This window comes from Pseudomonas sp. LBUM1661, assembly GCF_059695925.1.
In genome coordinates this window covers 6,386,476-6,499,191 of record NZ_CP166794.1, presented here as the reverse complement: position 1 = coordinate 6,499,191, position 112,716 = coordinate 6,386,476, and the positions used below count along the sequence as shown (strand labels likewise).

The window sequence follows — 112,716 nt, the reverse complement described above, 5'->3', positions numbered from 1 at the left end:
CGCCCCGGCCCTGGACCTGACCCTGCGCGACAAGCAGGCCGAGCTGAAATCCAAGGGCCTGCCCTGGGAAATCGCCAAGTCCTTCGACGGTGCGGCAGTGATTGCACCGTTCGTGTCCGGCAGCACCTTCGCCGACCTGACTGACATCGGCATTCGCCTGACCATCAACGGCGAAGTTCGCCAGGATGGCAACAGCAGCGCGATGCTCAACCCGATCGTGCCGATGATCCAGCACATGGCCGGCTGCTTCTCGCTGCAGGCCGGTGATGTGATCCTGACCGGCACGCCGGTGGGCGTCGGTCCGCTGAACGTCGGTGACGAAATTGTCCTGGAGCTGCCAGGCGCCAGCCGTTTCACCAGCAGCGTGCGCTAAACCAACGCAAAACCCCTGTAGGAGCTGGCTTGCCAGCGAAAGCGGCCGGTCTGCCAACATCATCGTTGAAGTTGATGGCCTCTTCGCTGGCAAGCCAGCTCCTACAAATACCTGAATTTCTGGAACGCATTCCCCGATGGCCACCCAACCGCTGCCCACGCTGAAATCTGCCCGCCGCTCACGCTTTGCCATGCGCTGGTATTCCTGGCTTTTGCTGGTGGCCGCCGCCGCGTATGGCCTTGCGTTTGCGATGCATTGGGATGACCGTGGCGTGCTTTGGGTATTGGAGCGCTTCGAAAGCCCAGCCGAACGCCAGGAGAGTATCTGGCTGCCGGATTACCGGGCGGTGATCGACGCCAAGCTGCTGCCGGGCATGGAAAAGGACGAAGCCTCGGACCTGGCCTACGATCCACAGACCAAAACCCTGTTTTCGGTCATGGGTAAAAATCCGTTCCTGGTTGAACTGACCTTGCAAGGCGATGTGCTGCGTAAAATGCCGCTGGTAGGCTGGAGCAACCCGGAAGGGGTGACGGTGATGGGCAACGGTCTGTTGGCCATCGTCGATGAGCGCGAGCACCTGCTCTCTATCGTCAAAGTCGATGCCGACACCCGCGAGCTCAACATCGCCAGCTTCCCGAAATACGACCTCGGCCCTTCAAAAGACCAGAACAAGGCCTTCGAAGCCATCGTCTGGGACGCGCGCAATCAGCAGATGTTGCTGGGTGAAGAACGTCCACCGGCGCTGCTCACCTGGAAAAGCACCGACGGCCAGACCCTCACCGGCGACAAGCAGAAACTCGCCAGTGACGAACTGGACATCCGCAACCTGTCAGCCCTGGCCATCGACCCACGCACTGGCCACACCCTGGTGTTGTCTGCCGATTCGCACCTGTTGCTGGAACTGGACGAGAAGGGCGAACAGGTCAGTTTCATGACCTTGCTGGGTGGCTTCAATGGTTTGAAGAAGACCATTCCCCGCGCCGAAGGCGTGACCATGGACGAGGCGGGCACGCTTTATATGGTGAGCGAGCCGAACCTGTTCTACCGTTTCGAAAAGCAGCGCTGACCTGAATTTGTAGGAATGTCGATGCTTTGTTGTAGGAGCGGGCTAATGGCCATTAAGCTTCAATTCAGACAGGCGTGATATTTCATCCGCCTGTCTTGAATCCGAGCCCGCCCTAATGCGTCGATTTGCCCGTCCCAAACCCCTGTTACTGGTCCTGTCGGTGATCGCACTGATCGTGTTGATCGCAATCGGTCAGTACCTGCGCCTGTTCGAACGCGCCTGGTTCAATCTGCAGACGGCCTGGCAACCCATGAGCACGCTGTCCATCGGACTGGATCAGTATCAGGTCGCTGTCGAGGCGCGCGTCATCGAGGGCCTGGACGACGATGTGTCGGCACTGACCTTCGATCCGGTGCGCAAAAGCCTGTTCACCGTCACCAACAAAAACTCCGAGCTGATCGAGCTGTCGCTGGACGGGCAGATTGTTCGGCGCGTCGCGCTGGTCGGCTTCGGCGATCCGGAGGCGGTGGAATTCATCAGCGCCGACACGTACGTGATCACCGACGAGCGCGAGCAGCGGCTGATCAAGATTCATCTGGAAAAGGACACCACCTTCCTCGACGCGGCGGATGCCGAGCAGATGACCCTCGGCGTGCACATGAGCGGCAACAAGGGTTTTGAAGGGTTGGCTTACGATTCGGTGGGCAAGCGGCTGTTTGTCGCCAAGGAGCGCGACCCGATGCTGATCTACGAAGTGCAGGGTTTTCCCCATTACAACCCGGAAAAATCCTACGCGGTGCACGTGGTCAACAACCCCAAGCGCGATGCCGGGATGTTCGTGCGAGACCTGTCGAGCCTGCAATACGATGAGCGCAGCGGCCATCTGCTGGCGCTGTCGGATGAGTCGCGGCTGATTCTGGAACTGGATGTGGACGGGCGACCGTTGAGCACCATGTCGTTGAACAAGGGCCGTCAGGGGTTGCGCAAGACCGTGCCGCAAGCAGAAGGGATCGCCATGGATGACGACGGCACGATGTACCTGGTCAGCGAGCCGAACCTGTTTTACGTCTTCAAGAAACCAGCGCAACCCTGACCAACACCCCAAAAACTGTGGGAGCGGGCTTGCCCGCGATAGCGGACTAACATTCAACAATGATGTTGAATGTGATGCCCTCATCGCGGGCAAGCCCGCTCCCACAGATTTATCGGCGTGTCTGAATTACTCGGCGCGCAGGGTTTTCACGCCTTCGCTGGTGCCCAGCAGCAGCAAGTCGGCCGGACGCGCTGCAAACAACCCATTGGTGACCACGCCCACAATCGCGTTGATCTGCGTTTCCAGCTCCACCGGGTTGGTGATCTGCATGTTGAACACGTCGAGGATGATGTTGCCGTTGTCGGTCAGTACGCCTTCCCGATAAACCGGGTCGCCGCCCAGCTTCACCAGCTCGCGGGCCACGTGGCTGCGGGCCATCGGGATCACTTCCACCGGCAGTGGGAACGCGCCGAGCACCGGCACCAGCTTGCTGGCGTCGGCGATGCAGATGAAGGTCTTGGCCACGGCCGCAACGATTTTCTCGCGGGTCAGGGCTGCGCCGCCGCCCTTGATCAGGTTCAGGTGCGCGTCGCTTTCGTCGGCGCCGTCGACGTAGAACTCCAGGTCGCTGACCGTGTTCAGCTCATACACCGGAATGCCGTGGCCCTTGAGGCGCGCTGCGGTGGCTTCGGAACTGGCGACCGCGCCGTCGAATGCGCCCTTGTGCTGGGCCAGCGCGTCGATGAAGCAGTTGGCGGTGGAGCCGGTGCCGACCCCGACGATGCTCTTGTCGTCGAGTTTCGGAAGGATGAAGTCGACGGCGGCCTGAGCCACTGCCTGTTTGAGTTGATCCTGGGTCATGCGGGCTCCGAGGTGCCGAAGAGGGGAACGAAAGGCCGGCATTATAGGCGTCGGGGCGGGGAAGGTCATTGTCCGATTGGCAGGTCGTGACGATTGCCTGAACCCCGTCACGGTTACCTGTAGAATCGAGGCTTGCCCGCGAAGAGGCCGTCACATCCAGCATAAATGTTGACAGTAAGATCGCTTTCGCGGGCAAGCCCCGCTCCTACAGGTGTGGTCGTGCGGCCGGAAGGCGGGTTAGACTCCTTGGCCCTGCCCAACCCGCTCAGTGATGCTTTCCGATGCTCGAACAGTACGTCAAAAAGATCCTCACCTCGCGCGTTTATGACGTTGCCGTAGAAACCCCATTGCAGACTGCTCGCCAGCTCTCCGAGCGGCTGGGCAATCATATCTGGCTCAAGCGTGAAGACTTGCAGCCGGTGTTCTCGTTCAAGATTCGCGGCGCTTACAACAAGCTCACGCAGCTGAGCGACGAAGAACGCGCTCGCGGCGTGGTCACCGCTTCGGCGGGCAATCACGCGCAAGGCCTGGCCCTGGCGGCCAAGGTGTTGGGCGTGAAAGCCACCATCGTCATGCCCAAGACCACGCCCGAGATCAAGGTCGAAGGCGTGCGCTCCCGTGGCGGCAAAGTGGTGCTGCACGGCGATTCGTTCCCCGAAGCCCTGGCCTACTCGCTGAAACTGGTCGACGAAAAAGGCTACGTCTACATTCACCCTTACGATGATCCGCACACCATTGCCGGGCAGGGCACGGTGGCGATGGAGATTCTGCGACAGCACCCTGGGCGCCTGGATGCGATCTTCGTCCCGGTGGGCGGCGGCGGGCTGATCGCCGGCATCGCGGCGTACGTGAAGTACCTGCGCCCGGAAATCAAAATCATCGGCGTCGAACCGGACGATTCCAACTGCCTGCAAGCCGCCATGGCCGCTGGCGAGCGTGTGGTGCTGCCGACTGTGGGCCTCTTCGCCGATGGCGTCGCCGTGGCGCAGATTGGCCAGCACACCTTCGACATCTGCAAAGACTATGTCGATGAGGTGATCACCGTCAGCACCGACGAGATCTGCGCGGCAATCAAGGACATCTACGACGATACCCGCTCGATCACCGAACCTGCCGGCGCCTTGGGCGTGGCCGGGATCAAGAAGTACGTCGAGCTGAACGGCGTCACCGGGCACACCTTCGTGGCCATCGACTCCGGCGCCAACGTCAACTTCGACCGCCTGCGCCATGTCGCCGAGCGTGCCGAACTGGGCGAGGGCCGCGAGGCGATCATCGCCGTGACCATCCCCGAGAAGCCGGGCAGCTTCAAGGCGTTCTGCGAAGCCATCGGCAAGCGCCAGATCACCGAATTCAACTACCGCTACAACACCGGCAGCGAAGCGCACATTTTCGTTGGCGTGCAGACGCATCCCGATACCGACCCACGCAGTGCGCTGATCGCCAGTCTTAGCGATCAGGGTTTCCCGGTGATCGACCTGACCGACAACGAACTGGCCAAGTTGCACATCCGCCACATGGTCGGCGGCCGAGCGGCGCATGTGGTCGATGAAGTAATTCTGCGCTTCGAATTCCCGGAGCGTCCGGGCGCGCTGTTCAACTTCCTCAACAAGCTCGGCGGGCGCTGGAACATCTCGATGTTCCACTACCGCAACCACGGTGCGGCGGATGGCCGTGTGGTCGCCGGCCTGCAAGTGCCTCACGACGAACGTCATCTGGTGCCGGCAGCGCTGGAAGAAATCGGCTACCCGTACTGGGACGAAAGTGACAACCCGGCCTATCAGCTGTTTCTCGGCTGAACGGCTACGCTGATGGGCAGGCTATAAGGAACTCGAACAATGGAAACGTTAACCGCCCTGAAAATGGCGCACACCGCAGCGACGGCAATATTGTTGGGCTGCGCACTGGGCTTGGCGATATGGGTTTGGCAAACACGGCGTAGTGGCGACGCGACGGCGGCGGGCCGCACCTTGCAGCGACCGCGAGTGTTTGTCTGGCTGTTGATGGGGCTGGCCTTGGTGAGCATGCCGTTCACCGGTTGGTGGATGGTGCACCTGGTGGGCTGGCCGTTGGGGCAGACCTGGTTGCTGGCTTCGAGTGTGCTGTACACCGTGGCAGCGTTGGGCTGGTTTTGGTTGCTGGTGCGGCTTAACAAGCTGCGCACCGCGCCGGGAGGCAACGGCAAATTCACCTTTGCCTTGGCGCTGTTCAGTTTTGTCTGCTTTATCGCCATTGCCGGGCTGATGGGCGCCAAGCCGGTTTAAGGCTTGAGATCGATTCGACCCAATCGCTGGCAGGCCAGCTCCCACAGGAAAACGCCATTCCAATGTGGGAGCTGGCCTGCCAGCGATGGCGTCTTCAGTCGCGCAGACTGATCACTGGCCAGCCACGCTTCTGGGCTTCAGCGCGCAGGTTCGCGTCCGGATCGACCGCGATCGGATGCGTCACCTGCTCCAGCAGCGGCAAATCATTCATCGAGTCGCTGTAGAAATAACTGTCGTCCAGCGAAAACCCGGTCTCTTCCAGCCAACGATTCAACCGCGTCACCTTGCCTTCACGGAAGCAGGGCACGTCGGTGCTGCGCCCGGTATATCGGCCTTCGAGCATTTCACATTCGGTGGCAATCAGGGTTTCGACGCCCAGGCGCTGGGCAATCGGCCCGGTGACGAAGCGGTTGGTGGCGGTGATGATCACCAGTTTGTCGCCGGCGTCACGGTGCTTGGCCAGCAGTTCGATAGCCTTGGGCAGCACGATCGGTTCGATGCAGTCGCGCATGTAATCCAGGTGCCACTGATCCAGCACGGCCATCTCGGTGCGACCGAGCACTTCCAGGCAGAAGTTCAGGTACGCATCGTTATCGAGCTTGCCGGCCAGGTAATCCTGGTAAAACTCGTCGTTGCGTGCCTTGTAGGCGACGGCGTCGAGGAAGCCGCGTTCGCACAGGTAATCGCCCCAGGCGTGGTCACTGTCACCGCCCAGAAGCGTGTTGTCCAAGTCGAATAAAGCCAGCCGCATTGCAGTTACTCGCTGAAAAGTCTGTAGAAAGGCGTCCAGAATACGGACTTTTCACAAGAGTGCACATAAGGTTGGCCGGCTCGTTGCTGCTTTCACAACCTTTGTGGAACAATGCGGCGACATGCGTTTGCGAGGTTGTTGCCGTGATCGACCCCGATGGTTTCCGCCCCAATGTCGGGATCATTCTCACGAATGATGCCGGCCAGGTGCTATGGGCTCGCCGTATCAATCAAGATGCCTGGCAGTTTCCACAGGGAGGTATCAACCCCCAGGAGACGCCGGAAGACGCCTTGTACCGCGAGTTGAACGAAGAAGTGGGCCTGGAACGCGAAGATGTTGAAATTCTCGCCTGCACCCGGGGCTGGTTGCGCTATCGTTTGCCGCAACGTCTGGTCAGGACGCACAGCCAACCGCTGTGCATCGGCCAGAAACAGAAATGGTTTCTCCTGCGCCTGATCTCCAACGAGCAGCGGGTGCGGATGGATTTGACCGGTAAACCGGAATTCGATGGCTGGCGCTGGGTCAGTTATTGGTATCCGTTGGGCCAGGTGGTGACATTCAAGCGCGAAGTGTATCGACGCGCTCTCAAAGAGCTTGCCCCGCGCCTTTTAACGCGCGACTGACGACGGAGTTCGACCCCGAGCCATGCTCAATACGCTGCGCAAGATCGTCCAGGAAGTTAACTCCGCCAAGGATCTCAAGGCGGCGTTGGGGATTATTGTGTTGCGCGTCAAAGAGGCCATGGGCAGCCAGGTCTGCTCGGTCTACCTGCTTGACCCTGAGACCAACCGCTTCGTGCTGATGGCCACCGAGGGCTTGAACAAGCGCTCGATCGGCAAAGTCAGCATGGCACCCAACGAAGGTCTGGTCGGCCTGGTCGGCACGCGTGAAGAACCCCTGAACCTCGAAAACGCCGCGGATCACCCGCGCTACCGCTACTTCGCCGAGACCGGTGAAGAGCGCTACGCCTCGTTCCTCGGGGCGCCGATCATTCACCACCGCCGCGTCGTCGGCGTGTTGGTCATTCAGCAAAAAGAACGTCGCCAATTCGATGAAGGTGAAGAAGCCTTCCTCGTGACCATGAGCGCGCAGCTCGCCGGTGTTATCGCCCACGCCGAGGCCACCGGTTCGATCCGTGGCCTGGGTCGTCAGGGCAAGGGCATCCAGGAAGCCAAGTTCGTCGGTGTGCCGGGTTCGCCGGGTGCGGCGGTCGGTACGGCGGTGGTCATGCTGCCACCGGCCGATCTGGACGTGGTGCCGGACAAGACCATCACCGACATCGAAGCCGAGCTCGGGCTGTTCAAGACTGCCATCGAAGGCGTGCGCGCCGACATGCGCGCCTTGTCCGCCAAACTGGCAAACCAGCTGCGCCCGGAAGAGCGCGCGCTGTTCGACGTCTACCTGATGATGCTCGACGATGCCTCGCTCGGCAGCGAAATCACCACCGTGATCAAGACTGGCCAGTGGGCCCAGGGCGCTCTGCGTCAGGTGGTCACCGAGCACGTCAACCGCTTCGAATTGATGGACGACGCCTACCTGCGTGAGCGCGCCTCGGACGTCAAGGACCTTGGCCGGCGCTTGCTGGCGTACTTGCAGGAAGAGCGTCAGCAGACGCTGGTCTACCCCGACAACACCATTCTGATCAGCGAAGAACTGACGCCGGCCATGCTCGGCGAGGTGCCGGAAGGCAAGCTGGTCGGTCTGGTTTCGGTACTCGGTTCCGGCAACTCCCACGTGGCGATCCTGGCGCGCGCCATGGGCATCCCGACGGTGATGGGCCTGGTCGACCTGCCGTACTCGAAAGTCGATGGCATCCAGATGATCGTCGACGGCTACCACGGCGAGGTCTACACCAACCCCAGCGAAGTGCTGCGCAAGCAGTTCGCCGAAGTGGTCGAGGAAGAGAAGCAACTGGCCCTCGGGCTGGATGCGCTGCGGGACTTGCCGTGCGTGACCCTCGATGGCCACCGTATGCCGCTGTGGGTCAACACCGGCCTGCTGGCGGACGTGGCGCGGGCGCAGAAGCGCGGCGCTGAGGGCGTGGGCCTGTACCGCACCGAAGTGCCGTTCATGATCAACCAGCGCTTCCCGAGTGAAAAAGAGCAACTGGCGATTTATCGCGAGCAACTCGCCGCGTTCCACCCGCAACCGGTGACCATGCGCAGCCTGGACATCGGCGGTGACAAGTCGCTGTCGTACTTCCCGATCAAGGAAGACAACCCGTTCCTCGGCTGGCGCGGCATTCGCGTGACGCTCGACCACCCGGAAATCTTCCTGGTGCAGACCCGCGCCATGCTCAAGGCCAGCGAAGGCCTGAACAACTTGCGAATTCTGTTGCCGATGATCTCCGGCACCCACGAGCTGGAAGAAGCCCTGCACCTGATTCACCGGGCCTGGGGCGAAGTGCGCGATGAAGGCTGTGACGTGCCGATGCCGCCGATTGGGGTAATGATCGAAATTCCGGCGGCCGTGTATCAGACCAAGGAATTGGCGCGGCAAGTGGACTTCCTGTCGGTCGGTTCCAACGACCTGACCCAGTACCTGCTGGCGGTGGACCGAAACAACCCGCGAGTGGCCGACCTCTACGACTACCTGCACCCAGCGGTCCTGCAAGCGCTTCAGAGTGTGGTGCGTGATGCCCATGCCGAGGGCAAGCCGGTGAGCATCTGCGGCGAGATGGCCGGTGACCCGGCGGCGGCGGTGCTGTTGATGGCGATGGGCTTCGACAGCCTGTCGATGAACGCCACCAACTTGCCGAAAGTGAAGTGGATGCTGCGCCAGATCAACCTGAGCCGGGCCAAGGAACTGTTGGCGGAGTTGATGACCATCGACAACCCGCAAGTTATCCACAGCTCGCTGCAACTGGCGCTGAAGAACCTTGGGTTGGCGCGGATGATTAATCCGGCTTCGGTCAAGACCCTTTAAACGGCTGGTGGCCGCATCGCGAGCAGGCTCGCTCCCACATTGGATCTGTGATCGACACAATCCCCTGTGGGAGCGAGCCTGCTCGCGATGCGGCCAGTCCTGACGACAGCGACCTAAACCCTGACGTCTACTTCCCCAAGATGCCCGCCATACGGCCCGAAACTCCTTTCGACCATATGCCGCGTGCCATCCGCCTGAACAATCAACGCCGTACTCGCCCGCGTCCCATAAGTCGGACTGGCAATAAACACACTCGACAGCAACGTCTCCGTCGCCAGGCCCACCCCGGTGTCCGGCAGCTCGGCAAACGGTGCCGTCTGCGAATCGTTCAAAATCGCCAATAGCGCCTCAGGCTGCGGATCGTCCAGCACTTCCTCCAGTGCTGCCCGCGCCTTGAGCAGCTTCGGCCACGGCGTATCCAGCCCGGCGTTCGACAACCCGTAAACCCCCGGCGGCAACATCACCGCCTCAGTCTCCCGGGCATTGAAGTGCCACAGCTCGTTGGCATTGCCGACCAGCAGGTTAAACCCGGCATATTCCACCGAACGTCCGACAACGTCGTTCAAATAGTCATCAATCGGCATGTCGCCGGTGAGAAATCGCGCCACCAGTTCACCTCGCGACTTTCGCGCGGGCGGTTGATGGGGATCGCGGATATTGGTCAGCGCGGCGAAGCGGCCATTGGCGCCGACACCGAGCCAAGTGCCGCCGGCCTCCAGGTCGCGACCGGCATGAACGTGCGGGGCTTCGGGCCATTGCGCCAGGGGCCGGCTCGGCCGGGCGTAGAACTCGTCGCGGTTGGCGGCAACGATCAGCGGCTGCGCGTGGCCGGGTCGCCAGGCGAAAACAATCAGGCACATAAGGTGGTCCTTGTGTGTTTTTTGCCCACTCTACGCAGTCATCGTCTGTCGATCCATCGCCTTGCACAGTAGAGCTTGAGGCCGTGCATCCGTTACCATGCCGCTCCGGTTTTGGGGATGGGCGGGGAAACACCATGGAATTTCTGCTCTATCTGGCGCTGGGCGCCTGCGCAGGCGTGCTGGCCGGGCTCTTTGGCGTCGGCGGCGGGATCATCATCGTCCCGGTGCTGGTGTTCAGTTTCACCTTGCAGGGTTTCGATACGTCGATCCTGACCCACCTGGCGGTCGGTACGTCCCTGGCCACGATCATCTTCACCTCGGTCAACGCGGTGCGCGAGCATCACCGCCGCGGCGCCGTGCGCTGGCCGATCTTCGCCTGGATGACCCTCGGCATTCTGATTGGCGCCGGGTTTGGCGCGCTGACCGCTGAAGCGATCTCCGGCCCGAACCTGCAAAAAATCATTGGCGTGTTTGCGCTGATCATCGCCGTGCAACTGGCGTTGGACTTCAAACCCAAGGCGAGCCGAACGGTGCCGGGAAAAGTCGGTCTGACCGTGGCGGGCACTGTGATTGGCTGGGCCTCGGCGATCTTCGGGATTGGCGGCGGCTCACTGACCGTGCCGTTCCTGACCTGGCGCAGCGTGCCGATGCAGCAAGCGGTGGCGACCTCGTCGGCCTGCGGCCTGCCCATCGCCCTGGCCAGTGCATTAAGTTTCATGATTCTGGGCTGGCACGATCCGTTGCTGCCGGCCCATAGTCTCGGTTTTATTTATTTGCCGGCGCTGCTGGGGATCGCCCTGACCAGCATGGTCTTCGCCCGCTTCGGTGCGCGGCTGGCGCACAATTTGTCGCCACGCTTGCTGAAACGTCTGTTCGCCGCTTTGCTGTTCTGCGTGGGCCTGAGCTTCCTGCTCTAGCACGCGGCGCAATCCTGGCTTAATCCTGAGGTGGCAGCGTCGCCCGGGAATTTTGAAGCTTTCAACTCTAACGAGGAGTCGCAATGCTGCCTTACCCGCAGATCGACCCGGTGGCCCTGGCCATCGGTCCGCTGAAAATCCACTGGTACGGCCTGATGTACCTGATCGGCATTGGCGGCGCCTGGCTGCTGGCGTCGCGCCGGTTGAACCGCTTCGACCCAACCTGGACCAAGGAGAAACTCTCCGACATGGTCTTCTGGATGTCGATGGGCGTTATCGTCGGCGGCCGTTTGGGTTATGTGCTGTTCTACGATCTGAGTGCTTACATCGCCAACCCGCTGTTGATCTTTGAAGTGTGGAAGGGCGGCATGTCGTTCCACGGCGGGTTCATCGGCGTGATGCTGGCCGCGTTGTGGTTCGGTAAAAAGAACGGCAAGTCGTTCTTCCAGCTGATGGACTTCGTTGCACCGATGGTACCAATCGGTCTGGGCGCCGGACGTATTGGCAACTTCATCAACGCCGAATTGTGGGGCAAGGCCACCGATGTGCCGTGGGCGATGGTCTTCCCGACCGATCCGGCGCAATTGGCGCGTCACCCGTCGCAGCTGTACCAGTTCGCCCTGGAAGGTGTGGCACTGTTCGCCATCCTCTGGTTGTTCTCGCGCAAACCGCGGCCGACCATGGCGGTGTCCGGGATGTTCGCGCTGTTCTATGGCATCTTCCGTTTCATCGTCGAATTCGTCCGCGTGCCGGATGCGCAGCTGGGCTATCTGGCCTGGAACTGGCTGACCATGGGTCAGGTGCTGTGCGTGCCGATGATCGTCGGCGGGCTGTTCCTGATCTGGCTGGCGTACCGCCGTGCCCCGGCGGCTCCAGCCGCGGCGGTCTAACAAGCAGGCGCTAAAAATTCGAACCCCGGTGCGACGGCTCCGGGTTCAAGGACACAGGTAATTCATGAAGCAATATCTCGAACTGGTCGCCCACGTCATCAAGAACGGCACCAAACAGGCCAACCGCACCGGCGTCAACACCATCAGCTTTCCCGGCGCGATGCTGCGTTACGACCTGAAGGAAGGTTTCCCGGCGATCACCACGCGCAAGATGGCCTTCAAATCGGCCATTGGCGAGATGTGTGGTTTCCTGCGTGGGGTGAACAACGCCGCCGAATTCCGCGCGCTGGGCTGCAAGGTCTGGGATCAGAACGCCAACGAAAACGCCCAGTGGCTGGCCAACCCGTTCCGTCAGGGTGAAGACGACCTCGGCGAAATCTACGGCGTGCAATGGCGCAAATGGCCGGCGTACAAGCAGATCCCGGTCAGCAACCAGGCCGCCATCGAACAGACCCTGAAGCAAGGCTATCGCCAGATCGCGGAAGGCGAGGAAGACGGCCAGGCCTACGTGGTGCTGTACAAGGCGATCGACCAGATTCGCCAGTGCATCGACACCATCATCAAGGACCCGGGCAGCCGCCGCATCCTGTTCCACGGCTGGAACGTTGCCCAGCTCGATGAAATGGCCTTGCCGCCGTGCCATCTGCTGTACCAGTTCCATCCGAATGTCGAGACCAGGGAAATCTCCCTGACCCTCTACATCCGCTCCAATGACCTGGGCCTGGGCACGCCGTTCAACCTCACCGAAGGCGCCGCGCTGCTGAGCCTGATCGGACGCCTGACCGGCTACACGCCGCGCTGGTTCACCTATTTCATCGGCGATGCGCACGTCTACGAAAACCACCTGGACATGCTCAACGAACAGCTCAAGCGCGAGCCGTTCCCGATGCCGAAACTGGTCATCAGCGACCGTGTGCCGGAGTTTGCCAAGACCGGCGTGTACCAGCCGGAGTGGCTGGAGTTGATCGAACCAAGCGATTTCTCGCTGGAAGGCTACGAACACCACGCGCCAATGACCGCGCCAATGGCGGTCTGACAATCTGCACGCAATCCCCCTGTGGGAGCTAGCCTGCTAGCGATAGCGACGGCACATCCAATAATGATGTGACTGAAAAACCGCGATCGCTAGCAGGCTAGCTCCCACATTGGGTTCTGTGGTGGGCTCAATGGCCGTGACTGCGGCCCACGTGGGAATGCTCCACTTCCGTCGCCACAACCCCGCCGCTGACTTCCAGCCGCTGCAAAATCCCGCACTGTTCGATATCCGGCCCTTCGCCACAGCGTTGGCGCAGGTCGAGCAGCTGTGCTTGCAATGCCAGCAAGCCATCGATCCGTGCCTTGACGTGGTGGATGTGTTCGTCGATCAGCGCATTGACGCTTTCGCACTGATCCTGCGGGCTGTCGCGCAAGGCCAGCAGGCTGCGGATTTCCTCGAGGGTCATGTCGAGGGTGCGGCAGTTGCGGATGAAGGTCAGGCGTTCGGCGTGGGCCTGGGTGTAGACGCGATAGTTGCCGTCGCTGCGGGCCGGCTCCGGCAGCAGGTTTTCGCGCTCGTAGTAGCGGATGGTTTCCACGGCGCAGTCGGTGAGTTTCGCCAGTTCTCCGATCTTCATGACGGCCATCTCCAAATGGGTGCTTGACCCTATAGTGGCTACAGGGTCTTTACTTGGCAACAGGCACCTTTATGGACGCGACCAATGAGCGATTCCCTTCACACCCACAAACCCGAGGCTGATCACGATCACGATCACGATCACGATCACGATCACGATCACAGCCACAAGCTGCAGCCTGTACAGAAACATGACCACGGCAGCCACGGGGATTCCTGCTGTTCCGCCAAAGTGGCGGCACCGTCGCTGATCAAGTTGAGCGAAACGCCGACTGCTAGCGCACGGCTCAGCAGTTTCCGCATCGATGCCATGGACTGCCCCACGGAACAGACGCTGATCCAGAACAAACTGGGCAAGCTCGCGGGTGTGCAACAACTGGAATTCAACCTGATCAACCGGGTGTTGGGCGTGACCCACGACCTGCCGAGCACCGCGCCGATCATCGACGCCATCAAGTCCCTCGGCATGCAGGCCGAGCCACTGGAGCAGGGCGTTGAAGCGCCAGCCCCGGCGCCCGAGAAAAAGCCCTGTTGGCCGTTGGCGCTGTCCGGCGTTGGCGCACTGGCGGCCGAAGTCATTCACTTCACCGACGCTGCACCGAACTGGGTGGTGGCGGTCATTGCGCTGGTCTCGATCCTCAGCGGCGGCCTCGGTACGTATAAGAAGGGCTGGATCGCCCTGAAAAACCTCAACCTGAACATCAACGCGCTGATGAGCATCGCGGTGACGGGCGCGATCCTGATCGGTCAATGGCCGGAAGCGGCGATGGTGATGTTCCTGTTCACCGTGGCCGAGTTGATCGAAGCCAAATCCCTGGACCGCGCGCGCAACGCCATCGGCGGCCTGATGCAGATGACGCCGGAGCAGGCGACGGTGCAGCAGGCTGACGGCAGCTGGATTGAACAAGACGTCAAAACCATCGAACTGGGCGCGCGAGTGCGAGTGCGCCCCGGCGAGCGAATCGGTCTCGACGGCGAAGTGGTGTCGGGCAACTCGACCATCGACCAGGCGCCGATCACTGGCGAAAGCCTGCCTGTCGAGAAAACCGTGGGCGACAAAGTGTTCGCCGGCACCATCAACCAGGCGGGCTCACTGGAATATGCCGTGACCGCCGCAGCGAACAATTCGACCCTGGCGCGCATCATCCACGCCGTCGAACAGGCTCAAGGCGCGCGGGCGCCGACCCAGCGTTTCGTCGACAGCTTCTCGAAAATCTACACCCCGGCGGTGTTCATCCTGGCCCTGGCAGTCGCGGTGATTCCGCCGTTGTTCATGGGCGCGGTCTGGTTCGACTGGATCTACCGGGCCTTGGTGTTGCTGGTGGTGGCTTGCCCATGTGCGCTGGTGATTTCTACGCCAGTGACCATTGTCAGCGGCCTCGCGGCAGCGGCGCGCAAAGGCATTCTGGTCAAGGGCGGCGTCTATCTGGAGGGCGGTTACAAGCTCGATTACCTGGCGCTGGACAAGACCGGCACGATCACCCACGGCAAACCGGTGCAGACCGATTACCTGTCCCTTGACCAAACCGCCGAGCAAACAGCCCCGGCCATTGCGGCGGCGCTGGCCGGTCGTTCGGATCACCCGGTGTCGTTGGCCATCGCCAACGCGGCTGTGGATAAACAATTCACCTCGGTCGTTGTGGATAACTTCGAAGCGCTGGCCGGTCGTGGGGTACGCGGCGACATCAACGGTCAGACCTACCACTTGGGCAACCATCGTCTGGTGGAAGAGCTGAACCTGTGCTCGCCGGCGCTCGAAGAAAAGTTGTTCGCGCTGGAAAAACAGGGCAAGTCCGTGGTGCTGCTGCTCGATCAATCCGGCCCCTTGGCGCTGTTCGCCGTGGCGGACACGGTGAAAGAGTCGAGCCGCGAGGCGATCCAGCAACTGCACGATCTGGGCATCAAAACCCTGATGCTCACCGGCGACAACGTGCACACCGCTCAGGCGATTGCCGCGCAAGTCGGCATCGACGAGGCCAAGGGCGATTTGCTGCCGACCGACAAGCTGCAAGCCATCGAAGCGCTTTATGCACAGGGCCACAACGTCGGTATGGTCGGCGACGGCATCAACGACGCCCCGGCATTGGCACGGGCCGAGATCGGTTTCGCCATGGCCGCAGCGGGTACCGATACCGCCATCGAGACCGCCGATGTCGCCCTGATGGACGACGATTTGCGCAAGATCCCGGCGTTCATCCGACTGTCGCGGCAGACCTCAAGCATCCTCAAGCAGAACATCGCCCTCGCATTGATCATCAAGGCGATCTTTCTTGGGGTAACCTTCGCCGGGATCGCCACCATGTGGATGGCGGTGTTCGCCGACATGGGTGTGAGCCTGTTGGTGGTGTTCAACGGTTTGCGCCTGCTGCGTAAATAAAGGATGAGGGAACGGTGTGCTGAGTGCCGAGCTGAAGGCGTTTTACATGGTTGCCCGTTTGGGCAGTATCACCCTGGCGGCGAAAAAGCTCGGCTTGAGCCAGCCCACGGTGACGACTCAGATTCGGCACCTGGAAAGTCAGTACTCGGTTGAACTGTTCTACCGAGGCGGCCGCCGCCTCACCGTCAGCGACGAAGGTGCGCGGTTGCTGCCGATGGTCAAGGCGCTGTTGCAGCAGGAAGCCGATATCGAGTTCTTCCTGCGTAACAGCGGCCAGATTCAGGGCACGTTGCGCATCGCCGCCACGGCGCCGTATTACATCCTCGATCTGGTGAAGACTTTCCGCGAGCGCTTGCCGCAAGTGGAAGTGTCGGTGGAAATCGGCAACTCCCAGCAGGTTCTCGAAGCACTGGAGGATTACCGGGTCGATGTCGCCGCGTCTTCGCAGTTGCTCGACGATGCGCGGCTGATTCGCCGGGTGCTCGGCAGCGATCCGCTGGTGCTGGCGGTGCACCGCAATCATCCGCTGGCGATTCACGATCATGTGCCGCTTAGTGCGTTGGCCGGGCATACGCTGTTGATGCGTGAGTCGGGCTCGACGACTCGTCGACTGACGGAAGAGTTATTGGCTAGCGCGGGGGTGAGTTTCGGGCCACTGCTGGAGATCGGCAGCCGTGAGTCGATCCGCGAGGCGGTGCTGCGCAACATCGGCATCAGCATCATTGCCCGGCAGGAAGTGCCGCATGATCCGCAATTGCGCGTGCTGACCATCGAGAATGCGCCGCAGATTCCCGAGTATCTGTACTGCCTCAAGGAGCGCAAAGGCGCGCGGCTGCCGGCGGCGTTTTTGGGGTTGGCGCAGGAAATGGCCCCGGCCTAGAAATCCTCGTCGCCAGTCATGGCCTCATCGCGGGCAAGCCCGCTCCCACAGGATTGTGTAAAACCTGTGGGAGCGGGCTTGCCCGCGATGGCGTCAGTCCGGACAACGAATCACCTCAACCCAAATCCCCGAATACCACTATCGGCCGTTTTTGCCTCACTGCCACATGACGTACGCATTACATCCCTAGGATGAGCCTCATCTGCTTGATGAGGTCCGTCCATGAACCATTCGATCGCAACAGCCCTGACCAACCCCGGCGCCCCGATGCGGGTGCGCAGCGTGCAGAAACGCTTCGGCGCGTTCACCGCGCTGGACAACGTTTCCCTCGACGTCGCGGCCGGTGAGCTGGTGTGTCTGCTCGGCCCGTCGGGCTGCGGCAAAACCACCTTGCTGCGCTGCATCGCCGGTCTGGAGAAACAGGACGGCGGCGAGTTGTACCTCGGTGATCGCGACGTTTCCCACCTGGCGCCCCAAGCTCGGGACTACGGCATTCTGTTCCAGTCCTACGCGCTGTTCCCCAATCTCACCGTCGAAGCGAACATTGCCTACGGCCTCGCCGGCAGCGGTCGCGATGAAGTGCGCAAGCGCGTCGCTCAGATGCTGGAACTGGTCGGCCTGATCGGCAGTGAGAAAAAGTACCCCGGCCAATTGTCCGGCGGCCAACAGCAACGCGTCGCACTGGCCCGCGCCCTGGCCCCGGCGCCTTCGTTGTTGCTGCTGGACGAACCCATGTCGGCCCTCGACGCCCGAGTCCGCGAGCACTTGTGCACCGAGCTGCGCCAGTTGCAGCGCAACCTCGGCATCACCACCCTGATGGTCACGCACAATCAGGACGAAGCAATGCTGATGGCCGACCGCATCGCCGTGATGAACAACGGCAAGGTCGAGCAATACGCCACGCCGCAGGAAATATACGACCGCCCGGCGACGCCGTTTGTGGCGGAATTCGTCGGTCAGGGCAACTGGCTGCCGTTCAGCCGCAGCAGCGACAGCCATGCGCAGGTTGGCGGAATGAGCATGCGCCTGGCGGAGGGCAGTGCCAAAACCCCATCGGGTCGTCTGTTCTGCCGTCCCGAAGCGATCAACATCAACCCTGTGGTGCATGAAGAAAACCTGTTCCCGGCCAAGGTTCGCGAAATCACCTTCCTCGGCAACCGCTGCCGCATGAGCTTCGAACTTGACCAACTGCCCGGTCATCCGCTGCTGGCCGAACTCGCCCCGGAAGCCATGCCGCGCCTCGGCGCCCAGCAGATCATGGTCGCCTTGCCGCCACGCAGCCTGCAGGTGTTTGCCTGATGAGCGCGAACATCGCGCTGCCGATACCGCACAAGCAGGTTCGGCAGACCTCCCGTGCCGAGATCGGCGACCGGGTGTTCGTGGTCGGCGGCAAAATCCTTTTGCTGGTGTTGCTCGGCGTCGCCGTGTTGATGCCGTTGCTGGCGATCTTCTGGCGTGGTTTCAGTTCTGAAGCCGGGCAGGGCGGTGGTTGGGTGGCGGCCCGTGAACTGGTCACCAGTGAGAACTTCCACTGGTTGCTCGGCAATAGCCTGAAAGTTTCCCTCAGTGTCGCGGCGATTGTCGTACCGCTGGCCTACCTGTTTGCCTACGCCCTGCAACGCACCCTGATTCCCGGTAAAGGCATCTGGCGCGGCATGTCGCTGCTGCCGCTGATGGCGCCGTCGATGCTGCCGGGGATTGCGCTGGTTTATCTGTTTGGCAATCAGGGCATGTTGCGCGGTTTGCTCTCGGACAATATCTACGGTTTCTGGGGCATTGTGCTCGGTGAGGTGATCTACACCTTCCCACACGCCTTGATGATTTTGCTGTCGGCGCTGTCCCTGGCGGATGCGCGACTGTTCGATGCCGCCTCCAGCATGGGCGCGAGCCCGGCGAAAGCCTTTCGCAGCATCACCTGGCCGGCGACGCGGCAGGCGGTATTCGCGGCGTTCTGCCTGGTGTTCACCCTGACCATCACCGATTTCGGCGTGCCCGTGGTGGTCGGTGGCGACTATCAAGTGCTGGCGCTGGAAGCCTACAAAGCCGTGGTCGGCCAGCAACAATTCGGTCGCGGCGCGTTGATCGGTATGGTCCTGCTGCTGCCGGCGCTGTTCAGCTTCGGTGTCGACGCCTGGCTGCGTCGGCGTCACGGCGACTCCATGAGCGGCCGTGCGCAAGTGTTCAAACCGGCGCCATCGACACTGCGCGACGGCTGCTACCTGGCGATCGTGTTGCTGATCTGCGCGGTGTTGCTGCTGGTGTTCGGCATGGCGGTGTTCTCGTCGCTGGTGAAATTCTGGCCGTACAACCTGTCGCTGTCGCTCAACCATTACCAGTTCAACGACACGGCGGGCGGCGGCTGGCTGGCCTACGGCAACAGCGTGAAAATGGCCCTGTGCACGGCGTTGATCGGCAGCGTGCTGATCTTCACTGGCGCCTACCTGATGGAAAAAACCAAGGGCCAGCGCGGGTTGAACCTGACCCTGCGCATGCTCAGTTTCGTGCCGATGGCGGTGCCGGGTCTGGTGCTGGGGTTGGGTTACGTCTTCTTCTTCAACCTCACCGGCAACCCGCTGCATGTGCTCTACGGGACCATGACCCTGTTGGTGGTCTGCACCATTGCTCACTATTTGACCACCGCGCAAATGACCGCGACCACGGCGCTGCGCCAACTCGACGCCGAATTTGAAGCCGCCGCGCTGTCGCTCAAAGCGCCGCTGTATCGGCACTACCTGCGGGTCACCGTGCCGATCTGCCTGCCGGCGTTGCTGGACATCGTGCGCTACCTGTTCGTCTCGGCCATGACCACCGTCTCGGCGGCGATCTTCCTCTACAGCCCCGACACCATCCTTGCGGCGGTGGCGGTGTTGAACATGGACGACGCCGGCAACGTCGGCGGTGCGGCAGCGATGTCGACCCTGATTCTGTTCACCTCGGCGGGCGTGTCCCTGCTGCTGGCCTGGGCCTCGCGCGGGTTGCTGCGCCGCTCACAGGCCTGGCGGCAGACCGCGCCTGGCAACTGACTCACACCTTCAACTCAAACAGGAAAACGATCATGTTCAAGCCCCTGGCCCTGGCCGCTGCTGTCCTCACCGCTTTCAGCCTGAACGCCTTCGCGGCGAAAACCGAGTTGACGGTGTACACCGCCCTCGAAGCCGAACAACTGAAGACCTACAAGGACGCCTTCGAAAAGGCCAACCCGGACGTCGAGATCAAGTGGGTGCGTGATTCCACCGGGATCATCACCGCCAAACTGCTGGCCGAAAAAGCCCGACCGCAGGCTGACGCCGTCTGGGGCCTGGCCGCTTCGAGCCTGGCGATCCTCGATCAGCAAGGCATGCTGCAAAGCTACGCGCCGAAAGACCTGGGCAAGATCGGCGGCAACTACCGCGACGCCGCCAACCCGCCAGCCTGGGTCGGCATGGACGTCTGGGCGGCGACCATTTGCTTCAACACCGTCGAAGCCGAGAAGCAGGGTCTGACGAAACCGGTGAGCTGGCAGGACCTGACCAAGCCTGAGTACAAAGGCAAGATCGTCATGCCCAACCCGGCGTCGTCCGGCACGGGTTTCCTCGACGTCAGCGCCTGGTTGCAAACCTTCGGCGAGAAGCAGGGCTGGCAGTACATGGACGACCTGCACCAGAACATCGGTCAGTACGTTCACTCCGGTTCCAAGCCTTGCAAACTGGCGGCGGCGGGCGAATTCCCGATCGGTATTTCCTTTGAATACCCGGCAGTTCAGCTGAAACGCCAGGGCGCGCCGCTGGACATCATCCTGCCGAAAGAAGGCCTGGGCTGGGAGATCGAAGCGACCGCCGTGATCAAGGGCACGCAGCACGAAGAAGCGGCGAAGAAACTGGCTGACTTCTCGGCCAGCCCGGCGGCGATGGAGCTGTATAAAGAGAACTTCGCGGTGCTCGCTCAGCCAGGTATCGCCAAGCCGCAGACCGAATTGCCGGCGGATTACGAGCAGCGTTTGATCAAGAACGACTTTGCCTGGGCGTCGAAGAATCGTGACGAGATTTTGACCGAGTGGCGTAAGCGTTATGACGGCAAGTCCGAGAAAGTGGCTGCCAAATAAATCTTCGTAGTCTGTAAGGACCTCATCGCTAGCAGGCTAGCTCCCACATTGGATCTTCAGTGGACACAAACTTTGTGAACACCCCCGATTTCCTGTGGGAGCTAGCCTGCTAGCGATAGCGGTCTCCCATTCAGGGAAAATCTCCATGACACACCACAACGACATGCTGATCATCGGCGCCGGCATCCTCGGCCTGTCCCACGCTTACGCCGCCGCCAAACGCGGTCTTAAAGTCACCGTCTTCGAACGCAGCGAAACGCCACTCGGCGCCTCGGTGCGCAACTTCGGCCAGGCACTCGTCACCGGCCAACCCCCGGGCCCGATGCTTGAACTGGCCAAGGCCAGCCGCGACATCTGGGGCCATTGGGCAGACGTGGCCGGCCTGCAACTCAAGCGCAACGGCTCGTACCTGTTCGCCCGCACCGAAGCCGAAGAACACCTGCTGGACACCTTCTGCGCCGGCCGCGCCGTGGAGCACGGTTACCGCGTCGAGCTGCTGCGCGGCGCCGCCTTGCGCGATCTGTACGGCGGCCAGTTCCGCCATCACCGCGCCGCGTTGCACGGCATGGACGATCAGCAACTGTATTCGCGCGAAGCGATTCCGGCGTTGATCGATTACCTGCGTCGCGAACTCGGGGTCGAATTTCACTTCTCCACCCTGGTGCGCGACATCGAGCCGGGGCGTTTGCACAGTACCGCTGGAACTTTCGGCGCCGAGCAGATCATCGTCTGCTCAGGCCACGATTATCAGACCTTGCTGGCCGAGCCCATCGCCGAACTCAACCCGCACATCTGCCGCCTGCAAATGCTCCGCGCCCGGCCGCAAATCAACCTCAACCTGCAACATGCGTTGCTCACCGGTTTGAGCTGCGTGCACTACGGCGCGTTCGCCGATCTGCCGGAAGCGGCGGCGGTGCAGGCGCAAATTTTGCGAGAGGAACCACACCTGCATGAACACGGCATCCACCTGCTGATCAGCCCGACGCCGTATGGCGAATTGATCATCGGCGATTCCCACCATTACGGCAGCGACCCGTCGCCGTTCAACGCCGAGCAGGTCGACAACTGGATGCTTGAACTGGCCGAGCAAACGCTGGGCTGCAAGGTGCAAGTGGTCGAACGCTGGCAGGGTGTCTATGGTTCACGGGGGCCGGGACCGTTCTCGTTCCTGCGGCCGATGCCGGGTGTGAGCGTCGCGTTGATGCACACCGGTGTGGGCATGAGCGTCGGCCCGGCGATGGCCGAACGTAACGTCGCGACCTTATTGGGAGAACATTAATGGAGCGCAATGAACAAGTGATCGCCGAGGTGTTTGCGTTGTACGAACGCTTCGGTGACAGCGATTACATCGGCGAGCCGGTGTCGCAGATCGAGCACATGTCCCAGGCCGCTGAACGGGCCATGGCCGAAGGCTTCGACGACGAAGTGGTGCTGGCGGCGTTCTTCCACGACATCGGGCATATCTGTGCCGAGAATGCCGAGAACATGGGTGGGTTTGGCGTAGTCAGTCATGAGCGCCTGGGCGCCGACTACCTGCGTCGCGCAGGCTTCAGCGAGCGCATGGCACGGCTGGTGGAATACCACGTTCAGGCCAAGCGTTATCTGACGCTCAAGGAGCCTGGGTACTACGAACGCCTGAGCGAAGCCAGCCGCCGGACCCTGGAATATCAGGGCGGTGTGATGAGCGTTGAAGAAGCAGAAGCCTTCGAGCAGGACCCGCTGTGTGCCGTCAGTCTGCGGATGCGCCAGTGGGATGAGCAGGCCAAGGAGATGTGGGTGCCGGTGATTGATCTTGCGGTGTTGAAGGGGAAGGCGTTGCGCCTGTTGGCTGCGTAATTACATGAGGTCGAGTCGCGGCCATCGCGGGCAAGCCCGCTCCCACAGGTTTTGTGAGCGCCGCAGATCCTGTGGGAGCGGGCTTGCCCGCGATGGCCGCGCCCAAACACCGCAGATCTAAAGCTGCTGCGCCAATTCCTCAACCTGCTCCTGCCTTTCCGTCTGATTCAATTTCGAATGCGGATTGAGCGACGACCACTGCGGATGCGCCCGTGCCTTGTTCAGGGCCTCGGGCAGTTTGCCTTCGCGCCAGGATTTGTCCTGGGGCGTGGCCACCTGAATGCTGTCCATTGCCGCGTGCCCTCGGGCCTCCAGCGCTTGCAGCAGTTGCCGTTGGCGCAGCGCCAACAGACGCAGCACGCTGTCATCGACGGTCAGCTCACGCTGGCCTTTGATCTTGCCCAGCAAGCGGCTGCCGTAACTGCGTGCGGTTTGCAGGGCGCCGCCGGCAATCGCCCCGGCCAATGCGGCCGCGCCAAGCGTCAGGCCGCCCACCAGCAAGTCGACCCCGGCGCCGGCCGCTGCGCCCGCGGCGATTCCGCTGCCGACTCGCACGCCCAGTTGCTTGAGGGTTTCCGGATTGAACAAGTCATCGCCCCAGCGCCCGTCGAGCAGCGGCAGGTCACTGGTCGCCGCGTCCTGCGGGCGGAAGGCGTAGAGCTTGAGCAGCGCCTCGACGCAGCGCTGTTCTCGCTGGCGAACCGCTTTGCGTAGTTCGCTGATGGCGTGCTGTTCCTCTTCGGCATTACTCGCCACGCTGCGTCGGCACGCCGCGCAGTCGATCAACAATTCAGCAATCAGGCGCGCCGCGCTCTGCTGACGAGCGAGGCGTTGCGCTTGCTGATCGGCGATCAGCCGCTCCAGTTGTTCGCGAGAGTTTTCCAGCAGCAGCGCGAGGCTTTCATAGAGTCGACGTTCGCCATCTTCTGGCGGTGCGACGCTGTCGAAACGCACCAGTGCATGCAAGCCCAGCCGCGCCAACGCTTCGCGCCAATCCGGTTCGCGGTGGTTGGCGCTGCTGACGAAATTCAGCACCGGCAGCAGCGGTTTGCCGCAGCTGGCCAGCACCTCCAGTTCGTCGCGGTACTTGGCCAGCACCGGTTCGCGAGCGTCGATCACGTAGAGACCGGCATCGCAGGTCAGCAGTTGCCGCAGCACTTTGGCTTCCTGTTCGAAACGCTGTCGCGCTTCGCTGCCGTCAAGAAATCGCGCCAGTCGATCCGGGCCGTCAAGGCGTTCGCCGGGTCGCTCCAGACGTTCGAGGTAGTCGAGCAGGGCGATCGCGTCTTCCAGGCCGGGGGTGTCGAACAGGTCGAGCAAGGGTTCGCCGTCCACTGATAACCGCGCGCCTTCGACATGCCGAGTCGTGCTGGGACGATGGGACACTTCGCCGAAACCGACATCACGGGTCAGCGTTCGCAGCAGCGAGGTTTTGCCAACATTGGTGTGGCCGACCACTGCGAGTTTCAGTGGCGGTTTCCAGGGCTTAGTCATGACCGGTCTCCAGCCAATTCAACGGCGCGCAATCGGCGAACGGCAGCTCCAGCTGTTGCAGCGCCACATGCCAGTCGCCGAGGCGCTCGGCATCCAGCGCTTCGCCGGGCGGTGCTTGCAGCAACCAGACGCGGGTGGCGCTGGCGTTGCGCGCCAGTTCGGCGATCAGTGCCAGGCTGCCACGGTCCGGCGAGCGCCGTGGATCGCAGGCGATGGCCAAGCGTGCCGGGGGAAAGCGGCTCAGTTGTTCGAGCAGTTTGTGGCGCGATTCGCGGCTGTCGAGGATGCCCGCGTTGTTCACGCTTTTCGGCAGTTGCGGTGGCCATGGGCGTTGATCGTCCAGTTCGATGGCCACCAGTAATGCGCCATCGCTGCGCAGGTCACTGGCCGCGGTCTCGACGCGATGAAGGTGTTCGGGCGCGGCATCGCTGATGCCCAGGCGTTCGCTGGTGGGCATCAGCCGTTCGCGCAGTTGGGCGTAGCCGGGCAGGTTCAAGTCCAGGCGCAATTTGGTTTGGCCGGATTTCCAGCGCCACAGGCAAAAGAGAGCAAGCAGCAGACGCGGTACCACGCCATACACCAGCAACACCCCGACCAGCCACGCGGCCCAGGCCTGGCGGGCGCTTTCGATGTTCAGCGCGGCATCGCCACTGGCGCGGATCATTTCGACGCTGGGCACGCTGAACCCTAGCAAGGCGGGCAGGGCGCCGAGGCTTTGGGTCATGATCACGAAGGTCTCGCCGCCGAGAATCGTGGTTTCCCAGACGAAGCCGTAACGCCGGGTCGCCATCAGCATCAGCAGCGTCACCAGGGCGCTGAGCATCGCCAGCAACCACAGGCCGTTGACCAGCACACCGAGCGCCCAACGATTGAGTTTCTGCCGTTGCAGCAACAACAGCAGGGCCGGCGCAAGTTGCGCGGCTTTGGCATCGCGGGCGAGTTTTTCGCTGAGCCACAGCCACAAGCGGCCCAGCGTCGCGCCGTGTTCACCGGCAAACACCAGGCCTAGCGCCCAGCTCAGCAGCAGGATCAGGTTCAGCCCGAGCAGGCTGCCCAACGCCCAGAACACGTTGACCGACGTTTGGCCGTCGCCGAGTGCGGCAAACGCCAGGCCGGCGCCGCTGACTATGGCTAGCACCGCCAACACCAGCAGCGCCAGGCGCGCACCTTGCAGCCAATGTTTGAGGGCGGCGGTCAGTCCATCGCGCTCAGCCAGCCACAACGCGCGACGTTGAATGCGGGCCGGCAGGTCGCCACCCGCGCTGCGCGCCAGTCGGTTGGCTTCCATATCATCCAGAGGGCCGGCGTGTTCTTCGCGCAGGCGAATGGTTTCCGTCAGCCAGAGGTTATTCAGTTCAGTCACGCGGCATCCCGTCGCTCAATCCAGCTGTGAGCATAACCGCTGTGGCGCTTGTCGGGGGGCCACGTTGCGAGAAGCGGAGGCTCTGGTATCCTCGCCGGCATGACTAAATCACTCCCCCTCAGCCTGATCGCAGCCCTCGGTGAAAACCTTGTGATCGGCGTCGACAACAGCATGCCCTGGCACTTGCCGGGGGACTTCAAATACTTCAAGGCCACCACCCTCGGCAAGCCGATCATCATGGGTCGCAAGACCTGGGATTCCCTCGGTCGTCCACTGCCGGGCCGGCTGAACATCGTGGTCAGCCGTCAGGCGGACCTGGTGTTGCAAGGTGCGGAGGTTTATCCGTCGCTGGAGGCCGCCGTGGTTCGCGCCGAAGAATGGGCGAACGAGCAGGGCGTCGATGAGGTGATGTTGATTGGTGGCGCGCAGTTGTATGCGCAAGGGTTGGCACAGGCCGATCGGCTGTATTTGACGCGCGTGGCGCTGAGCCCGGAGGGGGATGCGTGGTTTCCGGCGTTTGATTTGAACGAGTGGACGCTGGTGTCGAATATGCCGAATCCGGCCGAAGGCGACAAACCAGCGTACACCTTCGAAGTCTGGGAAAAGGCTTAAAAGCATCGCTGGCAGGCCAGCTCCCACATGGGTTCTGTGATCGACACAAATCCCCTGTGGGAGCTGGCCTGCCAGCGATAGCGGTCTATCAGACTCAGATCAAGCGTGAGCTAACTCGGAATGCTCATCCGCATCCAGCAACTCTTTATCCGTCTGCTGCATGATCTGGCTGGTAATCGCCCCCGCCGTGATCGACCCGCTGACGTTCAACGCCGTGCGCCCCATATCAATCAACGGCTCAACCGAGATCAGCAACGCCACCAGTGACACTGGCAGACCCATCGCCGGCAGCACGATCAACGCCGCGAACGTCGCACCACCCCCCACTCCCGCCACACCGGCCGAGCTCAGCGTGACAATCGCCACCAAGGTCGCGATCCACAGCGGGTCCAGCGGATTGATCCCCACGGTCGGCGCCACCATCACTGCCAACATCGCCGGGTACAGACCGGCACAACCATTCTGGCCAATGGTCGCGCCGAACGAGGCGGCGAAACTGGCGATGGATTGCGGGATGCCCAAGCGACGGGTCTGCGCTTCAATGCTCAGCGGAATCGTCGCGGCGCTCGAACGGCTGGTGAAGGCAAACGTCAGCACTGGCCAGATCTTGCGGAAGAACCGCAGCGGGTTGATCCCGGCCGCCGACACCAGCAGGCCATGGACTACAAACATCAGGCCCAGGCCGATGTAGGAAACCACCACAAAACTGCCGAGCTTGATGATGTCCTGCAGGTTGGAACCGGCGACCACTTTGGTCATCAGCGCCAAGACACCGTACGGGGTCAGCTTCATCACCAGACGCACCAGGCGCATCACCCAGGCTTGCAGGGTGTCGATGGCGTTGATCACTTTCTGACCTTTCTCGACATCGTCCTTCAGCAGTTGCAGCGCCGCGACGCCGAGGAACGCGGCGAAAATCACCACGCTGATGATCGAGGTCGGCTTGGCCCGTGCCAGATCGGCGAACGGGTTTTGCGGAATGAACGACAACAACAGCTGCGGCACATTCAGGTCAGCGACCTTGCCCGCGTAGTCGGTCTGGATGGTTTGCAGGCGCGCCATTTCCTGGGTGCCGGCGACCAGACCTTCGGCGGTCAGGCCGAACAGGTTGGTCAGGCCGATACCGATCAACGCGGCGATGGCGGTGGTGAACAGCAGCGTGCCAATGGTCAGGAAGCTGATCTTGCCCAGCGACGAAGCGTTGTGCAGACGCGCCACGGCGCTGAGGATCGAGGCAAACACCAGCGGGATCACGATCATTTGCAGCAACTGCACGTAACCGTTGCCCACCAGATCGAACCAGCCGATCGAGGCTTTCAGCACCGGGTTGCCGGCACCGTAAACGGTGTGCAACGCCACACCGAACACCACGCCCAGCACCAGGGCGAGCAGGACTTTTTTAGCTAAGCTCCACGTCGTATGACGGGTTTGCGCCAGACCAAAGAGCAGGGCGAGGAATACCAGCAGATTGAGGATCAGCGGCAGATTCATGTGAACTCCGAGAGAGACTTGTGCCAGCCACCTTCCGGGGCAGCTGCGAACCGGCAAGCCTAACAGCTTGAAAACTAATGAATTAATATCAAAAAAGTCTGTTAACTGTCGTTTTTGGAATAAGCGGGTGTCGTTGTCGGGGATGCAGCTGACGCGAAAGGGACGCGGGCGGTCGCAGGCAGACGGGGACTGTCACACTAATTTGATAGCGTCGATATCTTTGAATCAGGGAGAAATGCCAATGAAGTTCGCACCGAAATTTTTGGTTGCCGCACTCTGTCTGGGCCTCGCCGGCCAGGTACTCGCCACGGATCTGAAGCATTGGCCAGTCGATCAGGCCAAGGCGCTGGACGCAATGATTGCGGCCAATGCCAACAAAGGTAACTACGCGGTGTTCGACATGGACAACACCAGTTACCGCTACGACCTCGAAGAGTCGTTGCTGCCGTTCATGGAGAACAAGGGCCTGATCACCCGCGACAAGCTCGACCCTTCCCTGAAACTGATCCCGTTCAAAGACACCGCTGAGCACAAGGAAAGCCTGTTCAGCTACTACTACCGCCTCTGCGAACTCGACGACATGGTTTGCTACCCGTGGGTCGCGCAGGTGTTCTCCGGCTTCACGCTGACCGAGCTTAAAGGCTATGTCGACGAGTTGATGGCCTCCGGCAAACCGGTGCCGGCCACTTACTACGAAGGCGACGTGGTGAAGAACCTCGACGTCAACCCGCCGAAAATCTTCACCGGTCAGCAAGAGCTCTACACCAAGCTGATGGAGAACGGCATCGAGGTCTACGTCATGACCGCCGCCTCCGAAGAACTGGTGCGCATGGTCGCGGCCGATCCGAAGTATGGCTACAACGTCAAACCGCAAAACGTCATCGGCGTGAGCCTGCTGCTCAAGGATCCCAAGACTGGCGAGCTGACCACGGCGCGCAAGCAGATCACCGCCGGCAAGTATGACGAGAAGGCCAACCTCGGCCTGGAACTGACCCCGTACCTGTGGACCCCGGCGACCTGGATGGCGGGCAAGCAGGCGGCGATCCTGACGTACATCGATGAGTGGAAAAAACCGATCCTGGTGGGTGGAGATACGCCAACCAGCGACGGTTACATGCTGTTCCACAGCGTCGACGTGGCCAAGGGCGGCATCCACTTGTGGGTCAACCGCAAGGACAAGTACATGACCCAGATCCAGGGCATGATGGCCAAGAACGCTGCGGCCCAGGCCAAGGAAGGGTTGCCGGTGACAGCGGACAAGAACTGGGTGATCGTCAAACCTGAAGAAATCCAGTAAGCACCACACATCCAACTGTGGGAGCGAGCCTGCTCGCGATAGCAGTTTGTCTGTCACCATTGATGTTGCCTGACACTCCGCTATCGCGAGCAGGCTCGCTCCCACAGTTGATCTCCGGTGTTTGGGGGATCGGCATAAACAAAAATGCCCCGCACTTGGCGGGGCATTTTTTTTGTTCGACGGTTAAGCCTTACAGCCCGTCGAGCATTGCCTTGTTACGTACGGCACCCTTGTCGGCGCTGGTCGCCAACAGGGCGTAGGCCTTCAGGGCGGTGGTCACCTTGCGTGGACGTTTTTCCACAGGTTTCCAGCCTTTCTGATCCTGCTCGGCGCGACGGCCAGCCATTTCTTCATCGCTGATCAACAGGTTGATCGAGCGGTTCGGAATGTCGATCAGCACTTTGTCGCCGTCCTGCACCAGGCCGATTGCACCGCCGGCAGCGGCTTCTGGCGAAGCGTGGCCGATGGACAGGCCCGAGGTGCCGCCCGAGAAGCGGCCATCGGTGAGCAGGGCGCAGGCTTTGCCCAGGCCTTTGGATTTCAGGTACGACGTCGGGTACAGCATTTCCTGCATGCCCGGGCCGCCTTTCGGGCCTTCGTAACGAATGATCACGATGTCGCCGGCCTTCACTTCGTCCGCGAGGATGCCGCGTACGGCGCTGTCCTGGCTTTCGAAGATCTTCGCGTTGCCTTCGAAGACGTGGATCGATTCGTCGACACCGGCGGTTTTCACCACACAGCCGTCGAGCGCGATGTTGCCGTAGAGAACGGCCAGGCCGCCTTCTTTCGAGTAAGCGTGTTCGACACTGCGGATGCAGCCGTTTTCACGGTCGTCGTCGAGGGTTTCCCAACGGGTCGACTGGCTGAACGCGGTTTGCGTCGGGATGCCCGCGGGACCGGCCTTGAAGAAGTGATGCACGGCTTCGTCGTCGGTCTGGGTGATGTCCCACTTGGCGATGCCTTCGGCCAGGGTCTTGCTGTGCACAGTCGGCAGGTCGGTGTGCAGCAGACCACCACGGGACAGCGAACCGAGGATGCTGAAGATCCCGCCAGCGCGGTGCACGTCTTCCATGTGGTACTTCTGGATGTTCGGCGCGACCTTGCACAGTTGCGGTACGTGGCGGGAGAGGCGGTCGATGTCGCGCAGGTCGAAATCGATCTCGGCTTCCTGGGCCGCGGCCAGCAAGTGCAGGATGGTGTTGGTGGAACCGCCCATGGCGATGTCCAGGGTCATGGCGTTTTCGAACGCCTTGAAGTTGGCGATGTTGCGCGGCAACACTGACTCGTCGTTGTCGGTGTAGTAACGCTTGCACAGCTCGACAATGGTGCGGCCGGCCTGCAGGAACAGCTGTTCGCGGTCGCTGTGGGTGGCCAGGGTCGAACCGTTGCCCGGCAATGCCAGGCCCAGGGCTTCGACCAGGCAGTTCATCGAGTTGGCGGTGAACATGCCGGAGCACGAACCGCACGTCGGGCAGGCGCTGCGCTCGTACTCAGCGACTTTCTCGTCAGAAGCGCTGGAGTCGGCGGCAATCACCATGGCGTCGACGAGGTCGAGACCGTGGCTGGCCAGTTTGGTCTTGCCGGCTTCCATCGGGCCGCCGGAAACGAAGATCACCGGAATGTTCAGGCGCAGGGCGGCCATCAGCATGCCAGGGGTGATCTTGTCGCAGTTGGAAATGCAGACGATGGCGTCGGCGCAGTGGGCGTTGACCATGTATTCGACGGAGTCGGCAATGATCTCGCGGCTCGGCAGCGAATAGAGCATGCCGTCGTGGCCCATGGCGATGCCGTCATCCACGGCGATGGTGTTGAATTCTTTGGCGACACCACCGGCGCGTTCGATTTCGCGGGCGACCAGTTGGCCCAGGTCCTTGAGGTGGACGTGGCCCGGTACGAACTGGGTGAAGGAGTTGGCAATGGCGATGATCGGCTTTTTGAAGTCGTCATCTTTCATCCCCGTTGCGCGCCACAGTGCGCGGGCGCCGGCCATGTTGCGGCCATGGGTGGATGTTTTCGAGCGGTAATCAGGCATGAAGCACTCCGGGCGGCTAATCAGGTATCAAAAGGGAAGTGAGCTTCTATTGACGTCTGGAACACCCAGAAATGGCCGTGTGTCCGGAAGTTGCCGATAACTTTGCGGGATCGCCGCGCGCTTCAGCTTGAGCTCATAAACCCGCCGGGGGATGACTGGCGATGAATGTCGCGATTCTACACGGCTGGCGGCAGGAGGGAATGCCGGGAAGCGTTGATCCAGTACCGACGGCGTGTGCTGGATGACAACCGGCGTGAATCAGCTCACGTTCAGTGCCAGATTTCGCTGCATGATCAGCGCGTTCAAACCCAGGCCCACGGCGCTCAGGGTCAAGAAACATAAGGAGAGGGCCGTGGAGAGGTCTTCGGACGCAAGATTGATCACCACGCTGATCACGCCGCCGCACATAAAGATCATCACACCGCCGACCGAGGAGGACGTACCGGCGTCCTGTGGATGGAGGGTCATGGCTTTGGAATTGGCGATAGGCCTGGCAATGGTGGTGCCAGCGGTACAAATGAGCATGGGGATCAAAACTCCAGCAGCAGTGAGCCCGAATTGATTTGCCAGCCACAGCATGACCACCCCCGACAGTGCGATCAGTCCCAGGCCGATAACGATCTGCGAGTTAGCCGGCAGACGCCGATGCAGCGCGCTGGCAACGATCCCTCCGACCACGTAGGCCACGCCGTACAGCAACAATGCCCAGGCAAATTCGTAAGGTGAAAGGGCGAGTCGCTCCATGAAAATGATGGGTGAAATGACGATAAATGAAAAATGGCAGGCAAAGGCCAGTCCGGAAATAAGCCAATAGCCCATGAAACGGAGGTCGGAACACAGTCGCCAGTAGGCACTGAAAAAGCGACCGGGCGACGCGTTACGACTGCGCGGGGTTTCCTTGAGCAAGACGCCAGCCTTTATCCCGACAATGGCTGCCAATGCGAGAAAGGCGTAGAAGCTGCCTTCCCAGCCCAGATGTAATTGCAGCCAGGTTCCAAGCAGCGGCGATATGGAAATGAACACACCGCTGCCGGTTGTCATCCAGATTCTGATTCGCTCCTGTTCCTTTCCGACGAACAAATCCTGAATCAGCGCCTGTGACAGCACAAAGGATCCGCAGCCAACCGCCTGGATCACGCGAAAAAACAGAAACCAGCTGTAGTCGCTGGAAACCAGACAACCTGTCGCACCGAGCATCGAGATGGCGATACCGGTCAGCAAGAGGTTCCTGCGCCCCCATAAATCCGACAGCGGCCCCACAAGTACCACGGATAGCGCGAGGCCAATGGCGAACATGCTGACAGAAAGGGCAATGTCGGACGGCGAGGTCCGGAAGTAGTCAGACAGCGCGGGAAAGGACGGGAGCACCACGTCCAGCGGGAAAACACCCAGCAGCGTCATGGCCATCAATAACACGGTGAGCGACGATTTTTCTTTGGCGGGTATGACGTGAGTCATCAATAAGCTCTCGATCCATGAGGGGGGACCGAGGATTGATTTTAAGAGGGGGGAAGTCAATGCCGAGGGGGACGGGCCCTTCTGAATCTGTTGTAGGAGCGAGCTGCCTCGCTCCTACAAACAGGCGGTGCTTAGCTGTTTGGCAGCAGGCGGCAGGTGATGCTCTTGATGTAGCGGGTTTCAGCAATCGCCGGGTGCACCGGGTGATCCGGGCCTTGGCCGCCGCGTTCGAGCATCTGGATGTTGCGGTCCAGGTGACGGGCGCTGGTCAGCAGGATGTTTTGCAGATCGTCTTCCGGCAGGTGCATCGAGCACGACGCGCTGATCAGGATGCCGTCCTTGCTGAGCAGGCGCATGGCTTGCTCGTTGAGGCGACGGTAGGCGCCTTCACCGTTTTTCATGTCTTTCTTGCGTTTGATGAACGCCGGTGGATCGGCCACGATCACGTCGAAGCGTTCTTCGCTGGCTTTCAATTCTTTGAGGGCTTCGAACACGTCGCCTTCGATGCAGGTCATTTTGTCGGCGAAGCCGTTCAGCGCGGCATTGCGCTCGACGCCGTCGAGGGCGAAGGCCGATGCGTCGACGCAGAACACTTCACTGGCGCCGAACGCGGCGGCTTGCACGCCCCAGCCGCCGATGTAGCTGTACAGGTCGAGCACGCGTTTGCCTTTGGCATACGGCGCCAGGCGTGCGCGGTTCATGCGGTGGTCGTAGAACCAGCCGGTTTTCTGACCCTGGATGACCGGTGCTTCGAATTTCACGCCGTTCTCTTCCAGCGCAACCCACTCCGGCACCAGGCCGAACACGGTTTCGACGTAGCGGTTGAGGCCTTCGGCATCACGGGCAGCGGAGTCGTTCTTGAACAGAATGCCGCTTGGCTTGAGCACTTGAGTCAGCGCCGCGATCACGTCTTCTTTGTGGGCTTCCATGGTCGCCGAAGCGATCTGCACCACCAGGATGTCGCCGAAACGGTCGACCACCAGGCCTGGCAGCAGGTCGGAATCACCGTAGACCAAACGATAGAACGGCTTGTCGAACAGGCGATCGCGCAGGGACAGGGCGACGTTCAGGCGATGCACCAGCAGCGACTTGTCCAGCGGCAACTTGATGTCGCGCGACAGCAGGCGCGCGCAGATCAGGTTGTTCGGGCTCATGGCGACGATGCCCAGCGGCTTGCCGCTGGCGGCTTCGAGGATCGCCTGGTCACCGGCCTTGAAGCCGTGCAACGGGGTGGCGGCTACATCGATTTCGTTGCTGTAGACCCACAAGTGGCCGTTTCGCAGGCGACGGTCGGCGTTGGCTTTGAGGCGCAGGCTAGGCAGGGACATGACGTCGCTCCGGAAAAAAGAGCGGGAGTATAGCGTGTTGAGGCTTGTGGCGGGCTGGGTGGGCGATGAAACGCTGAAGGCCATTTCGAATACCACGCCGACAATGAAACTTCATGCGATGTGCCGGCCAAGGTGTCGGATCCAACTTTATAACGGTTAGAATCTGCGCCTGACCCAGAGTGTGTACCTATGTCCCAAGAGCTGACCACCGAACAGATTCAACAGTCCCTGCAAGGCATCAGCGTGCCGGCCCAGCCGCAGATCATGGTGGATTTGCAGATGGAGCAGTACATGCCCGACCCGGATCTGGAGGTGATCGCCAAGCTGATCTCCCAGGACCCGGGCCTCTCTGGCGCCTTGTTGAAAATCGTCAACTCGCCGTATTACGGCTTGAGCAACAAGATCGCCTCGATTCAGCGTGCGGTGAACCTGCTGGGCAGCCGTTCGATCATCAATCTGATCAACGCGCAGTCGATCAAGGGCGAAATGAATGACGACACCATCGTCACCTTGAACCGTTTCTGGGACACCGCTCAGGACGTGGCGATGACCTGCCTGACCCTGGCCAAGCGCATCGGTGTCCAGGCCGGCGACGAAGCGTACGCGCTGGGCCTGTTCCACGATTGCGGCGTGCCGCTGATGCTCCAGCGGTTCCCCAACTACATGACCGTACTGGAAGAGGCCTATGCCAGCGCCAGTGCCGAATGCCGGGTGGTCGACACCGAGAACCGGGTGTTCAATACCAACCATGCGGTGGTCGGGTATTACACGGCCAAATCCTGGCGCCTGCCGGAGCATGTGAGCACGGCCATCGCCAATCACCATAATGCCCAGGCGATTTTCAGCGATGAATCGTCGCGCAACAGCCAGCTGAAGAACCTGCTGGCGATCCTGAAGATGGCCGAGCATATTTGTGCGTCGTACCGGGTTCTGGGCAACCAGAAAGAAGACCACGAATGGAATAGCATCGCGCCATTGGTGCTCGATTACATCGGTCTGTCGGACTACGACTTCGAGACCCTCAAACAAACGATCCGCGACCTCGGCGCTCACCGCTGAGTGCCGGACAGCCTGATTCGAGAGCACCATGCCTGAACTGCCAGAAGTCGAAACCACCCGTCGCGGGATCGCACCGCACCTGGAAGGCCAGCGCGTCAGCCGGGTGATCGTGCGCGACCGGCGCCTGCGCTGGCCGATTCCCGAGGACCTGGATGTTCGGCTATCGGGTCAGCGGATTGTGCTGGTGGAGCGGCGCGCCAAGTACCTGTTGATCAATGCCGAGGTCGGCACGCTGATCAGTCATTTGGGCATGTCAGGGAATTTGCGTCTGGTGGAAGTCGGCCTGCCGGCCGCCAAGCATGAGCACGTCGACATCGAACTGGAATCCGGCCTGGCCCTGCGCTACACCGACCCGCGACGGTTCGGGGCGATGCTCTGGAGCCTCGATCCGCTGAACCATGAACTGCTGATTCGCCTGGGGCCGGAGCCGTTGACCGACTTGTTCGACGGTGACCGTTTGTTCCAGCAGTCCCGTGGGCGATCGATGGCGGTCAAGCCGTTCATAATGGACAACGCGGTGGTGGTGGGCGTCGGTAATATCTACGCCACCGAAGCGCTGTTTGCTGCCGGTATCGACCCGCGCCGGGAGGCCAAGAGCATTTCCCGAGGGCGATACCTGAAACTGGCCATCGAGATCAAGCGCATTTTGGCGGCGGCCATCGAACGCGGCGGCACGACGTTGCGGGACTTTATCGGCGGTGACGGTCAGCCGGGGTATTTCCAACAGGAACTGTTCGTCTACGGCCGCGGCGCCGAGCCTTGCAAGGTTTGTGGGACGGAGCTGCGGGAAGTGAAACTCGGGCAGCGCGCCAGCGTCTTTTGCCCGCGCTGTCAGAGCTGAGGCGCATAGGTCTATAGTCAGTGTTCCCACTGCCTAGCCGAAGGACCGTGCCATGAACCTGTTTCGAGCCCTTGCCGTTACGCTGCTGCTGAGCGTCGGTGCACCCGCGCTGGCGGCAAACAGCGGCAGCGGCGACCCGCGTTACACCATCCAGAATCCCCCGGCGTACGCCATGCTCGGCGACTTGCTGATTGCCCGACCGTTGTTGGTCGCAGCGACGGTGATCGGTGCCGGGGCGTTCATCGTGTCGTTGCCGTTTACCGCATTGGGTGGCGGCGTAGGCGATGCAGGGCAGGCGCTGGTGGTTGATCCGGCGAAAGCGGCATTTGTGCGGTGTCTGGGGTGTATCGGCGAGGGGTTTGAGCAGCGGGAGTGAAGCCTTAAAAGCTTCGCGGGCAAGCCTCGCTCCTACGGGTGATGCGCGAATGTTGCGCACATCCTGTAGGAGCGAGGCTTGCCCGCGAAGGCGTCCTCACAGGCGCCAAATGAATCAAGCCTTGCCGGTAATGATCCGGTACTTCGCCATCAACTGTTCTTCAGTTTCCGGATGCGCCTCGTCCAGCGGAATGCAATCCACCGGGCACACTTGCTGGCACTGAGGTTCGTCGTAGTGGCCGACACACTGTGTGCACAGGTTCGGGTCGATCACGTAGATCTCTTCGCCCTGGGAAATGGCGGCGTTCGGGCACTCGGGTTCGCAGACGTCGCAGTTGATGCAATCGTCGGTGATGATCAGGGACATGCTAACTCCAGCCGGGGCGGCGGGCCCGGGCGTAATAAACCAATGCGCACAATTGTGCCGCATTGGCGCCCGCAGTGCACGCGGGCGCCGCTTTAGCGGTCGTTACTTCTTGAAGCGCTCGGTCAGCGCGTCCGCCACCGCCGGGTGGACAAACTTGGTGATATCACCACCCAGGGCTGCGATTTCACGCACCAGCGTCGAGGAAATGAACGAATAACGCTCGGACGGTGTAAGAAACAGGCTTTCCACATCCGGCGCCAGTTGGCGGTTCATGTTCGCCAGCTGGAATTCGTATTCGAAGTCCGACACCGCGCGCAAACCACGCAGGAACACGTTGGCGTTCTTCTCTTTGGCAAAGTGCGCCAACAGCGTCGAGAAGCCGACGACTTCAACGTTCGGCAAATGTTTAGTGACCTCGCGGGCCAGCGCCACTCGCTGTTCCAGGGGAAACAACGGGTTTTTCTTCGGGCTGGCGGCGACGGCAATGATCACGTGATCGAACAGGCGCGCGGCGCGTTCGACCAAGTCGCCATGGCCCTTGGTAATAGGGTCGAAGGTACCTGGGTACAACACTCGGTTCATCGCGTCGTCCTGGCGGGAGTCCGTTGGGGAGTCGGATGGTATCGCAGCCTTCCCGGTCGGCCAAGTCGCCTTTTGGGTAAGAAAGCACTATAGACGATACGAATATTCTCCGTTTTCATGGATTTTTCAAACGTTCAGCCAAGGAAGTTGCCAATTGCGCCGTCAGCCCGTAGACCGACAATTGCGGGTTTGCGCCAATGCTGGTGGGGAACAGCGACCCGTCGTGAATCGACAGATTCGCCAACTGATGATACCGGCCGAGGCTGTCGGTCACGGCATTTTTCGGGTCTTCGCCCATCGCACAACCGCCCATCACGTGCGCACTGCCCAGGCGGGTGCGGTACAACTCAAGGCTCAAACCGTCGATCAGCGTGCGTGCTTCGGCCAGGGTTTTCACGTAGCGAGCATCAGCGTGCATCGGCATGACTGCATTGGCGCCACCGGCGAACTGGATCTCGGCCATGCTGTGGAACGCTCGGCGCAACCCGTCCCAGGCGTAGGGTGAAACCTGGTAATCGAGCACCGGTGTGCCATCTCCGCGCAGCTCCACGCTGCCGCCGGGGCTGTCCGGGTGAAAACCGTCTCGCAGCAAGGCCAGCATGGCGTGGGTGTGGGGCAAGTGTTCCATGTGTTGCGCGTTTTCCTTGCCGAAGCCACCCAGCAGGGTCGTGGCCAACGCCGGGTGTAGCGGCGGCACCTCCAATTTGTAGGACATCTTGCCGGTGGTGCCGTCCTGCCATTGGAAATGGTCGGAATAGATCGACTGCGGTGCGCCGTAGAACGGGTTGATCACCTCGTCAAACAGCCCGGCAGACATGTTGACCAAATGCAGGAAGGTCCGTTTTCCCAGCCGTTTGTGCGGATCGGGCGCCTCGGAGCGCAACAGCAGCGCCGGGCTGTTGATCCCGCCACCGGCCAGCACGTAATGCCGGGCCTTGACCGTAATGGTCTTGCCCGTGGGAGCGACGCAGCGCTCATCCATCGCTACGCATTGCAGGCCGGTCACTTTGCCGTCCTTGAGCGAGAGCTTTTCGGCGCGGGCCAGATAGAGCAGCTCACCACCCTTTTCCAGCGTCGCCGGAATGGTCGTCACCAGCATCGATTGCTTGGCGTTGGTCGGGCAACCCATGCCGCAGTAACCGAGGTTCCAGCAGCCACGCACGTTGCGCGGGATCACGTGCCAGGCATAGCCGAGTTTTTCGCAGCCTTTGCGGATCACATCGTTGTTGGCGTTGGGCGGGACCAACCACGGGGCGACGCCCAGGCGCTGTTCCATTTTCTCGAACCAGGGCGCCATCTCGGCCGGGGTGTGACCTTTGACGTTGTGCTCCTTGGCCCAGTGCTCGAGGGTCGGCTCTGGCGTGCGGAAGCTTGAAGTCCAGTTGATCAGCGTGGTGCCGCCCACCGCACGGCCCTGGAGGATGGTGATCGCGCCGTCCTTGCTCATGCGGCCGATGCCTTCCTGATAGAGGCTGGTGTAGGCCTGGTCTTCGAGCAGCTTGAAGTCGCTGCTGGTCTTGAGCGGGCCTTCCTCGATCAGCAACACCTTATAGCCGGCGGCGCTGAGAATTTCGGCGGTGGTTCCGCCGCCGGCACCGCTGCCGATGATCGCCACGTCCGCTTCGAGGGCCAGGTCCTGGGTCAGGTGCGAACCGTTGTAGGTTTTCCAGCCACGGGCCAGGCCTTCGCGGAACGGATCGGGTACGGGCATGTTCAGGCTCTCTTGTTGTTATGTTTTGGATGCAGTGGTGGGGCGACTGACGCCTTCGCGGGCAAGCCTTGCTCCTACAGAATCACCTCAACCCCTGTAGGAGCGAGGCTTGCCCGCGATAGGGTCGCCACGGTCTTAAACCGTTGGCGGCCCGGGATACCCGCAATGCGCCCACGATTCCGCGCGGCTGTACCAGGCCATCATCACCAGTTGCTGCAGCGAGCTGTGGCCCATGCGCAGCAGGCTCAGCGAGCTGTTTTCCCAGCGATCGAGAAAGTGTCGGACCTCATCGGGACTGGCGTTTTCCCAACTGCCCCAAATCCCGGTCAGTGGCCCGCGCGTCACGGCCATCCCCAGTACGTCGAACAATTGCTGGGTCAGCTTGAGCATTTCCGGCGACAGATGATTCAGCGCGATATCCAGGCAATGCAGGGTTTCTCCGACGGCCGACGGCATCTTTTCGGCCGCCACGGCGCCGTCGAGCATCACCGGGATCAACGCCCGCAGAAACAACAGGTCAGCGCTGCGCAGAATCGCAAAACCGCTGGCCGGGATGCTTGATGAGCAGCCGCTGAGGCTCGCGCCCAAACCGGCCGTGGCCAGAAATGCACTGGCGCCGAGGCTGAATTTAAGCAGGCCGCGCCGTGACAACGCGGGTGTATCGGACAGGCTTGGGCTCATTATTGTTATTACCCGAAGGGTGATCGTTAGCGGATAAACAGCTTCTGGATCAGTTTCTGAATGGCTTTGCCGTACGGCGGATAGATCAGCTTCGCGGCGTTGAAGCGCTGTTTGATCAGCACGCCTTTGGCCTTGCTGAAGGTCAGGAAACCTTCGTGGCCGTGGTAATGGCCCATGCCCGAGGCGCCGATGCCGCCGAATGGCATGTCGTCCTGCGCGACATGCAGCAGCGTGTCGTTCAGGCACACGCCACCGGAATGGGTTTCATGGAGCACGCGGTTTTGCTCGCGTTTGTCGTAGCCGAAGTAATACAGCGCCAGCGGGCGAGGGCGTTGGTTGATGTAGGCAAACGCCTGATCCAGGTCCTTGTATGGGACGATCGGCAGCAACGGGCCGAAGATTTCGTCCTGCATCACCGTCATGTCGTCGCTGACGTTGAGCAGCAGGCTATGACCCATGCGCCGGCCCTGACCCTGATCGAACAGCGGAATCAGCAGGGCGCCCTTGCTGGTGGCGTCGCTGAGGTAGCCGTTGAGTCGCGCCAGTTGTCGGTCATTGATGATGGCGGTGTAGTCCGGGTTGTCGGCCAGTGTCGGATAAAACCCGCGAACCGCCTGGCGATAGGCCTCGACGAAAGAACCGACGCGGTCTTCCGGCACCAGCACGTAGTCCGGGGCCACGCAGGTTTGCCCGGCGTTGAGGGTCTTGCCGAACGCGATGCGTTCGGCGGCATCCTTGAGCGGCACATCGCGTGAAACGATGGCCGGGGACTTGCCACCCAGTTCGAGGGTGACCGGCGTCAGGTTCTCGGCCGCCGCGCGCATCACATGCTTACCGATGCTGGTGGCGCCCGTGAACAGCAGGTGATCGAAACGCAAGCGGGAGAACGCCACGCCGATATCGGCCTCGCCGAGCACCACGCAGACCAGGTCCTGGGGAAAGATCCGGCCCAGCAGTTCCTTGAGCAATAAGCCGGTGGCGGGGGTGGACTCGCTGAGTTTAAGCATCACCCGATTGCCCGCCGACAACGCGCCTACCAATGGGCCGATGGCCAGGTACAGCGGGTAGTTCCACGGCACAATCACCCCGACCACACCCAGCGGTTGGTAAACGACTTTGGCCGAGGCGGGTTGGAAGGCGAGGCCGACCTTGCGCCGCGAAGCTTTCATCCAGCCTTTGAGGTGCTGGCTGGCGTAATGAATGCCGTGCAGGCTGGGCATCAGTTCGGCGAGCAGGGTTTCATCGGCACTGCGGTGGCTGAAGTCCTGGCTGATCGCCTCGATCAGTGGCTGGCGTTCATTGCTCAACATCTCCCGCAACGCTTTGAGCCATTGCTGGCGCTGGGCTGCCGGCGGCATCGGGTTGGCGGCATAGGCTGTGCGCTGGGCTTCGAACAGGGTTTGGAGTTCTTCCAGTGGCTGCTGCAGGTTTTGCAGGTAGGCGATGTCAGCAGTCATGGTAGGCTCCGGATTTATTATAATGGGGACTTTTTAGAGTCTATGCTCTAAAAAGTCAAATGGCATCCTGGCGCAGCTTTGTTTTATCCGTTCGCGGATAGGCCGTAAGATGCCGTCAACGCACTCTGAATTAAAGCCCAAGCCATGGCCCCCAGGATCAAAACCAGCGAGCGCATCGTGCAGAACAGCCTGGAGCTGTTCAATCAGCAGGGCGAGCGCAGCATCAGCACCAACCACATTGCTGCCCACATGGAAATTTCCCCGGGCAACCTGTACTACCACTTCCCTAACAAGCAGGCGATCATCGCCGTGCTGTTCAGTGAGTACGAAAGCCTGGTGGACAGCTTCCTGCGCCCACCCCAGGGCCGCGCCGCCACGGTTGAAGACAAGCGTTTCTACCTCCAGGAATTGCTGGCCGCGATGTGGCGCTACCGGTTTTTGCATCGCGATCTTGAGCACTTGCTCGACAGCGATCCGGAACTGGCCGCCCGCTATCGACGCTTTTCCCAGCGCTGCCTGATCCATGGCACGCACATCTACGCCGGCTTCGTCGAGGCCGGGATCCTGCAAATGGACAAGGTCCAGATCGAATCCCTGACCCTCAATGCCTGGATCATCCTCACGTCCTGGGTGCGCTTTCTGTGCACCACGCGGGAAAACTCCCGTCACCTGAGCGAACAGGCGATCAAACGTGGGGTGTATCAGGTGCTGGTGCTTGAAGCCGGGTTTGTCACGGATCAAGCGCGCGATGCGGTCAACGCGCTGTTCGAAGAGTTTTACGTGCCGTTGGCCCAGGCCCTGGAAGAAGTGGGATAGAAAGTGCAGTAGGATCAAGCATCGCCTTAATCACAGGAGCCCGTTATGCCCATAGCGCAATTGATCAGCCCGCAAGCGTTGGACTTGAAAAAGGACGCGCCCGGGCGGGTGATTCTGGATTGTCGTTTTGCCCTCGAAGACCCGGACTACGGTCAGCGCAGCTATGCCGAAGGGCATATCGCCGGGTCGAGCTTTGCCGATCTTGAGCGTGATTTGAGCGGGACCGTGGTCAAGGGCGTGACCGGGCGCCATCCGTTGCCTGAACCCGAAGACCTGATCGAGCGCCTGCAAGCCTGGGGCATCAACGCCGACAGCGAGGTGATTTTGTACGACGACGGTCCGGGTGCCTACGCGGCGCGGGCCTGGTGGCTGCTGGCCTGGCTGGGCAAGCGTGACGGCGTGTTCATCCTCGATGGCGGGCTCAAGGCCTGGCACGCGGCGGGTTTGCCGCTGAGCCTCGATGCGCCGCACATCGAACGTGGCACGTTTACCGGGACCCCGGACAACGCGCTGATCTTGAGTGCCGAACAGCTCGCACAACGTCTCAACCAGCCTGCGCTGACCTTGATCGATGCTCGTGCCTTGCCGCGCTTCAAGGGCGAAGTGGAGCCGATCGATCCGATTGCCGGGCATATTCCCGGTGCGCAATGTGCGGCGTTCACCGAAAACCTGGGCAGCGACGGGCGTTTTCTGCCGGCTGATCAGCTCAAGCAGCGCTTTGCGGCGAAGCTCGGTGACCGCTCGCCGAACGATCTGGTGGCGTATTGCGGCTCGGGTGTGACGGCTTGCCACAACCTGTTTGCCCTGTGCCTGGCGGGTTATCCGTTGGGCGCGTTGTATGCCGGGTCGTGGAGCGAGTGGATCAACGATCCCGCGCGCGGCATCGCCATCGGCGAATAAACACTGAACCAATGTGGGAGCGGCCTCAACTTCGGGGTAATTGCCGGGCACTGCGATACGCCCCCGGCCCAACCCCGTAAACCTGCTTGAACTGCCGGCTCAGATGACTCTGGTCGGCAAAGCCCAATTGCATGGCCACTTCCAGCGGTAAACAACCGCCCTGTAACAACGCCCGTGCCCGGGCGATACGCTGCTGCATCAGCCAGGTGTGCGGTGGCATGCCGGTGGCGCGGCGGAACACCCGGGCGAAGTGGAAGGGCGAGAGGTTCACCGCCGCCGCCAGTTCTTCCAGAGACGGTGGCGCCGCCAGTTGCGCATGCAGCAAGTCCTTGGCCAGGCTCACGGCGCGGTGTTCCTTGCCGGGTTTGCCGGCGATCGGTACGGCCGCGTGACGTTGTAGCAGCAACAGCATCATTTCCCGCCACACCGTTTGCTGTTGCAAGGCCGTCGACGGATTTTCCAGCAGGTGATGCAGTTGGCAGAAACCCTTCACCAGATCCGGGTCGCGATACAGCGTTGCGCCAAACATCGGCAAGTTGTCGGTCGGCAGTTCCAGTTCCGCCAGCAACGACAGAATCTGACTGCTGTCGGGGTAAAACGCCCGGTACAACCAACCGTCTTCCGTGCCTTTGTGGCCGGTGTGCAACTCATCGGGGTTGATCAGCACCAGCGTGCCGCTCCCCGCCAAATGCTCGGCCCCGCGATAGCGATAACGCTGGGCTCCGGCCATGATCATGCCGATCACATAGCCGTCATGCACATGGGGCGCGAAACGGTGCTCGATGTAGCGCGCCGACAATAATTCGACCCCGGCCAACGGCGCCGTTTGCCAGAAACGGATCGACTCGCCCTGGTCAGCGTCCATGGCCTGACTCGCGACGGGTGGCGGCCAGCCACTGCGGAATGCGCCGTTCCAGGTAGTAGCCCGGTTGTCGGAACGTGCCATCGACGAAGCCGACATGTCCGCCTTTGGCTTGCAGTTCAAATTGGGTGCAGGCGGACAGTTCGTCGGCGTGCGGCAGGCTGTGGGGAAAGACGAAAGGATCGTCTGCCGCCTGAATGATCAGCGTCGGCGTACGGATCTCGCCGAGGAAATAGCGACTCGAGGCGCGGCGATAATAATCCTCGGCGTCGACGAAACCGTTCAGCGGCGCCGTCACCCGGCCGTCGAAATCCCAGAACGTGCGCATGTTTTCCAGCGAACCCAACGCGGCCAATGCCGCCAGCCCATCCTCACGCCCGTCATGCTGGAACTGCCGCTGCTTGTTCTTGATGTAGGCCAGCATCTCGCGCATGAAGTGCGCCTGATAGACCTTGGAAAACCCCTGGCCAATGCGGTCGGCGCAGTGATCGAGGCGAAACGGCACCGACACCGCCACTGCACCGAGCACGCCACTGTCACTGCCGGTCTCGCCCAAATGCTTGAGCAGGACATTGCCGCCCAGGGAATAACCGACGGCATACAGCGGCGCCAATGGGCGTTTGGAACGCAGGTGTTTGATGGCTTCGGCGAGGTCTTCACTGGCACCAGAATGGTAGCTGCGCGCCAGCAGATTGGGTTCGCCCGAGCAGCCGCGCCAGTTCAATGCAACGCTCGCCCAGCCTTGGGCGCCCAGCGTTTTTTGTACGCCGGCCACATAAGGCGAATTCGATGAGCCGGTCAGGCCGTGCAGCACCAGCACCAACGGCGCATTGGCGCTGTGCGGGCCGTGCCAGTCGAGGTCGAGGAAGTCACCATCCTCAAGCCACAAGCGTTCTCGCTGACGTTCAATGTGTGTGGTTTTGCGCCATAGCGGTCCCCACAACGTCTGTAAGTGCGGGTTGCCGAGGCCGAAGGCGGGGGTGAAGCGTTCTGGCGGATGGGACACGATTACTCTCGATGCAGCGGCGCGCACCTCGGCTGAGGTGCGCGCCTTGTTCAGGCCGGTCGATTAACCGGCGATCTCTGCCATACGTTGCCACAACGAGTAGTAGACGCGCCCGGATTTCTGCTCACGGTGCAGGCGCCAGTTGCCTGGCAGGCCGAGGGTCGATGGCGCGTTTTCGCTTTCAGTGTAGATCCAGGCCTCGTCCGCCAGCCATTGACGCTCTTCCAGCAGCGCGCAGACGGCGGGCAGCAGGTTTTGGTTGAACGGCGGATCGAGGAACACCAGGTCGTAAGCGGAGGCAGTCTGGGTTTCCAGGTAGCGCAACGCATCGGCGGTCTGGATCTGACCGGTGGTGCAGCGCAACGTGCCCAGGTGTTCCTTGATGCTGGACACTGCGATGTTGCTGGCGTCCAGCGCCTGGCCCATCGCGGCGCCACGGGACAACGCCTCGAGGAACAACGCGCCGCTGCCGGCGAATGGATCAAGCACCTTGGCCCCGGCGATGTACGGCGCAAGCCAGTTGAACAGGGTTTCACGCACCCGGTCCGGCGTCGGGCGCAGGCCCGGCGCATCGGGGAAGCTCAGCTTTCGGCTGCGCCATTCACCACCGATGATGCGCAGTTGGTTCACACCGTTGTGTACGTTGTGAACGGGTTTTTTAGGACGCGATGGACTGGCCATTAATGCTCCGGAACCCCGAGTGGCTGCTCGGCAGGTTTATCAGATGGGGCCGGTAACGGCTTTTGCGGCACGGTCGGGCCAGCGCTGACGATGACCATTTTGTCCGTGCTCAAGTGTTTGTTCAGTGCGGTTCTGACTTGCTCGACGGTCAGGCTCTGGGACTGTTGCATGAAGTCTTCCAGATAGCTCAACGGCAGGTTGTAGAAACCCATGGCGCCGAGTTGACCGACGATATCGGCGTTGCTGGCGGTGGACAGCGGGAAGCTGCCGGCCAGTTCGCGCTTGGCGTCGTCGAGTTCTTTTTCGGTCGGGCCGGTTTTAAGGTAGTCGGCGAGCACGTCCTGCACCAGCTTCAAGGTGCCTTCGCTCATTTCGGCGCGGGTTTGCAGGTTGATCATGAACGGACCGCGCGCCTGCATCGGGGTGAAGCCCGAGTACACGCCATACGCCAAGCCACGCTTTTCACGCACTTCGCTCATCAGTCGAGTACCGAAACCACCGCCGCCGAGGATCTGGTTGCCCATGGACAGGGCGGCGTAGTCCGGATCGTCACGGTCGATGCCCAGTTGCGCAAGCATCAGGTTGGTCTGCTTGGACGGGAACTCGATGTGGCCGATGCTGGCTTTCGGTTCTTCCGGTTGCGCGAGTTTAGCCAGCGCCGGGCCTTTTGGCAGCGCGCTGGAGACTTGGGCGGCAATCGCTTCGGCCTCGGCACGGGACAGGTCGCCCACCAGTGCAATCACCACGTTGCCGGCGGCGTAGGCTTTCTCATGGAAGGCCCGCATTTGCGCCACGGTGATCGCTGGAACGGTTTTCGCCGTGCCGTCGCTGGAATGCGCGTAAGGGTGATCGCCGTACAAGCGGTTCATCAGTTCCAGGCTGGCCAGCTTGCCAGGGTTCTGCTTCTGGTATTCGAAGCCGGCGAGCATCTGGTTCTTGATGCGCGCGAACGAATCGGCCGGGAAGGTCGGTTTGCCGACCACTTCGGAGAACAGTTTCAGCGCCGGTTCACGTTTGTCCGCGGCGCTGAGGCTGCGCAGGGAAGCCAGCGCCATGTCCTTGAATGCGCCGTTGCTGAAGTCGGCTCCCAGCCCTTCGAACCCTTGGGCAATGGCGCCCACATCCTTGCCGGCCACCCCTTCGTTGAGCATGGCGTTGGTCAGCAGGGCCAGGCCCGGTGCATCGCCGTCCTGGCTGCTGCCGGCGGCGAAGATCAGGCGCAGATCGAACATCGGCAGCTCGCGAGCTTCGACGAACAACACTTTCGCGCCTTCGGCGGTGTTCCAGCTCTGTACGTCCAGGCTGCGACGGCTCGGCGCTTTGCCGTCGAGTTCTGCCAGCGATTGCAGCTTCTGGCTGGCCTTGGCCTTGTCGAGGGCTTCGCTGGCCTTGGAATCGTCGCTTTTCGACAGATAGAAGGCAGCGGAGCCGATCAGTGCGACAGCGATCAGGCCGATCAGGGCCAGACGTGGTTTTTTACGCTCACTCATGAGTCGTCTCCAGTGGCAGTACATGGGCGACGCTGAGACGTTCGCGGGTGAAATACAGCTTGGCGGCGTTCTGGATGTCTTGCGGGGTCACGCTTTCCAGTTCGGCGAGTTCGGTGTCCATCAGTTTCCAGGACAGGCCGACGGTTTCCAGTTGGCCGATCGCGGTGGCCTGGCTGGTGATCGAGTCACGCTCGTAGACCAGGCCGGCAATGACCTGCGCGCGCACGCGTTCCAGTTCTTCGGCGGACGGCGCGGTGGTTTTCAGCTGTTCCAGCAGCTTCCACAGACCGGCTTCGGCCTGCGCCATGGTTTTCTTCTTCTGGGTGTTCGGTGTCGCCGACAGGGTGAACAGACTGTCGCCACGGGTGTAGGCGTCGTAGCTCGACGAGCCACCGGACACCAGCTCTTCGCCGCGCTCCAGTTGCGTCGGGATGCGTCCGCTGTAGCCGCCGTCAAGCAGGGCCGAGATCAGGCGCAAGGCGTGCACCGGGCGCTTGTCTTCAGCGGTGGCGATGCTCGGCACGTTGAAGGCCAGCATCAGGCTTGGCAGTTGGGTCTGTACGTGCAGGGTGATCTGCCGTTCGCCGGGCTCGGCCAGTTCCACCGGGATTTTCGCGGGCGGTACGTCACGCTTGGCGATCGGGCCAAAGTAGCGCTGGGCCAGGGTTTTGACTTCGTCCGGGGTCACGTCGCCGACCACCACCAGGGTCGCGTTGTTCGGCACGTACCAGGATTCATACCAGTGGCGCAGTTCCTCGACCTTCATGCGGTCCAGGTCAGCCATCCAGCCGATGGTTGGCGTGTGGTAGCCGCTGGCCGGGTAGGCCATGGCCTTGAAGCGTTCGTAGGCCTTGGACATCGGCTTGTCGTCCGTGCGCAGGCGACGCTCTTCTTTAATGACTTCGATTTCGCGAGCGAACTCGTCAGGTGGCAGGCGCAGGCTGGCCATGCGGTCGGCTTCCAGCTCGAAGGCCACGCCCAGGCGATCACGGGCCAGCACCTGGTAGTAAGCGGTGAAGTCGTCGCTGGTGAAGGCGTTCTCTTCGGCGCCGAGGTCGCGCAGGATCAGCGACGCTTCGCCGGGCCCGACTTTCTCGCTGCCCTTGAACATCATGTGTTCCAGGGCGTGGGACAAACCGGTCTGGCCCGGGGTCTCGTAGCTGGAGCCGACCTTGTACCAGACCTGGGAAACCACCACCGGCGCCCGATGGTCTTCGCGCACGACGACCTTCAAGCCGTTATCGAGGGTGAATTCGTGGGTGGGTTGTGGATCGGCAGCCAGGGCCGAGAGGGGCAGACAAACTGTGCTGAGCAGCAGGCCTGCAGCGCGGCGGGCTAAAGCATTCATTCGTTTTTAAACCTTTGGGGCTGCCCGCTTGGTCTTAGCGTCGGCGGGCGAGAGGGTGCTAGGATACTGATCCGTTTTACTGGCGGCCACGCCTATCAGGCCTTTGCGTTTGATCAGGTTGAATGGGTTTGCGGCAGAAAGCTGTGGTTTATCAACTAAACTCTGCTTTTTCGCCGATTTTGCCGCTCCAGTCCTTCGTGAAATCGTTTTTGCAGGGTGCCGTTTGCACTCCGACAAAATGTTGCGCGTGAACAAGCTGGGTCAATCGCAGTCTGTTCTGCATCGAATATTTATTTGCCGAGGCGCCTGTTGGCGCGTCGCTACCGTGAGATAGCCGTCCTCCATGTTTGGTTCCAACGACGACAAGAAGAACCCAGCTGCGGCTGGCGAGAAGAAAAGCCTGTTCGGATGGCTGCGCAAAAAGCCGCAGGAACCCGTCGTCGAACAGCCACAGCCACTTCCTGAGCCAGTCCCGGCGCCGGTAATAGAAGAAGAGCCGGCACCGATTGTCATGCCGATCGCCGAGCCGGTGTTGCAACCGCGGGTCGAGGCTGAACCCGATGTGATCGCCGAAGCCGTGACCCAGGCGCCGCTGACCCCTGTCGCCGAGCCATGGCTGACCTTGCCGGTGGCGGAAGAGCCGGTGGCATTGGTCGAAGATGAGCTGGCGCCGCACGTTACGCCACCGATCCCCGCCCCGACGGCGTTCAGCCCTGAGCCGGTTCGGCCGCCAGTGGTTGAACCGGTGGTCGCACCGGTGGTTGTGGCCGAGCCAGCGCCGGTTGTTCCGGAGCCAGTGGCTCCTGCGTTTGTTGCTCCGGTTGCTCCCACTGCCCCAGTTGTTCAAGCGCCCGAGCCTGCACCTGCACCTGCACCGGTCATCGCTCCGGTTGTTGCCGCGCCTGTCGCTCCCGTCGAAACCCCGGTCGAGCCTGCGCGCACCGAAGAAACCAAAGCCGGTTTCTTCGCCCGCCTCAAGCAAGGCCTGTCCAAGACCAGCGCCAGTATCGGCGAAGGCATGGCCAGCCTGTTCCTGGGCAAGAAGATCATCGATGACGAGCTGCTCGAAGACATCGAAACCCGTCTGCTGACCGCCGACGTGGGCGTCGAAGCCACGTCCGTGATCATTCAGCGCCTGACGCAGAAAGTCGCCCGTAAAGAACTGGCCGATGCCGATGCGCTCTACAAGTCCCTGCAAGCCGAGCTGGCGGCTATGCTCAAGCCCGTCGAGCAACCACTGAAAATCACCTCGCAGAACAAGCCGTTCGTGATTCTGGTGGTTGGCGTCAACGGCGCCGGCAAGACCACCACCATCGGCAAGCTGGCGAAGAAGCTGCAGCTCGAAGGCAAGAAAGTCATGCTCGCGGCCGGTGATACCTTCCGTGCCGCCGCAGTCGAGCAATTGCAGGTCTGGGGCGAGCGCAACAAGATCCCGGTCATCGCCCAGCACACCGGCGCCGACTCGGCTTCGGTTATCTTCGACGCCGTGCAAGCCGCCAAGGCCCGTGGCATCGATGTGCTGATCGCCGACACCGCCGGTCGCCTGCACACCAAAGACAACCTGATGGAAGAACTGAAAAAGGTCCGCCGGGTCATCAGTAAGCTCGACGCCGACGCACCGCACGAGGTGCTGTTGGTGCTCGATGCCGGTACAGGGCAGAACGCGATCAACCAGGCCAAACAGTTCAACCAGACCGTCGAACTGACCGGCCTGGCGCTGACCAAGCTTGACGGCACCGCCAAGGGCGGGGTGATTTTCGCCCTGGCCAAGCAGTTTGGCTTGCCGATTCGCTACATCGGCGTCGGTGAAGGCATCGATGACTTGCGTACTTTTGAAGCAGAACCCTTTGTCCAGGCACTGTTTGCCGAGCGGGAGCGTTCATGATTCGTTTCGAACAGGTCGGTAAACGCTACCCGAACGGTCACGTCGGCTTGCATGAGCTGAGCTTTCGAGTCCGTCGGGGCGAATTCTTGTTTGTCACCGGCCATTCCGGCGCCGGTAAAAGCACCTTGTTGCGGCTGCTGCTGGCGATGGAGCGTCCGACCACCGGCAAATTGCTGCTGGCCGGCCAGGACCTCGCCACCATCAGCAACGCGCAGATTCCTTATCTGCGCCGGCAAATCGGTGTGGTGTTCCAGAATCACCAGTTGCTGTTCGATCGCACGGTGTTCAACAACGTCGCGCTGCCGCTGCAGATCCTCGGCCTGTCGAAGGCCGAGATCGTCAAGCGTGTGGACTCGGCCCTGGAGCGCGTGGCGCTCTCGGACAAGACCGATCTGTACCCCGGCGACCTGTCCACCGGTCAGCAACAGCGCGTCGGCATCGCCCGCGCCATCGTTCACCGCCCGGCCTTGCTGCTGGCAGACGAACCGACCGGTAACCTCGACCCGCGCCTGGCCGCCGAAATCATGGGCGTGTTCGAAGACATCAACCGCCTGGGCACCAGCGTGCTGATCGCCAGTCACGACCTGGCACTGATCGCCCGTATGCGTCACCGCATGTTGACCCTGCAACGCGGCCGATTGATCGGCGACGGGGAGGCCGGCGTATGAGTGCGACACGCAGCCCCAAGGTGTCCGAGCGCGTAGCGCCGAAGGCCGCCGATCCGCAGCCGCAGAAGAAAAAACGCGACGATGACGACGGTCCGGACTTCGCCACGTTGTTCCGCGCCTGGGTCGAAAGCCATCGCGCCAGTCTGGTCGACAGCTTGCGCCGCCTGGGCAAGCAACCCATCGGCAGCTTTTTCACCTGCATGGTGATGGCGGTTGCACTGAGCTTGCCCATGGGCCTGTCACTTTTGCTAAGTAACGTCGAGCGTCTCGGCGGATCCTGGCAGCGTGCGGCGCAGATTTCCCTGTACCTGCAAATCGAAGCCAGCCCTGCTGAAGGCGAGGCGCTGCGCGAGCAGATCAAAGGCATGCCGGGTGTCGCGGAGGCTGAATACGTCGGCCGCGATCAGGCACTGGAAGAGTTCCAGCAGCAGTCCGGTCTGGGCGAGGCGCTTAAGGAGTTGCCGGAAAACCCGCTGCCGGGCGTGGTCCTGGTGACGCCGAACGAGGTCGACAAGCCGGCCCTTGAAGCATTAAGACAAAAACTTTCCGAGTTGCCGAAGGTGCAACAGGCTCAACTTGATCTAGTCTGGGTCGAGCGTCTGGCCGCCATCCTCAAGCTGGGCGACCGTTTTGTCTTCGGTCTGACCGTGCTGCTGGTTTCTGCATTACTTTTGGTGATAGGCAATACCATTCGTCTTCATATTGAAAACCGCCGCACAGAGATAGAAGTGATTAAACTCGTGGGCGGCACTGACAGCTATGTGCGCAGGCCTTTTCTGTACATGGGCGCGCTATATGGCTTTGGTGCGGGGATACTTTCCTGGGGTGTATTGGCGTTTGGCCTGGATTGGCTGAACGATGCAGTGGTTGGCCTGGCCGGTTTGTACGGCAGTGATTTTGCGCTGGCTGGTGTGCCAGTTGCCGATGGTCTGTCGCTCTTGCTTGGCGCGGTGCTGTTGGGGTATATCGGTGCATGGATTGCAGTCGCTCGCCACCTGCGGGAGCTTGCACCCAAGTAATGTCATTTTGCTCGTATTGACCTTTCAGCGTTTTTGGGAACTTGTCTATCGGTTTCCGGTCAATTTTCGCAGTGCTGAACTGCACGAGTTATGTAAGTCGGAGGTTTTTTCGTATGACCAATTCTTTGCAACCTGCATATGCTCTGGTCCCGGGTGCGAACCTGGAGGCCTATGTGCACACCGTGAACAGCATTCCATTGCTGACGCCGGAGCAGGAGCGTGAACTGGCCGAGAGTCTCTATTATGAGCAGGATTTGGGGGCGGCTCGGCAGATGGTGCTCGCCCACCTGCGTTTTGTTGTACATATCGCCCGTAGCTATTCCGGCTACGGTCTGGCTCAGGCTGACCTGATCCAGGAAGGCAACGTCGGCCTGATGAAGGCAGTGAAGCGCTTCAACCCGGAAATGGGCGTGCGTCTGGTTTCGTTCGCCGTGCACTGGATCAAGGCGGAAATCCACGAGTTCATCCTGCGCAACTGGCGCATTGTGAAAGTCGCGACCACCAAGGCCCAGCGCAAGCTGTTCTTCAACCTGCGCAGCCAGAAGAAACGTCTGGCGTGGCTGAACAACGAGGAAGTCCACCGTGTGGCGGAAAGCCTTGGCGTAGAGCCGCGGGAAGTGCGCGAGATGGAAAGTCGCCTGACCGGCCATGACATGGCCTTCGACCCGGCCGCGGAAGCGGACGACGACAGTGCTTTCCAGTCGCCGGCCAACTATCTGGAAGACCACCGGTACGACCCGGCCCGTCAACTGGAAGATGCCGATTGGAGCGACAACTCCAACCACAACCTGCACGAAGCGCTGGAAGTGCTGGACGACCGCAGCCGTGACATCCTCTACCAGCGCTGGCTGGCAGAAGAAAAAGCCACGCTGCACGACCTGGCGCAGAAGTACAACGTGTCGGCCGAGCGTATTCGTCAGCTCGAGAAGAGCGCGATGAACAAGCTCAAGTTGTCGATCGCCGCTTAACTGGCGCCTTGGCAATAAAAAACGCCCCGATCATTGATCGGGGCGTTTTTGTATGTGCTGAGTTTCTAGCTTCACCTTGGCCCCTGTGGGAGCGGGCTTGCCCGCGATAGCGGTGTGTCTGTGACTGTTGTGTTGACTGACACAACGCCTTCGCGGGCAAGCCCGCTCCCACAGGGATCTTCAGCGTTCAGAAAGTAGTGTTCAACTATTGAGCCCAAGGCGCCCGGCGCGAATCATTGATGCCAACCAGATAGCTATCGCCCCCCAATTGACTCATCTGCTGCCGAATCCACCCGGCCCGTCGCGCAACATAGTTGGTGGGATGACTCGCACTCCAAACCCGCGGGTTCGGTAACACGGCGGCCAGCAGGCTCGATTGTTGACGGCTGAGTCCTTTAGCGCTCACACCAAAGTGATGCCGGGCCGCCGCTTCCGCGCCAAACACCCCGTCATCCCACTCGACGCTGTTCAGGTACACCTCAAGAATCCGCTGCTTGGGCCAGAGTACCTCGATCAACCCGGTGAACCAGGCTTCCAGGCCTTTACGCAGCCAGCTGCGCCCGGACCACAAAAACAAATTCTTCGAGACTTGTTGGCTCAGGGTGCTGGCACCACGAATAGAACCACCGAGTTCGTTATGGGCCAAGGCTTTCTGGATCGCCCCAAAGTCAAAACCCCAATGCTCCGGGAATTTCTGATCCTCGCCCGCAATCACCGCGAGTTTCAAGTCGTCAGAGATCTCATCCCAAGGCTTCCAGGTGCGTTGCAAGTCGATGGGCTCGCCGTCGAACCAGGATTCGACCTTGCGCTCGACCATCAGCGCCGTTCCCGGTGGCGGGACCACGCGAAAGATCAGAACCAGCAATACGCTGCCGCCCGCGAACCAGAGCAGGGCCTTTGTGAATCGTCGCAAAAATATACGCAGCATAGAGATGGCTTGGCCGAACCCGTTGAGCGGGCCATTATACAGACCCTGTGGATCGAGACTGACTGGAGTTCTTCATGCTGCGTGGCTTTCTGATGCTGGCCGCTTTTTTCGGCTTCACCGGTGTTGCCCTGGGGGCGTTCGCCGCCCATGGCTTGAAAAACCGCCTGACGCCCGAGTACCTGGCGATTTTTCATACCGGCGTCACCTATCAGCTGGTGCACACCCTGGCGCTGCTGGGCGTCGCGCTGTTGGCCACGCAGATTCCCGGTCGATTGATCACCTGGGCTGGCGCATCCTTTGCCATTGGCATTCTGCTGTTTTCCGGCAGTTTGTACCTGCTGACCATCACCGGCGTCAGCAAGCTTGGCATCGTCACGCCTTTCGGTGGTCTTGCGTTCCTCGCGGGCTGGATTTGCTTGGGGCTTGCCGCTTGGCGCTTGGGCTGACTTAAGGGCTTGGGTCGTCAAGACTGATCGGGCTAGAATGCCAGCCCCTAAAAATGATGGCGGCATTCGGTATGCGCATTCAGTTGAACGGCGAATCCCTTGAACTGCCCGACGGTGAAACCGTTGCGGCCCTGCTGACCCGTCTGGAATTGACCGGACGCCGGGTGGCGGTCGAACTCAATCTGGATATCGTCCCGCGCAGCCAGCACGCTGACACCACGCTAAACGACGGCGATTGCGTCGAAGTGGTACACGCCATCGGCGGCGGCTAGCCGCGCGGCCCGCAAGGGCACAGAATTCTGCAAGAACCTCACCCCTACAGAGGATTTCCCATGAGCATCGTTCGTAGCGACAAGCCCTTCGTCCTGGCCGGTCGTACTTACCAGTCGCGTTTGCTGGTAGGTACCGGCAAGTACCGCGACATGGAAGAAACCCGCCTGGCCATCGAAGCCTCGGGTGCCGAGATCGTCACTTTCGCCGTGCGCCGTACCAACCTCGGCCAGAACCCGGGCGAACCGAACCTGCTCGAAGTCCTGTCGCCGGATCGCTACACTTTCCTGCCGAACACCGCCGGTTGCTTCGACGCGACCGAGGCTGTGCGTACTTGCCGCCTGGCCCGTGAGCTGCTCGGCGGCCACAATCTGGTGAAGCTGGAAGTACTGGCCGACCAGAAAACCCTGTTCCCCAACGTGATCGAAACCCTCAAGGCCGCCGAAGTGCTGGTCAAGGAAGGCTTCGACGTAATGGTTTACACCAGTGATGACCCGATCATCGCCCGTCAACTGGCGGAAATCGGCGTTATCGCGGTCATGCCGCTGGCCGGTCTGATCGGCACGGGCCTGGGGATCTGCAACCCGTACAACCTGCAGATCATCCTCGAAGAAGCCAAGATTCCGGTGCTGGTGGATGCCGGTGTCGGTACCGCTTCCGACGCCACCATTGCTATGGAATTGGGCTGTGAAGCGGTGCTGATGAACTCGGCCATCGCCCATGCCCAGCAACCGATCATGATGGCTGAAGCCATGAAACACGCCATCGTCGCGGGCCGCCTGGCCTACCTCGCCGGCCGCATGCCGAAAAAACTCTATGCCAGCGCCTCCTCGCCGCTGGATGGTCTGATCAAGTAAGAGCCATTGATGACTGAATCAAACGACACGCCTATCCAGACGGAAGAAGGCGACGAGCGCCAACACCGCCGCATCAAGAGTTTCGTGATGCGCGCCGGACGCATGACCGAAGGCCAGCAACGCGGTCTGGAGCAAGGCACGCCGCTGTTCGTGCTGCCGCTGGCCGATGCGCCGGTGGACTTCGATCAGGTGTTCGGCCGTTCGGCGCCGCGTTCCCTGGAAATCGGTTTCGGCATGGGCCATTCGCTGCTGGAAATGGCCGCGGCTTCGCCGGAGCAGGATTTCATCGGCGTGGAAGTGCATCGTCCGGGTGTGGGCGCGCTGCTCAATGGCGTGCTGACTCAAGGCCTGACCAACTTGCGGGTCTATGATTGCGATGCGATCGAAGTGCTCAACCACTGCGTCGCTGATAACAGCCTCGATCGCCTGATGCTGTTTTTCCCGGACCCGTGGCACAAGAGCCGCCACCACAAGCGTCGTATCGTTCAGGCGTCATTCGCTGAACTGGTGCGCAGCAAGTTGAAGGTCGGCGGTGTGCTGCACATGGCCACCGACTGGGAACCGTACGCCGAGTACATGCTGGAAGTGATGAACGTCGCGCCGGGTTATCGCAACCTGGCCGAAGACGGCAAATGCGTCCCACGCCCGGCCGAGCGCCCGATCACCAAGTTCGAACGCCGCGGCGAACGGCTTGGGCATGGCGTGTGGGACCTGAAATTCGAAAAGCAGTCCTAAACGGTAATACCAAAACCTGTGGGAGCGGGCTTGCCCGCGATGGGGCCATAACATTCAACATCTATGTTGACTGTTAGACAGCTATCGCGGGCAAGCCCGCTCCCACAATGTTTTGTATGTGCTCAGATTCAGCGGCGGTCGGCGACGACGCCGATCAGCACCAGTACCACCAGCAACACCGGTGCCAGGCTGTAGTTGTTGAACTGGCTCAGGCCTTTGATGACCCATGGGGTGGCGTAGATCAGCGCCACGCCGCTGCCGATCATGCACAGCAGGGCCATCAGCGGGACGCGCAAGGCGCCGGCGATGCTGCCCAGGCGTGCGTCGACCCAGCCTTTGATATCCGCGCCAAACAGCACCAGCAGACAGCCCACCAGCGCCAGGGCAATTTCCGACAGGTTGCTGCGGCTCCAGCGGGAGGCGGTGGCGAGCAGGTCGAGTATCAAATCCATTCATTTTCCCTTAAGGCTGAAATCAGCTCAGAAATGTCTGCAGCAAATCGTTGAGAAAGAGTTGTCCGCGCTCGGTGGCCACCAGACGTGACGGTTCGACCTGCAACAAGCCACTTTGTTCGGCTTCGAGGCGGCCTTCGGCAAGGCTTTCCAGGCTCAGCCCGGTACGCTCCGGGTACAGGCGCGATTCGACGCCTTCAGTCAGGCGCAAGGCGTTCATCAGGAACTCGAACGGCATCTCTTCGTTGGTCAGGGCTTTCTCGCCGGCCTTGAAGCTTTTGGCCGGGTTGAGGTAATCCTTCGGCAGTCGCGTCTTCCAGGTGCGTACGATGCGCCCGTCCGGGTGACTGAGCTTGCCGTGGGCGCCGGCGCCGATGCCGATGAAGTCGCCGAAACTCCAGTAATTGAGGTTATGCCGCGCCGGGCGACCGGGCTGGGCGTAGGCCGAGACTTCGTATTGCACGTAACCGTGTTCGGCCAGCAGCGCCTGACCGGCTTCCTGAATGTCCCACAGCATGTCGTCTTCCGGCAGCGTCGGCGGCTGGTTCCAGAACACCGTGTTCGGTTCCAGGGTCAGCTGATACCAGGACAAGTGCGTCGGCTTCAGGGCGATGGCCTGGCGCAGGTCGCTCAAGGCGTCGTCCAGGGACTGATCGGGCAAACCGTGCATTAGGTCGAGGTTGAAGTTGTCGAACCCGGCCTGTCGGGCCATGCCGGCCGCACGCACCGCTTCGTCACCGTTGTGGATTCGGCCGAGGGCCTTGAGTTTCTCTTCCTGAAAGCTCTGGATGCCGATCGACAGGCGATTGATGCCCAGCTTGCGGTAAGCGACGAATTTCTCCTGCTCGAACGTCCCCGGATTGGCTTCCAGGGTGATTTCGATGTCGCTGGCAAACGGGATGCGTTGCTCGACGCCCTTGAGCAAGCGGCCCAACGCCTCGGCGCTGAACAGGCTCGGCGTGCCGCCACCAAAGAAGATCGAGCTCAATTCACGACCATAGACGGCGTGCAGGTCTTGATCGAGATCGGCGAGCAGCGCGTCTACATACTCTTCTTCCGGCAGCACAGGGCTGGCGGTGTGGGAGTTGAAGTCGCAATAAGGGCATTTGCGCACGCACCACGGGATGTGGATGTACAACGCCAGGGGCGGCAGCACAGGCAGGGCGGCCCGAGGCGATTGTGCGGCGCCACCGAAAATCAGTGGCGACGCGGACGATTCATGGGTCATTTCAAGCCCAGACGCTGGCGCAGCAGATCCATTGCACGGGCGCGGTGGCTGATGAGGTTTTTGTCACTCGGGCTTAATTCGGCGCTGGAGCAATCGCGCTCCGGCACCCAGAACAGCGGGTCATAGCCAAAACCGTGTTCGCCGCTGGCCTGGGTCAGGATGCGCCCGTGCCACAGGCCTTCGCAGAGGATCGGCAACGGATCATCGGCGTGACGCACCAGTGCCAATACACAAACGAACTGCGCGCCGCGCTCGGCTTCCGGCACGTCTTTCAACACGTCGAGCAGCTTGGCGTTGTTCGCCGCGTCACCCTTGCCGTCGGCGTAGCGGGCCGAGTAGATGCCCGGCGCACCGCCAAGGAAATCCACCGCCAGGCCCGAATCGTCGGCCAGTGCCGGCAGGCCGGAAATGCGCGCGGCATTGCGGGCCTTGAGGATGGCGTTTTCGACGAACGACAGGCCGGTTTCTTCAGGCTCGACACTGCTGAACTCGCCGATCGAGCGCAGTTGCACCGATTCGCCGAGCATGGCCTGGAGTTCCTTGAGTTTGCCGGCGTTGTGGCTGGCCAGTACGAGTTGCGTGAAATTGATCATTCGCCGGGGAAGAGCTCTTGGTTGAAATTGATGGTGTTGGTTTTATCGCCGTTCTTCACGTTGATCTGGAAGGTCCGGGTTTCCTGCTGATCGACCGGGTATTGCGCGATGTAGTAGACAGCGCCCTGTTCGGTGATCTGTTTGAATTTCAACGAGACGCTTTGGCTGGTGAGGTCTTTGACCGTGCCGTTGATTTCCGCGGTCTGAGGCTTGCCATCCTTGAGCACGGAGACGTTGATCACACCCTGGTTCTTGCTGCGTGTCAGCCCGGCCGCTTTGGCGATGTCGGGTGTCAGGAAGGTGGAGTTGAAGGTGTTGTAATGCACCGTCACGTCGCCAAAGGTTTCCTTGCGTTCGCCCTTGATGACGTCGGCGGCCATGGCGGTGACGCTCAGGCAGGCAGTAAGTAAAAACAGCGCTAGACGACCCATGTTCGTTCTCCTCGAAGTGTCGCTGTTCAAACCGCGACCTTGTGGTCTTGCAGCCCGGGGCTGCTGACGCGGTAAATGCCGATTTCACCTAATAGATTAGGCCATAGCTTACTGGCCCACCCGTGGCGGTGCTGTTGATCCACGGCAAGCCGATCAATGACCTTGGCTTCACGTTCGCGGCACAACGCTTCAAAGTCCGCGAAGGTGCAGAAGTGGATGTTCGGCGTGTTGTACCACGTGTAGGGCAGGAAATCGGAAACCGGCATCCGGCCCTTGCTCGCCAGGTACCAGCGGCAGCGCCAGTGACCGAAATTGGGGAAGGTGATGATGCACTGGCGGCCGACGCGCAGCATCTCGTCGAGGATCTTGTCCGGGTAATGCACGGCTTGCAGCGCCTGGGTCATGACTACGACGTCAAAGCTGTTGCTGGCAAAGTTGCCCAGGCCCTTGTCCAGGTCCTGCTCGATGACGTTGATGCCCTTGGCCACGCACTCGGCGATGTTGTCCGGGTCGTTTTCCAGGCCGTAGCCGGTGACTTGCTTGTTGTCACGCAGCCAGGTCAGCAACTCGCCGTCACCGCAGCCGAGGTCGAGCACGCGGCTGCCGGCGGGGATCCATTCCTGGATGATTTCCAGATCAGCTCTCATGGCTTTCTCCCCAAGTGATAACGGCTCATATAAGCGTAATTCGGTTCATGTAGTTGCGAAAAGCCTGCAAGTAGCGCGGGATCGGAATCAGGAAGGCGTCGTGGCCTTGCGGAGCGTCGATCTCCAGGTAGCAGACATCTTTCTTGGCCGCCATCAGCGCGTCCACCAGTTCCCGCGAGCGGGCAGGGGAGAAGCGCCAGTCGGTGGTGAAGGACATCACGCAGAACTTGGCCGTGGCGCCGGCGAAGGTTTTCGCCAGGTCATCGTCGAAGTTCGCTGCCGGGTCGAAGTAGTCCAGCGCCTTGGTCATCAGCAGGTAGGTGTTGGCGTCGAAACGCCCGGAGAACTCTTCGCCCTGATAACGCAGGTAGCTTTCAACCTGGAACTCGACGCTGTGGAAGTCGTAATTGAGCTTTTCGCTTTTGAGGCCACGACCGAATTTTTCGCCCATGGAGTCGTCGGACAGGTACGTGATGTGCCCGACCATCCGCGCCAGCATCAGCCCGCGCTTGGGGATCACCCCGGCTTCCTGGAACGAACCGCCGTGGAACTCGGGGTCGGTGAGGATCGCCTGGCGCGCCACTTCGTTGAAGGCGATGTTCTGCGCCGACAATTTGGGGGCCGAGGCGATGGCCAGGCAATGACGAATGCGTTCCGGGTAGGTGATGCTCCACTGCATCGCCTGCATGCCGCCGAGGCTACCGCCGATGACCGCAGCCCATTGGCCGATGCCGAGCAGGTCCGCCAGGCGCGCCTGGCTGTGTACCCAGTCTTCCACGGTCAGCACCGGGAAGTCGGCACCGAAGGGCTTGCCGGTTTCCGGGTTGATGCTGCTCGGGCCGGTGGAGCCGTTGCAACCGCCGAGGTTGTTCAGGCTGACCACGAAGAACTTGCTGGTGTCGATGGGCTTGCCGGGGCCGATGCAGCTGTCCCACCAGCCGGGTTTGCGGTCGTCGGGGCTGTGGAAGCCGGCCGCGTGGTGGTGACCGGACAAGGCGTGGCAGATCAGCACGGCGTTGCTCGCCGTGGCGTTCAGCGTGCCGTAGGTTTCGTAAATCAGGTCATACGCTGGGAGCGAACGGCCGCAGGCCAGAGCCAGGGGTTCGCTGAAGTGCGCCACTTGCGGCGTCACCAGACCAACAGAATCGGGGGGAAAGGCAGTTGGCATCGACCCTGCTCTCGTTGAAATGAGGCGTAAGTCTAAAGACCAGTGTGGCAAGCGGCAAGCAAAGGCCGGGCCTGATTTTATTCAGGTAGACCGAGGCGCGGCATTCGCGGGCAAGCCTCGCTCCTACAGATTTGTGGTGGTGCGCGATGTTGCGTTTAACCCATAACCTGTAGGAGCGAGGCTTGCCCGCGAAGAACGATAACGCGGTCAGTCTGCCGGACGCACCAGATCGGGCAAATCCGGCAGCTTCTTCGGCGAACAGATCCGCACCCGCTTCTGCCGATTCAGCTCGCCGCTGATCAAACTCACCTGACTCTTGGAAACCCCAAACGCCTTGGCCAGGAACGCCATCAGGTAGGCATTGGCCTTGCCTTCAACCGGCGGCGCGGTCAGGCGGATCTTCAGGCGATCACCGTGCAGCCCGCAGAAATCATCGCTGCGGGCGGCCGGTTGCAGGTGACATTCCAGAATCAGGTCATCACCGTCCCAGCGAAAGTAGCTCACCGGGTCAGATCAGCCCGAGCAAGCCGTTGGGCATGAGGGCGAAGTACGCCAGGCGTGGGATCAGCCAGCTTTGCAGCAGCTGGATCACGATAAACGCGAAGATCGGCGAGATATCGAGGCCACCCAGGTTCGGAATGATCCGGCGGAACGGCGCGAGCACCGGTTCAGTAATCTGTGCGACCAGTTCGGCGCCCGGATTGTGGCTGCCCGGAGCGACCCAGGACAGAATCACGCTGATGATCATCGCCCAGAAAATAATATTCAAAAACAGCGAGAAGAGCGCGATCAGGGCCCACGGCAACAGGAACAGCCAGTCGACCATGAAGCCTTTGAGCAGCAGGATGACCGCTATCAACAGCATCTGAATGATCAGCGCCAGCACCAGCGATGACATGTCCAGCCCGAACATGCTCGGGATCACCCGGCGCAGAGGCTTGAGCAGCGGTTGCGTGGCTTTGACAATGAACTGGCAGAGCGGGTTGTAGAAGTTCGCCCTGACCAGTTGCAGGATGAAGCGCATCAGCACGATCAGCAGGTACAGGCTGCCTAGGGTTTTAATGATGAAAATGGCAGCGTCATTGAGTCCGAGCATCATTGATTCCTTTGTAAGAGCTGATTAGCGACCAAGTTGCTCAGCCATCTCGGCCGAGCGGTGAGCAGCGGCGCCGAGTGCTGTTTCTACCAGGGCTTCGAAGCCCCCGGCCTGGAAGGACTTGATTGCAGCTTCCGTGGTGCCCGCAGGCGATGTCACGCGACGACGCAATTCGGCGGCATCGACGTCACTGGCGACCGCCATGTGCGCGGCGCCCAACGCGGTTTGCAGGGTCAATTGTGCGGCGACGTCCGCCGGCAGCCCAAGCTTCACGCCCGCGGCGGTCATGGCTTCGATCAGCAGGAAGAAATACGCAGGGCCTGAGCCGGACACGGCGGTGACCGCGTCCAGTTGCTGCTCTTCGTCCAGCCACAGCGCGATGCCGACGGCAGACAACAGCTCCTGCGCCTGCTGGCGTTGCTCGGCGTTCACTTCGGCCGTGGCGTACAAGCCGCTGACGCCCTGTCGCAGCAGCGCCGGGGTGTTGGGCATGCAACGCACGATCGGCTGGGCGCCGAGCCAGTTGTTCATGCTGGCGCAGGTGATACCGGCAGCAATCGACACCACCAGTTGATTCGGCTTGAGGCTCGGGCGAATCGCTTCGCACACGGCTTTCATCGCCTGGGGTTTGACCGCCAGTACGATCACGTCGGCGCCTTGGATGGCCTCGGCGTTGTCGGCGAATACGTCGATGCCATGTTCTGCGTTCACTTTGGCGCGGGTTTCAGCGCCTGGATCGCTGGCGCGGATGTGCGCCGCTTCCAGACCTTTGGCGCGCAGGCCACCGATCAGGCTGGCGGCCATGTTGCCGGCACCGATAAAGGCAATACGAGTCTTGCTCATGTCAGGTCCTTATAGAGAGGTAAGTCAGCCATGGTTTATGGCTGGCCGTAGTCGCGGGCGCCAAACAGGGCCGTACCGATACGGACCCAAGTGGCGCCTTGGGCGATGGCCGACTCGAGGTCGTGGCTCATGCCCATGGAAAGTGTGTCGAGCGGCAGGTTCAGGCTGGCTTGCAGGCTTTGTACAGCAGCAAAAGCGGCATCCTGGGCGGCGCGATCGTCAGTCGGCTCAGGGATCGCCATCAACCCGCGCAGCTTGATGCGCGGCAATTCGCTGATGGCGCTGGCCAGGGCCGGCAGATCGGCCGGGGTGCAGCCGGATTTGCTGGCTTCACCGCTGACATTGACCTGGATGCAAATGTTCAAGGGCGGCAAATCGGCGGGACGTTGTTCGGACAGGCGTTGTGCGATTTTCAAGCGGTCCACGGAATGCACCCAGGCGAAATGCTCGGCGATAGCGCGAGTCTTGTTCGATTGAATGGGGCCGATGAAGTGCCAGATCAAGGGCAGGTCGGCCAATTCGAGCTGTTTGCCCAAGGCCTCCTGCAGATAGTTCTCGCCAAAGTCGCGGAGCCCGGCGGCGTAGGCTTCACGCAAGGCCTCGGCGGGCTTGGTCTTGCTCACGGCGAGCAACTGGACGCTGTGTTCGTCGCGGTGGGCGGCGAGTGTTGCGGCATGTATGCGCGAACTAACCTGTGCAATGTTGTCTGCTATCGTGGACATCAAGAGGCGCCAGCGGTCTGAAGGTTCGCGGCATTCTACTGGAATTGAGGAACGCTATGGATATCACTGAGCTGCTGGCTTTCAGCGCTAAACAGGGCGCGTCCGACTTGCACCTGTCCGCCGGCCTGCCCCCGATGATTCGGGTGGACGGCGATGTGCGGCGCATCAATTTGCCGGCGCTGGAGCACAAGCAGGTGCAGGCGCTGATCTACGACATCATGAACGACACCCAGCGGGTGGAGTTCGAGAAGCACCTGGAAACTGATTTTTCCTTCGAAGTACCCGGTATCGCGCGTTTTCGGGTTAATGCATTCAACCAGAATCGCGGCGCGGGGGCGGTGTTCCGCACCATTCCGTCCAAGGTCCTGAGCCTGGACGACCTGGGCATGGGCGAAGTGTTTCGCAAGATTACCGAATCGCCCCGTGGGCTGGTGTTGGTCACGGGCCCGACCGGGTCCGGCAAATCCACCACCCTGGCAGCGATGATCGATCACCTGAACAACCATCGTCATCACCACATCCTCACCATCGAAGACCCGATCGAGTTCGTCCACGAATCGCGTAAATGCCTGATCAACCAGCGCGAAGTCCACCGCGATACCCGCAGCTTCGCCACGGCCCTGCGCTCGGCGCTGCGGGAAGACCCGGACGTGATTCTCGTGGGTGAAATGCGCGACCTGGAGACCATTCGCCTGGCGTTGACCGCTGCCGAGACCGGCCATTTGGTGTTTGGCACGCTTCACACCACGTCGGCGGCGAAAACCATCGACCGGGTGGTGGATGTATTTCCGGGGGATGAGAAGTCGATGGTGCGCTCGATGCTTTCCGAGTCACTGCTGGCGGTGGTGTCCCAGGCGTTGGTGAAGAAGGTCGGCGGTGGGCGGATCGCGGCGCACGAAATCATGCTCGGCACTTCAGCGATCCGTAACCTGATCCGCGAAGACAAGGTGGCGCAGATGTACTCGTCGATTCAGACCGGCGGTAATTTGGGGATGCAGACGCTGGACATGTGCTTGAAGGAGCTGGTGACCAAGGGCTTGATCAGCCGGGACCATGCGCGGGAGAAGGCGCGCTCGCCGGATAATTTCTGAGGGGGATTTGTGTTGCCTTCAATGACACCTTCGCGGGCAAGCCTCACTCCTACAGGGACCGCATAATTCCTGTAGGAGCGAGGCTTGCCCGCGAAGAGGCCTTCATATCCAAAGCAATTCCCGGGTCAACCCCGGGTGCTCGATTCAGCGCTGAACAACCTGAATAGCATTCTGCTCTTTCGGCAGAACCCGCTTGGCAACCACGTAGTGGCTTTCCCAGTACGGTTTCTTCAGGGTGTCGATGGTCACCGACTTGCCACGACGCGGTGCGTGGATGAAGCGGTCGTTGCCCAGGTAAATAGCAACGTGATTGACCCGACGGCTCTTGATGTTGAAGAAAATCAGGTCGCCCGGCTTCAGGTCGTTACGATCGACTTTCGTGCCATGGCCGCTGGCCATTGCGTTGGACGTGCGTGGCAGGTCGAACGTGGCGTCATTGAACGCGTATTTCACCAGGCCGCTGCAATCGAAGCCTTTGCTTGGGCTGCTGCCGCCCCAACGGTAGGGCGTGCCGAGGACATTCACGGCACGGCTCAACACGTTGCTGCTTTCCTTGCTCGCCATCGGCGGAACAAGCTTGCTGCTGGCGTTGTTCACGCTGCTCAGTCGAGTGGAGCGTTTTACGGTTGATTTGTATTTGCTCGAAGGAACAGATACATGGGATTTTGGGGTGTAACCATTAACGTTTGGAAGACGTTGCTCACGATTGGTGGCGTGGGCGGCCAGTGGCATCAAAAGGCAAATGGTTAGCCATGTCTTGAAAAATGGACGCATTAGGCAAGGCTCATATAAGTTAGCGCGCAACTTTATAACAGCTTTTTTGGCCCATCCGAGGCCGTTGGTCGATTCAACTTTCGGGCAACGGAACCAAATAAGCGGAAAATTGACGCAATTGTCGGACAGAAGTCAGGTGGTATAAGGCTTTGACGGGACACAAGGTAGCAGATGCCATACGTCGGCCACCTGTAAAAAAGTCACAAAGAATTCAAGAATATTTATCTATCGTGTGAATCGAGGTCCTTCATGAACACCTATCAACACCCTGTTTCGCACCAAGATACGCACAGTAAAGTGATTGGTTACCTGCTGTGGATTCTCGGTTTTACCGGGGCCCATCGTTTCTATTACGGCAAGCCGGTGACCGGGACGATCTGGTTCTTCACATTTGGCTTGATGGGCATCGGATGGCTGATCGACCTGTTTCTGATCCCGGCCATGGACCGCGAGGCCGACCTGCGATTTACCGCCGGCCCTATCGAATACAACGTTGCGTGGGTTCTGCTGACGTTTCTAGGGGTGTTCGGCGTACACCGGATGTATCAGGGGAAATGGATCAGCGGGTTGCTGTACCTGGTCACGGGCGGGTTGTTCTTTATCGGGGTGCTGTATGACTTCTGGACGTTGAATGACCAGGTATCGATTCGCAATGCGCAGAACAGAGGCGCCTTCCAGTAAGCCGTCGCTAGCAGGCTAGCTCCCACACAGGATCTGTGAACGACACAAATCCCCTGTGGGAGCTAGCCCTGCTAGCGATTGGGGCAACTCGGTCTTAAGCCTCGTGGCTGATCCGCCCATCCACCAGCGTGTAACGCACCACACCCGGCAGGCTATGCCCAATGAACGGGCAGTTTTCGCCCTTGGACAGCCAGGTTTCACCGGCCACGGTCGAAGTCGCAGGGTCGAACAGCACGATATCCGCCGCACCCCCCACCGCCAACTTGCCCGCCGGCAGGCGCAATGCCTCGGCAGGTCCGGCGCTGAGACGCGCCAGCAGCGTTGGCAGGTCCAGTAAACCGTCTTCCACCAGTGTCATCGCCAGTGGCAGCAGCAGTTCAACGCTGCTGATGCCTGGCTCGGTGGCACCGAACGGCGCCAGTTTGGCGTCCCGCTCGTGGGGTTGGTGATGGCTGGAAATGGCCGAGACCACACCCGACTTCACCGCTGCACGCAGGCCATCGCGGTCGGCGCGGGTGCGCAGCGGCGGCTGGACGTGATAAAGGCTGCTGAAGTCGATCAGCGCTTCGTCGGTCAGGATCAGCTGATACAACGCCACATCGGCGGTCACCGGCAGTCCACGCGCCTGGGCTTGAGCGATCAGGGCCACGCCACGCGCGCTAGTGAGTTGGCTGAAGTGCGCGCGCACGCCACTTTGCTCGACCAGCAACAGGTCCCGGGCCAGGGCCACGGTTTCAGCAGTTTCTGGAATACCCGGCAAGCCGAGGAAGCTGGCGGTCGGGCCTTCGTGGGCCAGGCCACCTTCGGCCAGGTCATGGTCCTGAGAATTGAAAATCACCGTCAGGTCGAACGTCGCCGCATATTCCAGCGCCCGGCACAGCGTGCGGGTGTTGCGGAAGCTTTCCAGGCCGTTGCCGAAGGCCACGCAGCCGGCATCGCGCAAGGCGACCAGTTCGGCCAGCTGTTCGCCGTCCAGGCCTTTGCTCAGGGCGCCTATCGGGAAGACTTTGGTGTTGCCGGCTTCACGCGCGCGGTCGAGGATCAGTTCGGCCACGGCCGAGGTGTCCAACACCGGTTTGGTTTTCGGCGGGCAGCACAGGCTGGTGACACCGCCAGCGGCGGCGGCGCGGGTTTCGCTGGCGATCGAGCCTTTGCGGCTGTAGCCCGGTTCGCGCAGGGCGACGTTCAAGTCGACCAGTCCAGGCGCGGCCACCAGGCCTTTGGCGTCGATAGTATCGACGGCGACAAAACCGGCCGGGGCGGCGCCCAGGGCGATGATCTTGCAGGCTTCAATATGGATGTCGGTGACTTTATCCAGACCGGAGGTTGGATCGATAACGCGTGCGCCGAGAATGCTGAGCTTCACTGGGCGTTCTCCTGCTCGAATTGACGTTGCGCAGTCTGCCCGCTCATGGCCATGGACAGCACGGCCATACGAATCGCGATGCCATAGGTGACCTGATTGAGGATCACCGAGTGCGGGCCGTCGGCCACCGCCGACTCAATCTCCACGCCACGGTTGATCGGCCCCGGGTGCATGACGATGCAATCCGGCTTGGCCCCGGCCAGGCGCGCGGTGGTCAGGCCGAACAAGCGGTAGAACTCACCTTCGCTCGGCAGCAGGCCGCCGGTCATGCGTTCACGCTGCAGGCGCAGCATGATCACCACGTCGACGTCTTTCAGGCCTTCGGCCATGTCGGTGTAGACCTTCACGCCGTATTGCTCGATGCCGATCGGCAGCAGGGTTTTCGGCGCGATCACGCGGATGTCCGGGCAACCGAGGGTTTTCAACGCCAGCATGTTCGAGCGCGCGACCCGCGAGTGCAGGATGTCGCCGACGATGGCCACCGAGAGATTTTCGAAGCCGCCCTTGTGCCGTCGAATCGTCAGCATGTCGAGCATGCCTTGGGTCGGGTGCGCGTGACGGCCGTCGCCGCCGTTGATGATCGCCACTTGCGGGCACACATGCTCGGCGATGAAGTGCGCCGCGCCGGAATCACCGTGGCGCACGACGAACATGTCCGCGGCCATGGCTTCGAGGTTGCGCAGGGTGTCGAGCAGGGTTTCGCCCTTGCTCGCCGACGAGGTCGACACGTTCAGGGTGATCACGTCGGCTGACAGGCGCTGGGCCGCCAGTTCGAAGGTGGTGCGGGTGCGGGTGGAATTCTCGAAGAACACGTTGCACACGGTCTTGCCGCGCAGCAACGGGACCTTCTTCACCGCCCGGGCGCCGACTTCTAGGAACGAGTCGGCGGTGTCGAGGATTTCCGTCAGCAGCTCGCGGCGCAAACCGTCGAGCGAGAGGAAGTGGCGCAGCTGGCCCTGATCATTGAGCTGCAGCGGGCGCTTGGTTTCTAGAGGCGTCATCGCGAGGGGGACTCTCAATAGGGCGAATTAAAGGGCGAGGTCTTGCAGTTCGAGCTTGAGCTCCGGGCCGGAGAGCTTGACGCGCTCGTGGGCCGCCAGTGACAGGGTCGCGCCCACCACGTTCGGACGGATCGGCAGTTCACCGGCGTCGAGGTCCAGCAGGCACACCAGCGTTACGCTGGCCGGGCGGCCGTAGTCGAAGAGTTCGTTGAGGGCGGCGCGGATGGTCCGGCCGCTCATCAGCACGTCGTCGATCAGCACCAGGTGCTGGCCTTCGATCTCGAACGGCAGGGCCGAAGGGCGCACTTGCGGGTGCAGGCCGTTCTGGCTGAAGTCGTCGCGGTAGAAGGACACGTCCAGGGTGCCCAGGGGCGAATTGCTACCCAGTTCATCGAGCAAGGCCTGGGCGACCCAGACGCCGCCGGTACGGATACCGATGTAGCGCGGTTCGCTGATGCCACGGTGTTCCAGGTGTGCCTTGAGACGGATCGCCATCTGGCTGATCAGTTCGGCGGGATTGGGCAGGCTCATGGTTGCTCCTTCTTGGGCCCGAGCCCTGCCTTTGAGTCAGGCTGCGGGGTTTGGCTCGGGTTGTAGCTAAGAGAGACGCCGTGACGGCTCTTCAGGATTCAAACAGTGCGGTGTTTTCGTCGAGCCAGCCTTGCAGGAGCAGGGCGGCCGCGATGGCGTCGACCGGGTTGTCGCGGTAACTGCCTTTCTGGCCGCCACGATCACGCCGCTCGCCCTTGGCTTCGAAGGTGGTGAGGCGTTCGTCGTGGGTATAGAAGGGCAGGTTGTAGCGGCCGTTCAGGCGGCGGGCGAATTTTTCCGCGCGCAGGCACATGTCGCTCGGTGTGCCGTCCATGTTCAACGGCAAGCCGACCACCACGGCGTCGGGTTTCCACTCTTTAATCAGGGCTTCGACCTGGTTCCAGTCGGGAATGCCGTTTTGTGCCTTCAAGGTGCACAGCTCGCGGGCCTGGCCGGTAATGACCTGGCCGACCGCAACGCCGATCTGTTTGGTGCCGTAGTCGAAACCCAGGATCAACCGCAGGGCCATCAGGCGTGCCCCGCCTGGCTGGTGAGCAGGCTGAGGTTGACGCCCAGGTGCTTGGCCGCCGCTTCGAGGCGCAATTCGCTGCTGGTGTTGAACAGGATGTCGGCGTCGAACGGGCAGGTCAGCCAGGCGTTCTGGGTCAGTTCGGCTTCAAGCTGCCCGGGTTCCCAACCGGCATAGCCGAGGGCGATCAGGCTTTTGGCTGGGCCGACGCCGTCGGCGATGGCAAAGAGCACGTCCTGGGAGGTCGACAGGGACAACTCGCCTTCCAGATCAACGGTCGCCTGAAAGCTCGTGCCCGAGGGATGCAGGACAAACCCGCGATCGGTCTGCACCGGGCCGCCAGTAAAGATCGGCACATGCTGGCAGAGCATCGGCGGTTCGATATCGGGGCGCAGTTGCTCGAGAATATCGGCCAGGTTCAGGTCCTGCGGACGGTTGACCACGAGCCCCATGGCACCATTGGCCGTGTGCTCGACGATGTAGGTCAAGGTGTGCGCAAAGTTCGGGTCGACCATGTGCGGCATGGCGATCAGGAAGTGATGCTTGAGGTAGCTGGGGCTGACGTTCTTCATGAGCGCTAGTGTGGCGTTGGAGGGGCGAACTGACAAGCTGGGGATGCACAGGAAATGCCGTAAATACCCGCAAACAACTGGACCCCTGTGGGAGCGGGCTTGCCCGCGATGGCGGCGGTACATTCAAAAATTCTGGTGTCTGACACACCGCTATCGCGGGCAAGCCCGCTCCCACAGGGATTTTTGGGGTGTCAGTTACTGGAGAGTCTGTCCCCGCGCGCAAACTTCCAGGTGCGGATGATTTCCAGCCGGTCGATGTCCGACAAGTCCCCGGTAAACGGCGAAAACGGTGCCGCCAGCCTGACGATCCGCTGCGCCGCCTGATCCAGCAGCGGTTGCCCGGAAGACTCCAGCACCAGCACTTCATACAGCGAGCCATCGCGGTTGATCGAGACCATCAGGCGCAAATTGCCGTAGATCTGTTTGCGCCGCGCTTCTTCGGGGTAATTGAGGTTGCCGATGCGCTCGACCTTCTTGCGCCATTCGTCTTTGTACCAGGCGCCCTTGTCGCGCATGGTCGACGCCGCGCTCAGACGGTGGATGCGCGGGCGTTTGGCGTACAGCTGTTGTTCGCTGGCCAGTTCCGCTTCCAGGCTGGCGATGTCGCTGGACAGCTGTTCGGCGTCGAAGGTCGGCGCCGCCACGGCAGGTTTGTTGACGGGCTTGGGCTCTTCGGTTTTAGCGGTGGCTTTTTTCGGCTTCGGTGCGACAGTCGTCACGGCAGCCTTGGGCGCGGCTTCCTGCACTTCAGGCTTGGCGGCCGGCGGTGGCGTGACTTTCTGCACCTTGTTGTCCTGGAAGGGCGCGACCTCGGTGGTCTTGGGAATCGCCTTTTTATCCAGGGTGCCGCTGCCTTGCTGATTTTCCTGAGCGAGGAAATCGGCTTTTTCAGGCTTCTTTTCACTTTTGAACGTGGCGAGGGTGATTTCCAGGGTCCTGCTGATCTGCTTGGGTTCGACCATGGTAAAGCCGACGCCCAACAGCAAGGCCAAGTGAATCAGCGCCGCGAGAAACAGGGTAAAACCGAGGCGATCGGCCGGGCGCACGCCACGATGGGCGAGTTCAGCGGGCAGATCGGACGGCAGGGTCATAACAAGGAAACCAACATCGCGTTTTCACAGGCCGCGCATGATAACGCAATGTTGGTTTGGCTTATCAACGAGCCTTGAGCTTCTGATCGATGGCATCCATCAGCATCCCGCCAATATCGGTGCCGAACGCGTTATCAATCTCGCGAATGCAGGTCGGGCTGGTGACGTTGATTTCGGTCAGGTGTTCGCCGATCACATCGAGGCCGACAAACAGCAGGCCCTTTTCACGCAGGGTCGGGCCGACTTGTGCGGCGATCCAGCGATCCTTTTCGGTCAGCGGGCGCGCTTCGCCACGGCCACCGGCGGCGAGGTTGCCACGGGTTTCGCCGGCCGCCGGAATCCGCGCCAGGCAGTAATCCACCGGCTCGCCGTCGATCATCAGGATGCGTTTGTCGCCATCCTTGATCGCCGGCAGGTAGGCCTGGCCCATGATCTGTTGCGCGCCGAGCGCGGTCAGGGTTTCGAGAATCACCGACAGGTTTGGATCGCCCGCGCGGTGACGGAAGATCGAGGTGCCGCCCATGCCGTCCAGCGGCTTGAGGATCACGTCGCCGTGCTTGGCGGCGAACTCGCGCAGCACGTCGGCGCGGCGGCTGACCACGGTCGGCGGGGTGCACTGCGGGAACAGCGTGGCGAACAGTTTTTCGTTGCAGTCACGCAGGCTTTGCGGCTTGTTGACCACCAGCACGCCGGCGCGCTCGGCTTGTTCCAGCAGGTACGTGGAGTAAACGAACTCCATGTCGAACGGCGGATCCTTGCGCATCAGGATCACGTCCAGATCGCTCAGCAACGCGTCGGTTTCAGCTTCCAGTTCGAACCATTTTTCCGGGTTGGCGAACACTTTCAGCGGACGCATCCGCGCCCGGGCTTCACCTTCGCCCTGGTACAAATCGCGCTGTTCCATATAGAACAGTTCCCAGCCGCGCTTCTGAGCGGCCAGCAGCATGGCCAGCGAGCTATCCTTTTTATAGGAAATGCTGGCAATAGGATCCATGACAATCCCGACGCGAACGCTCATGGGTTTTTCCTCGAAATTGGGGTGGCTAAATAGCTATCAAAAAGTGGCGTCAGAGTGGCGCTGAGTGTGTTCCCGGTCAAGGAAAAACCACCTCGAAGGTCCCCCGATAGATTGGACATGGAGACTGTGCTAAAAAGACTGCCAAGTTGTACTGGCCCTTGAGTATCAAGGGTTTCGAGCCGCCGTTAACCGGCAAACGGACAAATTGTTTCGCAAAGGCGACGGTAGAGCATTTATGGAACAGCATTCCAGCGCCTTGAAGGTCATGGTGATCGACGATTCGAAGACGATTCGCCGCACCGCCGAAACGCTGTTGAAGAATGTGGGGTGTGAAGTCATCACAGCCATCGATGGTTTCGATGCGCTGGCGAAGATTGCCGACCATCATCCCGGCATTATCTTTGTCGACATCATGATGCCGCGTCTGGATGGCTATCAGACCTGCGCTTTAATCAAGAACAACAGTGCGTTCAAGTCCACGCCAGTGATTATGCTGTCGTCCAAGGACGGGCTGTTCGACAAGGCCAAGGGGCGCATCGTCGGCTCCGACCAGTTTTTGACCAAGCCTTTCAGCAAGGAAGAACTGCTGAACGCGATCCAGGCCCATGTACCGGGCTTCGCCGCCGTTTTGCCGCAGTAGGACACGCACAGTGACGCTCGGCCAGCGGGCCCGGCGTCGACAAGAATGGGGAAGACCATGGCACGTATTCTGATCGTCGATGATTCGCCGACTGAAATGTACAAACTGACCGGCATGCTGGAAAAGCACGGTCATGAAGTGTTGAAAGCCGAAAACGGCGCCGACGGCGTAGCCCTGGCCCGCCAGGAAAAACCTGACGCGGTGCTGATGGACATCGTCATGCCCGGCCTCAACGGCTTCCAGGCGACCCGACAGTTGACCAAAGACCCGGAAACCGGGCACATCCCGGTGATCATCATCACCACCAAGGATCAGGAAACCGACAAAGTCTGGGGCACGCGCCAGGGCGCCAAGGACTACCTGACCAAACCGGTCGACGAAGAAACCCTGATCAAGACCTTGAACAACGTGCTGGCCGGTTGATCGTCCGGCCATGACCGAGTCGCTGACCGCCTTCGAACTGCTCCTGCAGATCGACCAGCGCTGTCGTCTGCTGGCGGCGGACTTGCCGTCCCAGCCGACCCGGCAGGACAGCTGGAGCGGCATCGGTTTTCGCTTGGGCGAACACTGGTACGTCGCGCCCATGGGCGAAGTCAGCGAAGTGTTGCATGAGCCGCGTTTCACCCAGCTGCCGGGGGTCAAACCCTGGGTCAAGGGCGTGGCCAACCTGCGCGGGCGGCTGCTGCCGATCATGGACCTGTGCGGTTTCTTTGGTCATGAGCTGTCGGCGGTGCGCAAGCAGCGGCGGGTGTTGGTGGTTGAGCATGAAGACGTGTTTGCCGGGCTGATGGTCGATGAAGTCTTCGGCCTCCAGCACTTTGCCCAGGACAGTCTTGAACCCATGGAGACGCTGAGCGGCCCGATGGCACCGTTCATCAAAGGCCGGTTCCAGCGTGAGCAGAGCTGGCAAGTGTTCAGCCCGTTTGCGTTGGTGCAATCACAAAGCTTTATGCATGTCGCCATTTAGCGGGCGTATCGCGGCCCTTGTGGGAGCGGGCTTGCCCGCGATGAACGATAACGCGGTGCAACTGTAATTCCGCGGCGCCTGAATCGCGGGCAAGCCCGCTCCCACAGGATTGAGCTGTATTAGGCGAGGACCGATGATAAAAGCAAAAACAGGCAAGCCAGAAGGGTCGCGCAGCCGTTCGCAGATCATCGTGCTGTTCATCGCGCTGATCGTCTTCATCATGCTGCTGTTCGCCAACTTCGCTTACCTCAACACCCAGGCCACGTACGACAAACAGTACATCGCCCACGCCGGTGAGCTGCGCGTGCTATCCCAGCGCATTGCCAAGAACGCCACGGAAGCCGCTGCCGGCAAAGCGGCGGCGTTCAAGTTGCTGAGCGATGCGCGCAATGATTTTGCCCAGCGCTGGGGTTATCTGAAGAAGGGCGACCCGTCCACGGGCCTGCCGCCGGCACCGTCCACCGTGCGCCCGGAAATGCGCGCCGTGCAGCTGGATTGGGAGCGCCTGCTGAAAAACACCGACGCGATCCTCTCCAGCGAACAGACCGTGTTGTCCTTGCATCAAGTCGCCGCGACCCTGGCCGAAACCGTGCCGCAGTTGCAGGTCGAGTACGAAAAAGTCGTCGAAATCCTCCTGCAACGCGGTGCACCGGCGGCCCAGGTGGCGATGGCCCAGCGCCAGTCGCTGCTGGCGGAACGGATTCTCGGCGCGGTGAACACCGTGTTGTCCGGTGACGAAAACTCGCAACAGGCCGCCGACGCCTTTGGGCGCGACGCCGCGCGTTTCGGCCAGGTGCTGAACGGCATGCTGCAGGGCAACACGACGCTGAAGGTCAGCCAGGTTGAAGACCGCGATGCACGCGCCCGCTTGATCGAGATTTCCGAGCTGTTCGAATTCGTCTCCGGGTCCGTGGATGAAATCCTCGAAACCTCGCCGGAGCTGTTCAAGGTTCGCGAATCGGCGAGCAACATTTTCACCCTGTCACAAACCCTGCTCGACGAAGCCTCGCACCTGGCCACCGGTTTCGAAAACCTCGCCGGCGGGCGCAATACCGACACCATTGGCGGCTACGTGCTCGGCCTGGCGGCGCTGATGTCGATCATCCTGATTGGCCTGGTGATGGTGCGCGAAACCAATCGCCAGTTACGCGAGACCGCCGAGAAGAACGAACGCAACCAGAACGCGATCATGCGCCTTCTCGACGAAATCGAAGACCTGGCCGATGGCGACCTGACCGTCACCGCCTCGGTGACCGAAGACTTCACCGGGACCATCGCCGACTCGATCAACTATTCCGTGGACCAACTGCGCGATCTGGTGGCGACCATCAACCTCACCGCCGGCCAGGTTGCCGCCGCTGTGCAGGAAACCCAGGCCACCGCCATGCACCTGGCCCAGGCCTCGGAGCATCAGGCACAACAGATTTCCGAAGCCTCCACCGCGATCAACGACATGGCCCAGTCCATCGACCAGGTGTCCGCCAACGCGGCGGAATCCTCGGCGGTGGCCGAACGTTCCGTGGAGATCGCCAACAAAGGCAATGAGGTGGTGCACAACACCATTCACGGGATGGACAATATTCGCGAGCAGATTCAAGACACGGCCAAACGCATCAAGCGCCTGGGTGAGTCTTCTCAGGAAATCGGCGACATTGTCAGCCTGATCGATGACATTGCCGATCAGACCAACATTCTCGCGCTTAACGCGGCGATCCAGGCCTCGATGGCCGGTGATGCCGGGCGCGGTTTTGCGGTAGTCGCCGACGAAGTGCAGCGGCTGGCCGAGCGCTCGTCCGCCGCGACCCGGCAGATCGAAACGCTGGTGCGGGCGATTCAGACCGACACCAACGAAGCGGTGATTTCCATGGAGCAGACCACCACCGAAGTGGTGCGCGGCGCGCGTCTGGCGCAGGATGCCGGAGTGGCCCTGGAAGAAATCGAAGGGGTATCGAAGACCCTCGCGGCGCTGATCCAGAGTATTTCCAATGCCGCGCAGCAACAGACGTCTTCGGCCGGGCAGATTTCCCTGACGATGAACGTGATCCAGCAGATCACCTCGCAGACGTCGTCGGGCTCGACCGCCACCGCCGAGAGCATCGGCAACCTGGCGAAAATGGCCAGCCAGCTGCGGCGTTCGGTGTCCGGTTTCACCTTGCCGGCCGCCAGGGCCACGGCAGCGGACAAAGCGTGAACGCCTGCGGGCGTATGATTCTTGATTGGCGTGGGGACTGGAGTGGTTATGGGTGATCGGCACGACTATGTGGCCCTCGAGTGGGTCAAAGGCGAGATTGCCGAAACACTGAAAGTGGCTCATCAGGCAATCGAAACCTTGCTCGATGACCCGCAGGCGACGCATGCCCTGAGTGAATGCCTGGCGTGCATCCATCAGGTTCACGGCAGTTTGCAGATGGTCGAGTTCTACGGCGCGGCGCTGCTCGCCGAAGAGATGGAGCAACTGGCCACCGCCTTGCAGCAGAACCGCGTCAGCCATCGCGACGAGGCGATCCACCTGTTGATGCAGGCCCTTGGGCAACTGCCGATTTACCTTGATCGGGTGCAAGGCGCCCGCCGCGACTTGCCGCTGGTGGTGCTACCGTTGATTAACGACTTGCGCAGCGCCCGTGGCGAAAGCCTGTTGTCGGAAACCAGCCTGTTCAGCCCGCAACTGCCGGAACTGCCTGCGCTGGACGAAGAATCGTTGGCGCTGCTGGAACCGGCGGAACTGCCCAATGTGCTGCGCAAGTTGCGGCAGATGCTGCAAATGGCCCTGGTCGGATTTCTGCGTGAGCAGGATAACGAGACCACTCTCGATTACCTGGCCAAGGTCTTCGCGCGCCTCGAAGGGTTGTGCGGCAACGCGCCGCTGAGCCCGTTGTGGCAAGTTGCCTCGGCGCTGGTCGAAGGCATGCGCAGTGGTTCGATTGCCAACAGTCCGGCGCTGCGCAGCTTGTTCAAGGACGCCGACAAAGAACTCAAGCGCCTGCTCGAACAGGGCATGCGTGGCATCAATCAACCGGCGCCGCCGGAGTTGCTCAAGAGTTTGCTGTTTTACATTGCCAAGGCCGAACATCCCACCGGGCAGATGCTGACCATGAAAGATCGCTACGGACTGGACGACGCGCTGCCCGACAGCGCAATGGTCGACGAAGAACGCGCACGGCTGGCGGGCCCCGACCGCGATGCCATGCGTTCGGTGTTGGCGGCGCTGTGTGAAGAATTGGTGCGGGTCAAAGAGCGCCTGGACCTGTTCGTGCGCAGCGACCGCCAGCACACCTCGGACCTGGAAAGCCTGCTGGCGCCGTTACGGCAGATCGCTGACACCTTGGCGGTGCTGGGTTTCGGCCAGCCGCGCAAGGTCATCATTGATCAATTGGCGGTGGTGTTGAGCCTTGCCCAAGGCCAGCGTGAACCCAACGATGCGATCCTCATGGACGTCGCCGGCGCCTTGCTCTACGTCGAAGCGACCCTGGCCGGCATGGTCGGCACCGTGGAGCCGGAAAGCCAGGAAGAAAGTCGCCTGCCGACCACCGACCTGACGCAGATTCACCAGATCGTTATCCGCGAAGTGCGCATCTGTCTGCAACAGGCCAAGGACATGATCGTCGACTACATCGACGCCGACTGGGACCGACAGCACTTGCAGGCATTGCCGGCGTTGCTGACCCAGGTGCGCGGGGCGCTGGCGATGATTCCGTTGAGCCGTGCGGCGAGCCTGATCGAGGCGTGCAACCACTTCATCCGCGAGCATCTGCTGCTGGAACCGGATCAGCCCGGCTGGCAGGAATTGGACAGCCTGGCCGATGTGGTCACCAGCATCGAGTATTACCTGGAACGCCTCAGCGACGACCCCGAAGCGCCCGGTGAACAGTTACTCGACGTTGCGCAGAAAAGCCTCGCCTCGCTCGGTTTTTTCCCCAGCGAACAGAACGTGCCGGTGCTTGAGGACGTGCTGAGCCCGAGTGAAGCGCAGGTCATGCAGGAGCAGCAGGCACTCGACGATCCCGAGGTCGTGCAGACGCTGGCCGAGGTGCTGGGCAGTCCCGTTCCCTCCGTCAATCCCCCCGCGCGGAACACCCCGGGCAGCCTGTTACCGCCACCGGCGGGTGAAGAACCCGTGGACGATGAGCTGCGGGAAGTCTTCCTCGAAGAGACCGACGAAGTCCTGGCGATCCTCCGGGAGTACCTGCCACGCTGGGCGGCCAATCCCGACAGTGAATCGGCCCTGAGTGAATTGCGCCGGGCCTTTCATACGCTCAAGGGCAGCGGCCGGATGGTCCGCGCCCTGGTGCTCGGCGAACTGGCCTGGACCGTGGAAAACCTGCTCAATCGCGTGCTCGAACACAGCGTCGCCCCCGGTGCTGCGGTCCAGCAATTAGTGGCTGATGCGCTGAACCTGTTGCCGGAACTGGTGGCCGAATTCGCCGCCAATGCCCAACGCCAGCGCAACGATGTCGATCAATTGGCGGCCCGCGCACACGCCTTGGCCAAGGGCGATGAGCAGGCCAGCGACGAGGACACACAAGATGTCGCGGCCCTCGATCCGCTGCTGCTGGAGATCTTCCGCAAGGAAGCCGAGACCCATTTAAACAGCCTCAACCGCTTCCTCGATCAAGCCGCCGAGCAGGTGCCGTTGCAGGCCAGCGACGAGTTGCAGCGCGCGTTGCATACCTTGAAGGGCAGCGCCTACATGGCCGGCGTGTTGCCGATTGCCGAGCTCGCGGCGTCGCTCGATCAACTGGCCCGTGAGTACAAGGCGCACCTGATTGCCCTGGACCTGGACGAAGTGGAACTGCTGCTCGAAGCCGAAGGCCTGTTCCGGCTCGGCTTGCGTCAACTCAAGACCGATCCGCTGGCCGAGATTCCCGGTGCCCACGCGTTGATCGAACGCACCCAGGCGTTGTTGGCCGAGCGCCTGCAGGCCCTGATGAGCGCGCCGCACACCGCACTGCGCACCAAGCGCGATCCGCAACTGATCAACAACTTTCTGGCCCAGGGCATGGACATCCTGCTGGACGCCGAAAGCCTGTTGCAGCGCTGGCAGCAGCACCCCGGCGAGCGTCAGGAACTCAGTGCGCTGCTGGACGAATTGACCACCCTCGGCGAAGGCGCGCACCTGGCCGATCTGCACCCGGTGGATGACCTCTGCGAAGCTTTGCTCGACCTGTACGGTGCGGTGGAAGAAAGCAGCCTGGCGGTCAGCGAGACGTTTTTCCATGAGGCACAAAGTGCCCACGAAGCGCTGATCAACATGCTCGACGAACTGGCCGCCGGCCAGGAAGTCAGCCCGCAACCGGAACGTATCCGGGCCTTGCGCGACTTGCTCGACACCAGCCTCGATCCGTCGGCCATGGGCCTGATCCGCAGCGACGGCAGCCGCACCCTGAGTATTCGCGATTTGGGCGACGCCACCGCCGAACTGGAAAACACCCTACCCCCTGTAGGCGCGAGCCTGCTCGCGATGGACGTCAACGATGACGCGTTTTCATTGGATCAGCGCGGCGCCCATGAGCCCATCGCGAGCAGGCTCGCTCCCAAAAGAGACCGCGAACTGGACGATGAAATCGTTTCGATCTTCCTCGAAGAGGCCGTGGATATTCTCGAAAGTGCGGGCCAGGCTTTGCAGCGTTGGCTGAACGACCCGGACAACGCCGCGCCGTTGTTGTCGTTGCAGCGAGATTTGCACACCCTCAAGGGCGGCGCGCGCATGGCGGAGGTCGAGCCGGTCGGCGACCTGGCCCATGAATTGGAAAGCCTCTATGAAGGTCTGGTAGACCGCCGTTACAGCCACAGCGAGGCGTTGGCGCAACTGCTGCAACAGAGCCATGACCGGCTCGCAACGTTGCTCGAACAGTTGCAGGACCAGCAGCCTTTGGGCGATCCGGGTGAGTTGATCGAAGCCATTCGAGAATTCCGCAAAGGCAATGCCAGCGCGGCTGAAACGCTCGAACCTGCACGGGTCGAGGATTCGCCGGGGCATGATCCGGAACTGCTGGAGATCTTCCTCGAAGAAGGTTTCGACATCATCGAAAACTCCGGCGCGGCGCTGCTGCGCTGGCAGGCCGAGCCGTCGAATCGTCAGGAAATGGAAACCCTGTTGCGCGATCTGCATACCCTCAAGGGCGGCGCGCGGATGGTCGAAATCGCCGCGATCGGCGACCTCGCCCACGAGCTGGAATTCCTCTACGAAGGCTTGTCGGCGGGTGTGCTGCAACCGACCGCTGCGCTGTTCGCGCTGTTGCAAAGCAGTCACGACCGACTGGCGCAGATGCTCGACGCGGCCCGCGCCGGTCAACCCATGCCACCGGCTGATCGACTGATCGACGCGATCCAGAATTTCAGCCACCCGGCGCTGCCCGAGGCGGCGGAACCGCTGGTCGCAACGGTAAAAGTCGAAACGCTTGCGCCGCAACCCGATGCCGCTGCCGACATGGTCAAGGTCTCGGCGGAACTGCTCGATGATCTGGTCAACCTGGCCGGCGAAACCTCGATTTTCCGTGGCCGCATCGAGCAACAGGTCAACGATGCTCGGGTGGCGCTGAGCGAGATGGAAACCACCATCGAGCGGATGCGCGATCAATTGCGCCGCCTCGATACTGAAACCCAGGGGCGGATTCTCAGCCGCCAGCAAGTCGACGCCGAACGCCTGGGCTACGAAGAATTCGACCCGCTGGAAATGGACCGTCACTCGCAGTTGCAGCAGCTGTCACGCGCGCTGTTCGAGTCCGCCTCCGACTTGCTCGACCTCAAGGAAACCCTCGACCGACGCAATCAGGACGCGGAAAACCTGCTGCAACAGCAGGGCCGTATCAACACTGAATTGCAGGAAGGCCTGATGCGTACGCGCATGGTGCCGTTCGAACGGATGCTGCCTCGGCTGAAACGCATTGTGCGTCAGGTCTCCAGCGAGCTGGGCAAGGACGTCGAATTCATCGTCGGCAACGCCGAAGGCGAGATGGACCGCAACGTTCTTGAACGCATGGCCGCGCCGTTGGAACACATGCTGCGCAACGCCGTGGACCATGGGCTGGAATCGGCCGAGGTGCGTATGGCTGCGGGTAAACCGGCGCAAGGGCGGATCACCCTCGACTTGTCGCGAGAGGGCGGCGACATCATTTTCGACATCCGCGACGACGGTGCCGGCGTGCCGCTGGACGCGGTACGGCGCAAGGCGATCAAGCGCGGATTGCTGGCGCCGGACAGCGACATCAGCGACCGCGACGTGCTGCAATTCATCCTGCAACCGGGGTTCTCCACCGCCGAGAAAATCACCCAGATCTCCGGGCGTGGTGTCGGCATGGACGTGGTGCACGAAGAGGTGCGGCAGCTCGGCGGCTCGATGAGCATCGACTCGGTGCCAGGGCAGGGCGTGCATTTCCGCATCCGCCTACCGTTCACCGTGTCGGTCAACCGTGCCCTGATGGTGCAGTGCGCAGAGGACCAATACGCGATCCCGCTGAACACCATCGACGGCATCGTGCGCGTGCTGCCCAACGAACTCGAAGGGCATTACCGGCTCGATCCACCGACCTATAAATACGCCGGGCAACACTATGAGCTGTGCTACCTCGGCGAACTGCTGAAAACCAGCACCCGCCCGAAATTGCTGGGCCAGAACCTGGCGTTGCCGGTGTTGCTGGTGCAGTGCAATGAACGCCACATCGCCGTGCAAGTCGACGCTATGGCCGGCACCCGCGAGATCGTGGTCAAAAGCCTCGGCCCGCAATTTGCGGCGGTGCAGGGTTTGTCCGGGGCGACGATTCTTGGTGACGGCCGGGTGGTGCTGATTCTCGATCTGCTCGCGCCGATCCGTGCCATGCAGGCGCATGTACCGCAGCGCACGACGACCCAGGATGTCGAGGTCGAGCCGCACAAACCATTGCTGGTGTTGGTGGTGGATGATTCGGTGACCGTGCGCAAGGTCACCAGCCGTTTACTGGAACGCCACGGCATGAACGTGCTGACCGCCAAGGACGGAGTCGACGCCATGCTGCTGCTCGAAGATCACACGCCGGACCTGATGCTGCTGGACATTGAAATGCCGCGCATGGACGGCTTCGAAGTCGCGACCCAGGTGCGCGCCGACGAGCGTTTGCAGCATCTGCCGATCATCATGATCACCTCACGCACCGGGCAGAAACACCGCGACCGCGCCATGGCCATCGGCGTCAACGACTACCTCGGCAAGCCGTACCAGGAATCGGTGCTGCTCGAAAGCATCGCCCTGTGGAGCAAATCCCATGCTTGAGCACCGCACCAGCAACCTCACCGGGCTGCTGCTGCCCTTGGCGGATCGCAACCTGATCCTGCCCAACGTCGCCGTTGCCGAGCTGATCGACTACCAGCCCGGCGCCTTCGACCTGGATACGCCGCCGTGGTACTTGGGCCGGGTGACGTGGCGCGACCGGCAGATTCCGCTGCTGAGTTTCGAATCGGCGTGCGGCCAGAAAATCGTCATCGGCGAGCGGGCGCGAATCGTCATTCTCAATGCCTTGGGCGGGCGGCCCGAACTGAAATTCATCGCGCTGCTGGTGCAGGGCATTCCGCGTTCGTACAAGTTGGACAGTCAGTTGAGCTATGTCGATGTGCCGTTGTGTGCGCTGGAACAGGCGGCGGTGCAGGTCGGGGATCAAGTGGCGAAGGTGCCGGATTTGTTGGCGCTGGAAGGGTTGTTGGTAAGTGCAGGGCTAGTCTGAAGGGCCTCTTCGCGGGCAATGCACATCTCGTCAACCATTACTCCAACCGTAACGATCCAACGCTGCGCTTGATTGATGCCCCCACCCAACACTCCTAAGGTGACTCCCACGACAGCGAACCCGTGGAGTGGTCATGACAACAACAATATCCCCCGACTCGCGATGGACGCGGCGGCGCAGCGAAAAGCAGCGGCGTCTCGAGTTGGTCAAAGGCTTTGCCGACGGCGTAGTGCTGCCCACCGACAAGATCGTGGCGGCGCTGGAGGCATTGATCCTGCCCGGCGACCGTGTGGTGCTGGAGGGCAATAACCAGAAGCAGGCGGATTTCCTGTCGCGCTCCCTGGCCAAGGCTGATCCCGCCAAGCTGCATGACCTGCATATGATCATGCCCAGCGTCGGACGCTCCGAGCACCTGGACCTGTTCGAGCGTGGCATCGCCCGCAAGCTCGACTTCTCCTTCGCCGGCACCCAAAGCCTGCGCATCAGCCAATTGCTCGAAGACGGCCTGCTGGAAATCGGCGCGATCCACACCTACATCGAGCTGTATGCGCGACTGGTGGTCGACCTGATCCCCAACGTCGTGCTCTCGGCGGGCTTCATGGCCGACCGCGCCGGCAACATCTACACCGGCGCGAGCACCGAAGACACCCCCGCATTGATTGAACCGGCCGCCTTCAGCGACGGCATCGTCATCGTTCAGGTCAACCAATTGGTGGATGATGTCAGCGATCTGCCTCGCGTCGACATTCCCGCGTCCTGGGTCGATTTCGTGGTGGTGGCCGACAAACCGTTCTATATCGAACCGCTGTTCACCCGCGACCCACGGCACATCAAGCCTGTGCACGTACTGATGGCGATGATGGCGATTCGCGGGATCTACGAAAAACACAACGTGCAATCCCTGAACCACGGCATCGGTTTCAACACCGCCGCCATCGAACTGATCCTGCCCACCTACGGCGAATCCCTCGGCCTCAAAGGCAAGATCTGCCGCAACTGGACCCTCAATCCGCACCCGACGCTGATCCCGGCGATTGAAAGCGGCTGGGTCGAAAGCGTGCATTGTTTCGGCACCGAGCTGGGGATGGAAAACTACATCGCCGCCCGGCCCGACGTGTTCTTCACCGGGCGCGACGGGTCGCTGCGGTCCAACCGGATGTTCTGCCAACTGGCCGGGCAGTACGCAGTGGACCTGTTCATCGGCGCGACCTTGCAGGTCGACGGCGACGGCCATTCCTCCACCGTGACCCGTGGCCGCCTCGCCGGTTTCGGGGGCGCGCCGAACATGGGCCACGACCCGCGCGGTCGCCGCCACGGCACGCCGGCCTGGCTCGACATGCGCCACACCGACGCGGCCGAACCGATGCTCGAACGCGGCAAGAAACTCGTGGTGCAAATGGTCGAGACCTTCCAGGAGGGCGGCAAACCGACCTTCGTCGAAACCCTCGACGCGGTGGACGTCGCGCGCAAAAGCGGCATGCCGCTGGCGCCGATCATGGTCTATGGCGATGACGTCACGCACCTGCTGACCGAAGAAGGCATCGCCTATCTGTACAAGGCGCGTTCGCTGGAAGAACGCCAGGCGATGATCGCTGCGGTCGCTGGCGTCACCGTCATCGGCCTGCGCCACAACCCGAAAGACACCGCGCGCATGCGCCGTGAAGGCTTGATCGCCTTGCCCGAAGACCTCGGCATCCGCCGCACCGACGCCACCCGCGAACTGCTCGCGGCGAAAAGCGTGGCGGATCTGGTCGAGTGGTCCGGTGGCCTCTACAACCCGCCCGCCAAGTTCAGGAGCTGGTAATGCACGCATTCAACCTGCAACCCAAACCTCTCTCGCTGGCCGAGCGGCTGGCGGACCTGGCAGTGGACGCGCTGATCGACGAAGCGGACCTGTCGCCGAAACCGGCACTGGTCGACCGTCGCGGCAATGGCGCCCACACCGATTTGCACCTCGGGCTGATGCACGCCTCGGCGCTGTCCCTGTGGCCTGCGTTCAAGGAAATGGCGGAAGCGGCCATTGAATTCGGCGAGGTCGGTTTGCCGCTGCGCGAAGCAGTCGGTCAGATCGGTCGTGACGGCGAACACGCGATGCTCGCCACCACCAACGGCGTGAACACCCATCGCGGGGCGATTTGGGCCTTGGGCCTGCTAGTCGCCGCCGCGGCGCTGGAACCCCAATCCAGCACCGCTGGCGCGATGACGTTGCGCGCTGCGCGCCTGGCCTTGCTCGACGACCGCTACGCACCACGTCCGCTGAGCCACGGCGCCCAAGTCGCACAACGTTACGGCGCGCGCGGTGCCCGTGAAGAAGCGCAACTCGGCTTCCCTGCGGTGATTCAACGCGCCCTGCCGCAACTCAAGCGCAGCCGCGCCGCTGGCCATGGCGAGCAGAACGCTCGGCTCGATGCGCTGCTGGCGATCATGACGAACCTGGCCGACACCTGCGTGCTCTACCGCGCTGGCGAACAAGGCCTGCAGACCATGCAACTCGGCGCCCAAGCCGTGCTCGAAGCGGGCGGCAGCGCCAGCCTTGCCGGCCGCCGTTGTTTGCATGAGCTGGATGAACAACTGATCGCATTGAATGCCTCGCCCGGCGGTGCTGCTGATTTACTCGCCGCCTGCCTGTTTATCGACCGCATCGAGTCCGGAGCTTTCTGATGGAAACCTTATCCTTTGAATTCCCCGCCGGGCAGCCGCCACGCGGCAAGACGCTGGTGGGCTGTGTCGGCTCGGGCGATCTGGAAGTGCTGATCGAACCGGGTCAGGCCGGCAAGCTGACGATCAAGGTGCAGACCTCGGTCAACGGCGCCGAACAACGCTGGCAGCATCTGTTTGCGCGGATGTTCGACGGCCAGACACCACCGGCGATGGCCATCGATATTCACGATTTCGGTGCGACGCCAGGTGTGGTGCGCTTGCGTCTGGAACAAGGCTTCGAGGAGATCGGCCATGACTGATCTTCTCAACAAGCACAGCTTCGTCGAACTCGGCGCCCGGCAACGGGCGAAAGCCTTGCTCGACCCTGGCACCTTCCGCGAACTGCTAGACCCGTTTCAACGCGTCATGTCGCCGTGGCTATTGCGCCAGGGCGTGGTGCCGCAATCCGATGACGGCGTGGTGATCGCCAAGGGCAGCATCGGTGGATTACCGGTGGTCATCGCCGCCATCGAAGGCGCGTTTCAGGGCGGCAGCCTCGGCGAAGTCGGCGGGGCGAAAATGGCCGGTGCGCTGGAACTGGCCGCCGAAGATAACCGCAACGGCATTCCGACCCGCGCCGTGTTGCTGCTGGAAACCGGTGGTGTGCGCTTGCAGGAAGCCAACCTCGGGCTGGCGGCGATTGCCGATATTCATGCGGCGATTGTCGATCTGCGCCAGTACCAGCCGGTGGTGGGTGTCGTTGCCGGCAGCGTCGGCTGCTTTGGCGGCATGTCGATTGCCGCCGGGTTGTGCAGCTATTTGCTGGTGACTCAGGAAGCGCGGCTTGGTTTGAACGGCCCGCAAGTGATCGAACAGGAAGCGGGGCTTGAGGAATACGACTCCCGCGACCGTCCTTTCATCTGGAGCCTGACCGGGGGCGAGCAGCGTTTCGCCAGTGGTTTGGCGGACCGTTATGTCGCCGATGATGTGGCGCAGATTCAGCAGCAGGTCGGCGAATTGCTCAAGCAAGGTTTGCCGGAACAACAACGCAGCCGTCAGGCTGATCTGTTCCTGCAACGGCTGGCCCGTCTGGACGCCGAGCCGCAAATTGAACCGTCAGTGGTTCGCGATCTGTATCAAGGAGAGCGCTCATGAGCACGTATTCCCTGAGAGGTTTGAACTGGTTCAACGCCTTGAGCGCTGGCGCGAAACCGGTCGAAGGTTTGCCCGCTTCCTTAAAGGTGGCTGATGGTGTGTTGGGTGATCAACCAGTTCGGTTTATTGCCGTGGTGGCTGATCCCGACAACCGTTTCGCCCGCGCCCGCAATGGCGAGGTCGGTCTGCTGGAGGGCTGGGGCCTGGCCAAGGCTGTGGACGAAGTCATCGCAACCGATCTGGATAAACCGCACAAGCGCGCCTTGATCGCCATCGTCGATGTGCCCAGTCAGGCTTACGGTCGGCGCGAAGAAGCGCTCGGGATTCATCAGGCACTGGCCAGTGCGGCAGACAGTTATGCCCGCGCCCGGTTGGCCGGTCACGCGGTGATTGGTCTGCTGGTGGGCAAGGCGATGTCCGGGGCGTTTCTCGCCCACGGTTATCAGGCCAATCGGCTGATCGCCCTGCGTGATCCGGGCGTGATGGTGCATGCGATGGGCAAGGCGTCGGCGGCGCGGGTGACCTTGCGCAGCGTCGAAGAACTCGAAGCCCTGGCCGCCAGCGTGCCGCCGATGGCGTATGACATCGACAGCTACGCCAGCCTCGGTTTGCTGTGGGAAACCTTGTCGGTGGAGCAGATCGAGCAGCCAACGGCGGCGGATTTGGCGCGAGTAACTGAGTGCCTGAGCCTGGCTGTGGCTGACGTTGTCGCTAAAGGACGTGATCTGAGCAGTCGTTTGGGGGCTGCAAACCGCGCCGCATCGAGCAAGGTTCGCCAGTTGTTGAGAGAGCAGTGGTGAACACGTATCTGGCCCACGACCTGCTCTGGGGGATGACCCCGGAGCAGTTGCCGGCGGACGCACCTTCGTGGGTGATCGAGTCGATCAGCGCGGGTCAACCGGTGGTGGTTCGGCGTGCGTTGAGCGCGCCGGATCAGATCGCGGTCGGGGTGCGTGGGCGTTTGCGTCAGCAGCGTTATGCGACGTCGATGGCGACTGCTGCGATTCAGCGTCGGGTGCGGCCGGAAGAACTTTGTCATGTCGATATCGGTCGGGATTTGCCGGCACTGCGTGCCCTGAATCACCTGCGGCCAATGCTCGACGCTTGCGGTTGGGTGTGGGGTGTCAGCGGGAGCGCCGGGTTTGAGTTGGCCAGCGGATTTGCAGCCTTGCATGAACGCAGTGATCTCGACTTGATCCTGCGTACACCGCAACCGCTGGCGCGTGCTCAGGCGCTCGACATGGTGAAATTTCTCGGCGCTACTGTCTGCCAGGTGGACCTGCAATTGCAGACGCCATTCGGCGCAGTCGCCCTGCGCGAATGGGCCAGCTCTGCACGGCGGGTTCTGCTGAAAAATGCCGCTGAAGCCTGTCTGGTGATTGATCCGTGGAACCCGCAGGAGCAAGCAGCGTGAGCAGCTTGCTGGTGTTCCCCGGCCAAGGCGCGCAGCAGCCGGGCATGCTCCATCGTTTGCCTCGGGAAACGGTGAACGAGGCCAGTGAAGTTCTCGGCGAAGATGCCTGGCTGCTGGATTCTGCCGAAGCGTTGACGTCGACGAGGGCGGTTCAGTTGTGCCTGTTGATCGCCGGCGTGGCGGCTTCACGGCAGTTGTCACTGACAGCGGATTACGTGGCCGGACTGTCCATCGGCGCCTACCCGGCAGCAGTCGCCGCCGGTGCCTTGGGTTTCAGCGATGCACTGCATCTGGTCAGCTTGCGCGGTGAACTGATGCAGCAGGCGTATCCACAGGGCTACGGCATGACCGCGATCATCGGTCTGGAGCTGGCGACGGTGGAAGGGTTGCTGGCGCAGGTTCACAGCGTCGACTCACCGGTTTACCTGGCCAACATCAACGCCGACAACCAGGTGGTGATTGCCGGTAGCGACGGGGCGATGAAAGCGGTGGCCGAGTTGGCGAAAGGTTGCGGTGCCGGACTGGCCAAGCGTCTGGCGGTCAGCGTGCCTTCGCACTGCCCGCTGCTGGACGCACCCGCCAAAACCCTGGCCGAAGCCTTCGCCAAGGTGCAACTGAACACGCCAACCACGGGTTACCTGAGCGGCAGCCGCGCCCGGCCCGTCACCCGCATCGAAGCCTTGCGCGACGACCTGGCGTTCAACATGTGCCGCGTGGTGGATTGGCGCGGCACGGTACAAAGCGCCTACGAGCGCGGCGTACGGCTACAGATCGAACTGCCGCCCGGTGCGGTGCTGACCGGGCTGGCGCGCCGGGTGTTCGAGCAGGGCACCGTGATGGCTTTCGACGGGGCGCGGCTCGACACCTTGCAGGCGCTGTTGCGTGAGGAGGGAAGCCGCTAACCCGAGACTACCGACTCAGGCCTTCGAACAACAAAAACAACATTCGACGATGCACTTTGAGGACAACAACAATGATTATTTACGGTGTGGCGCTGTTGGCGATTTGTACGCTGGCAGGGGTGATATTGGGGGACATGCTCGGCGTGTTGCTGGGTGTGCAATCAAACGTCGGCGGCGTCGGGATCGCGATGATCCTGCTGATCTGCGCGCGGTTGTGGATGCAAAAACGCGGCGGCATGACCAAGGATTGCGAGATGGGCGTCGGCTTCTGGGGCGCCATGTACATTCCGGTGGTGGTCGCCATGGCGGCGCAGCAAAACGTCGTGACCGCGCTGCACGGCGGCCCGGTAGCCGTGCTCGCGGCGATTGGTTCGGTAGTGATCTGCGGCTGCACGATTGCCCTGATCAGCCGCACCCATAAAGGCGAACCCTTGCCCGATGAACCGGCGGAAATCACCCCCGTCGGCACGCCTGTAGGAGGCCGCTGATATGTGGGATCTCATTGAAAAAGGTCTGGAACATAACGGTCTGGTCACGGCATTCGCGTTCGTCGGCGTGATCATGTGGGTATCGGTGGTGTTGTCCAAGCGCCTGACGTACGGGCGGATTCACGGCTCGGCGATTGCCATCGTCATCGGTCTGGTGTTGGCCTGGGTCGGCGGCACCATGACCGGTGGGCAGAAAGGCCTGGCGGACCTGTCGTTGTTTTCCGGCATTGGTTTGATGGGCGGCGCCATGCTGCGGGATTTTGCGATCGTCGCCACCGCGTTTGAAGTGCAGGCCACCGAAGCGAAAAAGGCCGGGTTGATCGGTGCGATTGCGCTGCTGCTTGGCACGATCCTGCCGTTCATTGTCGGCGCGAGTATTGCCTGGGCGTTCGGCTATCGCGATGCGGTGAGCATGACCACCATTGGTGCTGGCGCGGTGACGTACATTGTCGGTCCGGTGACGGGCGCGGCGATTGGCGCGAGTTCGGATGTGGTGGCGTTGTCGATTGCCACCGGGTTGATCAAGGCGATTTTCGTGATGGTGGGTACGCCGATGGCCGCGAAATGGATGGGGCTGGATAACCCGCGCTCGGCGATGGTGTTTGGTGGGTTGGCCGGCACTGTCAGTGGTGTGACCGCCGGGTTGGCGGCGACGGATCGGCGGTTGGTGCCGTATGGCGCGTTGACGGCGACGTTCCATACCGGGCTTGGGTGCTTGCTGGGACCTTCGCTGCTGTACTTCATTGTTCGCGGGATTGTCGGCTGACTTCAGATTCTGAGTTGTGTGGACTGACGCCATCGCTAGCAGGCTAGCTCCCACAGGGGGAATAGGGTTTGCACTTCCACTGTGGGAGCCAGCCTGCTGGCGATAGGCGCGACTCGGTTTCAGGCCTGGCGATTGGCGTACATCCGACACTCCGCCAGCAACGCCAGCAGATTCGGATCACGCTCCTTGGCCTTCAAAAACACCACCCCGATGTGCTGCTGCAACCGGTACTTTTCCTGCAATGGAATCAGCTTCACCCGGTTCTCATACACCGCCGCAATCCGCCCCGGCAGCAACGCATAACCCACCCCCGAGCTGACCATGCTCAGCAGGGTGAAGATGTCGTTGACCTGCATCGCCACCTTCGGCTCGAACCCCGCCTGCTTGAATACCCGATTCCCGTCCTGGTGCGTGGCGAAGCCCTGGGTCAGGGTAATGAACGTCTCGTCGCGCACCTCGGCCAGGTCGACTTCCGCGCGTAGGGCAAACTTCGAATCGGCCGGCGTGGCCAGGAAGATATCGTCGGAGAACAGCGGAATCTGCTCGCAATCCGGGTCGTTGACGCTGTCGTCGAGGGACACCAGGATCGCATCGACTTCCATGTTCTTGAGCTTGTACAACAGGTCGAAATTGGAACCGAGGATCAGGTCGATATTGAGCTCGCTGCGGCGGATCTTCAGGCCCATGATCAACTGCGGCACGGTCTTCACCGTCAGCGAATACAACGACCCCAGCTTGAAGCGTTCAGCCGAGAACCCGGCGGCTTCGCGGGTCAGGCGCACGGTTTCGACCACGTCCTGAATCAGCTTCTGTGCCCGTTCTTCCAACACATAAGCGCTTTCCAGTGGCGTCAGGTTGCGGCCTTCATGCTTGAATAGCGGGCAGCGCAGGGCGCTTTCCAGCGAGTGGATGGCCCGGTGCACGCTGACGTTGCTGGTCTGCAACTCGGCAGCGGCCCGCGCCAGGTTGCCGGTGCGCATGAATGCGAGGAACACCTCGAGTTTTTTCAGGGTCAACTCTTCATCGATCAACATGGGCCGAACTCTTATTCGAATGGCTCGATTGTGCACGCATGCAGGGAAATTTGTAGTTTGAAACATTGCACTTTCAGACTGCAGGCCTGAGCCTTACGCGATGCTGCAACGAATTTTAAGGTGAGCAACACATGTATCACGGGGAAAGATTGAATGCCTGGACGCATCTGGTCGGGGCGGTGGCGGCGTGTGTCGGTGTGGTGTGGATGCTGGTGATCGCCGGGATGGACGGCAGCCCGTGGAAGATCGTCAGCGTGGCGATTTACGGTTTCACCTTGCTGGTGCTCTACAGCGCGTCGACCGTTTACCACAGCGTGCGCGGGCGCAAGAAAGAGATCATGCAAAAGGTCGATCACTTTTCGATCTACTTGCTGATCGCCGGCAGTTACACGCCGTTCTGCCTGGTGACGTTGCGCGGGCCGTGGGGCTGGACGCTGTTCGGGATTGTCTGGGGCCTGGCGCTGATCGGCATTTTGCAAGAGATCAAGCCGCGTTCGGAAGCGCGGATTTTGTCGATCGTGATTTACGCGGTGATGGGCTGGATCGTGCTGGTGGCGGTCAAGCCGTTACTGGCGGCGCTGGGCAGTACAGGTTTTGCCTGGCTGGCGTCGGGCGGGGTGTTGTACACCGTGGGGATAATCTTTTTTGCGCTGGATCATCGGCTGCGCCATGCCCATGGGATCTGGCACCTGTTCGTGATTGCCGGGAGTTTGCTGCACTTTGTGGCGATTATGTTTTATGTCCTTTAAACCGCGTCGCGGCCAATCGCTAGCAGGCTAGCTCCCACAGGAGATCTCCAGTGAACATGAAATGGGTGAACACCCAAAATTCAATGTGGGAGCTAGCCTGCTAGCGATGGCGGCCTAGAAGTCACCCCAAAGCTGTTGGGCCACCGCAAGCGCAACAACCGGCGCGGTTTCTGTTCGCAGCACCCGAGGGCCGAGGCGGGCGGCATGGAATCCGTTTGCCTTGGCCTGCTCGACTTCAGCATCCGACAACCCACCCTCCGGACCAATCAGAAACGCCAACGTCCCCGGCTTCGCATGGCTCACCAACGGCTCCGCCACCGGGTGCAGCACCAGCTTCAATTCTGCGTCGGTCTGCTTCAACCAGTCCGCCAACAGCAGCGGCGGATGAATCACCGGCACCCGTGAACGCCCGCATTGTTCGCACGCACTGATCGCCACCTGACGCCAGTGCATCAGGCGTTTGTCGGCGCGTTCGTCCTTGAGGCGCACTTCACAGCGGTCGCTGAAGATCGGGGTGATTTCAGTCGCGCCGAGTTCGGTGGCCTTCTGAATCGCCCAGTCCATTCGCTCGCCACGGGACAGGCCCTGGCCGAGATGGATCGCCAGCGGCGACTCGACTTGCCCGGCAAAGCTTTCATCGATCTGCACCACGACGCGCTTCTTGCCGACTTCCACCAGCGTGGCGCGAAACTCCTGGCCCGAGCCGTCGAACAATTGCAGCGCATCGCCCTCGACCATGCGCAGCACGCGGCTGATGTAATGGGCCTGGGCTTCGGGCAATTCGTGTTCGCCAGTGCTCAGGGGGGCGTCGATAAAGAAGCGGGACAGTCTCATGCGGAGTCTCTGAAAAAAGTCTGAAAGTCTGGCGGCCTCATCGCGGGCAAGCCCGCTCCCACAAGATTGCACGGTACCTGTGGGAGCGGGCTTGCCCGCGATGACGGTAGTCCGGTCAGCGCTGGAACTTAGGGGAAATCAATCAACCCGGATCACGAAAACCCGGATGGAAGTCCTGTGGCACCGACACGCTGACGCTGTCACGGGTCGCGATGTCGATCCCTTCGCTGGCCACTTCCGCGAGGAAGTCGATCTGCTCCGGCGTAATGACGTAAGGCGGCAAGAAATACACCACGCTGCCCAACGGCCGAAGTAAAGCACCGCGCTCCAACGCATGCTGGAACACCTTCAAGCCGCGACGTTCCTGCCACGGATAGGCTTCCTTGGTGGCCTTGTCCTTGACCATCTCGATGGCCAGGACCATGCCGGTCTGGCGCACTTCCGAAACGTTCGGATGATCGACCAGGTGCGCGGTGGCGGTCGCCATGCGCTGGGCCAAAGCCTTGTTGTTCTCGATGACGTTGTCTTCTTCGAAGATATCCAGCGTCGCCAAGGCCGCCGCGCACGCCAGCGGATTGCCGGTGTAGCTGTGGGAATGCAGGAAGGCGCGCAGCGTCGGGTAGTCGTCGTAGAAGGCGCTGTAGACATCTTCGGTGGTGACGCAGGCCGCCAGCGGCAAATAGCCGCCTGTCAGGGCCTTGGACAAGCACAGGAAGTCCGGACGGATGCCGGCCTGTTCGCAGGCGAACATCGTCCCGGTGCGGCCGAAGCCGACGGCGATTTCGTCGTGGATCAGGTGCACGCCATAACGGTCGCAGGCTTCGCGCAGCAACTTGAGGTACACCGGGTGGTACATGCGCATGCCGCCGGCGCCCTGGATCAGCGGCTCGACAATCACCGCCGCCACGCTGTCGTGGTTCTCGGCCAGGGTCTGTTCCATGGCGGCGAACATGTTCCGCGAATGTTCTTCCCAGCTCATGCCCTCGGGCCGATGGTAGCAATCGGGGCTCGGCACTTTGATGGTGTCGAGTAGCAGCGCTTTATAGGTTTCGGTGAACAGCGGCACGTCGCCCACTGACATCGCCGCCATGGTTTCGCCGTGGTAGCTGTTGGTCAGGGTGACGAAGCGCTTCTTGTTGGGCTGGCCGCGATTGAGCCAGTAGTGAAAGCTCATTTTCAGCGCGACTTCGATGCAGGACGAGCCGTTATCGGCGTAGAAGCACCGGGTCAGGCCTTCCGGCGTCATCTTCACCAGGCGCTCGGACAACTCGATCACCGGCTGATGGCTGAAGCCGGCGAGGATCACGTGTTCCAGCTGATCGACCTGATCCTTGATGCGCTGGTTGATGCGCGGGTTGGCGTGGCCGAACACGTTGACCCACCAGGAACTGACCGCATCGAGGTAGCGTTTGCCCTCGAAGTCTTCCAGCCAGACGCCTTCACCGCGCTTGATCGGGATCAGCGGCAGTTGTTCGTGGTCTTTCATCTGGGTGCAGGGATGCCATAACACCGCGAGATCGCGTTGCATCCACTGATTATTCAGGCCCATTTTCAGTCTCCTCGAGGCGGTCCGTGACAGGCGCGGACATACAATCGCGCAAGCCTATGCAATGCGTCGCCCGGGGACAACCTATTGTGTCGTTTCAACTACTTTGTATAGGGCGATAGACGTCGCTGGCGGCCTTTTGATGGCTGACGTATTCTTCGCGGTTCTTTGAGTCGTCTGACTCGCAAAACCGCTATTTCCTCGTGTATTTTCCGGAGTTCGCTGAATGTCTGCTGGTTGGCTGCGCGCCTGTGCGCTGGTGATGTTGGGGCTGTTCAGCGTGTCTGCGCTGGCCAAGGATAAAACAGCGATCGTGATCGGCGGCGGGCTGTCAGGCCTCACGGCGGCTTACGAACTGCAGAATAAGGGCTGGCAGGTCACGCTGCTGGAAGCCAAGCCGAGCATGGGCGGGCGTTCCGGCATGGCCACCAGTGAGTGGATCGGTAACGACAAGACCCAACCGGTTTTGAACAAGTACGTCTCGACCTTCAAACTGAGCACCACGCCAGCGCCTGAGTTCGTTCGCACGCCAGGCTATCTGATCGACGGCGTGTATTACACCGCAGCCGATCTGGCGACCAAGGAGCCGGCCACCAGCGATGCGCTCAAACGCTACGAAAAGACCCTGGATGACCTGGCTCGCTCGATCGAAGACCCGCAGAACCCGGCGGCCAACAGCACGCTGCACGCATTGGACCAGATCAACGTGTCCAACTGGCTTGATCGCCTGAGTTTGCCTGCCACGGCCCGTCAATTGGTGAATCAGCAGATTCGTACCCGTTATGACGAACCTTCGCGCCTGTCGCTGTTGTACTACGCACAACAGAGCCGCGTTTACCGTGGCGTTTCCGACCGCGACCTGCGCGCTTCGCGTCTGGTCGGCGGCAGTCCGGTGCTGGCCCAGGCTTTCGTCAAGCAGCTGAAAACCATCAAGACCAGCTCCCCGGTCTCGGCCATCACCCAGGACAAGGACGGCGTGACCGTCAAAGTCGGCAGCGTTGGTTATCAGGCTGACTACGTCGTGGTTGCCGTGCCGTTGCGTGCACTGAACAAGATTGTCATGACCCCGTCCCTGGATGCCCAGCACATGGGCGCGATCAAAGGCACCAACTACGGTTGGCGCGACCAGATCATGCTGAAGTTCAAGACGCCGGTGTGGGAAAGCAAGGCGCGCATGTCCGGCGAAATCTACAGCAACACCGGCCTGGGCATGTTGTGGGTTGAGCCCGCCTTGAAAGGTGGCGCCAACGTAGTGATCAACCTGTCTGGCGACAACGCCCGCGTGATGCAGGCCTTTGGCGACAAGCAGATGGCCGATCAGGTGCTGATTCGCCTGCACGCTTTTTATCCACAGGCGCGTGGTTCGTTCACCGGTTATGAAATTCGTCGCTACAGCACCGACCCGTCGATGGGCGGCGCATACCTGGCCTTCGGCCCGGGCCAGATCAGTAAGTACTGGCGCCTGTGGGAGCGTCCGCTGCAACGTGTAGCGTTTGCTGGCGAACACACCGACACCTTGTACCCAGGCACTCTGGAAGGCGCATTGCGCACCGGTCAGCGTGCAGCGAGTCAGGTTGAAGACCTGGCGGCGGGCAAGTCGTTTGAGCCAGCGAAAGTTGTGCCGGCGGCGGCCGCTGTAGCGGCTGGCGCGGTGGCGGCGAAGAAAGGCAACTTCTTCACTAATCTGTTCGGTGGTTCGTCCGATGACGACAAGAAGCCGGAACCGGTCAAGGCACCAGAGCCAGTGGCGCCGACACCTGCTCCAACGCCGGCACCGACTCCAGCACCTGCACCGGTTGAAGCGCCGAAGCCTGTGGCCCCGGTGAAAGCCGAGCCGGCCAAGAAAGCCCCGGTGAAAAAGCCTGCTGCCAAGACCGAAGCCAAAAAAGCGCCGGCCAAAGCCCCGGCGAAGAAGGCTGAAACCGCGAAGAAACCAGCGGCAAAAACTTCTACGACCCCGGCGACGGAAACCAAAGCGCAGTAAGCTTTTGGCACTCAAAGAAACGCGGCAGACATGTCGCGTTTTTTTATGCCTGAAAGAAACCAATCACAAGAATCGAATAAATCTTGTGGCGCAGGTGTTCCATGGCTGGACTTCATTTTTTATTACACATTGGTCTTTAATCTTTCCTTAACGACTCTATTTCAGACTCTTGATCGTATTTCTCGATATTTCAAAGCGAAATTTTCCGCTTTAATTCGATAGATAACTCGATAGTCTTGGTCGCAGTTCTCACAGGATTTGGGCAATGCAGCTACGTAACTCTTCTTCCCGCTACGGTTGGGTCAGCGTCTTCATGCACTGGGGCGTGGCGCTGGCGGTCTTCGGTTTGTTCGCGCTGGGCTTGTGGATGGTCGGTCTCGACTACTACAGCACCTGGCGCAAAGACGCGCCGGAATTGCACAAGAGCATTGGCCTGGTGTTGTTGGCTGTCATGGTCCTGCGGGTGTTGTGGCGCTTTATCAGCCCGCCACCGCCGACACTGGAGACATATAGCCGCATGACGCGTCTCGGCGCCAAGTTCGGTCATTCGTTCCTGTACTTCAGCCTGTTTGCTGTGATGATTGCCGGATACCTGATTTCCACCGCAGACGGTGTCGGGATTTCGGTGTTTGGCCTGTTTGAAATTCCTGCGCTGGTTTCCGGACTACCGGACCAGGCAGACACCGCCGGTGTGATTCATCTGTATCTGGCGTGGGCGCTGGTAATTTTTTCCGGTCTCCACGCGTTGGCAGCATTGAAGCACCACTTTATCGATCGTGATGCGACCCTCAATCGAATGCTGGGCCGCAAAGCCTGAAGTTCAACCTCGACTCCAAAGGAATAGAAAGCATGTTGAAAAAAACACTCGCTGCTGTGGCAATCGGTTCGGCTCTGCTGTCCGCTAACGTGATGGCGGCTGACTACGTCGTCGACAAAGAAGGCCAGCACGCCTTCGTTGACTTCAAGATCAGCCACCTGGGCTACAGCTACATCACCGGTACCTTCAAGGATATCGACGGCAAGTTCAGCTTCGACGCTGCCAAGCCTGAAGCCAGCAAGATCGAGTTCAATGTGAACACCGCCAGCGTGTTCACCAACAACGCTGAGCGCGACAAGCACATCGCCAGCGGTGATTTCCTGAACGCGAGCAAGTTCGCCAAGGCCACGTTTGTGTCCACCAGCGTCAAATCCACCGGCAAAAACGCAGCGGGCAAAGACACGGCCGATGTGACCGGTGACCTGACGATCGCTGGCGTGACCAAGCCAGTCGTGGTCAAGGCGACTTTCCTGGGTGAAGGCAAGGATCCATGGGGCGGCTACCGTGCCGGTTTCGAAGGCACCACCAACCTCAAGCGTTCCGATTTCGGCAAGCAGAAAGACTTGGGCCCATCGTCTGACGCGGTTGAGTTGTACGTGACGTTTGAAGGTGTCAAAGCGAAGTAACCTTCGCGCCTGACCCAAAAACGCCCCCGATCTCACGATCGCGGGCGTTTTTTATTGCCAAACACAAATGGCATGGCCACCACAAATCCACTGTGGGAGCGTTGGTGAATTCAGGATTTGTGTCCGTAGCAGAAAACAAAAATGCCCCGGATCGTGAGATCAGGGGCATTTTTTAGTGCTGCGTTACATCAGCGGTTGCGGGTCAGCAACGCTGGTTTCTCGCCGCGCGGACGGCCTGGCAGTTGATCAAGTTGCTCTGGAGTCGGGAAACGATCGGTTTTCGACTCCTTGTGAATGATCTTCGGTGCCGGGCCGCGCGGGTTTTGCACGGCGGGTTCCGAACGCGGCTGGTCGTCGGCACGGGCCGGGCGACGGTTGCGCGATTCTTCGCGACGGGCCTGACCGTCACGTGGAGCGCCGTTGCGTGGACCGCTGCGTTTGGCTGGGGGAGTGCCGGTGGTGGCGCCATCGCTGCTGCGCGGACCGCTTTGACGACCCTGAGGCTTGCCGCCGGTGCGCGGAGCACCTGCACTTGCGCCAGCTGCGGCGCCTTGTGCCGGAGCACCCGGACGGCGACCACGGCCCTGAGCCGGTTTGGCTTGAGGAACGTAGTCGACGCGGTTACCGAAGTTATCGATATCGTCGTCCAGGAACTCGTCCGGAGCACGATCAGCTGCAGCGCGAGGCGCCGGGCGCTGTTGCTCGCGCGCCGGGGTGCCTTCGCGTGGCTTGTGTTCACGCGCCGGGCGATCACCACGGCCAGTGGCAGCAGGTTTTTCCTTGCCGCCCTTGTCCTTGCCTTTGTCTTTACGACCGCCGCCACCACCGGTGCCGTTCGGGCCGTCGCCGCGCGGGCCACGTGGGTTGCGCGGGTTACGCACATCCGGACGCTCGCGAACTTCTGGTTTTTCAGCTTCCACAGCGCTGGAGTCGAAGCCCATCAGGTTGCCGTCGGCAATCTTCTGCTTGGTCATGCGCTCGATGCTTTTCAGCAGTTTTTCTTCGTCCGGTGCAACCAGCGAGATCGCCTCGCCCGAACGACCGGCACGACCAGTACGGCCGATACGGTGCACGTAGTCTTCGTCGACGTTCGGCAGTTCGAAGTTGACCACGTGTGGCAACTGGTCGATGTCGAGGCCGCGCGCGGCGATGTCGGTGGCAACCAGGATGCGCACTTCGCCGGCCTTGAAGTCGGCCAGGGCTTTGGTGCGGGCGTTCTGGCTCTTGTTACCGTGGATCGCGACGGCGCTCAGGCCGTGTTTGTCCAGGTACTCGGCCAGGCGGTTGGCGCCGTGCTTGGTGCGGGTGAACACCAGGACCTGTTCCCAGGCGCCAGCGGTGATCAGGTGCGCCAGCAGCGAACGCTTGTGGTTGGCTGGCAGACGGAATACGCGCTGTTCGATACGCTCGACCGTGGTGTTCGGCGGCGTGACTTCGATGCGTTCCGGGTTGTGCAGCAGCTTGCCGGCGAGGTCGGTGATGTCTTTGGAGAAAGTCGCCGAGAACAGCAGGTTCTGACGTTTGCTCGGCAGACGAGCCAAAACCTTCTTCACGTCATGAACAAAGCCCATGTCGAGCATGCGGTCGGCTTCGTCCAGCACGAGGATTTCCACGTGGGACAAATCGACGCTGCCTTGGCCGGCGAGGTCGAGCAGGCGGCCAGGGCAGGCCACCAGCACGTCAACACCGCGGGACATGGCCTGAACCTGTGGGTTCATGCCGACGCCGCCGAAGATGCAGGCGCTGACGAATTTCAGGTCACGGGCATAGACCTTGAAGCTTTCATGCACTTGAGCCGCGAGTTCGCGAGTAGGGGTCAGGACCAGGACGCGCGGTTGGCGCGGGCCGTGACGCTGGGACTTGTCCGGGTGACCGCCTGGAAACAACCGCTCCAGGATCGGAAGGGCGAAGCCACCGGTTTTACCAGTACCTGTCTGTGCCGCAACCATCAGGTCGCGACCTTGCAACACGGCGGGAATGGCCCGCTGTTGCACCGGAGTAGGCTCGGTATAGCCCGCTGCCTCGATGGCGCGGACTAAAGCCTCGGAGAGACCGAGGGAAGCAAAGGACATGAGTAATCCTGTTTTAGTTAGGGCTTGGCCCAATGGGAGTCTTGCCTGGCGCGAATGGCGTTTATGAGGAACGCAATCCCGTCCGGTCCTGCTGGGGCTTGAAAGCTCGTCTGGAGCGCTCGCGCGGGCTGAAAAGCTGCGCTGTAGCGGGGTCGAGATGCCTTGAACAAGTCCGAGCGTCCGGGCGTGAGCCTGGCGGGAAGGCCGGAGTATAACAGAGCAATCACTGCGCGCCGCTTTCCTGCTGCTCAACGGTTTTTCCGCTGGCGGCGGTGGCCCTCGCGGCTTTGACTTCTGCCGCCGGGGCGGCGCCATAACGGGCGCTCAGTTCAGCGTAGGCGGGTTCGCGCTTGAAACGTTTGAGTTCGGCACCGAAACGTTGCACCAGCAAATCCATGCCCGCGTTGCGGCGTACCGCCAGAAACTGGCTTTGCTGGCTGATGACGATCGGGTTTTCACTGATCTTGTCACGGATGCCCAGCTCATCCAGCAAATGCTGGCCGACCCGGCGATCAGTGATCAGCAAGTCGATCCGGCCGCGCACCAGTTTGCCGAAGTTGGCTTCGTGAGTCGGTGCCGGCTCCCGCGTGAACAGGGTCGAGTCACTGAAATCCTTGCTGTAGAGATAGCCCGGAGAGGTGCCGATGGTCAGGCCTTTCAGGTCGTCCAGGGTGCGAAACGGATGGGGTCGCTCATTGGCGTAGAACATCACGAACTCGACTTCCGAAAGCGGTTCGCTGGGGTAGAGCAGGGTCGCCTCGCGCTCATCGCTGTGGAAAATATCGAGCGCGCCGTCCGCCTGACCTTGCTCAAGCATCGACAGACAGCGTTTCCATGGCAGGAATTGCCATTCCACTTCGATACCCAGGCGCTTGAAGACGATGGCCGTGGTTTCGTAGTCCAGCCCCAGTGATTTGCCGTTTTCCTCATACACGTACGGCGCCCACGGTTCTGTGACAATGCGCAATTTCTCGCCTCGAGCGGCAAAGCTCAGGCAAGTAAAAAGAAACACGGTCAGTAACTGCGCGATCAAAGGCATGGGTTGAGATTACGACGAGAAACCGGAAAGAGCCAGAAACGGGATCCAGAAGCTCTAACTCGGTGTGTTGCTGCACAATAACAGTGCGCTGAATGCAAAAGATCGCAGCCTCGTTTCACTCGACAGCGCCTACAGGGGATTGCGTACTCTGTAGGCGCTGTCGAGTGAAACGAGGCTGCGATCTCTTGATCTTGCTTCTTAGCGTGGCAACTTCAGGTTGTTCCACACCGCCAGACTCGCCTCAGCCTGGTTCAACGTGTAGAAGTGCAGCCCCGGAGCGCCACCTTGCAGCAGGCGTTCGCACATTTCGGTGATGACTTGCTCACCAAAGCCTTGAATGCTCTGGGTGTCATCGCCGTAGGCTTCCAGTTGCTTGCGGATCCAGCGCGGGATTTCCGCACCGCAGGCATCGGAGAAGCGTGCAAGCTTGCTGTAGTTGGTGATCGGCATGATCCCCGGCACGATCGGGATGTTCACGCCCATCGCCCGTACACGCTCGACGAAGTAGAAGTAGCTGTCGGCGTTGAAGAAGTACTGGGTGATCGCGCTGTCGGCGCCAGCATTGGCCTTGCGCACGAAGTTGGCGAGATCGTCTTCGAAGTTACGCGCTTGCGGATGCATCTCCGGGTAAGCGGCAACTTCGATGTGGAAATGATCGCCGGTTTCTTCACGAATGAATTCAACCAGGTCATTGGCGTGGCGCAGTTCGCCACTGGCCATGCCCATGCCCGAAGGCAGGTCGCCGCGCAGGGCGACGATACGGGTGATGCCGGCGGCCTTGTATTGAGCCAGCAAGCCGCGCAGGTCGGCCTTGCTGTCGCCAACGCACGACAAATGCGGTGCGGCAGGCACTTTGACTTCGCTTTCGAGCTGCAACACGGTGTTGAGCGTGCGATCGCGGGTCGAACCACCAGCGCCATAGGTGCAGGAGAAGAAATCGGGGTTGTACGTGGCCAGCTGACGAGCAGTGGCGAGCAGCTTTTCATGCCCAGCATCGGTCTTCGTAGGGAAGAACTCGAAGCTGTAGCGACGTTCTTGGGACATGGAGGGGCCTCCAGCGGCAAGCTGCAAGCTTCAAGCTGCAAGAGGGCGGTGCGCCGATTCTCGCGTTTGAATCTCACAGCTCACTGCTGCGTAATAGCGATGAAGAAGCAAGCCGCAAGCTTCAAATCGCAAGTAAACGAATCGCTCTTACTTGCAGCTTAAAGCTTGTAGCTCGCAGCTGCTGTTAGTAGCGATAAGCGTGCGGCTTGAACGGACCTTCGACGGTCACGCCGATGTAGTCGGCCTGGGTCTTGGTCAGTTGAGTCACGACGCCGCCGAAGCCACGGACCATTTCCAGGGCCACTTCTTCGTCGAGTTTCTTCGGCAGTACTTCAACCGTCAGGCGCTCGGCTTTCTGGGCTGGCGAGAGGTCGGCGTACTTCTGGCCGAACAGGAAGATCTGCGCCAGCACCTGGTTGGCAAACGAACCGTCCATGATGCGGCTTGGGTGGCCGGTGGCGTTACCCAGGTTAACCAGACGGCCTTCGGCCAGCAGGATCAGGTAGTCGTCGTTCTGGGCATCGAATGCGCCAGGACCGGTACGGTGGATCTTGTGAACCTGTGGCTTCACTTCTTCCCATGCCCAGTTCTTGCGCATGAAAGCGGTGTCGATTTCATTGTCGAAGTGGCCGATGTTGCAGACCACGGCGCGCTTCTTCAGGGCCTTGAGCATGTTCGAGTCGCAAACATTGACGTTACCGGTGGTGGTCACGATCAGGTCGATCTTGCCCAGCAGCGCTTTGTCGATGCTTTCTTCGGTGCCGTTGTTGATGCCGTCGATGAACGGCGAAACCAGCTCGTAGCCGTCCATGCAGGCTTGCATGGCGCAGATCGGGTCGACTTCGGAGACTTTAACGATCATGCCTTCCTGACGCAGGGACTGGGCCGAGCCCTTGCCCACGTCACCGTAACCGATGACCAGCGCTTGCTTGCCGGACAACAGGTGGTCGGTGCCGCGCTTGATTGCGTCGTTCAGGCTGTGACGGCAGCCGTACTTGTTGTCGTTCTTGCTCTTGGTCACCGAGTCGTTGACGTTGATAGCCGGGATTTTCAGCTCGCCCTTGGCCAGCATGTCCAGCAGACGGTGAACGCCGGTGGTGGTTTCTTCGGTGACGCCGTGGACGCGGTCCAGGATCGCCGGGTATTTCTTGTGCAGCAACTCGGTCAGGTCGCCGCCGTCGTCGAGGATCATGTTGGCATCCCAAGGCGCGCCATCTTTAAGGATGGTTTGCTCCAGGCACCACTCGTACTCTGCTTCGGTCTCGCCTTTCCAGGCGAAAACCGGGATGCCAGCAGCAGCGATAGCGGCAGCGGCCTGGTCCTGAGTCGAGAAAATGTTGCAGGACGACCAACGCACTTCGGCACCCAGGGCAACCAGGGTTTCGATCAGCACGGCAGTCTGAATGGTCATGTGGATGCAGCCGAGGATCTTCGCGCCTTTGAGCGGTTGCTCGGCGGAGTACTTGCGGCGCAGACCCATCAGGGCCGGCATTTCGGATTCGGCGATGATGGTTTCGCGACGGCCCCAGGCAGCCAGGGACATGTCGGCGACTTTGTAATCGTTAAAATCAGCAGGCGTGATAACAGCGCTCATGATGAGCCTCCATTCGTAATGTATGCGAATGGGCGCCGTTGTGCGTTTAGAGTCTGATCGATGACAACCAGGCAACGCCCCATCCGAGCCTGACAGGTCGAACCTGCTGCAGCGCCCCTCGGACAGGTGGCGGGAAAACGGTATCAGGTGGCCCGCATGACCAGTTTTTTCAGCTCAACTTCGGCGCCATAAGCCCAGATCCTGCGTTGCTGTTCCTCGCCATAGCTGGCTATGACTCGTCACAGCGCCTTGGCTCTGGACTTCTGGCATCCGAATTTGAGCTGAAAAAACTGGTCTTGCGGGCCACGTGAAGATGACCGTTCTGAAACGGTGGCGATTATAGCGGGCTATTCTTATCTTCCAAAGCCTTTCTGTTGATCAATGTCTGAACGGTAATCGAGACCATAGTCGATGCTTAATAGAGCTCTAGGTCAGGCTCTGCCATGATGCCCACCATCATTCGGCAAGACGCTCAGGAGTGAATATGAATTTCCACACCCGCAAATGGGTAAAACCCGAAGACCTCAACCCCAACGGCACGCTGTTTGGCGGCAGTCTGTTGCGCTGGCTCGACGAAGAAGCGGCGATCTACGCCATCGTCCAGCTGGGCAATCAGCGCGTGGTCACCAAGTACATTTCCGAAATCAACTTCGTCAGCGCCTCGCGTCAGGGCGACATCATCGAACTGGGCATCACTGCCACCGAGTTCGGTCGCACCTCGATCACCCTCAAGTGCGAAGTGCGTAACAAGATCACCCGCAAAAGCATCCTGACGGTGGACAAGATTGTCTTCGTCAATCTGGGTGAAGACGGCTTGCCGGCGCCACATGGCCAGACCGAGATCAAGTACGTCAAAGACCAGTTCAAGGATGATGTTATCCACGAGTGAGATCGGCGCTGCGCCCTTCGCGAACAAGCCCGCTCCCACATTTGATCTCGGTCGCACACAAATTCTGCGTCCACTGGAGATCAAATGTAGGAGCGGGCTTGCTCGCGAAAGCGGTCTACCCGTCAACGATGATTTGGCGGACCACTGAACAGCGCCGAACCCCACGTGTCGTACCTACATGACACGCCACAGGTTCAGGAGCTTTATGGACACGCAAAAAGACGGCAAGACCCCGGACCTTTCGCCTAAAGAGCAGCACGAGGTCGACAAAAGCCAGCCTCCACGTGCCGCGGTATTGCACGAAATCATCCGCACCCAAGGCGATCAGGAACTCGAGCGCACTGTCGCCGCATTGTGGTGGTCGGCATTGGCCGCGGGCCTGACCATGGGGCTTTCGCTGATGGCCATGGGGCTGCTCAACTCCCGCCTGCCAGATGGCGAAGGTTTCAAAGTGATCGCCAGTTTCGGTTACTGCGCGGGTTTTCTCGCGGTGATCCTCGCCCGCCAGCAACTGTTCACCGAAAACACCCTGACCGCCGTGCTGCCGATCATGAGCAAACCCACGCTGGGTAACTTCGGCCGATTGCTGCGCTTATGGTCGGTGGTGCTGGTGGGCAACCTCTGCGGCACGTTAATGGTGGCGTATGTGATGCTGAATCTGCCGATATTCGACAGCAAGACCGACCTGGCCTTCCTCGATATCGGGCGCAAGATCATGGAAAACGACGCCAGCCAAATGTTCGCCAAAGGCATCGTCTCGGGCTGGATGATCGCGACCATGGTCTGGATGATTCCATCCATGGAGAGCGCCAAGATGTGGATCATCATCCTCATCACCTACCTGATGGCGCTGGGGGATTTCACTCACATCGTGGTCGGTTCGGCCGAGGTCTCGTATCTGGTGTTTGCCGGCGAGTTGCCGTGGAAGGATTTCTGGCTGGTGTTCGCCGGTCCGACGCTGGTGGGGAACATCGTCGGCGGCAGTTTTATCTTCGCGTTGATCAGTCATGCGCAGATTCGCAGTGAGTCCGGCCCTCCAAAAGACAAGGGAAGCGAAGCGCAGTCGGCGTCTGACAAACATTAGCCGGGCGAGGCATCAACGCTCGCCCGACCGAACGTAGTGTTTATCAGCCAGGAATCAACCATGCACGGGCTTGATCAACGGTTGTCGAATTGAAAGGACGCGACGAATTCGGGAAGCTCCGCGAGACGTACTGATCGACAATCCGATGGAGTACCGCGTTGTAATCCTCGGCGCTCGTGGATTCTCGCAGGTCAGCGATGGCCTCCTTTAACAGCTTGATGTTCGAATCAGGCTGGTCAAGACGATACACGGACGGATAGATCACTTCGCGAATGAAATTTTCGCTCTTGGTGGTGATGTCGCGGGCGCCCATTTCTTTGATCGCTTCGGTCAGGACCGCAGACTTTGGCCCTGTTGCTCCGGAATCCATGCGCTTGACTGCTTGAAGCAGCTCCATGTAATCCGGGACGTTTCCATGATTGAGTTTTTTTGCCAGCCACTCGGCTTTTCCCGGTGTGTCGCCGAGCTGATCCAGAGTATCGATGGCTTTACGCATCTCTGTGGTGAGTGACAGCGAGCCCTTGGTGGTGGCTTTGGCATCAATCAAGGCGTGTTTTAAATCGGTCATCGCTTGTTTAGCTTGCCGCCGGAAGGCGATGGCCGCTTCACTTGCTGGATCGTTCTTCAACTCAAGCACCGCTGCGTCGTACTGTCGATCATCAAGGGCGAGCAATGCACCGCCGATGGAGTTAAAGGTGAACGTTTCTCTGTTTTCGATGCGACTTTTCAGGTGATCGTGCACTGCACTTTGGAGTTTTTGCTGCAGGTGGTTTTTGTCCTCCATCGGCATACTGAAATTAACGGTGCCTTTTATCGTGCCGGTAAAGTTGCCGCGTTCGGTCTTTAGAGGAACGATGACCGTACTCTTTTCAAACGCTTTGATGCCATCGGCTTCTTGTGCGTCTCGAGCCGAGTAGGCGACGCCGACAAACTTGTCGGCCATCGCAGAGGAGAGTGTTCCGCGATCATTTTTTTTGCTGCCATTCTCGCTCTGGAATTTGAGAATCAACTGATCGCTTTCGGGAATTATGCTCATCGGAAATTGAGGCTCGTAAAGCTCCATGACCGGTGTGTTGAGCATGATCCCACCGTCCTGAAATGCAGTCCGCTCTCCATCAGCCTGAAAAGCCAATCCTTGTTCCGAAGGCTTTTGAAAGACCACAGGCAACGAACCTGAAATATGGGCTGCGACCGCCACGTCCATGTCGGGGGTCAGGCTGGCATTGAGCACCACCATCTGCGGTCGATCGTCGAACATGGCCGTGCCGGTAATGTGCAGTTGCTTGATTTCAGGGATGCCCTTGCTTAGCTTCTCCAGATCGCCGAAGGTCACAAAATTCCTGTTCAGTATTTCCTTGACCTGATCTTCAACCTTTTCAGGTAACGCTCGTTGTGGATCATTACGGGCATGGTTGAAACGCGCCAGAATTGACTCAATCATCTTTTCGCGGATCAGGGTTTCCAGCGGCATGGCTTTGGTTTGCAGGCGAGGCATCAGGTCGAACAGCAACCTCCCGATGTCACCCGCCTTTCCCGGGACTTTCGCGGCGCCTTTGCCCATGACGGAGCTGGCGTGTTGCAGGGGTCCCAGCACCTTGTTCTGACTGTCGAGCAGTGAAACGAGGTTGGTCTCGTCCGACATCTTGTCGAAGCCTGCGTGGTCCATGCCGCTGGCCAGAAACGCCGCAGAAATAGCGCCGGCGGAAGAGCCGGAGATGCTGCGGATCTTGTCCAGTGCCTGATTCTCCTCCAGCGCTTTCACCATCCCGGAGAAGGCGACGCCCTTGGCGCCACCGCCGCTGAGTACCAGTCGCTCGATGTCGGGGCGCTTGAGTTCGATTTCGACCACGCCGTTATCTTTGTAACGGCGGATAGTCATGTCTCGATCAGTCAATGAGTCCGCAAGCGTTTCGAGCTTACCTTGACCTGTCTCCATTGACCCCTTCATGAAATCACCCCAGTCATGGTCTATCGGACCTGACGTTGATCTCTGTGAAGTGTCCGTCGGGGTCGATGACCTGTATGAGGATGTTGGGATGTTGCCAATAGGGGTCATGAGTGCCTCTTCCTGTGAGCGCGTGTGCGGAAGCTGCACTTTAAAAGAATCGAGGGCATGGGAGATCGCTGCGTATCAATTGGGAACACAAGCGCAGAGACGGTTGGTGCGGGGCTTGGTCATGAGCTGAAAGGCTCTGTTTAGAGCCTTTCAGTCGGGTGTCAGGTCGTCCGTCGAGCGGCCTGAAGAAAATTCACACAACGGGCGTCCTGAATGACTCGACGTTCAGGATCGTTTTTCTGACTGGCTATCAGCCGGACACATTGACCGTTGCCACACCGCGACGTTGCAGGTAGATGAACAGCAACGCAGCCAGCACCGTAAACCCGCTGACCAGCGCGCCGGTCCAGGGCAAGTCTGCGAGATCCGCGCCGCTGGCGACCACTAGCCCACCAATCCACGCCCCCGCCGCATTGCCGAGGTTGAACGCGCTTTGGTTCAACGTCGATCCAAGGTTCGGTGCTTCATGGGCCTGATCAATGATCAGCAGTTGCAGGATCGGGCACAGCGCGAAGGCAAAAATCCCCCACAACACCAGCGTAATCGCCGCCGGGATCACCGAGTGACTGGTCTGTGTAAACGCGGCCAGCACGACCAGCACCGCCAGCGCCATGCCCACCAGCGAAGGCAGTAAACGGCTGTCAGCCAACCGACCACCGAGCATGCTGCCTGCCGTCAAACCCACGCCGAACAACAGCAGCATGATCGTCACGCCGTGGGGGCTGACACCGGTGATGTCTTGCAGGATCGGCGCGATGTAGGTGAACACGCTGAACAGACTGGTCGAGGCCAATACGCTCATGCCCAGGGCCAGCAGCACATTGACCTTGCCCAGCACTTTGAACTCGCTGGCCAGGTTGGCCTTGTCCATGGCGATGTCCTTTGGCAGCCAGACCCATTGCGCGATGGCGGCAATCACGCCGATCACCGACACCGCCCAGAATGTCGAGCGCCAGCCGGCGTATTGCCCGAGCGCGGTGCCCAATGGCACGCCGAGCACGTTGGCCAGCGTCAAGCCGGTGAACATCATGGCAATCGCCTGGGCCCGTTTGTTCGGTGCGACCAATCCGGCGGCGACCACCGAGCCGATGCCGAAGAACGCGCCATGGCAGAGCGCGGTGATCACGCGCGCGGCCATCAGCGTGGCGTAATTCGGCGCGAGGGCGCAGAGGATGTTGCCGAGGATGAACATCAGCGTCATGCCCAGCAACGTGGCTTTGCGCGGCATGTTGGCGGTGCCGACCGCGAGGATCGGTGCGCCGAACACCACGCCCAGGGCGTAGCCGGTGATCAACAGGCCGGCGTCGGGGATACTCACGGCAAGGTCGCGGGCGACATCGGGAAGCAAGCCCATGATGACGAATTCAGTGGTGCCGATGCCGAACGCGGCAACGGCGAGGGCAAGCAAGGCGAGTGGCATGCGCAAGGTCTCTGTCGGTAGTCTTGACGCTTTGATCAGGCATACGCATGCCGATGGCCGTTCTCGAAGAGAGCGGGCAGGCAGAAATTATTGGAATTAGTCTGTGCGCAACTGAGTGCGGCGTGGTCGCTTGCAGTATAAACAGCTGCTGACATATGGCGAATCAATTCTCTATCCCCGATCCTACAGGGGGGGTGGACAACAAAGGGAGTGTGCCGTGCTTGCGACGGCTTTGGTGTTAGTGGCGGCGCTGTTGCACGCGGCGTGGAATACCCTGATCAAGTTCAGTGCCGAGCGGCTGTTGGTGGTGGCCTGCATGGACAGTGTGGCGATGTTGTTTGTCGCCGTGATGCTGCCCTTCGTGGCGCTGCCGCCACTGGATATCTGGCCGTGGATTCTGGCGTCGGCAGCGTTCGAGTTGCTCTACCGCTATCTGTTGATCCAGGCGTATCGGGTCGGCGACCTCGGTCTGGTCTATCCGCTGATGCGTGGTTTGTCGCCGTTGGTGGTGCTGGCGCTGACGCTTATCTTTGCCGGGGAAGTACTGACGAATCAGCAGATCTTCGGGATTCTGCTGATCCCGTTCGGCATGCTTTGCCTGCTGTGGCAGGGCGGGGGCGGTGCGCGTTTGCCGTGGTCGATGCTGCCGGTGGTGGCGCTGATCGGCTTGTGCATCGGTTGCTACACCTTCATCGATGGCCAGGCGTTGCGGCGCTGGTCTCATCCGCTGGATTACCTGGTCTGGGTCACGCTGCTCAGTGCCTGGCCGTTTCCGTTATTGGCGCTGGTGCGCAAGCGCCCGGCGTTCATGCTGTTCTGGCGTGAGCAGTGGCGACTGGGATTGGCGGTCGGGTTTTGTGTGTTGTTCAGCTACGCTCTGGTGCTGTGGGCCATGCAGCTGGGCTCGATAGCCGAAGCGGCGGCATTGCGCGAGATCAGCGTGATCCTGGTGGTGCTGTTTGGCATGCGCTACCTGAAAGAACCTTTTGGCCGGCCACGGCTCTTAGCCTGTGGGCTGGTGCTGATTGGCATGCTGGTAATGAAATTCTGACTGTTCTGAAACGTGAAAAAAGGACTGCTTTATGACGGTTGCTCTGTGGTGCATTTTGATCGCGATTGTCCTGCCCTATATCTGCACGGGCATCGCCAGGGCCTGTGGCGGGTTCAGGCCGAAAGACAACCATGACCCCCGTGACTTTCTCGAGTCACTGAATGGTGTGGGCCGGCGCGCGTATGCGGCGCACCTGAACAGTTTCGAAGTGACTCCCGCGTTCGCGGCTGCGGTGATTGTCGCGCACCTGGCCGGCAATGCCGAACTGGTGACGATCAATGTGCTGTCGGTGTTGTTCATCACCAGTCGGTTGCTGTACATCATTTGCTACCTGGCGGACTGGGCGATGTTGCGGTCGCTGGTGTGGTTGGTGGGATTGGGGTTGATCGTCAGTTTCTTTGTGGTTTCTGTCTGACAGTACTTCGGTGTTTTTGCGGGCCTCTTCGCGAGCAAGCCCGCTCCCACATTGGATTTGTATACGCCGCAGAATAAATGTGGGAGCGGGCTTGCTCGCGAAAGCTATCGATCAGTCTCCGCACAACTCAAGGATTGGCTTTAGCCGCATCGGCAACCTGCGGCACTTGCGGCAGCGCCGCGCCTTTAGGCCACAGCATCCAGATTTGCCCCTGCTGTTTCATATCACCGGCCAATTGCCCGGCCGCTTCGCCGGTGCCCCAGAACAAGTCCGCACGCACTTCGCCGGCAATCGCGCCGCCAGTATCCTGAGCAGCCACCGGGCGTACCAGCGCGGTGCCGTCCGGTTTGGTGGTCGATAGCCACAACAGACTGCCCAGCGGAATCACCTTGCGGTCCACCGCCGCGCTGTAACCGGCCGTCAGTGGCACATTCAGCGAGCCACGAGGCCCTTCGTTGCTGTCCGGGTTACGGGTGAAAAACACGTAGCTGGGGTTGCTGCCAAGCAGTTCCGGGATTCGCGCCGGATTGGCCTTGGCCCAGGTGCTGATCGCGCCCATGGTCACGTCTTCTTTCTTCAGCTCACCTTGCTCAACCAGCCAACGGCCGATCGGTCGATACGGATGGCCGTTCTGGTCGGCATACGCAATACGCAACTGGCGGCCATCGTCGAGCTGGATGCGGCCCGAACCCTGGATTTGCAGAAATTGCAGGTTCATCGGATCGGTCAGCCAGGCCACGACCGGTGCCTTGACCCCTTTGGTTTCGATGGTGGCCGCATCGTCGTACGGCTTGAGCACGCGGCCTTCGAGTCGCCCGCGCAGGCGTTTGCCCTTGAGTTCCGGATAGAGGCTGTCCAGGGAGACGATGATCATGTCTTCGGGGACGCCGTACACCGGAATGTTCGCCACTGCGGTTTGGGTCAGGCTGCCGGGGTAGACCGGTTCGTAGTAACCGGTGATCAGGCCGTTGGGGTTGTCATTGGCGGCGCGCAGGCCATAGACGTCGAGATTCTGCTTGAGGAACCCGCGAATCTCGTTGGCGGTTTGCGGCACGTTGGCGGAAGCCGCGCAGGTCGAGCCCCAGACCGGATCGGCCTTGAGTCGGGTGCAGGCGCTGCGCCACGAGCCGAAGCCGGCGACGAGGTCGTTGTCGGACACGCTCGGAAGCGCTTCCCACGTGGCGCTGGAGTAAGTGGCCAGTGCGTGGGTTTTCGGCTTGGTGTTATCGCCACCGGTGCAGCCCGCGAGCACGGCCACCATCGGAAGGGTCCAGGCCAGGCTGTGGCGCCATGCCTTGTAACGGCTGTTCATGGAGTAATTCCTTTGCCGGTTGCCTGAGTGCTCCATGCGCTCAAACAACCCGTATTGATAATAGGGCTATTGGTCTTTGCCGATGACACGAGGATACTGGCCGCCGTTCCCGTGACCTGAAGCCACCATGACTCTTAAAAGACTTTCTGTTGTATTGCTGGCCTGTGTGACCTTGTCCGCTTGCGGTGGTGTCGACCCTGACTCGCCGCTGGGTCAACGCAAGGCGATTTTCAAGCAAATGCTCAAGACCGGTGAAGACCTGGGCGGCATGTTGCGTGGCCGCATTCCGTTCGACGGTCCGAAATTCGCTGACGGCGCGGTGAAGCTCGATGCGCTGTCCCGTGAACCGTGGAAACATTTTCCGCAGGTGCGCGAAGAAGATCACACCAGCGCCAAGAGCGATGTCTGGCAGAAGCAGGAACGCTTCCAGGAAATGGCTCGCACCCTTGAAACCGCCACCGGTGAATTGGTGGTTGCCAGCAAGGTTCAACCCTACAAGGCCAGTAACCTGGGCCCGGCGGTACAGAAGGTCGAAGATGCGTGCAGCGCGTGCCATAAAGAGTTTCGGGATCATTGATTAGCAGTATTCTGGCTGATGTCGATCGTTCCCATGCTCTGCGTGGGAATACAGCCCGTGACGCTCTGCGTCACTGGACGCAGAGCGTCCCTTGAAGCATTCCCACGCGGAGCATGGGAACGATCAAGATCCTTGGTTTTCACCTCTTCTTACTTGTCCAGCTCATCCAGCGCGTCCTGCAATTCCTTGCGGGACTCGGCCAGTTTGTCTTTGCGCTTGTTGATTCTCTCGGGATCGCCTTTTTTCATCGCCTTGTCGAGATCAGCCTGACGCTTGCTCACTTCGTGCTTGGCATCGAGCACCTTGTTTTCCCGTTCTTTCTTCAGGGAGGCGTCGGTGCAGTGGGCGGTGACTTCGCTGAGTGCGGTTTCCAGGCCGGCCTGTTGATCGGCGTTACCGTGGGATTTGGCCAGTTCGATCTGGTTGATGATGCCCTGTTTCTTGGCGGCGCAGCCGGTCAGCCCCGGCGCTTCTTCGCCGGCCATCAGTGGAGCGGCCATCACGCTGCAAAGCGTCAACAAGGCGAGCGGTAGAAATTTCATAAAAGCTCCATGTGAAAAAGCGATCGTGGCGATGGGGTGTTTGAGCCCGGCGGCACTCTTGGGTTCCCGGGTTGGCGGGCATCGTCGTTGGCTAAAAACCGTCGATCCCGGCGACCCGTAATGTTTCGCTCAAGGCCAGTACCTGCGGGTCGCGGAAAAATGCGCTCAATTGTGCCGCACGTCCGGGACCGATACCGGCTTCGGCCTGCCATTGTCCGGTGGTTCGCTGCGCCAACGCCTGCCATGAATCGGCGAGGCGTGCCTGCCCGGTCGGTGGTAGGCCCAGGGCCTTGAGCCAGCGGGTGAAAGGGCGTTGGCGGGCGTTGTTGAAACTGTTCAACAGGCGAGCACTGCTGCGCTCGCCGAAGCCGTCAATGTTAGCAAGCTCTTGGGCATCGAGGGTCAACCAATCCAGCAGGCCATTCAGGCGGCCTGTTTCGAGAAGTTTCTCCCAGGTACCCGGGCCGAGGTGGGGCAAGGCCAGTCCCTGCTTGCCACTGAGCCAGGTCAGGCGCGCCAGAAATTGACTCTCGCATCCCGGTGTCGGCTGCCAGCAACTCAACTGATGAAAGTCCGCTGCCAGCGGCACCTCCATTTCAGGGCGCTCGGTGCTGCGCAGTACGACGCCATCCAGTCTGGGAATGGTCAGGCCCGCGAGGCTGATGGACACCTGATCGCCGGGGCGGATGTCCAATTCTTCCCAGCGCCGCAGTGAGCTGACGCTGACCCGCTTGATCTGCCGGTCATCCAGTTGCACTGGCGTCAGATCCAGCACCGGGGTAATTCGCCCGGTCCGTCCAATCTTGAAGTGAACCTTGCGCACCTCGGCCAGCGCCTGGGCA

109 protein-coding genes and 1 riboswitch (2 of these 110 cut by a window edge) are annotated in these 112,716 nt (G+C 61.0%); of the genes, 58 read left to right on the top strand and 51 right to left on the bottom strand.

Features of this window, described 5'->3' with window-relative positions; translation table 11 throughout:
• The 3 genes from ACA057_RS29895 to ACA057_RS29885 all read left to right on the top strand — a co-directional run.
• A protein-coding gene (locus ACA057_RS29895) for a fumarylacetoacetate hydrolase family protein (RefSeq protein ID WP_007995532.1) crosses the window boundary here: on the top strand, positions 1-373 show its 3' portion. 293 nt of this gene lie to the left of the window's left edge; the window shows 373 of its 666 coding nt (coding positions 294-666); its start codon lies beyond the left edge, outside the window; its stop codon occupies positions 371-373.
• Positions 374-509: 136 nt separating this feature from the next.
• Positions 510-1,439 (top strand): SdiA-regulated domain-containing protein, encoded by a 930-nt coding sequence (locus ACA057_RS29890; RefSeq protein WP_497344538.1) that lies wholly within the window; start codon positions 510-512, stop codon positions 1,437-1,439.
• Between the two features lie 115 nt (positions 1,440-1,554).
• Positions 1,555-2,472: an SdiA-regulated domain-containing protein gene (locus tag ACA057_RS29885; RefSeq protein WP_497344536.1), complete on the top strand. Its 918-nt coding sequence runs from the start codon at positions 1,555-1,557 to the stop codon at positions 2,470-2,472.
• Positions 2,473-2,598: 126 nt separating this feature from the next.
• Here ACA057_RS29885 and rpiA read toward each other — a convergent pair whose 3' ends face one another.
• The gene (gene rpiA / locus ACA057_RS29880; RefSeq protein WP_497344534.1) at positions 2,599-3,273 is read right to left on the bottom strand and encodes a ribose-5-phosphate isomerase RpiA; all 675 of its coding nucleotides are present in this window, start codon (positions 3,271-3,273) and stop codon (positions 2,599-2,601) included.
• Between the two features lie 281 nt (positions 3,274-3,554).
• Here rpiA and ilvA point away from each other — a divergent pair, with 281 nt between their 5' ends.
• A complete protein-coding gene (ilvA, locus tag ACA057_RS29875) occupies positions 3,555-5,069 on the top strand; it encodes a threonine ammonia-lyase, biosynthetic (RefSeq protein WP_497344532.1) in 1,515 nt (504 codons plus the stop codon).
• Between the two features lie 39 nt (positions 5,070-5,108).
• Complete coding sequence (locus tag ACA057_RS29870) at positions 5,109-5,534, top strand: DUF2269 domain-containing protein (protein WP_497344530.1); 426 nt, start codon at positions 5,109-5,111, stop codon at positions 5,532-5,534.
• Between the two features lie 94 nt (positions 5,535-5,628).
• On the opposite strand, the gene ACA057_RS29865 is transcribed toward ACA057_RS29870, so the two are convergent.
• Positions 5,629-6,285: a histidinol-phosphatase gene (locus tag ACA057_RS29865; RefSeq protein WP_497344528.1), complete on the bottom strand. Its 657-nt coding sequence runs from the start codon at positions 6,283-6,285 to the stop codon at positions 5,629-5,631.
• A 143-nt stretch (positions 6,286-6,428) separates the two neighbouring features.
• On the opposite strand from ACA057_RS29865, the gene ACA057_RS29860 reads away from it, so the two are divergent.
• Together ACA057_RS29860 and ptsP are read left to right on the top strand one after the other, a co-directional pair.
• A complete protein-coding gene (locus tag ACA057_RS29860) occupies positions 6,429-6,908 on the top strand; it encodes an RNA pyrophosphohydrolase (protein WP_007945562.1) in 480 nt (159 codons plus the stop codon).
• Between the two features lie 22 nt (positions 6,909-6,930).
• Positions 6,931-9,210 (top strand): phosphoenolpyruvate--protein phosphotransferase, encoded by a 2,280-nt coding sequence (gene ptsP, locus ACA057_RS29855; RefSeq protein WP_497344526.1) that lies wholly within the window; start codon positions 6,931-6,933, stop codon positions 9,208-9,210.
• Positions 9,211-9,323: 113 nt separating this feature from the next.
• Here ptsP and ACA057_RS29850 read toward each other — a convergent pair whose 3' ends face one another.
• On the bottom strand, positions 9,324-10,070 hold the full coding sequence (locus ACA057_RS29850) for an NRDE family protein (RefSeq protein ID WP_497344524.1): 747 nt from the start codon (positions 10,068-10,070) through the stop codon (positions 9,324-9,326).
• Between the two features lie 134 nt (positions 10,071-10,204).
• Between ACA057_RS29850 and ACA057_RS29845 the strand changes: the two genes are divergently transcribed.
• The 3 genes from ACA057_RS29845 (at position 10,205) to ACA057_RS29835 (ending at position 12,913) form a co-directional block, all read left to right on the top strand.
• The gene (locus ACA057_RS29845; protein ID WP_497344522.1) at positions 10,205-10,987 is read left to right on the top strand and encodes a sulfite exporter TauE/SafE family protein; all 783 of its coding nucleotides are present in this window, start codon (positions 10,205-10,207) and stop codon (positions 10,985-10,987) included.
• 83 nt (positions 10,988-11,070) lie between these two features.
• On the top strand, positions 11,071-11,877 hold the full coding sequence (gene lgt / locus ACA057_RS29840; protein ID WP_497344520.1) for a prolipoprotein diacylglyceryl transferase: 807 nt from the start codon (positions 11,071-11,073) through the stop codon (positions 11,875-11,877).
• A gap of 64 nt (positions 11,878-11,941) precedes the next feature.
• Entirely contained in the window at positions 11,942-12,913 is a 972-nt protein-coding gene (locus ACA057_RS29835) for a thymidylate synthase (RefSeq protein WP_497344518.1), read from the top strand.
• Positions 12,914-13,040: 127 nt separating this feature from the next.
• Here the strand turns inward: ACA057_RS29835 and cadR are convergent, their stop codons facing one another.
• Positions 13,041-13,490: a Cd(II)/Pb(II)-responsive transcriptional regulator gene (gene cadR / locus ACA057_RS29830; protein ID WP_157712529.1), complete on the bottom strand. Its 450-nt coding sequence runs from the start codon at positions 13,488-13,490 to the stop codon at positions 13,041-13,043.
• Positions 13,491-13,574: 84 nt separating this feature from the next.
• Here cadR and ACA057_RS29825 point away from each other — a divergent pair, with 84 nt between their 5' ends.
• From ACA057_RS29825 to ACA057_RS29795, 7 genes are all read left to right on the top strand, one after another.
• Complete coding sequence (locus ACA057_RS29825) at positions 13,575-15,866, top strand: heavy metal translocating P-type ATPase (RefSeq protein WP_497344515.1); 2,292 nt, start codon at positions 13,575-13,577, stop codon at positions 15,864-15,866.
• 16 nt (positions 15,867-15,882) lie between these two features.
• The gene (locus tag ACA057_RS29820) at positions 15,883-16,746 is read left to right on the top strand and encodes a LysR family transcriptional regulator (RefSeq protein ID WP_497344513.1); all 864 of its coding nucleotides are present in this window, start codon (positions 15,883-15,885) and stop codon (positions 16,744-16,746) included.
• 222 nt (positions 16,747-16,968) lie between these two features.
• The gene (locus ACA057_RS29815) at positions 16,969-18,045 is read left to right on the top strand and encodes a putative 2-aminoethylphosphonate ABC transporter ATP-binding protein (protein ID WP_497344511.1); all 1,077 of its coding nucleotides are present in this window, start codon (positions 16,969-16,971) and stop codon (positions 18,043-18,045) included.
• Positions 18,045-19,769 carry a putative 2-aminoethylphosphonate ABC transporter permease subunit gene (locus ACA057_RS29810; RefSeq protein WP_497344509.1) on the top strand — a complete coding sequence of 575 codons (1,725 nt, stop codon included), beginning with the start codon at positions 18,045-18,047 and terminating at the stop codon, positions 19,767-19,769. Before ACA057_RS29815 ends, ACA057_RS29810 begins: the two co-directional genes overlap by 1 nt.
• A 32-nt stretch (positions 19,770-19,801) precedes the next feature.
• Positions 19,802-20,827 (top strand): putative 2-aminoethylphosphonate ABC transporter substrate-binding protein, encoded by a 1,026-nt coding sequence (locus ACA057_RS29805; protein WP_059407303.1) that lies wholly within the window; start codon positions 19,802-19,804, stop codon positions 20,825-20,827.
• A gap of 145 nt (positions 20,828-20,972) precedes the next feature.
• A complete protein-coding gene (locus ACA057_RS29800; protein WP_497344507.1) occupies positions 20,973-22,106 on the top strand; it encodes a TIGR03364 family FAD-dependent oxidoreductase in 1,134 nt (377 codons plus the stop codon).
• Positions 22,106-22,663, top strand: coding sequence for a phosphonate degradation HD-domain oxygenase (locus ACA057_RS29795; RefSeq protein ID WP_497344505.1), 558 nt, complete (start codon positions 22,106-22,108; stop codon positions 22,661-22,663). Before ACA057_RS29800 ends, ACA057_RS29795 begins: the two co-directional genes overlap by 1 nt.
• A gap of 117 nt (positions 22,664-22,780) precedes the next feature.
• Here the strand turns inward: ACA057_RS29795 and ACA057_RS29790 are convergent, their stop codons facing one another.
• Together ACA057_RS29790 and ACA057_RS29785 are read right to left on the bottom strand one after the other, a co-directional pair.
• On the bottom strand, positions 22,781-24,157 hold the full coding sequence (locus tag ACA057_RS29790; RefSeq protein WP_497344503.1) for a GTPase/DUF3482 domain-containing protein: 1,377 nt from the start codon (positions 24,155-24,157) through the stop codon (positions 22,781-22,783).
• Entirely contained in the window at positions 24,150-25,520 is a 1,371-nt protein-coding gene (locus ACA057_RS29785) for a DUF2868 domain-containing protein (RefSeq protein WP_497344501.1), read from the bottom strand. Before ACA057_RS29785 ends, ACA057_RS29790 begins: the two co-directional genes overlap by 8 nt.
• 99 nt (positions 25,521-25,619) lie before the next feature.
• Between ACA057_RS29785 and ACA057_RS29780 the strand changes: the two genes are divergently transcribed.
• Positions 25,620-26,132 (top strand): dihydrofolate reductase, encoded by a 513-nt coding sequence (locus tag ACA057_RS29780; RefSeq protein ID WP_497344499.1) that lies wholly within the window; start codon positions 25,620-25,622, stop codon positions 26,130-26,132.
• A gap of 99 nt (positions 26,133-26,231) precedes the next feature.
• Here ACA057_RS29780 and ACA057_RS29775 read toward each other — a convergent pair whose 3' ends face one another.
• Positions 26,232-27,623, bottom strand: a complete 1,392-nt coding sequence (locus ACA057_RS29775; protein ID WP_497344497.1) for an L-cystine transporter — start codon at positions 27,621-27,623, stop codon at positions 26,232-26,234.
• A 241-nt stretch (positions 27,624-27,864) separates the two neighbouring features.
• Between ACA057_RS29775 and ACA057_RS29770 the strand changes: the two genes are divergently transcribed.
• Positions 27,865-28,920, top strand: a complete 1,056-nt coding sequence (locus ACA057_RS29770; RefSeq protein WP_497344495.1) for an HAD family hydrolase — start codon at positions 27,865-27,867, stop codon at positions 28,918-28,920.
• A gap of 190 nt (positions 28,921-29,110) precedes the next feature.
• Here the strand turns inward: ACA057_RS29770 and ilvD are convergent, their stop codons facing one another.
• The 3 genes from ilvD to ACA057_RS29755 all read right to left on the bottom strand — a co-directional run bounded on the left by ilvD (position 29,111) and on the right by ACA057_RS29755 (position 33,738).
• On the bottom strand, positions 29,111-30,952 hold the full coding sequence (ilvD, locus tag ACA057_RS29765; protein WP_497344493.1) for a dihydroxy-acid dehydratase: 1,842 nt from the start codon (positions 30,950-30,952) through the stop codon (positions 29,111-29,113).
• Between the two features lie 258 nt (positions 30,953-31,210).
• Positions 31,211-32,410: an MFS transporter gene (locus tag ACA057_RS29760; protein ID WP_497344491.1), complete on the bottom strand. Its 1,200-nt coding sequence runs from the start codon at positions 32,408-32,410 to the stop codon at positions 31,211-31,213.
• A 131-nt stretch (positions 32,411-32,541) separates the two neighbouring features.
• On the bottom strand, positions 32,542-33,738 hold the full coding sequence (locus tag ACA057_RS29755) for a class I SAM-dependent rRNA methyltransferase (RefSeq protein ID WP_497344489.1): 1,197 nt from the start codon (positions 33,736-33,738) through the stop codon (positions 32,542-32,544).
• A 243-nt stretch (positions 33,739-33,981) separates the two neighbouring features.
• Between ACA057_RS29755 and ACA057_RS29750 the strand changes: the two genes are divergently transcribed.
• From ACA057_RS29750 to ACA057_RS29740, 3 genes are read left to right on the top strand one after another with little or no spacing between them, the layout of a single operon-like run.
• The gene (locus ACA057_RS29750; protein WP_497350052.1) at positions 33,982-34,797 is read left to right on the top strand and encodes an HDOD domain-containing protein; all 816 of its coding nucleotides are present in this window, start codon (positions 33,982-33,984) and stop codon (positions 34,795-34,797) included.
• 28 nt (positions 34,798-34,825) lie between these two features.
• A complete protein-coding gene (mutM, locus tag ACA057_RS29745; RefSeq protein WP_059407317.1) occupies positions 34,826-35,638 on the top strand; it encodes a bifunctional DNA-formamidopyrimidine glycosylase/DNA-(apurinic or apyrimidinic site) lyase in 813 nt (270 codons plus the stop codon).
• A 52-nt stretch (positions 35,639-35,690) separates the two neighbouring features.
• Positions 35,691-36,014 (top strand): multidrug transporter, encoded by a 324-nt coding sequence (locus ACA057_RS29740; RefSeq protein ID WP_497344486.1) that lies wholly within the window; start codon positions 35,691-35,693, stop codon positions 36,012-36,014.
• Between the two features lie 114 nt (positions 36,015-36,128).
• Here ACA057_RS29740 and ACA057_RS29735 read toward each other — a convergent pair whose 3' ends face one another.
• The 5 genes from ACA057_RS29735 to ACA057_RS29715 form a co-directional block, all read right to left on the bottom strand.
• Positions 36,129-36,380, bottom strand: coding sequence for a YfhL family 4Fe-4S dicluster ferredoxin (locus ACA057_RS29735; protein WP_010466792.1), 252 nt, complete (start codon positions 36,378-36,380; stop codon positions 36,129-36,131).
• A gap of 102 nt (positions 36,381-36,482) precedes the next feature.
• Positions 36,483-36,962, bottom strand: a complete 480-nt coding sequence (gene coaD, locus ACA057_RS29730; RefSeq protein ID WP_109635631.1) for a pantetheine-phosphate adenylyltransferase — start codon at positions 36,960-36,962, stop codon at positions 36,483-36,485.
• Between the two features lie 115 nt (positions 36,963-37,077).
• Positions 37,078-38,673, bottom strand: coding sequence for a GMC family oxidoreductase (locus ACA057_RS29725; protein ID WP_497344484.1), 1,596 nt, complete (start codon positions 38,671-38,673; stop codon positions 37,078-37,080).
• 135 nt (positions 38,674-38,808) lie between these two features.
• Positions 38,809-39,354, bottom strand: a complete 546-nt coding sequence (locus tag ACA057_RS29720; RefSeq protein ID WP_497344482.1) for a twin-arginine translocation pathway signal protein — start codon at positions 39,352-39,354, stop codon at positions 38,809-38,811.
• Between the two features lie 26 nt (positions 39,355-39,380).
• Positions 39,381-40,811, bottom strand: coding sequence for a coniferyl aldehyde dehydrogenase (locus ACA057_RS29715; protein ID WP_497344480.1), 1,431 nt, complete (start codon positions 40,809-40,811; stop codon positions 39,381-39,383).
• Between the two features lie 144 nt (positions 40,812-40,955).
• Between ACA057_RS29715 and ACA057_RS29710 the strand changes: the two genes are divergently transcribed.
• Complete coding sequence (locus ACA057_RS29710; RefSeq protein WP_497344478.1) at positions 40,956-41,627, top strand: TetR/AcrR family transcriptional regulator; 672 nt, start codon at positions 40,956-40,958, stop codon at positions 41,625-41,627.
• 45 nt (positions 41,628-41,672) lie between these two features.
• Positions 41,673-42,527 (top strand): sulfurtransferase, encoded by an 855-nt coding sequence (locus ACA057_RS29705; protein ID WP_497344476.1) that lies wholly within the window; start codon positions 41,673-41,675, stop codon positions 42,525-42,527.
• Between the two features lie 25 nt (positions 42,528-42,552).
• On the opposite strand, the gene ACA057_RS29700 is transcribed toward ACA057_RS29705, so the two are convergent.
• The 5 genes from ACA057_RS29700 to ACA057_RS29680 all read right to left on the bottom strand — a co-directional run bounded on the left by ACA057_RS29700 (position 42,553) and on the right by ACA057_RS29680 (position 47,914).
• The gene (locus ACA057_RS29700; RefSeq protein ID WP_497344474.1) at positions 42,553-43,392 is read right to left on the bottom strand and encodes an AraC family transcriptional regulator; all 840 of its coding nucleotides are present in this window, start codon (positions 43,390-43,392) and stop codon (positions 42,553-42,555) included.
• On the bottom strand, positions 43,382-44,395 hold the full coding sequence (locus ACA057_RS29695) for a hydrolase (RefSeq protein WP_497344472.1): 1,014 nt from the start codon (positions 44,393-44,395) through the stop codon (positions 43,382-43,384). Before ACA057_RS29695 ends, ACA057_RS29700 begins: the two co-directional genes overlap by 11 nt.
• Before the next feature lie 63 nt (positions 44,396-44,458).
• Positions 44,459-45,076, bottom strand: coding sequence for a 16S rRNA (guanine(966)-N(2))-methyltransferase RsmD (gene rsmD, locus ACA057_RS29690; RefSeq protein WP_497344470.1), 618 nt, complete (start codon positions 45,074-45,076; stop codon positions 44,459-44,461).
• A complete protein-coding gene (locus ACA057_RS29685; RefSeq protein WP_497344468.1) occupies positions 45,076-46,566 on the bottom strand; it encodes a M16 family metallopeptidase in 1,491 nt (496 codons plus the stop codon). Before ACA057_RS29685 ends, rsmD begins: the two co-directional genes overlap by 1 nt.
• Complete coding sequence (locus ACA057_RS29680) at positions 46,559-47,914, bottom strand: M16 family metallopeptidase (protein WP_401354205.1); 1,356 nt, start codon at positions 47,912-47,914, stop codon at positions 46,559-46,561. Before ACA057_RS29680 ends, ACA057_RS29685 begins: the two co-directional genes overlap by 8 nt.
• Before the next feature lie 343 nt (positions 47,915-48,257).
• Between ACA057_RS29680 and ftsY the strand changes: the two genes are divergently transcribed.
• From ftsY to rpoH, 4 genes are all read left to right on the top strand, one after another.
• On the top strand, positions 48,258-49,799 hold the full coding sequence (ftsY, locus tag ACA057_RS29675; RefSeq protein WP_497344466.1) for a signal recognition particle-docking protein FtsY: 1,542 nt from the start codon (positions 48,258-48,260) through the stop codon (positions 49,797-49,799).
• Entirely contained in the window at positions 49,796-50,467 is a 672-nt protein-coding gene (gene ftsE, locus ACA057_RS29670) for a cell division ATP-binding protein FtsE (RefSeq protein WP_010466809.1), read from the top strand. The genes ftsY and ftsE overlap by 4 nt, the downstream gene beginning before the upstream one ends.
• Positions 50,464-51,486, top strand: coding sequence for a permease-like cell division protein FtsX (gene ftsX / locus ACA057_RS29665; protein ID WP_497344464.1), 1,023 nt, complete (start codon positions 50,464-50,466; stop codon positions 51,484-51,486). Before ftsE ends, ftsX begins: the two co-directional genes overlap by 4 nt.
• A 113-nt stretch (positions 51,487-51,599) precedes the next feature.
• On the top strand, positions 51,600-52,454 hold the full coding sequence (gene rpoH, locus ACA057_RS29660; protein ID WP_007897890.1) for an RNA polymerase sigma factor RpoH: 855 nt from the start codon (positions 51,600-51,602) through the stop codon (positions 52,452-52,454).
• Between the two features lie 205 nt (positions 52,455-52,659).
• Here the strand turns inward: rpoH and mtgA are convergent, their stop codons facing one another.
• Entirely contained in the window at positions 52,660-53,382 is a 723-nt protein-coding gene (mtgA, locus tag ACA057_RS29655) for a monofunctional biosynthetic peptidoglycan transglycosylase (protein ID WP_497344462.1), read from the bottom strand.
• A gap of 74 nt (positions 53,383-53,456) precedes the next feature.
• Here mtgA and ACA057_RS29650 point away from each other — a divergent pair, with 74 nt between their 5' ends.
• From ACA057_RS29650 to trmB, 4 genes are all read left to right on the top strand, one after another.
• Positions 53,457-53,828 (top strand): DUF423 domain-containing protein, encoded by a 372-nt coding sequence (locus tag ACA057_RS29650; protein WP_090178577.1) that lies wholly within the window; start codon positions 53,457-53,459, stop codon positions 53,826-53,828.
• Between the two features lie 71 nt (positions 53,829-53,899).
• A complete protein-coding gene (thiS, locus tag ACA057_RS29645; protein WP_161807490.1) occupies positions 53,900-54,100 on the top strand; it encodes a sulfur carrier protein ThiS in 201 nt (66 codons plus the stop codon).
• Between the two features lie 60 nt (positions 54,101-54,160).
• Positions 54,161-54,955, top strand: coding sequence for a thiazole synthase (locus ACA057_RS29640; protein ID WP_008068101.1), 795 nt, complete (start codon positions 54,161-54,163; stop codon positions 54,953-54,955).
• 9 nt (positions 54,956-54,964) lie between these two features.
• The gene (gene trmB / locus ACA057_RS29635) at positions 54,965-55,690 is read left to right on the top strand and encodes a tRNA (guanosine(46)-N7)-methyltransferase TrmB (RefSeq protein ID WP_497344459.1); all 726 of its coding nucleotides are present in this window, start codon (positions 54,965-54,967) and stop codon (positions 55,688-55,690) included.
• A gap of 128 nt (positions 55,691-55,818) precedes the next feature.
• On the opposite strand, the gene ACA057_RS29630 is transcribed toward trmB, so the two are convergent.
• From ACA057_RS29630 to ACA057_RS29585, 10 genes are all read right to left on the bottom strand, one after another.
• Positions 55,819-56,142 carry a DUF3392 domain-containing protein gene (locus ACA057_RS29630; RefSeq protein ID WP_401354189.1) on the bottom strand — a complete coding sequence of 108 codons (324 nt, stop codon included), beginning with the start codon at positions 56,140-56,142 and terminating at the stop codon, positions 55,819-55,821.
• Between the two features lie 22 nt (positions 56,143-56,164).
• Positions 56,165-57,370 carry a radical SAM family heme chaperone HemW gene (gene hemW, locus ACA057_RS29625; protein WP_497344458.1) on the bottom strand — a complete coding sequence of 402 codons (1,206 nt, stop codon included), beginning with the start codon at positions 57,368-57,370 and terminating at the stop codon, positions 56,165-56,167.
• Positions 57,367-57,963, bottom strand: coding sequence for an RdgB/HAM1 family non-canonical purine NTP pyrophosphatase (gene rdgB, locus ACA057_RS29620; protein WP_497344456.1), 597 nt, complete (start codon positions 57,961-57,963; stop codon positions 57,367-57,369). Before rdgB ends, hemW begins: the two co-directional genes overlap by 4 nt.
• Positions 57,960-58,394 (bottom strand): DUF4426 domain-containing protein, encoded by a 435-nt coding sequence (locus tag ACA057_RS29615; RefSeq protein ID WP_497344454.1) that lies wholly within the window; start codon positions 58,392-58,394, stop codon positions 57,960-57,962. Before ACA057_RS29615 ends, rdgB begins: the two co-directional genes overlap by 4 nt.
• Positions 58,395-58,420: 26 nt before the next feature.
• Positions 58,421-59,041, bottom strand: a complete 621-nt coding sequence (gene metW, locus ACA057_RS29610; protein ID WP_401354180.1) for a methionine biosynthesis protein MetW — start codon at positions 59,039-59,041, stop codon at positions 58,421-58,423.
• A 25-nt stretch (positions 59,042-59,066) separates the two neighbouring features.
• A complete protein-coding gene (gene metX / locus ACA057_RS29605) occupies positions 59,067-60,209 on the bottom strand; it encodes a homoserine O-succinyltransferase MetX (RefSeq protein WP_497344452.1) in 1,143 nt (380 codons plus the stop codon).
• Between the two features lie 207 nt (positions 60,210-60,416).
• Positions 60,417-60,713, bottom strand: coding sequence for a DUF167 domain-containing protein (locus tag ACA057_RS29600; RefSeq protein ID WP_497344450.1), 297 nt, complete (start codon positions 60,711-60,713; stop codon positions 60,417-60,419).
• 4 nt (positions 60,714-60,717) lie between these two features.
• A complete protein-coding gene (locus tag ACA057_RS29595) occupies positions 60,718-61,305 on the bottom strand; it encodes a YggT family protein (RefSeq protein ID WP_497344448.1) in 588 nt (195 codons plus the stop codon).
• 24 nt (positions 61,306-61,329) lie between these two features.
• On the bottom strand, positions 61,330-62,148 hold the full coding sequence (proC, locus tag ACA057_RS29590; protein WP_497344446.1) for a pyrroline-5-carboxylate reductase: 819 nt from the start codon (positions 62,146-62,148) through the stop codon (positions 61,330-61,332).
• Between the two features lie 35 nt (positions 62,149-62,183).
• Complete coding sequence (locus ACA057_RS29585; protein ID WP_497344444.1) at positions 62,184-62,870, bottom strand: YggS family pyridoxal phosphate-dependent enzyme; 687 nt, start codon at positions 62,868-62,870, stop codon at positions 62,184-62,186.
• A gap of 56 nt (positions 62,871-62,926) precedes the next feature.
• Between ACA057_RS29585 and ACA057_RS29580 the strand changes: the two genes are divergently transcribed.
• A complete protein-coding gene (locus ACA057_RS29580) occupies positions 62,927-63,961 on the top strand; it encodes a type IV pilus twitching motility protein PilT (protein ID WP_401354164.1) in 1,035 nt (344 codons plus the stop codon).
• Positions 63,962-64,105: 144 nt separating this feature from the next.
• Here the strand turns inward: ACA057_RS29580 and ACA057_RS29575 are convergent, their stop codons facing one another.
• Positions 64,106-64,735 (bottom strand): C40 family peptidase, encoded by a 630-nt coding sequence (locus ACA057_RS29575; protein WP_497344442.1) that lies wholly within the window; start codon positions 64,733-64,735, stop codon positions 64,106-64,108.
• Between the two features lie 249 nt (positions 64,736-64,984).
• Here ACA057_RS29575 and ACA057_RS29570 point away from each other — a divergent pair, with 249 nt between their 5' ends.
• Complete coding sequence (locus tag ACA057_RS29570; protein ID WP_497344440.1) at positions 64,985-65,416, top strand: NINE protein; 432 nt, start codon at positions 64,985-64,987, stop codon at positions 65,414-65,416.
• A gap of 94 nt (positions 65,417-65,510) precedes the next feature.
• Here the strand turns inward: ACA057_RS29570 and ACA057_RS29565 are convergent, their stop codons facing one another.
• The 7 genes from ACA057_RS29565 to gshB all read right to left on the bottom strand — a co-directional run bounded on the left by ACA057_RS29565 (position 65,511) and on the right by gshB (position 71,524).
• Complete coding sequence (locus ACA057_RS29565) at positions 65,511-66,782, bottom strand: dihydroorotase (RefSeq protein WP_497344438.1); 1,272 nt, start codon at positions 66,780-66,782, stop codon at positions 65,511-65,513.
• Positions 66,779-67,783 carry an aspartate carbamoyltransferase catalytic subunit gene (locus ACA057_RS29560; RefSeq protein ID WP_053163287.1) on the bottom strand — a complete coding sequence of 335 codons (1,005 nt, stop codon included), beginning with the start codon at positions 67,781-67,783 and terminating at the stop codon, positions 66,779-66,781. Before ACA057_RS29560 ends, ACA057_RS29565 begins: the two co-directional genes overlap by 4 nt.
• A 27-nt stretch (positions 67,784-67,810) precedes the next feature.
• Complete coding sequence (gene pyrR / locus ACA057_RS29555) at positions 67,811-68,314, bottom strand: bifunctional pyr operon transcriptional regulator/uracil phosphoribosyltransferase PyrR (protein ID WP_497344435.1); 504 nt, start codon at positions 68,312-68,314, stop codon at positions 67,811-67,813.
• 91 nt (positions 68,315-68,405) lie between these two features.
• On the bottom strand, positions 68,406-68,843 hold the full coding sequence (gene ruvX, locus ACA057_RS29550) for a Holliday junction resolvase RuvX (protein WP_005792259.1): 438 nt from the start codon (positions 68,841-68,843) through the stop codon (positions 68,406-68,408).
• Complete coding sequence (locus ACA057_RS29545) at positions 68,843-69,415, bottom strand: YqgE/AlgH family protein (protein WP_497344433.1); 573 nt, start codon at positions 69,413-69,415, stop codon at positions 68,843-68,845. Before ACA057_RS29545 ends, ruvX begins: the two co-directional genes overlap by 1 nt.
• Before the next feature lie 191 nt (positions 69,416-69,606).
• The gene (locus tag ACA057_RS29540) at positions 69,607-70,506 is read right to left on the bottom strand and encodes a TonB family protein (protein WP_497344431.1); all 900 of its coding nucleotides are present in this window, start codon (positions 70,504-70,506) and stop codon (positions 69,607-69,609) included.
• Between the two features lie 64 nt (positions 70,507-70,570).
• Positions 70,571-71,524: a glutathione synthase gene (gene gshB / locus ACA057_RS29535; RefSeq protein WP_497344429.1), complete on the bottom strand. Its 954-nt coding sequence runs from the start codon at positions 71,522-71,524 to the stop codon at positions 70,571-70,573.
• A gap of 235 nt (positions 71,525-71,759) precedes the next feature.
• Between gshB and pilG the strand changes: the two genes are divergently transcribed.
• The 15 genes from pilG (at position 71,760) to madM (ending at position 89,189) form a co-directional block, all read left to right on the top strand.
• Positions 71,760-72,164, top strand: a complete 405-nt coding sequence (gene pilG / locus ACA057_RS29530; protein WP_150711282.1) for a twitching motility response regulator PilG — start codon at positions 71,760-71,762, stop codon at positions 72,162-72,164.
• A gap of 57 nt (positions 72,165-72,221) precedes the next feature.
• Positions 72,222-72,587 carry a twitching motility response regulator PilH gene (gene pilH / locus ACA057_RS29525; RefSeq protein ID WP_008068134.1) on the top strand — a complete coding sequence of 122 codons (366 nt, stop codon included), beginning with the start codon at positions 72,222-72,224 and terminating at the stop codon, positions 72,585-72,587.
• Between the two features lie 10 nt (positions 72,588-72,597).
• Positions 72,598-73,131 carry a chemotaxis protein CheW gene (locus ACA057_RS29520; RefSeq protein WP_497344427.1) on the top strand — a complete coding sequence of 178 codons (534 nt, stop codon included), beginning with the start codon at positions 72,598-72,600 and terminating at the stop codon, positions 73,129-73,131.
• Between the two features lie 133 nt (positions 73,132-73,264).
• Positions 73,265-75,322: a methyl-accepting chemotaxis protein gene (locus ACA057_RS29515; RefSeq protein WP_497344425.1), complete on the top strand. Its 2,058-nt coding sequence runs from the start codon at positions 73,265-73,267 to the stop codon at positions 75,320-75,322.
• Between the two features lie 48 nt (positions 75,323-75,370).
• On the top strand, positions 75,371-81,376 hold the full coding sequence (locus ACA057_RS29510) for an Hpt domain-containing protein (protein ID WP_497344423.1): 6,006 nt from the start codon (positions 75,371-75,373) through the stop codon (positions 81,374-81,376).
• Positions 81,369-81,824 (top strand): chemotaxis protein CheW, encoded by a 456-nt coding sequence (locus ACA057_RS29505; RefSeq protein ID WP_497344421.1) that lies wholly within the window; start codon positions 81,369-81,371, stop codon positions 81,822-81,824. The genes ACA057_RS29510 and ACA057_RS29505 overlap by 8 nt, the downstream gene beginning before the upstream one ends.
• 133 nt (positions 81,825-81,957) lie before the next feature.
• Positions 81,958-83,628: a malonate decarboxylase subunit alpha gene (mdcA, locus tag ACA057_RS29500; RefSeq protein ID WP_497344419.1), complete on the top strand. Its 1,671-nt coding sequence runs from the start codon at positions 81,958-81,960 to the stop codon at positions 83,626-83,628.
• Positions 83,628-84,485 (top strand): triphosphoribosyl-dephospho-CoA synthase, encoded by an 858-nt coding sequence (locus ACA057_RS29495; protein ID WP_497344417.1) that lies wholly within the window; start codon positions 83,628-83,630, stop codon positions 84,483-84,485. The genes mdcA and ACA057_RS29495 overlap by 1 nt, the downstream gene beginning before the upstream one ends.
• Positions 84,485-84,784, top strand: coding sequence for a malonate decarboxylase subunit delta (locus tag ACA057_RS29490; protein WP_059402568.1), 300 nt, complete (start codon positions 84,485-84,487; stop codon positions 84,782-84,784). Before ACA057_RS29495 ends, ACA057_RS29490 begins: the two co-directional genes overlap by 1 nt.
• Positions 84,777-85,619, top strand: coding sequence for a biotin-independent malonate decarboxylase subunit beta (locus ACA057_RS29485; protein WP_497344414.1), 843 nt, complete (start codon positions 84,777-84,779; stop codon positions 85,617-85,619). The genes ACA057_RS29490 and ACA057_RS29485 overlap by 8 nt, the downstream gene beginning before the upstream one ends.
• Entirely contained in the window at positions 85,616-86,419 is an 804-nt protein-coding gene (gene mdcE, locus ACA057_RS29480) for a biotin-independent malonate decarboxylase subunit gamma (protein WP_497344412.1), read from the top strand. Before ACA057_RS29485 ends, mdcE begins: the two co-directional genes overlap by 4 nt.
• Positions 86,413-87,033 (top strand): malonate decarboxylase holo-ACP synthase, encoded by a 621-nt coding sequence (locus ACA057_RS29475; RefSeq protein ID WP_497344410.1) that lies wholly within the window; start codon positions 86,413-86,415, stop codon positions 87,031-87,033. Before mdcE ends, ACA057_RS29475 begins: the two co-directional genes overlap by 7 nt.
• A complete protein-coding gene (gene mdcH, locus ACA057_RS29470) occupies positions 87,030-87,935 on the top strand; it encodes a malonate decarboxylase subunit epsilon (RefSeq protein WP_497344408.1) in 906 nt (301 codons plus the stop codon). The genes ACA057_RS29475 and mdcH overlap by 4 nt, the downstream gene beginning before the upstream one ends.
• 71 nt (positions 87,936-88,006) lie before the next feature.
• On the top strand, positions 88,007-88,423 hold the full coding sequence (gene madL / locus ACA057_RS29465; protein WP_497344406.1) for a malonate transporter subunit MadL: 417 nt from the start codon (positions 88,007-88,009) through the stop codon (positions 88,421-88,423).
• A gap of 1 nt (position 88,424) precedes the next feature.
• The gene (madM, locus tag ACA057_RS29460) at positions 88,425-89,189 is read left to right on the top strand and encodes a malonate transporter subunit MadM (RefSeq protein WP_059402562.1); all 765 of its coding nucleotides are present in this window, start codon (positions 88,425-88,427) and stop codon (positions 89,187-89,189) included.
• Positions 89,190-89,308: 119 nt separating this feature from the next.
• Here madM and ACA057_RS29455 read toward each other — a convergent pair whose 3' ends face one another.
• Positions 89,309-90,223, bottom strand: a complete 915-nt coding sequence (locus ACA057_RS29455; RefSeq protein ID WP_497344403.1) for a LysR family transcriptional regulator — start codon at positions 90,221-90,223, stop codon at positions 89,309-89,311.
• A gap of 131 nt (positions 90,224-90,354) precedes the next feature.
• On the opposite strand from ACA057_RS29455, the gene trhA reads away from it, so the two are divergent.
• Positions 90,355-90,972 (top strand): PAQR family membrane homeostasis protein TrhA, encoded by a 618-nt coding sequence (trhA, locus tag ACA057_RS29450; RefSeq protein ID WP_497344401.1) that lies wholly within the window; start codon positions 90,355-90,357, stop codon positions 90,970-90,972.
• A 114-nt stretch (positions 90,973-91,086) separates the two neighbouring features.
• On the opposite strand, the gene ACA057_RS29445 is transcribed toward trhA, so the two are convergent.
• Together ACA057_RS29445 and ACA057_RS29440 are read right to left on the bottom strand one after the other, a co-directional pair.
• Positions 91,087-91,806 carry a 16S rRNA (uracil(1498)-N(3))-methyltransferase gene (locus ACA057_RS29445; RefSeq protein ID WP_497344399.1) on the bottom strand — a complete coding sequence of 240 codons (720 nt, stop codon included), beginning with the start codon at positions 91,804-91,806 and terminating at the stop codon, positions 91,087-91,089.
• A 142-nt stretch (positions 91,807-91,948) separates the two neighbouring features.
• Positions 91,949-93,355 carry an adenosylmethionine--8-amino-7-oxononanoate transaminase gene (locus ACA057_RS29440; RefSeq protein ID WP_497344397.1) on the bottom strand — a complete coding sequence of 469 codons (1,407 nt, stop codon included), beginning with the start codon at positions 93,353-93,355 and terminating at the stop codon, positions 91,949-91,951.
• Positions 93,356-93,578: 223 nt separating this feature from the next.
• Between ACA057_RS29440 and ACA057_RS29435 the strand changes: the two genes are divergently transcribed.
• The 3 genes from ACA057_RS29435 to ACA057_RS29425 all read left to right on the top strand — a co-directional run bounded on the left by ACA057_RS29435 (position 93,579) and on the right by ACA057_RS29425 (position 96,779).
• Positions 93,579-95,336: a flavin monoamine oxidase family protein gene (locus ACA057_RS29435; RefSeq protein ID WP_497344395.1), complete on the top strand. Its 1,758-nt coding sequence runs from the start codon at positions 93,579-93,581 to the stop codon at positions 95,334-95,336.
• A gap of 265 nt (positions 95,337-95,601) precedes the next feature.
• Positions 95,602-96,153 (top strand): cytochrome b, encoded by a 552-nt coding sequence (locus ACA057_RS29430; protein ID WP_010466911.1) that lies wholly within the window; start codon positions 95,602-95,604, stop codon positions 96,151-96,153.
• Positions 96,154-96,185: 32 nt separating this feature from the next.
• A complete protein-coding gene (locus ACA057_RS29425; protein ID WP_497344393.1) occupies positions 96,186-96,779 on the top strand; it encodes a YceI family protein in 594 nt (197 codons plus the stop codon).
• Positions 96,780-96,967: 188 nt separating this feature from the next.
• On the opposite strand, the gene rhlE2 is transcribed toward ACA057_RS29425, so the two are convergent.
• The 4 genes from rhlE2 to ahcY form a co-directional block, all read right to left on the bottom strand.
• Entirely contained in the window at positions 96,968-98,851 is a 1,884-nt protein-coding gene (gene rhlE2 / locus ACA057_RS29420) for an RNA helicase RhlE2 (RefSeq protein ID WP_497344391.1), read from the bottom strand.
• Positions 98,852-99,074: 223 nt separating this feature from the next.
• Positions 99,075-99,890, bottom strand: a complete 816-nt coding sequence (locus ACA057_RS29415) for a substrate-binding periplasmic protein (protein ID WP_497344389.1) — start codon at positions 99,888-99,890, stop codon at positions 99,075-99,077.
• A 198-nt stretch (positions 99,891-100,088) separates the two neighbouring features.
• Positions 100,089-100,934, bottom strand: a complete 846-nt coding sequence (metF, locus tag ACA057_RS29410) for a methylenetetrahydrofolate reductase [NAD(P)H] (protein ID WP_497344387.1) — start codon at positions 100,932-100,934, stop codon at positions 100,089-100,091.
• A gap of 184 nt (positions 100,935-101,118) precedes the next feature.
• Complete coding sequence (gene ahcY / locus ACA057_RS29405; RefSeq protein ID WP_497344385.1) at positions 101,119-102,528, bottom strand: adenosylhomocysteinase; 1,410 nt, start codon at positions 102,526-102,528, stop codon at positions 101,119-101,121.
• A 23-nt stretch (positions 102,529-102,551) separates the two neighbouring features.
• A riboswitch (S-adenosyl-L-homocysteine riboswitch) is annotated at positions 102,552-102,654 on the bottom strand.
• Between the two features lie 358 nt (positions 102,655-103,012).
• Here ahcY and ACA057_RS29400 point away from each other — a divergent pair.
• Both ACA057_RS29400 and ACA057_RS29395 read left to right on the top strand, forming a co-directional pair.
• The gene (locus tag ACA057_RS29400; RefSeq protein ID WP_497344383.1) at positions 103,013-103,417 is read left to right on the top strand and encodes an acyl-CoA thioesterase; all 405 of its coding nucleotides are present in this window, start codon (positions 103,013-103,015) and stop codon (positions 103,415-103,417) included.
• Positions 103,418-103,622: 205 nt separating this feature from the next.
• Positions 103,623-104,501 carry a formate/nitrite transporter family protein gene (locus ACA057_RS29395; protein WP_497344381.1) on the top strand — a complete coding sequence of 293 codons (879 nt, stop codon included), beginning with the start codon at positions 103,623-103,625 and terminating at the stop codon, positions 104,499-104,501.
• A 43-nt stretch (positions 104,502-104,544) separates the two neighbouring features.
• On the opposite strand, the gene ACA057_RS29390 is transcribed toward ACA057_RS29395, so the two are convergent.
• Together ACA057_RS29390 and ACA057_RS29385 are read right to left on the bottom strand one after the other, a co-directional pair.
• Positions 104,545-106,380: a patatin-like phospholipase family protein gene (locus tag ACA057_RS29390; RefSeq protein ID WP_497344379.1), complete on the bottom strand. Its 1,836-nt coding sequence runs from the start codon at positions 106,378-106,380 to the stop codon at positions 104,545-104,547.
• A gap of 427 nt (positions 106,381-106,807) precedes the next feature.
• Positions 106,808-107,977: an MFS transporter gene (locus ACA057_RS29385; RefSeq protein WP_497344377.1), complete on the bottom strand. Its 1,170-nt coding sequence runs from the start codon at positions 107,975-107,977 to the stop codon at positions 106,808-106,810.
• A 217-nt stretch (positions 107,978-108,194) separates the two neighbouring features.
• Between ACA057_RS29385 and ACA057_RS29380 the strand changes: the two genes are divergently transcribed.
• Positions 108,195-109,028 carry an EamA family transporter gene (locus ACA057_RS29380; protein ID WP_497344375.1) on the top strand — a complete coding sequence of 278 codons (834 nt, stop codon included), beginning with the start codon at positions 108,195-108,197 and terminating at the stop codon, positions 109,026-109,028.
• A gap of 31 nt (positions 109,029-109,059) precedes the next feature.
• Positions 109,060-109,443, top strand: coding sequence for an MAPEG family protein (locus ACA057_RS29375; protein WP_401354083.1), 384 nt, complete (start codon positions 109,060-109,062; stop codon positions 109,441-109,443).
• Positions 109,444-109,570: 127 nt separating this feature from the next.
• On the opposite strand, the gene mltA is transcribed toward ACA057_RS29375, so the two are convergent.
• Positions 109,571-110,755, bottom strand: a complete 1,185-nt coding sequence (gene mltA, locus ACA057_RS29370) for a murein transglycosylase A (protein ID WP_497344372.1) — start codon at positions 110,753-110,755, stop codon at positions 109,571-109,573.
• Between the two features lie 127 nt (positions 110,756-110,882).
• Here mltA and ACA057_RS29365 point away from each other — a divergent pair, with 127 nt between their 5' ends.
• A complete protein-coding gene (locus ACA057_RS29365) occupies positions 110,883-111,332 on the top strand; it encodes a c-type cytochrome (protein WP_497344370.1) in 450 nt (149 codons plus the stop codon).
• 149 nt (positions 111,333-111,481) lie between these two features.
• Here the strand turns inward: ACA057_RS29365 and ACA057_RS29360 are convergent, their stop codons facing one another.
• Positions 111,482-111,874, bottom strand: a complete 393-nt coding sequence (locus tag ACA057_RS29360) for a DUF1090 domain-containing protein (protein ID WP_497344368.1) — start codon at positions 111,872-111,874, stop codon at positions 111,482-111,484.
• Positions 111,875-111,965: 91 nt separating this feature from the next.
• Positions 111,966-112,716, bottom strand: the end of a protein-coding gene (ligB, locus tag ACA057_RS29355; protein WP_497344366.1) for an NAD-dependent DNA ligase LigB. Its footprint extends 929 nt past the window's final position; only the last 751 of its 1,680 coding nucleotides appear in the window; its start codon lies off the right edge, out of view — the gene reads right to left on this strand; its stop codon occupies positions 111,966-111,968.

Excerpts from the sequence above, each read along its gene's own strand:
- ACA057_RS29760 (WP_497344491.1), bottom strand. The coding sequence starts at position 32,410 with ATGACTCACGTCATACCCGCCAAAGAAAAATCGTCGCTCACCGTGTTA.
- ACA057_RS29800 (WP_497344507.1), top strand. The coding sequence starts at position 20,973 with ATGACACACCACAACGACATGCTGATCATCGGCGCCGGCATCCTCGGC.
- rpiA (WP_497344534.1), bottom strand. The coding sequence starts at position 3,273 with ATGACCCAGGATCAACTCAAACAGGCAGTGGCTCAGGCCGCCGTCGAC.
- mdcE (WP_497344412.1), top strand. The coding sequence starts at position 85,616 with ATGAGCACGTATTCCCTGAGAGGTTTGAACTGGTTCAACGCCTTGAGC.
- mutM (WP_059407317.1), top strand. The coding sequence starts at position 34,826 with ATGCCTGAACTGCCAGAAGTCGAAACCACCCGTCGCGGGATCGCACCG.
- ACA057_RS29415 (WP_497344389.1), bottom strand. The coding sequence starts at position 99,890 with ATGCCTTTGATCGCGCAGTTACTGACCGTGTTTCTTTTTACTTGCCTG.
- ACA057_RS29735 (WP_010466792.1), bottom strand. The coding sequence starts at position 36,380 with ATGTCCCTGATCATCACCGACGATTGCATCAACTGCGACGTCTGCGAA.
- ACA057_RS29640 (WP_008068101.1), top strand. The coding sequence starts at position 54,161 with ATGAGCATCGTTCGTAGCGACAAGCCCTTCGTCCTGGCCGGTCGTACT.
- pilH (WP_008068134.1), top strand. The coding sequence starts at position 72,222 with ATGGCACGTATTCTGATCGTCGATGATTCGCCGACTGAAATGTACAAA.
- ahcY (WP_497344385.1), bottom strand. The coding sequence starts at position 102,528 with ATGAGCGCTGTTATCACGCCTGCTGATTTTAACGATTACAAAGTCGCC.
- ACA057_RS29815 (WP_497344511.1), top strand. The coding sequence starts at position 16,969 with ATGAACCATTCGATCGCAACAGCCCTGACCAACCCCGGCGCCCCGATG.
- metF (WP_497344387.1), bottom strand. The coding sequence starts at position 100,934 with ATGTCCCAAGAACGTCGCTACAGCTTCGAGTTCTTCCCTACGAAGACC.
- ACA057_RS29770 (WP_497344495.1), top strand. The coding sequence starts at position 27,865 with ATGAAGTTCGCACCGAAATTTTTGGTTGCCGCACTCTGTCTGGGCCTC.
- rsmD (WP_497344470.1), bottom strand. The coding sequence starts at position 45,076 with ATGGCCAGTCCATCGCGTCCTAAAAAACCCGTTCACAACGTACACAAC.
- ACA057_RS29515 (WP_497344425.1), top strand. The coding sequence starts at position 73,265 with ATGATAAAAGCAAAAACAGGCAAGCCAGAAGGGTCGCGCAGCCGTTCG.
- ACA057_RS29740 (WP_497344486.1), top strand. The coding sequence starts at position 35,691 with ATGAACCTGTTTCGAGCCCTTGCCGTTACGCTGCTGCTGAGCGTCGGT.
- ACA057_RS29430 (WP_010466911.1), top strand. The coding sequence starts at position 95,602 with ATGCAGCTACGTAACTCTTCTTCCCGCTACGGTTGGGTCAGCGTCTTC.
- ACA057_RS29710 (WP_497344478.1), top strand. The coding sequence starts at position 40,956 with ATGGCCCCCAGGATCAAAACCAGCGAGCGCATCGTGCAGAACAGCCTG.
- ACA057_RS29540 (WP_497344431.1), bottom strand. The coding sequence starts at position 70,506 with ATGACCCTGCCGTCCGATCTGCCCGCTGAACTCGCCCATCGTGGCGTG.
- ACA057_RS29485 (WP_497344414.1), top strand. The coding sequence starts at position 84,777 with ATGACTGATCTTCTCAACAAGCACAGCTTCGTCGAACTCGGCGCCCGG.
- ACA057_RS29720 (WP_497344482.1), bottom strand. The coding sequence starts at position 39,354 with ATGAGCCCAAGCCTGTCCGATACACCCGCGTTGTCACGGCGCGGCCTG.
- ACA057_RS29850 (WP_497344524.1), bottom strand. The coding sequence starts at position 10,070 with ATGTGCCTGATTGTTTTCGCCTGGCGACCCGGCCACGCGCAGCCGCTG.
- ACA057_RS29545 (WP_497344433.1), bottom strand. The coding sequence starts at position 69,415 with ATGAAGAACGTCAGCCCCAGCTACCTCAAGCATCACTTCCTGATCGCC.
- ACA057_RS29845 (WP_497344522.1), top strand. The coding sequence starts at position 10,205 with ATGGAATTTCTGCTCTATCTGGCGCTGGGCGCCTGCGCAGGCGTGCTG.
- ACA057_RS29440 (WP_497344397.1), bottom strand. The coding sequence starts at position 93,355 with ATGGGCCTGAATAATCAGTGGATGCAACGCGATCTCGCGGTGTTATGG.
- ACA057_RS29400 (WP_497344383.1), top strand. The coding sequence starts at position 103,013 with ATGAATTTCCACACCCGCAAATGGGTAAAACCCGAAGACCTCAACCCC.
- ACA057_RS29495 (WP_497344417.1), top strand. The coding sequence starts at position 83,628 with ATGCACGCATTCAACCTGCAACCCAAACCTCTCTCGCTGGCCGAGCGG.
- ACA057_RS29795 (WP_497344505.1), top strand. The coding sequence starts at position 22,106 with ATGGAGCGCAATGAACAAGTGATCGCCGAGGTGTTTGCGTTGTACGAA.
- ACA057_RS29505 (WP_497344421.1), top strand. The coding sequence starts at position 81,369 with ATGCTTGAGCACCGCACCAGCAACCTCACCGGGCTGCTGCTGCCCTTG.
- metX (WP_497344452.1), bottom strand. The coding sequence starts at position 60,209 with ATGCCAACTGCCTTTCCCCCCGATTCTGTTGGTCTGGTGACGCCGCAA.
- lgt (WP_497344520.1), top strand. The coding sequence starts at position 11,071 with ATGCTGCCTTACCCGCAGATCGACCCGGTGGCCCTGGCCATCGGTCCG.
- ACA057_RS29805 (WP_059407303.1), top strand. The coding sequence starts at position 19,802 with ATGTTCAAGCCCCTGGCCCTGGCCGCTGCTGTCCTCACCGCTTTCAGC.
- cadR (WP_157712529.1), bottom strand. The coding sequence starts at position 13,490 with ATGAAGATCGGAGAACTGGCGAAACTCACCGACTGCGCCGTGGAAACC.
- ptsP (WP_497344526.1), top strand. The coding sequence starts at position 6,931 with ATGCTCAATACGCTGCGCAAGATCGTCCAGGAAGTTAACTCCGCCAAG.
- ACA057_RS29615 (WP_497344454.1), bottom strand. The coding sequence starts at position 58,394 with ATGGGTCGTCTAGCGCTGTTTTTACTTACTGCCTGCCTGAGCGTCACC.
- ACA057_RS29385 (WP_497344377.1), bottom strand. The coding sequence starts at position 107,977 with ATGCCACTCGCCTTGCTTGCCCTCGCCGTTGCCGCGTTCGGCATCGGC.
- ilvD (WP_497344493.1), bottom strand. The coding sequence starts at position 30,952 with ATGCCTGATTACCGCTCGAAAACATCCACCCATGGCCGCAACATGGCC.
- ACA057_RS29365 (WP_497344370.1), top strand. The coding sequence starts at position 110,883 with ATGACTCTTAAAAGACTTTCTGTTGTATTGCTGGCCTGTGTGACCTTG.
- ACA057_RS29865 (WP_497344528.1), bottom strand. The coding sequence starts at position 6,285 with ATGCGGCTGGCTTTATTCGACTTGGACAACACGCTTCTGGGCGGTGAC.
- ruvX (WP_005792259.1), bottom strand. The coding sequence starts at position 68,843 with ATGGCCCTGCGGTTGATCCTGGGTTTCGACTACGGCACCAAACAGATC.
- ACA057_RS29520 (WP_497344427.1), top strand. The coding sequence starts at position 72,598 with ATGACCGAGTCGCTGACCGCCTTCGAACTGCTCCTGCAGATCGACCAG.
- rdgB (WP_497344456.1), bottom strand. The coding sequence starts at position 57,963 with ATGATCAATTTCACGCAACTCGTACTGGCCAGCCACAACGCCGGCAAA.
- ACA057_RS29650 (WP_090178577.1), top strand. The coding sequence starts at position 53,457 with ATGCTGCGTGGCTTTCTGATGCTGGCCGCTTTTTTCGGCTTCACCGGT.
- ACA057_RS29885 (WP_497344536.1), top strand. The coding sequence starts at position 1,555 with ATGCGTCGATTTGCCCGTCCCAAACCCCTGTTACTGGTCCTGTCGGTG.
- ACA057_RS29425 (WP_497344393.1), top strand. The coding sequence starts at position 96,186 with ATGTTGAAAAAAACACTCGCTGCTGTGGCAATCGGTTCGGCTCTGCTG.
- ACA057_RS29705 (WP_497344476.1), top strand. The coding sequence starts at position 41,673 with ATGCCCATAGCGCAATTGATCAGCCCGCAAGCGTTGGACTTGAAAAAG.
- ACA057_RS29510 (WP_497344423.1), top strand. The coding sequence starts at position 75,371 with ATGGGTGATCGGCACGACTATGTGGCCCTCGAGTGGGTCAAAGGCGAG.
- rpoH (WP_007897890.1), top strand. The coding sequence starts at position 51,600 with ATGACCAATTCTTTGCAACCTGCATATGCTCTGGTCCCGGGTGCGAAC.
- ACA057_RS29775 (WP_497344497.1), bottom strand. The coding sequence starts at position 27,623 with ATGAATCTGCCGCTGATCCTCAATCTGCTGGTATTCCTCGCCCTGCTC.
- ACA057_RS29570 (WP_497344440.1), top strand. The coding sequence starts at position 64,985 with ATGAACACCTATCAACACCCTGTTTCGCACCAAGATACGCACAGTAAA.
- pyrR (WP_497344435.1), bottom strand. The coding sequence starts at position 68,314 with ATGAGCCTGCCCAATCCCGCCGAACTGATCAGCCAGATGGCGATCCGT.
- ACA057_RS29870 (WP_497344530.1), top strand. The coding sequence starts at position 5,109 with ATGGAAACGTTAACCGCCCTGAAAATGGCGCACACCGCAGCGACGGCA.
- ACA057_RS29445 (WP_497344399.1), bottom strand. The coding sequence starts at position 91,806 with ATGAGACTGTCCCGCTTCTTTATCGACGCCCCCCTGAGCACTGGCGAA.
- mdcA (WP_497344419.1), top strand. The coding sequence starts at position 81,958 with ATGACAACAACAATATCCCCCGACTCGCGATGGACGCGGCGGCGCAGC.
- mltA (WP_497344372.1), bottom strand. The coding sequence starts at position 110,755 with ATGAACAGCCGTTACAAGGCATGGCGCCACAGCCTGGCCTGGACCCTT.
- ACA057_RS29685 (WP_497344468.1), bottom strand. The coding sequence starts at position 46,566 with ATGAGTGAGCGTAAAAAACCACGTCTGGCCCTGATCGGCCTGATCGCT.
- ACA057_RS29455 (WP_497344403.1), bottom strand. The coding sequence starts at position 90,223 with ATGTTGATCGATGAAGAGTTGACCCTGAAAAAACTCGAGGTGTTCCTC.
- ACA057_RS29585 (WP_497344444.1), bottom strand. The coding sequence starts at position 62,870 with ATGTCCACGATAGCAGACAACATTGCACAGGTTAGTTCGCGCATACAT.
- trmB (WP_497344459.1), top strand. The coding sequence starts at position 54,965 with ATGACTGAATCAAACGACACGCCTATCCAGACGGAAGAAGGCGACGAG.
- ACA057_RS29780 (WP_497344499.1), top strand. The coding sequence starts at position 25,620 with ATGACTAAATCACTCCCCCTCAGCCTGATCGCAGCCCTCGGTGAAAAC.
- ACA057_RS29700 (WP_497344474.1), bottom strand. The coding sequence starts at position 43,392 with ATGGACGCTGACCAGGGCGAGTCGATCCGTTTCTGGCAAACGGCGCCG.
- ACA057_RS29825 (WP_497344515.1), top strand. The coding sequence starts at position 13,575 with ATGAGCGATTCCCTTCACACCCACAAACCCGAGGCTGATCACGATCAC.
- ftsE (WP_010466809.1), top strand. The coding sequence starts at position 49,796 with ATGATTCGTTTCGAACAGGTCGGTAAACGCTACCCGAACGGTCACGTC.
- proC (WP_497344446.1), bottom strand. The coding sequence starts at position 62,148 with ATGAGCAAGACTCGTATTGCCTTTATCGGTGCCGGCAACATGGCCGCC.
- ACA057_RS29490 (WP_059402568.1), top strand. The coding sequence starts at position 84,485 with ATGGAAACCTTATCCTTTGAATTCCCCGCCGGGCAGCCGCCACGCGGC.
- hemW (WP_497344458.1), bottom strand. The coding sequence starts at position 57,370 with ATGACCCATGAATCGTCCGCGTCGCCACTGATTTTCGGTGGCGCCGCA.
- coaD (WP_109635631.1), bottom strand. The coding sequence starts at position 36,962 with ATGAACCGAGTGTTGTACCCAGGTACCTTCGACCCTATTACCAAGGGC.
- ftsY (WP_497344466.1), top strand. The coding sequence starts at position 48,258 with ATGTTTGGTTCCAACGACGACAAGAAGAACCCAGCTGCGGCTGGCGAG.
- pilG (WP_150711282.1), top strand. The coding sequence starts at position 71,760 with ATGGAACAGCATTCCAGCGCCTTGAAGGTCATGGTGATCGACGATTCG.
- thiS (WP_161807490.1), top strand. The coding sequence starts at position 53,900 with ATGCGCATTCAGTTGAACGGCGAATCCCTTGAACTGCCCGACGGTGAA.
- ilvA (WP_497344532.1), top strand. The coding sequence starts at position 3,555 with ATGCTCGAACAGTACGTCAAAAAGATCCTCACCTCGCGCGTTTATGAC.
- madM (WP_059402562.1), top strand. The coding sequence starts at position 88,425 with ATGTGGGATCTCATTGAAAAAGGTCTGGAACATAACGGTCTGGTCACG.
- ACA057_RS29810 (WP_497344509.1), top strand. The coding sequence starts at position 18,045 with ATGAGCGCGAACATCGCGCTGCCGATACCGCACAAGCAGGTTCGGCAG.
- ACA057_RS29595 (WP_497344448.1), bottom strand. The coding sequence starts at position 61,305 with ATGCTCGGACTCAATGACGCTGCCATTTTCATCATTAAAACCCTAGGC.
- gshB (WP_497344429.1), bottom strand. The coding sequence starts at position 71,524 with ATGAGCGTTCGCGTCGGGATTGTCATGGATCCTATTGCCAGCATTTCC.
- ACA057_RS29755 (WP_497344489.1), bottom strand. The coding sequence starts at position 33,738 with ATGTCCCTGCCTAGCCTGCGCCTCAAAGCCAACGCCGACCGTCGCCTG.
- ACA057_RS29680 (WP_401354205.1), bottom strand. The coding sequence starts at position 47,914 with ATGAATGCTTTAGCCCGCCGCGCTGCAGGCCTGCTGCTCAGCACAGTT.
- ACA057_RS29790 (WP_497344503.1), bottom strand. The coding sequence starts at position 24,157 with ATGACTAAGCCCTGGAAACCGCCACTGAAACTCGCAGTGGTCGGCCAC.
- ACA057_RS29360 (WP_497344368.1), bottom strand. The coding sequence starts at position 111,874 with ATGAAATTTCTACCGCTCGCCTTGTTGACGCTTTGCAGCGTGATGGCC.
- ACA057_RS29630 (WP_401354189.1), bottom strand. The coding sequence starts at position 56,142 with ATGGATTTGATACTCGACCTGCTCGCCACCGCCTCCCGCTGGAGCCGC.
- ACA057_RS29390 (WP_497344379.1), bottom strand. The coding sequence starts at position 106,380 with ATGACTATCCGCCGTTACAAAGATAACGGCGTGGTCGAAATCGAACTC.
- trhA (WP_497344401.1), top strand. The coding sequence starts at position 90,355 with ATGTATCACGGGGAAAGATTGAATGCCTGGACGCATCTGGTCGGGGCG.
- ACA057_RS29375 (WP_401354083.1), top strand. The coding sequence starts at position 109,060 with ATGACGGTTGCTCTGTGGTGCATTTTGATCGCGATTGTCCTGCCCTAT.
- ACA057_RS29725 (WP_497344484.1), bottom strand. The coding sequence starts at position 38,673 with ATGCCCGTACCCGATCCGTTCCGCGAAGGCCTGGCCCGTGGCTGGAAA.
- ACA057_RS29715 (WP_497344480.1), bottom strand. The coding sequence starts at position 40,811 with ATGACTGCTGACATCGCCTACCTGCAAAACCTGCAGCAGCCACTGGAA.
- ACA057_RS29580 (WP_401354164.1), top strand. The coding sequence starts at position 62,927 with ATGGATATCACTGAGCTGCTGGCTTTCAGCGCTAAACAGGGCGCGTCC.
- madL (WP_497344406.1), top strand. The coding sequence starts at position 88,007 with ATGATTATTTACGGTGTGGCGCTGTTGGCGATTTGTACGCTGGCAGGG.
- ACA057_RS29395 (WP_497344381.1), top strand. The coding sequence starts at position 103,623 with ATGGACACGCAAAAAGACGGCAAGACCCCGGACCTTTCGCCTAAAGAG.
- ACA057_RS29835 (WP_497344518.1), top strand. The coding sequence starts at position 11,942 with ATGAAGCAATATCTCGAACTGGTCGCCCACGTCATCAAGAACGGCACC.
- rhlE2 (WP_497344391.1), bottom strand. The coding sequence starts at position 98,851 with ATGTCCTTTGCTTCCCTCGGTCTCTCCGAGGCTTTAGTCCGCGCCATC.
- mtgA (WP_497344462.1), bottom strand. The coding sequence starts at position 53,382 with ATGCTGCGTATATTTTTGCGACGATTCACAAAGGCCCTGCTCTGGTTC.
- ACA057_RS29435 (WP_497344395.1), top strand. The coding sequence starts at position 93,579 with ATGTCTGCTGGTTGGCTGCGCGCCTGTGCGCTGGTGATGTTGGGGCTG.
- ftsX (WP_497344464.1), top strand. The coding sequence starts at position 50,464 with ATGAGTGCGACACGCAGCCCCAAGGTGTCCGAGCGCGTAGCGCCGAAG.
- ACA057_RS29560 (WP_053163287.1), bottom strand. The coding sequence starts at position 67,783 with ATGACGCCTCTAGAAACCAAGCGCCCGCTGCAGCTCAATGATCAGGGC.
- ACA057_RS29575 (WP_497344442.1), bottom strand. The coding sequence starts at position 64,735 with ATGCGTCCATTTTTCAAGACATGGCTAACCATTTGCCTTTTGATGCCA.
- metW (WP_401354180.1), bottom strand. The coding sequence starts at position 59,041 with ATGAGAGCTGATCTGGAAATCATCCAGGAATGGATCCCCGCCGGCAGC.
- ACA057_RS29890 (WP_497344538.1), top strand. The coding sequence starts at position 510 with ATGGCCACCCAACCGCTGCCCACGCTGAAATCTGCCCGCCGCTCACGC.